Origin of the sequence: Streptomyces celluloflavus, from assembly GCA_000720995.1 — a bacterium.
In the GTDB taxonomy this organism is placed as follows: domain Bacteria; phylum Actinomycetota; class Actinomycetes; order Streptomycetales; family Streptomycetaceae; genus Streptomyces; species Streptomyces celluloflavus.
The window spans coordinates 55,052-135,961 of record JOEL01000031.1 but is presented as its reverse complement, the minus strand read 5'-3'; the positions used below and the strand labels follow the sequence as shown (position 1 = coordinate 135,961).

At 71.8% G+C, this 80,910-nt stretch carries 63 protein-coding genes and 4 pseudogenes (1 of these 67 running past the window's edge); 26 read left to right on the top strand and 41 right to left on the bottom strand.

Features of this window, described 5'->3' with window-relative positions; genetic code table 11:
• Positions 1-435: 435 nt before the first annotated feature.
• Positions 436-1,380: an SDR family oxidoreductase gene (locus tag IH09_RS24880; RefSeq protein WP_052859700.1), complete on the bottom strand. Its 945-nt coding sequence runs from the start codon at positions 1,378-1,380 to the stop codon at positions 436-438.
• A gap of 103 nt (positions 1,381-1,483) precedes the next feature.
• On the opposite strand from IH09_RS24880, the gene IH09_RS24875 reads away from it, so the two are divergent.
• A complete protein-coding gene (locus IH09_RS24875; RefSeq protein ID WP_052859699.1) occupies positions 1,484-2,410 on the top strand; it encodes a cyclase family protein in 927 nt (308 codons plus the stop codon).
• A gap of 227 nt (positions 2,411-2,637) precedes the next feature.
• Here IH09_RS24875 and IH09_RS24870 read toward each other — a convergent pair whose 3' ends face one another.
• The 4 genes from IH09_RS24870 to IH09_RS24855 all read right to left on the bottom strand — a co-directional run bounded on the left by IH09_RS24870 (position 2,638) and on the right by IH09_RS24855 (position 6,946).
• On the bottom strand, positions 2,638-3,111 hold the full coding sequence (locus tag IH09_RS24870; protein WP_094791300.1) for an ATP-binding protein: 474 nt from the start codon (positions 3,109-3,111) through the stop codon (positions 2,638-2,640).
• A 453-nt stretch (positions 3,112-3,564) separates the two neighbouring features.
• Positions 3,565-4,560, bottom strand: a complete 996-nt coding sequence (locus IH09_RS24865; protein WP_052859711.1) for an acyl-CoA dehydrogenase family protein — start codon at positions 4,558-4,560, stop codon at positions 3,565-3,567.
• 8 nt (positions 4,561-4,568) lie between these two features.
• The gene (locus IH09_RS24860; protein WP_052859697.1) at positions 4,569-5,723 is read right to left on the bottom strand and encodes an acyl-CoA dehydrogenase family protein; all 1,155 of its coding nucleotides are present in this window, start codon (positions 5,721-5,723) and stop codon (positions 4,569-4,571) included.
• Between the two features lie 11 nt (positions 5,724-5,734).
• Positions 5,735-6,946, bottom strand: a complete 1,212-nt coding sequence (locus IH09_RS24855) for an amidohydrolase family protein (protein ID WP_052859696.1) — start codon at positions 6,944-6,946, stop codon at positions 5,735-5,737.
• 160 nt (positions 6,947-7,106) lie between these two features.
• Here IH09_RS24855 and IH09_RS24850 point away from each other — a divergent pair, with 160 nt between their 5' ends.
• On the top strand, positions 7,107-8,624 hold the full coding sequence (locus IH09_RS24850; RefSeq protein ID WP_052859695.1) for a class I adenylate-forming enzyme family protein: 1,518 nt from the start codon (positions 7,107-7,109) through the stop codon (positions 8,622-8,624).
• Between the two features lie 117 nt (positions 8,625-8,741).
• Here the strand turns inward: IH09_RS24850 and IH09_RS24845 are convergent, their stop codons facing one another.
• From IH09_RS24845 to IH09_RS24835, 4 genes and pseudogenes are all read right to left on the bottom strand, one after another.
• Positions 8,742-9,926 (bottom strand): methyltransferase domain-containing protein, encoded by a 1,185-nt coding sequence (locus tag IH09_RS24845; RefSeq protein WP_318279537.1) that lies wholly within the window; start codon positions 9,924-9,926, stop codon positions 8,742-8,744.
• A gap of 329 nt (positions 9,927-10,255) precedes the next feature.
• Positions 10,256-10,596 (bottom strand): annotated as a pseudogene (locus IH09_RS37860) (threonine--tRNA ligase); the annotation flags it as partial.
• Between the two features lie 237 nt (positions 10,597-10,833).
• A complete protein-coding gene (locus IH09_RS24840) occupies positions 10,834-13,212 on the bottom strand; it encodes a protein kinase (RefSeq protein ID WP_052859694.1) in 2,379 nt (792 codons plus the stop codon).
• A gap of 193 nt (positions 13,213-13,405) precedes the next feature.
• A complete protein-coding gene (locus IH09_RS24835; protein ID WP_404827281.1) occupies positions 13,406-15,421 on the bottom strand; it encodes a serine/threonine-protein kinase in 2,016 nt (671 codons plus the stop codon).
• Positions 15,422-15,612: 191 nt separating this feature from the next.
• On the opposite strand from IH09_RS24835, the gene IH09_RS24830 reads away from it, so the two are divergent.
• Entirely contained in the window at positions 15,613-16,911 is a 1,299-nt protein-coding gene (locus IH09_RS24830; protein WP_052859693.1) for a serine hydrolase domain-containing protein, read from the top strand.
• A 38-nt stretch (positions 16,912-16,949) separates the two neighbouring features.
• On the opposite strand, the gene IH09_RS24825 is transcribed toward IH09_RS24830, so the two are convergent.
• The gene (locus tag IH09_RS24825) at positions 16,950-18,656 is read right to left on the bottom strand and encodes a glycerol-3-phosphate dehydrogenase/oxidase (RefSeq protein ID WP_052859692.1); all 1,707 of its coding nucleotides are present in this window, start codon (positions 18,654-18,656) and stop codon (positions 16,950-16,952) included.
• Between the two features lie 194 nt (positions 18,657-18,850).
• Between IH09_RS24825 and IH09_RS24820 the strand changes: the two genes are divergently transcribed.
• The gene (locus tag IH09_RS24820) at positions 18,851-20,098 is read left to right on the top strand and encodes a nucleotide sugar dehydrogenase (RefSeq protein ID WP_052859691.1); all 1,248 of its coding nucleotides are present in this window, start codon (positions 18,851-18,853) and stop codon (positions 20,096-20,098) included.
• 119 nt (positions 20,099-20,217) lie between these two features.
• Here IH09_RS24820 and IH09_RS24815 read toward each other — a convergent pair whose 3' ends face one another.
• The 4 genes from IH09_RS24815 to IH09_RS24800 form a co-directional block, all read right to left on the bottom strand.
• Entirely contained in the window at positions 20,218-21,345 is a 1,128-nt protein-coding gene (locus IH09_RS24815; RefSeq protein ID WP_052859690.1) for a GuaB3 family IMP dehydrogenase-related protein, read from the bottom strand.
• Between the two features lie 201 nt (positions 21,346-21,546).
• On the bottom strand, positions 21,547-23,049 hold the full coding sequence (guaB, locus tag IH09_RS24810; protein ID WP_052859689.1) for an IMP dehydrogenase: 1,503 nt from the start codon (positions 23,047-23,049) through the stop codon (positions 21,547-21,549).
• Between the two features lie 177 nt (positions 23,050-23,226).
• A complete protein-coding gene (locus tag IH09_RS24805; protein ID WP_052859688.1) occupies positions 23,227-23,802 on the bottom strand; it encodes a sigma-70 family RNA polymerase sigma factor in 576 nt (191 codons plus the stop codon).
• Positions 23,803-24,173: 371 nt separating this feature from the next.
• Entirely contained in the window at positions 24,174-24,785 is a 612-nt protein-coding gene (locus IH09_RS24800) for a response regulator transcription factor (RefSeq protein ID WP_003948568.1), read from the bottom strand.
• 379 nt (positions 24,786-25,164) lie between these two features.
• Between IH09_RS24800 and IH09_RS24795 the strand changes: the two genes are divergently transcribed.
• The gene (locus tag IH09_RS24795; RefSeq protein WP_052859687.1) at positions 25,165-25,497 is read left to right on the top strand and encodes a WhiB family transcriptional regulator; all 333 of its coding nucleotides are present in this window, start codon (positions 25,165-25,167) and stop codon (positions 25,495-25,497) included.
• A gap of 513 nt (positions 25,498-26,010) precedes the next feature.
• Here IH09_RS24795 and IH09_RS24790 read toward each other — a convergent pair.
• Positions 26,011-26,922: a LysR family transcriptional regulator gene (locus tag IH09_RS24790; protein WP_052859686.1), complete on the bottom strand. Its 912-nt coding sequence runs from the start codon at positions 26,920-26,922 to the stop codon at positions 26,011-26,013.
• Between the two features lie 80 nt (positions 26,923-27,002).
• Between IH09_RS24790 and IH09_RS24785 the strand changes: the two genes are divergently transcribed.
• Together IH09_RS24785 and IH09_RS24780 are read left to right on the top strand one after the other, a co-directional pair.
• Entirely contained in the window at positions 27,003-27,668 is a 666-nt protein-coding gene (locus tag IH09_RS24785) for an MOSC domain-containing protein (protein WP_052859685.1), read from the top strand.
• Positions 27,669-27,747: 79 nt separating this feature from the next.
• Positions 27,748-28,521 (top strand): SDR family NAD(P)-dependent oxidoreductase, encoded by a 774-nt coding sequence (locus tag IH09_RS24780; RefSeq protein ID WP_052859684.1) that lies wholly within the window; start codon positions 27,748-27,750, stop codon positions 28,519-28,521.
• 1,997 nt (positions 28,522-30,518) lie between these two features.
• On the opposite strand, the pseudogene IH09_RS40880 reads toward IH09_RS24780, so the two are convergent.
• Positions 30,519-31,841 (bottom strand): annotated as a pseudogene (locus tag IH09_RS40880) (DUF2264 domain-containing protein); the annotation flags it as partial.
• A 193-nt stretch (positions 31,842-32,034) separates the two neighbouring features.
• On the opposite strand from IH09_RS40880, the gene IH09_RS24770 reads away from it, so the two are divergent.
• The 6 genes from IH09_RS24770 to IH09_RS24745 all read left to right on the top strand — a co-directional run bounded on the left by IH09_RS24770 (position 32,035) and on the right by IH09_RS24745 (position 39,284).
• Positions 32,035-33,219 (top strand): substrate-binding domain-containing protein, encoded by a 1,185-nt coding sequence (locus IH09_RS24770; RefSeq protein WP_052859683.1) that lies wholly within the window; start codon positions 32,035-32,037, stop codon positions 33,217-33,219.
• Between the two features lie 179 nt (positions 33,220-33,398).
• A complete protein-coding gene (locus tag IH09_RS24765) occupies positions 33,399-34,715 on the top strand; it encodes an ABC transporter substrate-binding protein (protein ID WP_052859682.1) in 1,317 nt (438 codons plus the stop codon).
• Positions 34,712-35,617, top strand: a complete 906-nt coding sequence (locus tag IH09_RS24760; protein ID WP_052859681.1) for a carbohydrate ABC transporter permease — start codon at positions 34,712-34,714, stop codon at positions 35,615-35,617. The genes IH09_RS24765 and IH09_RS24760 overlap by 4 nt, the downstream gene beginning before the upstream one ends.
• Before the next feature lie 197 nt (positions 35,618-35,814).
• Positions 35,815-36,609: a carbohydrate ABC transporter permease gene (locus tag IH09_RS24755; RefSeq protein WP_052859708.1), complete on the top strand. Its 795-nt coding sequence runs from the start codon at positions 35,815-35,817 to the stop codon at positions 36,607-36,609.
• 66 nt (positions 36,610-36,675) lie between these two features.
• Positions 36,676-37,734, top strand: coding sequence for a hydroxyacid dehydrogenase (locus IH09_RS24750; RefSeq protein WP_052859680.1), 1,059 nt, complete (start codon positions 36,676-36,678; stop codon positions 37,732-37,734).
• A 443-nt stretch (positions 37,735-38,177) separates the two neighbouring features.
• Positions 38,178-39,284 carry a DUF5954 family protein gene (locus IH09_RS24745; RefSeq protein ID WP_052859679.1) on the top strand — a complete coding sequence of 369 codons (1,107 nt, stop codon included), beginning with the start codon at positions 38,178-38,180 and terminating at the stop codon, positions 39,282-39,284.
• 105 nt (positions 39,285-39,389) lie between these two features.
• Here IH09_RS24745 and groL read toward each other — a convergent pair whose 3' ends face one another.
• Together groL and groES are read right to left on the bottom strand one after the other, a co-directional pair.
• The gene (gene groL / locus IH09_RS24740; RefSeq protein WP_052859678.1) at positions 39,390-41,015 is read right to left on the bottom strand and encodes a chaperonin GroEL; all 1,626 of its coding nucleotides are present in this window, start codon (positions 41,013-41,015) and stop codon (positions 39,390-39,392) included.
• Between the two features lie 136 nt (positions 41,016-41,151).
• A complete protein-coding gene (groES, locus tag IH09_RS24735) occupies positions 41,152-41,460 on the bottom strand; it encodes a co-chaperone GroES (RefSeq protein ID WP_052859677.1) in 309 nt (102 codons plus the stop codon).
• A gap of 314 nt (positions 41,461-41,774) precedes the next feature.
• Between groES and IH09_RS24730 the strand changes: the two genes are divergently transcribed.
• The 5 genes from IH09_RS24730 (at position 41,775) to IH09_RS24710 (ending at position 48,216) form a co-directional block, all read left to right on the top strand.
• A complete protein-coding gene (locus IH09_RS24730) occupies positions 41,775-42,458 on the top strand; it encodes a response regulator transcription factor (protein ID WP_052859676.1) in 684 nt (227 codons plus the stop codon).
• Positions 42,451-43,884, top strand: coding sequence for a sensor histidine kinase (locus IH09_RS24725; protein WP_052859675.1), 1,434 nt, complete (start codon positions 42,451-42,453; stop codon positions 43,882-43,884). Before IH09_RS24730 ends, IH09_RS24725 begins: the two co-directional genes overlap by 8 nt.
• Before the next feature lie 157 nt (positions 43,885-44,041).
• A complete protein-coding gene (locus IH09_RS24720) occupies positions 44,042-45,175 on the top strand; it encodes an LCP family protein (RefSeq protein WP_242641034.1) in 1,134 nt (377 codons plus the stop codon).
• A gap of 50 nt (positions 45,176-45,225) precedes the next feature.
• Entirely contained in the window at positions 45,226-46,659 is a 1,434-nt protein-coding gene (locus tag IH09_RS24715) for an FtsW/RodA/SpoVE family cell cycle protein (RefSeq protein WP_240150426.1), read from the top strand.
• 294 nt (positions 46,660-46,953) lie between these two features.
• Complete coding sequence (locus IH09_RS24710) at positions 46,954-48,216, top strand: class I SAM-dependent methyltransferase (RefSeq protein ID WP_052859672.1); 1,263 nt, start codon at positions 46,954-46,956, stop codon at positions 48,214-48,216.
• Here IH09_RS24710 and IH09_RS24705 read toward each other — a convergent pair.
• The 4 genes from IH09_RS24705 to tsaB form a co-directional block, all read right to left on the bottom strand.
• Positions 48,200-48,565: a hypothetical protein gene (locus tag IH09_RS24705; RefSeq protein WP_052859671.1), complete on the bottom strand. Its 366-nt coding sequence runs from the start codon at positions 48,563-48,565 to the stop codon at positions 48,200-48,202. The genes IH09_RS24710 and IH09_RS24705 overlap by 17 nt on opposite strands.
• A gap of 123 nt (positions 48,566-48,688) precedes the next feature.
• Entirely contained in the window at positions 48,689-49,834 is a 1,146-nt protein-coding gene (tsaD, locus tag IH09_RS24700) for a tRNA (adenosine(37)-N6)-threonylcarbamoyltransferase complex transferase subunit TsaD (RefSeq protein WP_052859670.1), read from the bottom strand.
• A gap of 5 nt (positions 49,835-49,839) precedes the next feature.
• Positions 49,840-50,478, bottom strand: coding sequence for a ribosomal protein S18-alanine N-acetyltransferase (gene rimI / locus IH09_RS24695; protein WP_052859669.1), 639 nt, complete (start codon positions 50,476-50,478; stop codon positions 49,840-49,842).
• Positions 50,475-51,134: a tRNA (adenosine(37)-N6)-threonylcarbamoyltransferase complex dimerization subunit type 1 TsaB gene (gene tsaB / locus IH09_RS24690; RefSeq protein WP_052859668.1), complete on the bottom strand. Its 660-nt coding sequence runs from the start codon at positions 51,132-51,134 to the stop codon at positions 50,475-50,477. Before tsaB ends, rimI begins: the two co-directional genes overlap by 4 nt.
• A gap of 129 nt (positions 51,135-51,263) precedes the next feature.
• On the opposite strand from tsaB, the gene IH09_RS24685 reads away from it, so the two are divergent.
• Positions 51,264-51,833, top strand: coding sequence for a L,D-transpeptidase (locus IH09_RS24685; RefSeq protein WP_052859667.1), 570 nt, complete (start codon positions 51,264-51,266; stop codon positions 51,831-51,833).
• A 45-nt stretch (positions 51,834-51,878) separates the two neighbouring features.
• Here IH09_RS24685 and IH09_RS24680 read toward each other — a convergent pair whose 3' ends face one another.
• The 3 genes from IH09_RS24680 to IH09_RS24670 all read right to left on the bottom strand — a co-directional run bounded on the left by IH09_RS24680 (position 51,879) and on the right by IH09_RS24670 (position 55,000).
• A complete protein-coding gene (locus IH09_RS24680) occupies positions 51,879-52,202 on the bottom strand; it encodes a hypothetical protein (RefSeq protein ID WP_052859666.1) in 324 nt (107 codons plus the stop codon).
• A 591-nt stretch (positions 52,203-52,793) separates the two neighbouring features.
• Positions 52,794-54,308 (bottom strand): trypsin-like serine protease, encoded by a 1,515-nt coding sequence (locus IH09_RS24675; protein WP_318279536.1) that lies wholly within the window; start codon positions 54,306-54,308, stop codon positions 52,794-52,796.
• Positions 54,309-54,472: 164 nt separating this feature from the next.
• Positions 54,473-55,000, bottom strand: coding sequence for a hypothetical protein (locus IH09_RS24670; RefSeq protein WP_240150425.1), 528 nt, complete (start codon positions 54,998-55,000; stop codon positions 54,473-54,475).
• A gap of 340 nt (positions 55,001-55,340) precedes the next feature.
• On the opposite strand from IH09_RS24670, the gene IH09_RS24665 reads away from it, so the two are divergent.
• The gene (locus IH09_RS24665; RefSeq protein WP_190233394.1) at positions 55,341-59,294 is read left to right on the top strand and encodes a polymorphic toxin-type HINT domain-containing protein; all 3,954 of its coding nucleotides are present in this window, start codon (positions 55,341-55,343) and stop codon (positions 59,292-59,294) included.
• Between the two features lie 128 nt (positions 59,295-59,422).
• Entirely contained in the window at positions 59,423-60,100 is a 678-nt protein-coding gene (locus IH09_RS24660; RefSeq protein ID WP_052859662.1) for a hypothetical protein, read from the top strand.
• Positions 60,101-60,389: 289 nt separating this feature from the next.
• Here IH09_RS24660 and IH09_RS24655 read toward each other — a convergent pair.
• Positions 60,390-60,799, bottom strand: a pseudogene (locus tag IH09_RS24655) (heavy metal translocating P-type ATPase); the annotation flags it as partial.
• 536 nt (positions 60,800-61,335) lie between these two features.
• Between IH09_RS24655 and IH09_RS39300 the strand changes: the two are divergent.
• Positions 61,336-61,521, top strand: coding sequence for a hypothetical protein (locus tag IH09_RS39300; protein WP_190233393.1), 186 nt, complete (start codon positions 61,336-61,338; stop codon positions 61,519-61,521).
• A gap of 6 nt (positions 61,522-61,527) precedes the next feature.
• Here the strand turns inward: IH09_RS39300 and IH09_RS40875 are convergent.
• The 11 genes from IH09_RS40875 to IH09_RS24595 all read right to left on the bottom strand — a co-directional run bounded on the left by IH09_RS40875 (position 61,528) and on the right by IH09_RS24595 (position 72,283).
• A protein-coding gene (locus tag IH09_RS40875) for an IS630 family transposase (RefSeq protein ID WP_446750508.1) occupies positions 61,528-62,591 on the bottom strand; the annotation gives its coding sequence in 2 pieces (ribosomal slippage) (positions 61,528-62,144 and positions 62,144-62,591; 1,065 coding nt in all).
• 800 nt (positions 62,592-63,391) lie between these two features.
• Positions 63,392-63,928, bottom strand: coding sequence for a tRNA (adenosine(37)-N6)-threonylcarbamoyltransferase complex ATPase subunit type 1 TsaE (gene tsaE, locus IH09_RS24640; protein ID WP_052859659.1), 537 nt, complete (start codon positions 63,926-63,928; stop codon positions 63,392-63,394).
• A gap of 118 nt (positions 63,929-64,046) precedes the next feature.
• Positions 64,047-65,324: an alpha/beta fold hydrolase gene (locus tag IH09_RS24635; RefSeq protein WP_052859658.1), complete on the bottom strand. Its 1,278-nt coding sequence runs from the start codon at positions 65,322-65,324 to the stop codon at positions 64,047-64,049.
• A complete protein-coding gene (gene alr / locus IH09_RS24630; protein WP_052859657.1) occupies positions 65,321-66,499 on the bottom strand; it encodes an alanine racemase in 1,179 nt (392 codons plus the stop codon). Before alr ends, IH09_RS24635 begins: the two co-directional genes overlap by 4 nt.
• Positions 66,500-66,613: 114 nt before the next feature.
• Positions 66,614-68,038, bottom strand: coding sequence for an NAD(P)H-hydrate dehydratase (locus tag IH09_RS24625; RefSeq protein ID WP_110952555.1), 1,425 nt, complete (start codon positions 68,036-68,038; stop codon positions 66,614-66,616).
• Between the two features lie 83 nt (positions 68,039-68,121).
• Positions 68,122-68,490, bottom strand: coding sequence for a holo-ACP synthase (locus IH09_RS24620; RefSeq protein WP_052859655.1), 369 nt, complete (start codon positions 68,488-68,490; stop codon positions 68,122-68,124).
• Positions 68,491-68,494: 4 nt separating this feature from the next.
• A complete protein-coding gene (glmS, locus tag IH09_RS24615; protein ID WP_052859654.1) occupies positions 68,495-70,342 on the bottom strand; it encodes a glutamine--fructose-6-phosphate transaminase (isomerizing) in 1,848 nt (615 codons plus the stop codon).
• A gap of 374 nt (positions 70,343-70,716) precedes the next feature.
• Complete coding sequence (locus IH09_RS24610) at positions 70,717-70,926, bottom strand: DUF397 domain-containing protein (protein WP_052859653.1); 210 nt, start codon at positions 70,924-70,926, stop codon at positions 70,717-70,719.
• A complete protein-coding gene (locus tag IH09_RS40155; RefSeq protein ID WP_052859652.1) occupies positions 70,923-71,189 on the bottom strand; it encodes a Scr1 family TA system antitoxin-like transcriptional regulator in 267 nt (88 codons plus the stop codon). The genes IH09_RS24610 and IH09_RS40155 overlap by 4 nt, the downstream gene beginning before the upstream one ends.
• A 9-nt stretch (positions 71,190-71,198) precedes the next feature.
• The gene (locus tag IH09_RS24600) at positions 71,199-71,408 is read right to left on the bottom strand and encodes a DUF397 domain-containing protein (protein ID WP_052859651.1); all 210 of its coding nucleotides are present in this window, start codon (positions 71,406-71,408) and stop codon (positions 71,199-71,201) included.
• 5 nt (positions 71,409-71,413) lie between these two features.
• A complete protein-coding gene (locus tag IH09_RS24595) occupies positions 71,414-72,283 on the bottom strand; it encodes a helix-turn-helix domain-containing protein (RefSeq protein ID WP_052859650.1) in 870 nt (289 codons plus the stop codon).
• 209 nt (positions 72,284-72,492) lie between these two features.
• Between IH09_RS24595 and IH09_RS24590 the strand changes: the two genes are divergently transcribed.
• The gene (locus IH09_RS24590) at positions 72,493-72,888 is read left to right on the top strand and encodes an ATP-binding protein (RefSeq protein WP_190233391.1); all 396 of its coding nucleotides are present in this window, start codon (positions 72,493-72,495) and stop codon (positions 72,886-72,888) included.
• Between the two features lie 65 nt (positions 72,889-72,953).
• Positions 72,954-73,229 (top strand): putative ATP-grasp-modified RiPP, encoded by a 276-nt coding sequence (tgmA, locus tag IH09_RS24585; protein WP_110952554.1) that lies wholly within the window; start codon positions 72,954-72,956, stop codon positions 73,227-73,229.
• Positions 73,230-73,372: 143 nt separating this feature from the next.
• On the opposite strand, the gene IH09_RS24580 is transcribed toward tgmA, so the two are convergent.
• The gene (locus IH09_RS24580) at positions 73,373-74,242 is read right to left on the bottom strand and encodes a PaaX family transcriptional regulator C-terminal domain-containing protein (RefSeq protein ID WP_052859648.1); all 870 of its coding nucleotides are present in this window, start codon (positions 74,240-74,242) and stop codon (positions 73,373-73,375) included.
• Positions 74,243-74,468: 226 nt separating this feature from the next.
• On the opposite strand from IH09_RS24580, the pseudogene IH09_RS37845 reads away from it, so the two are divergent.
• Positions 74,469-74,792 (top strand): annotated as a pseudogene (locus IH09_RS37845) (GrpB family protein); the annotation flags it as partial.
• A 153-nt stretch (positions 74,793-74,945) separates the two neighbouring features.
• Here the strand turns inward: IH09_RS37845 and IH09_RS24570 are convergent.
• The 3 genes from IH09_RS24570 to alaS form a co-directional block, all read right to left on the bottom strand.
• A complete protein-coding gene (locus IH09_RS24570) occupies positions 74,946-75,800 on the bottom strand; it encodes an alpha/beta fold hydrolase (protein WP_052859705.1) in 855 nt (284 codons plus the stop codon).
• A 14-nt stretch (positions 75,801-75,814) separates the two neighbouring features.
• Positions 75,815-77,038 carry a saccharopine dehydrogenase family protein gene (locus IH09_RS24565; protein ID WP_052859646.1) on the bottom strand — a complete coding sequence of 408 codons (1,224 nt, stop codon included), beginning with the start codon at positions 77,036-77,038 and terminating at the stop codon, positions 75,815-75,817.
• Positions 77,039-77,452: 414 nt separating this feature from the next.
• Positions 77,453-80,131 carry an alanine--tRNA ligase gene (alaS, locus tag IH09_RS24560; protein ID WP_052859645.1) on the bottom strand — a complete coding sequence of 893 codons (2,679 nt, stop codon included), beginning with the start codon at positions 80,129-80,131 and terminating at the stop codon, positions 77,453-77,455.
• A gap of 445 nt (positions 80,132-80,576) precedes the next feature.
• Here alaS and IH09_RS24555 point away from each other — a divergent pair, with 445 nt between their 5' ends.
• Positions 80,577-80,910, top strand: partial view of a YidB family protein gene (locus IH09_RS24555; protein WP_052859644.1) — the 5' portion only. 65 nt of this gene lie beyond the right edge of the window; only the first 334 of its 399 coding nucleotides appear in the window; its start codon is at positions 80,577-80,579; its stop codon lies beyond the right edge, outside the window.

Sequence of the window (80,910 nt, the reverse complement as noted above, 5' to 3'; positions counted from 1 at the left end):
CCCGCAAACCGCCCCCCGAGCCGCTCCCCCAGCCAAGCCCGCGCCTCCCCCCGAAAATCGTCATCCGCAACCCCGAACCCGAACTCCATCCCACTCCCCCTCACCAATGAAGAACCCCACGACCGACCGGTGACCGTCCCACGACCCGCATCCCCACCGGCCTATCTCCCACCCACCCACGGGAGGTGGTGGGGCGCCGGGGCCTGGTTCGGGGACGTAAAGCGAAGCAGTCCCCGAACCAGGCCCCGGTGCCGCACCACCGCACCCAAAGCCCCGCGCAGCGGAAAAAGAATCCCCGGCCACCCCCGGCCGCACCGGCAAGCTCGAACCCCCACAAGCCCGCGCAGCGGAACGGCGCCGCACCCGACAGCAAGGGAAGACCCCGAACGGCAACCACCCACGTCGCCGCACCCGACAACGTGGGGCAAAAAAACCTCACGCATTCGGCCGCCGCCCCTCCCCCGCAGCCGCCGCCATCTCCTCCAGCCGCGCCAGCATCGGCATGGGATCCACCCCCACCGACCCCGGCAGCACCTCGGCGACCCGCTCGGGCGTCCACTGCCCGTCGGTGTACACGGAGCGCAGCTCCCTCGGCTGGGCCCACACGGCGATCTTCGCCCCCGCCACCGTGTACACCTGCCCGGTGATCCGCTGCTCGCGGGCCCGCTCGCTCAGCAGGTAGACGACGAGCGCCGCCACGTCCTCCGGCTCGCCGATCTCCGTCAGCTCCATCGGCACGTTCGCCGACATCCGCGTCCGCGCGACCGGCGCCACCGCGTTGGCGGTCACCCCGTACTTGTGCAGGCCCAGTGCCGCGCTCCGCACCAGCGAGATGATGCCGCCCTTCGCCGCGGAGTAGTTGGCCTGCGCGACGCTGCCCTGGTGGTTGCCGCTGGTGAAGCCGATCAGCGTGCCGGAACCCTGTTTGCGCATCACCGCGGCGGCCGCCCGGAAGACGGTGAAGGTCCCCTTCAGGTGGGTGGCGACGACCGGATCCCACTCCTCCTCGGACATGTTGAAGAGCATCCGCTCGCGCAGGATCCCGGCCACGCACACGACCCCGTCGAGCCGCCCGTACTCCGCGAGCGCGGTGTCCACGATCCGCTGCCCGCCCGCCATCGTGGAGACGTCGTCGGCGACCGCCAGCGCCACCGGGCGCCCGTCTTCCCCCGCGCCGCCCGCGGCAGCGGTCATGGCCTCGATCTCCTGCACCACCGCCGCGGCGACCGCGCTGCTCGGTTCGCCGCCGCCGATGGCGACCCCGTAGTCGTTGACGATCACCTTCGCGCCCTGCTCCGCGCAGGCGAGGGCGACCGCCCGGCCGATACCGCGCCCCGCCCCGGTCACGGCGATCACCTTGCCGGCCAAGAAGTTCCCCATACCGCGCCCCTTCCCGCACTTTCTGACGGCCCGTTAGATTTTTGAGCAGACGCGATACGAACACAAGACCCCGAGCCGGACCGAACCGCCCCCAGGAGGGCCCATGCCCCTGCCGCAGGAGTTCCACGACATCGCCGCACGCGTCAACAACTGGGGCCGCTGGGGCGCGGCGGACGAGACCGGCACCCTGAACCTGATCACCGACCAGGTCGTACGGGAGGCCGTCCGCACGGTCCGCACCGGCCGCCGGATACCCCTCGCACTGCCGCTGCACCAGGACGGTGTGCAGACCGGCGCGATCCCCGGCCGGATCAACCCCCTGCACACCATGACCGCCGTCAACCAGCAGATCTTCGGCCCCGGCACGGTCGCCACCTCGGACGACACGGTCACCATGGGCCTCCAGGCCGCCACCCACTGGGACGGCCTCGCCCATGTCTCGCACTCCGGCCGGCTCTACAACAACCGCCCCGCCGGCTCGGTCACCGCGCACGGCGGCGCCGGTGTCCTCGGCATCGAGAAGGCCGCCCCGATCGCCTCCCGCGGCGTCCTCCTCGACGTGGCCCGCGCGCACGGCGCCGAGCAGTTGCCCGGCGGGTACGCCATCACCCCGGAAGACCTCGACACCGCCGAGGAGTTGGCCGGTACGGCGGTCCGGGCCGGTGACATCGTCCTCGTACGGACCGGGCAGCTGCGGCACTACCTGGCCGGCGACCGGCAGGCGTACGCGTTCCCCTCACCGGGCCTCTCGCTGCGCACCCCGGAGTGGTTCCACGCGCGCGATGTCGCGGCCGTCGCCAACGACACCCTGACCTTCGAGATCTTCCCGCCGGAGATCGAGGACCTGTGGCTGCCGGTGCACGCCCTGCATCTGGTCGAAATGGGCATGCCACAGGGCCAGAACTGGAACCTGGAGGAGCTCTCGGAGGTCTGCGCGGCGGAGCGCCGCTGGACGTTCTTCCTGGCCGCGATGGCCGAACCCTTCGTCGGCGCCACCGGCACCCCGGTCGCCCCCGTGGCGATCCTCTGAGGGATCCGCCGGCCGGAGGACCCGTCGGGTGGCGGTGCACGCCCATGCGCGCCCCGAGCGCGGCACCGCGGACCGCCACCCGTCCAGGTCACGACCCGCACGCGCCAAGGCCCTGGACCGGAATTCCGGCTCCCCCCACGACCTCGGCGTCCCCTCCCAGCGGATCGCCTCACCCAAGGTTGATCAACAAGTCACGCCACGTCAACACCTGGTCTAGACTAATCCCGTTACGCCCGATTTGTAATGGCCCATTGGGGTTCGTACGCACCCAGCTCGGCCCGCGTCGTCATCAGCAGCGACTGGCAGCGGTCCACCTCGCACCAGATGCGCTTACCGCCGCCCTCCCGCTGCCAGCCCCAGCGGTCCGCCAGGCCGTCCACCAGCTCCAGGCCGCGGCCGTTGGTGTCGTCCCCGTCGGCGTGCCGCTGGCGCGGCGGGCGGGCGCTGGTGTCCACCACCTCGACGCGTACGGTCCCCACCACCGCGCCCGACCCGGAGAAGCACATCCGCAGCTCGGCGGCGGAGCCGGTATGGACCACGGCGTTCGTGACGAGTTCGGAGATCAGCAGAATCAGCGTCTCCGCGAGCGGCTCGTCCGCCCCTATGCCGGATCCCGCGAGCCGCGACCGGGCCCACCGGCGGGCCCGCCCCACCTCCGCGGGGTCCGGCCGTACCTCCAACTGAACCTGAAGCACCTGCACCGCTCACACCATCCGAACCGGCGGAAACATCGCCTCGCGCCTCCACGGGGTCACGGTGCGTGATCCCGGTGAAGCACAGCATGATTGACGTTCAGTCACCCCAACAAGCGCTTCGGGCATATTCCAGCGCAAGGGAGTAGGCATGCTGCATACTGTGCGACGCACATTGCGGGGAGTCGAACAAGGGGGGGTCTCGCACCCCCGTCCGAGGCGAGCGGCGCGCAGTCCGTACCCCGGAGTCGCCGTACCGACGACACCGTGACCGCTGCGCCACAGAACCACTCGCACCCAACGGAGCGTACCTGAGCGGAACGCGGACTTCCGCGTGTGACGAGTCACACAGAGGACACAACCTGATATCGACGCTCTGTGACCGCTTATGCCTGCGGAACCCGACATTGAGCGCGCAAGTTGGCGGAGTCTGATACCGGCGGCCGCCGGACGGCGACGCGATCACTCCACCACCCCGGCCTCGGACTCCGCCTCCGCGCCCGTCACCAGCCCCTCCGCCAGCAGTTCCGCCAGCTCGCGCGCCGCCCCCCACCGCTCGGCCCGCAACCAGGCCCGCTTGAGATGCAGATGGACATCGGCCTCCCAGGTGAACCCCATACCGCCCTGGACCTGGAGGCAGTCCCGGGCATTGCGCACCGCGGCCTCGTCGGCGAGCAGCTTCGCCCCGGCCACCTCAAGGGCATCACCGGTCACAGATGCCGCATATACCGCACTTCTGGCGATTTCGGTACGTACCAGCATCTGCGCGCACAGGTGCTTCACCGCCTGGAAGGAGCCGATGGGCACGCCGAACTGCTCGCGCCGGCGTGCGTGGTCGACCGCCATCTCGACCGTCCGGGCCGCACTGCCGAGCTGCTGGGCGGCGGTGAGCAGCGCGGCCTCGCGGCGCAGCCGGGACGTGTCCAGGGCCAGCGGGGCGGTGCGCGGGAAGTCCGTGAGGCGGGCGAGCGGGGTCAGTGGATCGACGGATGCCAGCGGGGCGGCGGCCACCTCGGACGCCGCGGCCCGGAACGCCCTGTCGCCCTCCCCTTCCTTCCCCGCCCCCTCCACCAAGATCAACTCGTCACAGTCGGCCGGGTGTTCCCACAGCACCGGACCGGCCGCCGCCGCGCAGAGCCCGGCGATCCGCTCACCGGTCGCGACGCCGTCCACCACCGAGGCCAGCACCTGGCAGGCCACCAGCGGACCCGGCAGCAGCGCCCGCCCCGCCTCCTCGAAGACCAGCACCGCTTCCGGCAGGCCCAGCCCGACCCCGCCGGCCGCCGCCGGCAGCCGCAGCGCGAAGAACCCCGCCTCGCCCAGCTCCCGCCAGAGCGCGCGGTCCAGCGCGGGCGCCTCGACCGCCGCGCGCAGCCGGTCCCGGCCGAACCGCCCGGCCAGCAGCTCCCGCGTACCGTCCCGCAACGCCCGTTGGTCATCGGTGAGTCGGAAGTCCACGGCGGCGGTCACCGGCCCTTCGGCAGGCCGAGGATCCGCTCGGCGACGATGTTCTGCTGGATCTGCGAGGTACCGGCCGCGATCGTGTACGAGAGGGCGGCGAGCCGGTCCGCGACCCAGGTATGGCCGGCGTCCAGCGCACCGGCCCCCAGCACCTCGGCCGCCGCGTCGTACAGCTCCTGGCGGGCGTGCGAATAGCGCAGCTTGAAGACCGAGCCGCCGGTCCCCGGCACGCCCCCGGAGCGCTGCGCCTCGCTCACGTTCCACTGGGTGAGCCGCCACAGCGCCGTGAACTCCGCGGCCAGCCCGCCGAGCCTGCGGCGCAGTACGGCGTCGTCCCAGCGGCCGTTGGCGCGCGCCGTACGGGCCAGCTCGCCGAGCACCCGGCGGCAGGCGACGACCTCGCCGACGAAGGCGGTGCCGCGTTCGAAGGAGAGGGTCACCATCGTCACCCGCCAGCCGTCGTGCTCCGCGCCGACGCGGTTGCCGACCGGTACCCGGACCTCGTCGAGGAACATCTCGGCGAACTCCGCCGACCCGGCGAGCGTACGCAGCGGCCGGACGGTCACCCCGGGCGCGTCCATCGGCATCGCCAGCCAGCTGATACCGCGGTGCCGGGGCGCCGCGGGGTCCGTACGGACCAGCAGCTCGCACCAGTCGGCGACCTCGGCGTGCGAGGTCCAGAGCTTGGACCCGCTGACGACATACGTGTCGCCGTCGCGCACCGCCCGCGTACGGAGCGACGCCAGGTCGGAGCCGGCGTCCGGTTCGCTGAAGCCCTGGCACCAGATCTCGTCGCCGCGCAGGATCGGCGGCAGCCAGCGGGCGCGCTGGGCGGCGGTGCCCTCGGCGGCGACGGTCGGTCCGGCGTGCAGCAGTCCGACGAAGTTCGCGCCGACGTACGGCGCCCCGGCCCGTTCGGTCTCCTCCAGGAAGATCAGGTGCTGGGTCGGTGTGGCGCCCTGCCCGCCGGCGTCCCGCGGCCAGTGCAGACCCGCGTACCCGGCGTCGTACAGCATCCGCTGCCAGGCCGCGTCGTACGCCCGGCGGCCCGGCCAGTCGGCCGCGGCGGGCTTCGCCGGGAGGCGCGGCAGCACCTCGCCGAGCCACCGCCGCAGGCGCGCCCGGAAGTCCTCCTCCTCCGCCGTGTACGCGAGATCCACCCGGGCCCCCGCTACGCGCCGGACCGGACGGGGCCGGGGTCCGGATCGAGGCCGAGCATCCGGATCGCGTTGCCCCGCATCAGCTTGAAGACCGTCTCCTCGTCCAGGCCCTGGACGTGGTCCAGGGCGACGTCCTTGGTGTGCGGGAAGGTCGAGTCGACGTGCGGGTAGTCGGTCTCGAAGGTGGCGTTGTCGCGGCCGACGACGTCCAGCGAGGCGACGCCGTGCTTATCGCGGAAGAAGCAGCAGTAGATCTGCCGGTAGTAGTACGAGGACGGCGGTTCGGGGATCAGATCGCGCACCCCGCCCCAGGCGCGGTGCTCCTCCCAGACGTCGTCGGCGCGCTCCAGGGCGTACGGGATCCAGCCCATCTGGCCCTCGCTGTAGGCGAGTGTGAGGCGGGGGAACTTCACCAGTACACCGCTGAAGAGGAAGTCCATCATCGAGGCCATCGCGTTGTTGAAGCTGAGCGACGCCTGCACCGCGGGGGGCGCGTCGGGCGAGGCGGCGGGCATCTGCGAACTGGACCCGATGTGCATGCACACGACCGTGCCGGTGGCCTCGCACTCCGCGAAGAACGGATCCCAGTAGCCGCTGTGGATGGACGGCAGCCCGAGGTGCGTGGGGATCTCGGAGAAGGTGACCGCCCGGACGCCGCGCGCCGCGTTCCGCCGGATCTCGGCGACCGCGAGGTCGATGTCCCAGAGGGGAATGAGGCAGAGCGGGATGAGGCGGCCCCCACTGTCCCCGCACCACTCCTCCACCATCCAGTCGTTGTACGCGCGCACGCAGGCGAGTGCGACCTCCTTGTCGTGCGCCTCGGCGAAGGTCTGGCCGCAGAAGCGCGGGAAGGTCGGGAAGCAGAGCGACGCCTCGACGTGGTTGAGGTCCATGTCCTTGAGCCGCTCGGCCGGATCCCAGCAACCGCGCCGCATCTCGGCCCGGGTGATGCCCTCCAGCGTCATATCGTCACGGTCGAAGCCGACGGCGGCGATATTGCGCTTGTACGGGAACTTCAGGTCCTCGTAGATCCACCAGTCGGCCGGCGGTCCGTCCGGGTCCATGGTGATGACGTATTTGCCGCCGGTGTACGCCAGTTCGCCGATGCCCGTGGTCAGCGGGCGCGGTCCGCGGTCGCGGTACTTCGCCGGCAGCCAGGTCTCGAAGAGGTGCGCGGGCTCGATCACATGGTCGTCGACGCTGATGATGCGCGGTAGCTCCATCTGGCTCCCCAATCTGACGGCCTGTCAGAAACCTGTCAGGGAATGAGGCTAGCCCCGACCCTCTGGACCGACAAGGCGCACAGCCCTACGCTCCGCGAGATACCTGACACATCGTCAGCACGCTGCCACCGCTCACGCCCGGCCACGGAGAGGGGCACACATGCCCGCCACCCCCACCCTGTGGGACCTGGTCGCCCGGCGCGCCGCACGTACCCCGGACGCACCCGCCCTCATCCAGGGCGCCGAAAGCGCCCGGCACGAGCGCCGGATCACCTTCGGCGCCCTGCGCCTGCGCGCCGAACGCGTCGCGGCCGGTCTGTACGAGCAGGGCGTACGCCCCGGCAGCCGGGTCGTCTGGCAGCTCCCGACCCGCATCGAGACGGTGCTGTTCAGCCTCGCGCTGGCCCGTCTCGGCGCCGTACAGAGCCCCGTCGTCCCGCTCTACCGCGACCACGAGGTGGACCAGGTGCTGCGGCGCACCCGCGCGGCCTTCTTCGCCGTACCCGGCACCTGGCGCGGTGTCGACCACACCGCGATGGCCCGCCGCCTGGCCCCCGGACTGCCCGGCCCGCTCACCGTCATCGAGGCGTACGACACGCTGCCGGACGGCGATCCCGCCGTGCTGCCCGCACCGCCCGCCGACGGCGACGCGGTCCGCTGGATCTACTGGACCTCCGGCACCACCGCCGCCCCCAGGGGCGTCCTGCACACCGACCACAGCCTGCTCACGGCGGGCGGCCGGCTGGCGGAGGCCCTGCGCATCGAACCGTCCGACGTCGGCTCCATGGCCTTCCCGTACGCCCATGTCGCGGGGCCCGACTACACCGTCATGCTGCTTCTGCACGGCATTCCGGCCGTCCTCCTGGAGCATTTCGCGCTGCCCGGCTCGCTCGCCGCCTACCGCCGCCACCGCGTCACCCTGGCGGGCGGCTCCACCGCCTTCTACACCCTCTTCCTCGCCGAACAGCGCAAACTGCCGCCCGGCCGCCGGCTGCTGCCGTCGCTGCGCCTGCTGGCCGGCGGCGGCGCGCCCAGACCGCCCGAGCTGTACCACGAGGTGGTCGCCGAACTGGGCTGCCAACTCGCCCACGGCTACGCGATGACCGAGGCCCCGATGGTCACCATGGGCGACCCGTCGGACCACCCCGCACACCTCGCCGCGACCGACGGGCGGCCACCGGACGGTATGGAGATCCGGATCGCGCCCGGCAGCGGCGAGATACTGCTGCGCGGCCCGGCCGTCTGCCGCGGCTACCTCGGCGAACCGGACCCCTTCGATGCGGACGGCTTCCTGCCGACCGGCGACCTCGGGTACCTCACCGACACCGGCCATCTCGTCGTCACCGGCCGCCTCAAGGACATCATCATCCGCAAGGGCGAGAACATCTCCGCCCAGGAGATCGAGGGCCTCCTCCACCGGCACCCGGACGTGGCCGACGCCGCCGTCATCGGCCTGCCGGACCCGGAACGCGGCGAACGGGTCTGCGCGGTCGTCGAACAGCCGCCGGGAGCACGCGAGTTGACGCTCGCCTCGGTCGCCGCGTATCTCCGCGCCCGGGGCCTGGCACCGCACAAACTCCCCGAACAACTGGAGGTACTGCCCGCCCTGCCGCGCGGCGCGACCCTCCGCAAGGTCCTCAAAGGGGAGTTGCGGGAGCGGTTCGCGGATCAGCCGTGACCGACGACCGCGAAGCCCCGTACCCTGCCCGAGGGTCTGATGTTCCGTCCCGGCCTGCATGGCACGACAGTTGTACGCTCCGCCGATGTCGCGCACCTCTTCGAGGTGGGGTGCCGCCTACCGCACGATCACCTGCGAGGGAGCATCCAGCCAGGCGCGTTGGCCCTCTTCCGTAACGGTGAGTCCGAAGCGTTCGAAGCCCGGCCTGCCGTGGCCGTCCCACCAGCGGTAGGCGGCCTCCACCTCGTCCCAGAGGCGGCGCGGCCCGGACTGGTAGACCTTGGCTGCCTTCCGGTCGTCCCGGAACACCGCCACGGCCCACGACGTGTCGGACAGCCCGTAGAACCACACGGCCCGCCTGCCGTCGCGCTCGCGGTCGGCGTTGTGCGCGCAGTCGCGGACCCGCAGGCCGATGACGAACCCGACGATGTCGAAGCTCCCCGTGGCGAACTCGGCTCCGGTAAGGGTCGTGAACGAGATGTCCGCGCGGTCCATCGCCCCCGCCGGTACGTATGCGTCGTGCCGTGGCCAGACGAAGCGCTGCGACCGCATGCGCATGAAGGCCACCGGCTGCGTGAAGGGCCCGGACGCGCTCCGGCCGTCCTCGGCGACCACCAGCCGGGCCGTCGCCTCGGCCGGCCCGAAGTACGTTCCCCACGGCACAAGTAGCACGCCGCCCGGCTTCGCCTGCGCCACCCACGCGAACGGGATACGCCGCAGACCGCAGGTCGCCACGATGCGGTCGTACGGGGACCCTTCGGCATACCCGTACGCCCCGTCCCGGTGCACCACTTCGGCAGGCAGCCCGAACCGCTCCAGCGCCGCACGCCCGGATGACGCGACAGCGGCATCGACTTCCAGCGTGACCACGTTCGAGGGCCCGAGGCGGTGGGCGAGCAACGCGGCGTTCCACCCGGTACCGGTACCGATCTCCAGCACCCGCTGACCCGCCCGCACATCGAGGTCGGCGAGCATGCGGAAGACCAGGCTCGGCATGGAGGACGACGAACTGAACGACTTTCCCGGTGCGGTGCCGTCGTGGGCGCCGTCGTCCCACTGCGTGACGATCGGGACGTCGGAGTCCGCATACCTCCGCCAAGCCTGCGGATCGCGCGTCCTGTCGACTGCGACGTTCCGGCCGGTGCCCATGTCGTGCGGCCACATCAGATCGGGCAGGAAGGCACTGCGCGGCACGGCCGCGAACGAGGGCGCCCACTCAGCCGACAGCGCACCGGACGCGAGCAGGGAGCGGCCCAGCTCATCCGGAGCGGGCCGCCCCGCCCTATCAATGGAGCCGGTCACTTTCGGTGATCTCCGCCGCCGTCAGGCTGCCCGCCGTCGGGAGTGGGCTCGTCAGTCGGCGTCCACGGCTGACCGGGGTGTCCGTCCCCCTCGCCTTCATCCTTCTTGTGCCCGCCGCCTTGGGCGAATTGGGCGATCAATCGAAGGTTCACCGCATGTCTCCATCCTCGGCAGTCCCTGAGGAAGCACGGCCCTGTGGGCCGGGTCCGACCTCGGATGCAGCCGTGAGTCGCCGGAACGCCGATTGTTGCGCCGCCACCTCCCACGCATGGGCATTCCGGGTGGTTTGGTACGCATGAAGGATGCCGTTGTACGCAACGGACGCCACCGGCCATGCGCAGCGGCAGTTCGCGGTAACGGTGCGAGCGGGAGCGGTAGATCAGCGCGTGGTGCGGACAGAGGCTCGGCCGCAGGACGACCTGCTCGCCGCCGAGGTCCATCGGGGGAACATATCCTCGCTGTAGTGCGACCGGTGCCCCGAGATCTCGTACAGCTCCCGTTTGCCGAGCACCGGCGAGTACACGTGCCGGTAGCCCGCCCGCCGCTCGGCGGCGCGGATGTACTCCTCCAGGGTGTGCCGTCCGGTCGCGCCGTCGGGCAGCCATTAGGGCAGTCCCGCGCCGATCAGCGGGTCGGTGTCGAACAGGCCGAGTTTGCGGTGGTCGTACATGGCGGTCTCCTCGCGGATATCGGGCGAGTGACGTTCCCCGGCCGCCGGCCGGCGGGACCCCCATGGCAAAGCCCCGGGGCACTCGCCCCGGGGCTTCGGATCAAGACATCTGTCAGCGCGCCGGGACACTCTCCGGCGTCGTCGTCATGGCAGCGCGCTTCATGCCGGTGACCGTAACAGGCCGTGTCGGCGCCCGCACCGCCATTTTCCGCCGCGGAGCCCGCGGCCCGCCGGGCGTCAGCCGGGCCGGTATGCGTCCGTGGCCTGCTGGTAGAGGAGGTCCGCCTCGCGGCGCCCGGTGTTCGGGCCGATGACGAGGACGAGGTGGTAGCGGCCGTCGTGGATCATCGCGAGGTTGCGGACGTACACCTCGCGGCCGCTGCTGTCGCGCCAGGTGAAGGTGCCCTCCGCCATCGCGGTCTTCCCGACGTCCGTCCGCCGCAGCCGGGACGACGAGGACCAGCCGGAGTCGCGGTACGGCTGCAACTCCGCCTCCCTGTCCTGCTGGTACGCCATCGGGTCGGTGCCGAAGTGGGCGGTGGTGTCGCGACCGGGCACGATCACCAGCTCGTAGTCGCCGCCGACGTACCGGACCTGTCCCCGGTCGTTCGCACCGCGCCGCTCCCAGCCCTTCCGGACCGCGACCTGGAAGCCCTGGGGGTCCTTGCGCACCTCGAAGCCCTTGGCGAGGCCCGCGGGCGCGGTGGTCTGCGTTGCGCCGGCGCCCGCGCCCCCGTCCCGCCCATCGCCCCGGCCCGCGGGCGCCGCGCCGGTACGGTCGGCGCCGGCCGGACCGTCCCCGGTGTCCGCACCCGACTTCGGCATGAACACGAAGGCGTAGGCGATCGCCGCCACGACCAGGAGCAGGATCACGGCGAGCAGCAGCCGGCCGAGGTGCCGCGGCCCGCGGGCGCGCGGCGCCCGCGAGGGTCTCGCCGCGTCCGGCGGGCCGGTCGGCGCCGCCCCCACCCGCTCCAGTCCCACCTGGCCCATCATCTGCTGCTCGTTGTGCTGAGCGGCCCGCTGCCGAGCGGACTTGGACGCCTTCTTGGGGCCCTTCACCGGCTTCACCGGCTTGGCCTGTCCGACCGGCTTGGGCTGCTTGGCCGGCTTCACCGGGACCATGGCCTTGGCGGGTCCGGTCGCCCGGGGCTGCCGTTCGGTCCGGGGCCGGCGAGGGGCATCGGACTGCTCGGGGAGCCGTCGCGGACGAGGCACGGGAGCGGTCGCCGCCGGTCCGGAAGCGGGGCCGGACGCGGGGACGGGTGTGGCGGACGGTGGCCGCGAGCCCGGTGTGCGGCGGTCCCGGCCCTTCTCCCGCCGTCCCTCGCGGACGAGTTCGCCGCGCCGCCGCACGGCCGGCAGCCGTCGCGGATCGGCGGCGGCCCCGTCCAGCGCCGGCATCGTCACCGCCCGGGTGCCGATCTCCGCCTCGGGCGCCGTACGGATCAGCGACCGCAGCCGGCCGCGCAGTTCCTCGATGTCCGGGCGGCCGGCGGGGTCCCGGCACAGCAGCGATTCGACGACGGGCCGCAGGTCACCGCAGTCCTCGGCCGTGACGGGCGGCCACGAGCACACCAGCCGGGCCAGTTCGGCGGCGCTCTCCTCGGGGTACGGCGCACGGCCCCGCACCGCGCGGAAGAGCAGCGCGCCGACCGCCCACAGGTCGGTGGCCGGGCCTGCCTGCGGCGCCGACGGCCCCGCCTCGTGCACCGGCCCGGCCTGCTCCGGTGCCCAGCGTTCGGTGACGGGCCCGATGACGGCCAGCCGCGTCTGCCGCGCCCGTTCCGCGGCGAGCCCACCGAGCGGGCGGCCGTACGCGGCGGACCCGGATCCGGCTGAACTGCCCTCAGCAGGAGCGTACTTGGCAAGTTCGACATCGCGCGGCGGGGCCTTTACCAGGAACGCGCCGGTCCCCGCGCCGGGCTCCCGGATCGCCGTCGCCTCCCCCGTCTCCCCTGCCTCTCCCGGCACCGGGTCGTACCCGCAGAGCGCCTCCTGGGCCGCGCCCACCGCCAGACCGCTCAGGATGGCCCGGCCGTCGTCGCAGATCAGGACCGTACGGGCGGTGATATTGCGGTGGAGCCAGCCGTGCGCGTGCAGGGTGCGCAGCGCCGTGAGGACGTCGGCTGCTATTTCCGCGGCGCGGTGCGGGGAGAGCGTCCGCCCGGCGAGCAGCGCGGACAGCGGGCGGGCCGGGATCAGTTCGCCCGCGATCCAGAGGCTGCCGTCCTGCACGAACACGTCGAAGACCTGGTCGAGCCGGGGGTGGTCGGGCAGCCGGGCCGCCGCCGTCGCCGCCTCCAGCGCCCGCCGTACGGCGGGATCCCGGGGGCTGCGGTCGGCCACCCCCGTGCCCCGCGCACGGCCGCCCCGGAGCGCGGGGGCCGCGCCGCCGTACGGCCCGTCCCACGGACCGCCGCCGCGGCCACCGTCCTGCGCCGCCTCGTCGACGAACTCCGCCTCCACGACCTCCGGCAGCGGCACTTGGCGGAGCAGGATCTCCTGCCCGCTGTACGTGTCCAGTGCCCGGGTCTCGGTGAACTCGTCGTCGCCCGCCGGCCGCAGTGGCAGGCGGTAGCGCTCGGCGAGCACTCTCCCCGCGTACGCGTCCACGGCGCCTCCCCACAGCGCGCGCTGCCAGCCGTCCCCGGAGCCGGACCGCGGCGCGCACCTACGGTCACTTCCGGTCGTTTTCCCGCCCATCGCGGAGGTGTACGGCCCGCGGCGTCTCACGATACGGGCCCGGCCGCGGAGTTGCGGCCCGCCCGGCGCAACCGCACCCGCCGCGGAGTGCTGCCGGGCGGTGTCAGTCCTTCACCGTGAACGTCTGGAACGCCGTCTCGCGCAGCTGCCGGCACTCCGTGTCCGACCACGCGTCCGCCTTGCAGGTGATCATGATGGCGTAGCCGTGCTTGTCGTCGGCCTTGAAACCGCGGTTGAGCACCTGCACCTGCACACCGCCCTGGGTGCGGGTGAACGACCAGTCCGCGACGGTCGGATAGTCCCGCCACTTGACGGGGGCGATGCCGATCAGGTGGTAGTTGTCGCTGGAGCCGCGCACACTCGGCTCCTGGCTGTGCCAGGATGCCGCCGCGTCGGTGCCGGGCTTGGCGTTGTAGTCGACCTGGACACGCGGAAAGCCGCCCGACGCGCTGTAGATGGCGCCGGAGTTCTTCCCCGCGGTGCCCGACTGCCGGAACCCCTTGGGCATCGCCATGGCGAACCGGTACTGGCCGTTGGCGACCGCACCGAAGCCGTCCGGCAGCGCCTGGCCGTCCTTCGCGGCGCCGCTGCCCGACTGCGGCGGCGGGGTGCCCGGCAGCTGCTTCGCGGGCTCCTCGCCGGTACCGGACCGGTCCGCCGTGGACGATGCCTGGCTCGCGGACGCCTTGTCCTTCGTGCCGGACGCATCCGTGCTCGGGCCGTCGCCGCCGAGCGCGAACGCCAGCACCGTGCCCACGATCGCCACCGCGATCACCACGGCCACGATGATCAGGGTGCGGCGCGGGACCACATCGGTCACCGAGGCCCGCGGCGGGGCCGGCCGGCTGCTGCCGTCGCCCGGTCCGGAGCCGGCGCGGGTCGCGGCGGTCGCGGCGGTGGCGGCCTCGCGCACGGACCGGAGGGCGCCGCGCATCCGCTCCTTGGCGGCGTCCTTGTCGAATCCCGGCCGGTCCGTCGCCGGGCGGTCCCCCGCCGGGCGGTCCGTCCCGTACCGGCCCGCCGCTCCGGCCGGCGGCTGCCCGGACCCGGCCCGCTCCGGCGCGCCCGGCGCCCCGGCCGCCCCGCTGCCGGCCGTACCCGGCCGTGTCTGCTGCGCGGGCTTCGGTTTGCGCTGCGGCTTCGGTCCGGCCGCCTTCGGCTTCGGCTTCGCCGGCCGGGCCGCGGGGCGGGCCGGGGCCCGCTCCTCGGGCACCGTCGGCAGCGCCATCGCGCGGGTGGCGTCCAGGGCGGGCTCCGGCGCCTGCGGACCGGTGTCCTCCGGTCCGTGCACGACGTCCAGCAGCAGGGCGCGGGCGCCCGCGTCGTCCAGCCGGCCCGCCGGGTTCTTCACCAGCAGGCCGTAGATGACCTCTTCCAGCGCACCGGCGCTCTTCGGCGGGTCGACCGGCTCGGTCATCACCGCCGTCAGCGTCGCGATCGCCGACCCCTTGTCGTACGGCGGTACGCCCTCGACGCAGGCGTACAGCAGGCCGCCCAGCGACCACATGTCGGCGGGCGGGCCGGGCTTGTGCCCGCGGGCCCGCTCCGGCGAGATGTACGAGGGCGCGCCGACGAGCATGCCGGTGGAGGTGACGGAGGGGTCGCCCTCGACCTGCGCGATGCCGAAGTCGGTCAGTACGACGCGGCCGTCGTCCGACATCAGGACGTTGGACGGCTTCACATCGCGGTGCAGGATGCCCTCGCGGTGGGCGGCGCGCAGCACGTCCAGTACGGCGAGGCCGACCTCGGCGGAGCGGCGCGGGGTGAGCGCGCCGTCGTCGCGGATGACCTCGGCCAGCGAGCGGCCCTCGACGAGCTCCATCACGATCCACGGCCGGTCGTCCTCGTCGACCACGTCGAAGACCGTCACGGCACCGTTGTTGCGGATCCGGGCGATCGCCTTGGCCTCGCGCAGGGTGCGGGTGATCAGACGACGCTTCTCGTCCTCCTCGACCCCGCCCGGGAAGCGCAGCTCCTTGACCGCGACCGTACGGCCCAGGACCTCGTCGCGAGCACGCCATACCGTGCCCATGCCGCCCCGGCCGAGAACATCGGCGAGCCGGTACCGGCCGGCGAGCAGCCTGCCCTCCTTGCCGTCCATCTCGACCTCGTCGCCCACTGAATCCCCTCTGTAATCCAGCCGAGTTGGCAGCTTCGCTTTTCCGTCGCTCACCAAACTGGCCCAACTCGGACAACCCACCCTGGCAGAGCCTTCATTCTCCCTCATCCGCAGCCGTGGGGAAGGCCCGGGTCCGCGACGGACGGCACCGCGCGCACCCGTCATGATGGCCCCGACGAACGGGAGTCCCGATGACGCTGCGGTCACCTCGCGCCGCCTCGGCGAGCGCCGCCCGCCGCCGTACCATCGCGCTCACCGCCCTGGCCGCCGCCCTGACACTGGCCCTGACGGGCTGTACGGGCGCACCGCGGCGCGACCGGGTCCCGCCCGCGGAGACCGGGGCGCCGTCGGCCGCGGCCGGGCGCGCCCTGGACCGGCTGGTGGCCGACGGGGCCCCGGGCGCCGCCTCGCTCAGCACCCGCGACGGCCGCATCCGCGCCTCCCGTTTCACCACGGCGGGTGTCGCCGATCTGCGCACCGGTCGCCCTATGAAGCGCACCGACCACTTCCGGGCCGGCAGCCTCACCAAGACCGTGGTCGCGACCGTCGTCCTGCAACTCGCCGCCGAGGGAAAGCTGTCCCTGGACGACACCGCGGACCGGCATCTGCCGCCGGGCGTACCGGGCATCGGGCCGGGCGAACGCGGCGTCCTGCGCCAGGTAACGGTCCGCCAGCTGCTGGACCACACGACCGGCTTGTTCGACTACACCGCGGATCCGAGGCTCGCCCGGCAGCTGCGCGGCAGGGGGTTCCGCGCCCACCGCTACGACCACCACACCCCGGCGGAGCTGCTGCGGATCGCGCTGAGCCACCAACCGACGGCCGCCGCCGGTCCCCGCTCGCACGGCCCGGCGGGCGGGCGCGGCGCCCCCTTCGCCTACTCCAACACCAACTACCTCGTCCTCGGCCTGCTCATCAGGGGCGTCACCGGGCACCCGTACGCCGAGGAGATCCGCCGCCGCGTCATCGGCCCCGTCGGGCTCCGCGACACCTCCTTCCCCGGCACCGACCCGGACCTGCCCGAGCCGCACGGCCGCGCCTACTCCCGGGCCGGCGGCCGCCGGGTGGACGTCACAGCCCTGGACCCGAGCCGGGCGGGGGCGGCCGGCGAGATGGTCACCACCCTCGGCGACCTCAACCGGTTCTTCGCGGCGCTGCTCGGCGGCGCGCTGCTGCCGCCGCGTCAGATGGCCCAGCTGCGCAGCGAGCGGGGCACCGGCGGCGCCTACGGCCTCGGCCTGTACGCCACCGTGCTGCCCTGTGGTGTCACGGTCTGGGGCCACAACGGCGATATCAACGGCTCGTACGCGCAGACCGCGGGCACCGCCGACGGCCGGCACCTCGTCAGCTACCGGGTCAACACCGCGCCGCTCGCCGTCCCGGGGCACGGCACGGACGTGCTGACCGCGGAGTTCTGCCCACCGTCCCGGCGCACCGCGGGGCACCGGGCCGCCGCCACGCGCGGGCGGACGGCCCGGTCCGGTCCCTGACGGCCGCCGGGGCGCGGGTCCGTCACCCGAGCCCCCGGCTACGACGGCACGATGTCCGGTGCGCCCAGCCGTGCCGCGTCCGCCGTCAGATCGTCCGGCTGCCGCTGCGATTCGCGCTCCGCCTCCACCCGTTTCTCGTAGTGGGCGATCTCCTTCTCGACCCGGTCGGTGTCCCAGCCCAGCGCGGGCGCCATCAGCTCGGCCACCTCGCGGGCGCTGCGGGTGCCCCGGTCGAAGGTCTCGATGGAGATGCGGGTCCGCCGGGTCAGTACGTCGTCGAGGTGGCGGGCGCCCTCGTGCGTGCAGGCGTACACGACCTCGGCCCGCAGATAGTCGTCGGCGGCGGCCAGCGGTTCGCCCAGCGACGGATCGGCCACCACCAGCTCCAGCAGCTCCTCGGCGCGCGAGCCGTAGCGGTTCAGCAGATGCTCCACGCGCGCCACGTGCAGGCCGGTGCGCGCCGCGGTGCGGGCCCGCGCGTTCCACAGCGCCTTGTAGCCCTCGGCGCCGACCAGCGGCACGTCCTCCGTCACGCACTCGGCGACCCGCTGGTCCAGCGCGTGCACCGCCTCGTCCACGGCGTCCTTGGCCATCACCCGGTACGTCGTGTACTTGCCGCCCGCGACCACGACGAGGCCGGGCACCGGGTGCGCGACCGTGTGCTCACGCGACAGCTTGCTGGTCGCGTCCGACTCACCGGCCAGCAGCGGCCGCAGGCCCGCATAGACGCCTTCCACGTCGTCCCTGGTCAGCGGCGTGGCGAGGACCGAGTTGACATGCTCCAGCAGATAGTCGATATCGGCGCTGGACGCCGCCGGATGGGCCTTGTCCAGATCCCAGTCGGTGTCCGTCGTCCCGATGATCCAGTGCCGTCCCCACGGGATGACGAAGAGCACGCTCTTCTCGGTGCGCAGGATCAGCCCGGTCGTCGCGTGGATGCGGTCCTTGGGCACGACCAGGTGGATCCCCTTGGACGCGCGGACGTGGAACTGCCCGCGCTCACCGATCAGCGCCTGGGTGTCATCGGTCCACACCCCGGTGGCGTTGACGATCTGCCGGGCGCGGATCTCGTACTCGCCGCCCGCCTCGACGTCCTGCACCCGCGCGCCGACCACCCGCTCGCCCTCGCGCAGGAAGCCCACCACGCGGGCCCGGTTGGCGACCTGGGCCCCGTACGCCGCGGCGGTCCGCACCAGCGTCATCACGAAGCGCGCGTCATCCATCTGTGCGTCGTAGTACTGCAACGCCCCGACCAGGGCCTCCTTCTTGAGGCAGGGCGCCACCCGCAGGGCGCGGCGCTGGGAGAGATGCCGGTGGATCGGCAGCCCGCGGCCGTGCCCGGACGAGACCGACATGGCGTCGTAGAGCGCGACGCCCGAACCGGCGTACCAGCGCTCCCAGCCCTTGTGCTGCAGCGGGTAGAGGAACGGCACCGGCTTCACCAGATGCGGCGCCAGCCGCTCCAGCAGCAGTCCGCGTTCCTTCAGCGCCTCTCTGACCAGCGCGAAGTCCAGCATCTCCAGATACCGCAGGCCGCCGTGGATGAGCTTGCTGGAGCGGCTGGAGGTGCCGGAGGCCCAGTCGCGCGCCTCGACCAGTCCGGTGGCCAGCCCGCGCGTCGCCGCGTCCAGTGCCGTACCGGCGCCGACGACTCCGCCGCCGACCACCAAGATGTCCAGCTCCCGCTCCGCCATTCGGGCGAGCGCCTCGGCACGCTGCGCCGGTCCCAGTGTCGCTGTCTTCACCACTGCCTCCCGCTGTGATCGGGGCCACACCCCCCGTCGGTCGATTCTGTCCGCGCTACGTGCCGTCAGTCCCCCTCCGTCGCGGGCGGCGGCAACACCCCGCCACCCCGATCGGCCAATATCCATTCTGAGTCGAATGTCGGCTTAGTCTACTTATGCGCCATCCGGAATCGCTCGGGAAGGACAGCCGCGGCATGCCCGCAGACCTCGCCGTCATCGGCCTCGGACACCTCGGCCTCCCGCTCGCCCAGGCCGCCACCACCGCCGGCATCAGCACCGTCGGCTACGACCCCGACCCGCACGCGGCCGCCCCCTCGGTCGCCGACGGGCCGCTGTCCGCCACCGAGATCCGCCGCCTGCTCGCCGGCGGTTTCCGCACCACCGCCGACCCCGCCGCCCTCGGCAAGGTCCGCACGGCCGTCATCTGCACCCCCACACCGCTCGGCGAGGACCGCGCCGTGGACCTGACCGGCGTCGCCGACGCGGCCCGCACCCTGGCCGCGCAGCTGCGCCCGCACACCACCGTCATCCTCGAATCGACCGCCTACCCGGGCACCACCGAGGAATTCCTGCGCCCCCTGCTCGAAGCGGGGTCGGGACTGACCGCCGGCCGCGACTTCCACCTCGCCTGCTCACCCCACCGGCACGACCCCGGCAACCGCACTTACCGCTATGGCAACACCCCCAAGGTCATCGGCGGCCTCACCCCCGCCTGCACCGAGGCCGCCGCGGCGTTCTACGGGCGGCTGACCGACAAGGTCGTCCGCGCCCGCGGCCCCCGCGAGGCGGAGACGGCCAAGGTCCTGGAGACCAACTACCGCCACGTCAACATCGCCCTGCTGAACGAGATGGCGGTCTTCTGCCACGACATCGGCGTCGACCTGTGGGACGTCATCCGCTGCGCCGAGACGAAGCCCTTCGGCTTCCAGGCGTTCCGCCCCGGCCCCGGCGTGGGCGGCCACTCCGGAGCCATCGACCCCAACTGCCTCTCCTACAAAGGACGTTCACCGGGCTACCCGCTCCGCATGGTCGAACTCGCCCAGGAGGTCAACGGCCGGATGCCGCGCTATGTCATCCAGCGCTGCGCCACCCTGCTCAACGAGCACGGCAAGTCCGCCCGCGGCGCCCGCGTCCTGCTCCTCGGTGTCAGCTACCGGCCCGACACCGGCGACCAGGAGGGCTCCCCGGCCCGCGAGATCGCCACCCGCCTCATGGCACTGGGCGCGCAGCTCACCTACCACGACCCCTACGTCCCCCGGTGGAACGTGCGGGGCCGCCCCGTCCCCCGGGCCGATTCCCCCTACGAGGCCGCGGCCGACGCCGATCTGACGCTCCTCCTCCAGCCCCACCGCACCTACGACCTCCAGGGCCTGGCGGCCAAGGCCCAGCTCCTCCTGGACACCCGGGGCGCGACCCCTACGGGCACCGCCCACCGGCTCTGACCCGCAACCGGCGCGGGAGGGCCCCGGAACCGCAAAACGCGGCGGCCCGGCGACATGATGTCGCCGGGCCGCCGCGTCACGTACGGGACCCGGTGGCCGTGCCCCGGGCCGGTCCGCCGCTAGCGGTTGTCGTGCTGCGACGGCGCGACCGTCACCTCGACCCGCTGGAACTCCTTGAGCTCGGAGTAGCCCGTGGTGGCCATCGCCCGGCGCAGCGCACCGAAGAAGTTCATCGACCCGTCGGGCGTGTTCGAGGGCCCGAGGAGGATCTCCTCCGTCGTGCCGACCGCGCCGAGGTCCATCCGCTTGCCCCGCGGCACGTCCTCGTGCACGGCCTCCATGCCCCAGTGGTGGCCGCGGCCGGGCGCGTCCGTCGCACGGGCCAGCGGCGAGCCCATCATCACCGCGTCCGCACCGCAGGCGATCGCCTTCGGCAGGTCGCCGGACCAGCCCACGCCGCCGTCGGCGATGACATGCACATACCGGCCGCCGGACTCGTCCATGTAGTCCCGGCGCGCGGCGGCGACATCCGCCACCGCCGTCGCCATCGGGACCTGGATGCCCAGGACGTTACGGGTGGTGTGCGCCGCGCCGCCGCCGAACCCGACCAGCACACCGGCCGCGCCGGTCCGCATCAGGTGCAGCGCCGCGGTGTACGTGGCGCAGCCGCCGACGATGACCGGGACGTCCAGCTCGTAGATGAACTGCTTCAGATTCAGCGGCTCGGCGGCCGACGAGACGTGCTCGGCGGAGACGGTGGTGCCGCGGATCACGAAGATGTCCACGCCCGCGTCCACGACCGCCTTGGAGAACTGGGCGGTGCGCTGCGGCGACAGCGCGGCGGCGGTCACGACACCCGAGTCGCGCACCTCCTTGATCCGCTGCCCGATCAGCTCTTCCTTGATCGGCGCGGCGTAGATCTCCTGCAACCGCTTGGTGGCCGTCTCACCGTCCAGCTCCGCGATCTCCGCGAGCAGCGGCTCCGGGTCCTCGTACCGGGTCCACAGACCCTCCAGGTTGAGGACGCCCAGACCGCCCAGCTCACCGATGCGGATCGCGGTCCGCGGCGAGACCACGGAGTCCATCGGAGCGGCCAGGAACGGCAGCTCGAAACGGTAGGCGTCGATCTGCCAGGCGATCGAGACCTCCTTCGGGTCGCGGGTGCGGCGACTCGGGACGACGGCGATGTCGTCGAAGGCATATGCCCGGCGGCCGCGCTTGCCGCGTCCGATCTCGATCTCAGTCACGTGTGTGGCCTTTCCCTCTAAGTCTGCCGTTCCAGTATCCCCGACACACGAAAACCCGCGGCCGCGGTACGGCCACGGGCTTCCGCCACGCCTGCGGGGCTTACTCGCCTCGCTCAGCGACGCGAGTAGTTCGGCGCCTCGGTCGTCATCTGGCCCCATCCCCCGGGGGCAACCCCCGGACCCCCGGCCGATGGGCCCGTCTCAGCGACGCGAGTAGTTCGGCGCCTCGGTCGTCATCTGGATGTCGTGCGGGTGGCTCTCCTTGAGGCCCGCGGAGGTGATGCGGACGAAGTGGCCCTTGTCCTTGAGCTCCTGGATGTCGGCGGAGCCGACGTAGCCCATGGAGGCGCGCAGACCGCCGATGAGCTGGTGGGCCACCGAGGAGAGCGGACCGCGGTAGGGCACCTGGCCCTCGATGCCCTCGGGGACCAGCTTGTCCTCGGAGAGGACGTTGTCCTGGAAGTAGCGGTCCTTGGAGAAGGACTTGCCCTGCCCGCGGGACTGCATCGCGCCCAGCGAACCCATCCCCCGGTACGACTTGAACTGCTTGCCGTTGATGAAGACCATCTCGCCCGGCGACTCCTCGCAGCCGGCCAGCAGCGAGCCCAGCATGACCGTGTCCGCGCCGGCCGCGATGGCCTTGGCGATGTCGCCGGAGTACTGGAGGCCGCCGTCGCCGATCAGCGGTACGCCCGCGGCGTGCGCGGCCTGCGCGGCCTCGTAGATCGCGGTGACCTGCGGCACGCCGACACCGGCGACCACTCGGGTGGTGCAGATGGAGCCAGGGCCGACCCCGACCTTGATGCCGTCGACGCCGGCGTCGATCAGCGCCTGGGCGCCGTCGCGGGTGGCGACGTTGCCGCCGACGACATCGACGCGGATGTTGGACTTGACCTTGGCGATCATGTCGAGGATGCCGCGGCTGTGGCCGTGCGCGCTGTCCACGACGAGGAAGTCGGCACCGGCCTCGACCAGCGCCTGCGCCCGGTCGTACGCCGCGTCGCCGACACCGACGGCCGCACCGACGACCAGCCGGCCCTCGGCGTCCTTGGCGGCGTTCGGGTACTTCTCCGCCTTGACGAAGTCCTTGACCGTGATCAGGCCCTTGAGAACGCCCGCGTCGTCGACCAGCGGAAGCTTCTCGATCTTGTGGCGGCGCAGCAGCTCGATGGCGTCCTCGCCGGAGATGCCGACCTTGCCGGTGACCAGCGGCATCGGCGTCATGACCTCACGGACCTGCCGGCTGCGGTCCATCTCGAAGGCCATATCGCGGTTGGTGACGATGCCCAGCAGCTTGCCCGCCGCGTCGGTCACCGGCACACCGCTGATCCGGAACTTGGCGCAGAGCGCGTCCGCCTCGGCGAGCTCCGCGTCCGGGCGGACCGTGATCGGGTCGGTGACCATGCCGGACTCGGAGCGCTTGACCAGATCGACCTGGTTGGCCTGGTCCTCGATGGAGAGGTTGCGGTGCAGCACACCGGCGCCGCCCTGGCGCGCCATGGCGATCGCCATCCGCGCCTCGGTGACCTTGTCCATGGCCGCGGACAGCAGCGGGATGCTCACCGTGACGTTCCGCGAAACCCGGGAGGCGGTGCTCACCGCGTTCGGCAGCACCTCCGACGCGCCGGGCAGCAGCAGAACGTCGTCGTATGTCAGCCCGAGCATGGCGAATTTGGCGGGCATACCGTCGACGTTGTCACTCATGACACCTTCCCCAATGCTCTTGCCTCAGCGCGGACTCCCATGCTAACGGCCTGGAGAGGTGTCCCATTCCACGGCCGATGAGGGCCTCATCACTCGTACGTTTCTACCGAGCCGCCCCGCCGCCCCAAGGGATTCCCGCGGGGCACCGGGGGCACCCCGCCGACCGACCGCCGACCGCTACTGCTCGGCGAGCGCCCGCAGCCGGCTGAGCGCGCGGTGCTGGGCGACCCGCACCGCACCGGGCGACATCCCCAGCATCTGCCCGGTCTCCTCGGCCGTCAGCCCGACCGCGACCCGCAGCAGCACCAGCTCGCGCTGGTTCTCCGGCAGGTTCGCCAGCAGTTTCTTGGCCCACTCGGCGTCGCTGCTCAGCAGCGCCCGCTCCTCGGGGCCGAGGGAGTCGTCCGGCTGCTCGGGCATCTCGTCGGACGGCACGGCCGTACTGCCGGGACCGCGCATCGCGGCCCGTTGCAGATCGGCGACCTTGTGGCCGGCGATGGCGAAGACGAACGCCTCGAAGGGCTTACCGGTGTCCCGGTAGCGCGGCAGCGCGCAGAGCACCGCGACACAGACCTCCTGCGCCAGGTCCTCCACGAAGTGCCGGGCGTCCCCCGGCAGCCGGGAGAGCCGGGTGCGGCAGTAGCGCAGAGCGAGAGGGTGCACATGGGCCAGGAGGTCGTGCGTGGCCCGCCGATCGCCCTCGACGGCGCGTGCGACGAGATCACCGATCTCCTGATTGCCGTCATCGCGCATCGGTCCATGGTGCCTTGACGCGGCGCCGCTCGCGGCATCACCCCTGTTGTTGTGCACCGAACCGTTACGAGCCGTCGTTCTGGAACCCACGTCCCACGCCTCCCCCGATCGGGTTGTGCCCATACCGGCCCCCGGACCCCGTCGGTAGCTTGTAGCCCGTGCCGAACGGCACCGGGCAGGGCTTGTCCGTCATCAGGGTCTCTTCTGGCCGAGTGAGAAGCCCCGGCCTCCGCCGGGGAGGAGTCACACGTCAAGGATGCGGCATCGCGTGACGTTTCGGCGCCGGGTGCCCACGCGGCGGGGCTGCGGCCTTCGCCACCTCATCAAGGGACGAACGCCGCAACCCCGTTGCGCAGCGCCTCACACCGCGGTCAGCGGACCAGTCCCCAGCGGAAGCCCAGCGCCACCGCGTGTGCCCGGTCGGATGCGCCGAGCTTCTTGAAGAGGCGCCGGGCGTGCGTCTTGACCGTGTCCTCGGAGAGGAACAGCTCCCGGCCGATCTCGGCGTTGGAGCGGCCGTGGCTCATGCCCTCCAGCACCTGGATCTCCCGGGCGGTCAGAGTCGGCGCCGCGCCCATCTCGGCGGACCGCAGCCGACGCGGGGCGAGCCGCCACGTCGGGTCGGCAAGCGCCTGGGTCACCGTGGCGCGCAGCTCGGCGCGCGAGGCGTCCTTGTGCAGATAGCCGCGGGCACCGGCGGCGACCGCGAGCGCGACCCCGTCCAGATCCTCGGCCACCGTGAGCATGATGATCCGGGCGCCGGGGTCGGCGGACAGCAGCCGCCGCACGGTCTCGACACCGCCGAGACCGGGCATCCGTACGTCCATCAGAATCAAGTCCGAGCGATCGGCGCCCCAGCGGCGGAGGACTTCCTCGCCGTTGGCCGCCGTCGTCACACGCTCGACGCCGGGAACGGTCGCAACCGCCCGACGGAGCGCCTCTCGGGCAAGCGGGGAGTCGTCGCAGACGAGGACGGATGTCATGACCGTCCTCCGCAGCTGATGCGCGTCACCTTGAGCCTCCAGGCTGATACATATCGTCACCTGTGCGATTGACGGCCTCGGACAGATGCCCGACGGCTACCTCTGCCAATCGCCTCCGCACACTCAACGACGGTCACTCGAAAGAGTTACGGCCTCGACGACCGGGTTCGGCACGCTCCGTAAGTGACCGGATACGCAGACGGTTCATCGCCGTACCGGTGGTCGCGCGCGCACCCTATGCCCTATTTGGCCCTCTTCCTTTCATTTTCGTGCCAACTGCGGCTAGATTCGCAATGAGTCATATTTACATCTACTTAGACAGTAGATGTACGGTCTTCAGCACCGAGCCCGCAACAGCATCGCTTCGAGGGGATTAGCAATGGCAGATTTCTCCCGCCTCCCGGGCCCGAACGCAGACCTCTGGGACTGGCAGTTGCTGGCCGCCTGCCGCGGCGTGGACAGCTCGCTCTTCTTCCACCCCGAGGGCGAGCGCGGAGCGGCTCGTAGCGCGCGTGAGACATCGGCGAAGGAGGTCTGCATGCGCTGCCCCGTACGGGCCGAATGTGCGGCGCACGCGCTGGCGGTCCGCGAGCCCTACGGGGTCTGGGGCGGACTGACCGAGGACGAGCGCGAGGAGCTCATGGGCCGGGCCCGGCACCGGCTGGTCCCCGCGACCTCGATGACCCACCACGTCGGCGTGACCGGCCTCTGACCGTCCGGAGCCGCCGCACCGGGAAGCACGCACACCACACGCTCCGCGAAAACCCTCCGCGAGCAGCGGGAAGGCCCCGGGAGAACTCCGGCGGGCCTTCCCCGGCCGGCTCGCGCCGCCGCGGGCGCCCCGTGCCCGCCCACGCCCGCCCCTCGTCACCGCTTCATCGCGACGCTTCTCGTCGCTGCTTCACCGCGATGCTTCTCGTCACTACTCCACTGCGGCGCTTCTCGTCGCTGGTCCACTGCGGCGCTTCGCGCTGCGGCATTCCCCTCGCCGCCGCGCCGCGTCCCGGTCACTCGAACGGCGGCCGGGCCGTCGCCCCGTATGAGGAGCACGTCCGCACCGGGTGAAGACCACTGGGTGAAGACCACGGGGTGAGGTCCCACGAGGTCCCGCATGAGGTCCCACATGGTGAAGGACACCGGGTGGACCTCACCTACGGAATGACACCGGGTGAAGCCCCACCAGGCGAAGCCCCACCCGCGAAACCCCCGCAGCCGTCCCAGGCCGTCAGTGCCCTGCGGCCTCGACCAGTTGATCGAGCATCGCCTCGACCGCGGGGACCTGCGCCAGGTCCGGCAGCGTGAGCGCGACGATCTCGCGGTGTACGGCCGGTTCCAGCCGTACCGTCGTGGCGCCCTTGGGGCGTACGGACGCCAGGGTCAGCTCGGGCAGGGCGGCGACGCCCAGGCCCGCGCCGACCAGGCCGATCACCGCCGGGTAGTCGTCGGTGGCGAAGTCGATACGCGGGGTGAAGCCGGCGTTCTCGCAGACCTCCACGAGGTGCCTCCGGCAGCGCGGGCAGCCGCCGATCCACGGGTCGTCGGCCAGTTCGGCGAACCGTGCCGTACCGGCCTGCGCCAGCCGGTGGCCGTCCGGGACCAGCCCGATCAGCCGGTCCGCCAGGATCGGGCGGGCGACCAGGTCGTCCCACTCCGCCCCGGCTGCCGGGTCCGCGCCGCGCACCTCGGGATAGCGGAAGGCCAGCGCGATCTCGCAGTCGCCGTTGCGCAGCATCTCGATCGAGCGCGGCGGTTCGGCCTCGACCAGCGAGACCCGGGTGCCGGGGTACGCGGCGCGCATCGCCGCCAGCGCGGTCGGCACCAGCGTCGAACTGCCGGAGGGGAACGACACCAGCCGCACCCGGCCGGCCCGCAGGCCCGCGATGGCGGCGACCTCCTCCTCCGCGGCGGTGAGCCCCGCCAGGATGCCGACGGCGTGCCGTACCAGCGCCTCGCCCGCCTGCGTCAGCCGCATCTCGCGTCCCGTACGGACCAGGAGCGGGGTGCCGGCGGACTGCTCCAGGGCCTTCATCTGCTGGCTGACGGCGGGCTGGGTGCAGCCCAGCTCGCGGGCGGCGGCGGAGAAGGAACCGGTCCTGGCGACGGCGCGCAGCACACGGAGATGACGGGCCTCGATCATTCTTCAAGCATAAGCGAGCCTTGGAGGGAGGGCAGATTACTCACTACACGCTTTGGCTGGATTGGCTTAGCGTGACCTTTATGAAGTTGCTTTCCGTGAACGTGGGGCGCCCCACACCATCCGAGCACACCGACTCCCCGGCCGGGACGGGTATCGACAAGCAGCCCGTGGACGGTCCGGTGGCGGTCGCCGCGCCGGGCCCCAAGGGCGTCGGCGCGAGCGGGCTGGCGGGCGACGCGGTCGTCGACACCCGCCATCACGGCGGCGACGACCAAGCCGTGTACGCCTACGCCCGCGAGGACCTGGACGCCTGGCAGCGGGAGCTGGGCCGCGAGCTGGGCAACGGCGTGTTCGGCGAGAACCTCACCACCGCCGGCGTCGAGGTCAACGGCGCCCTGGTCGGCGAGCGCTGGCGGATCGGCGACCGGCTGCTGCTGGAGGTGACCTCACCGCGGATTCCGTGCCGGACGTTCCAGGGCTGGCTGGGCGAACATGGCTGGATCAAGCGGTTCACGGCGGCCGGGGCGCCCGGTGCGTATCTGCGGGTGCTCGAACCGGGCGAGATCCGCTCCGGGGACACCGTCGAGGTGGTTCACCGCCCGGACCACGACGTGACCGTCGCGCTGATGTTCCGGGCGCTGACGACCCAACGGGAGCTGCTGCCGCGGCTGCTCGCGGTCGGGGACGCACTGCATCCGGAGGCGCGGGCCAAGGCGGTCAAGTACGTGGCGCAGGCGGCGAGCTGACGGGAGGCCGGCCGAAGGGGGCGGGCGCCGGCGCGCTCCGGGGCATCGGCGCCGCGCCCGGGGCGGATAGCGTGCCCGTATGACGACTGCACTGATCACGGGAGCGACGGCGGGCATCGGGGCGGCGTTCGCCCGGCGGCTCGCGAGCGACGGCCACAGCGTGGTGCTGGTGGCGCGCGACGAGAAGCGGCTGCGCGAGCAGGCGACCGAACTGCACGACCGGCACGGCATCGAAGCGGAGGTGCTCCGCGCCGATCTGGCGACGGAGGAGGGCATCGCCGCCGTCGAGGAGCGGCTCGCGGACCCCACGCGTCCGGTGGACCTGCTGGTGAACAACGCGGGGTTCGGCAACAAGGGCGAGTACCTCGAAGTGCCGATGGCCGATGAGCTGACGATGCTGAAGGTGCACTGCGAGGCGGTGCTGCGACTCACGACGGCCGCGGTCCGCGGAATGCGGGACCGGCGGCGGGGCGCGGTCGTCAACGTCGCGTCGGTGGCGGCGTTCGTACCGCGCGGGACGTACGGGGCGAGCAAGGCGTGGGTCGTGCAGTTCACCCAGGGCGCCGCGCGTGACCTGGCGGGCAGCGGGGTCCGGCTGATGGCGCTCTGCCCCGGCTTCGTACGGACCGAGTTCCACCAGCGGGCCGGGATGGGCACCGACAACATCCCCGGCTGGCTGTGGCTGGACGCCGGCAAACTGGTCGACGCGGCGATGCGGGACCTGGCACGCGGCAAGTCCCTGTCCGTCCCGGACCCGCGGTACAAGGCGCTGGTGAGCGCGGTGAAGCTGGCGCCTCGCGGGGTGCTCGGCGGGATCACTTCGCGGACGGGGCGGAAGTATGGTCCGCGGTAGTCGCTGGCGCTCCGTTTTTCCCCACGTTGTGGGGTGCGGCGGCGTGTCGGCCGGCGTTCCTCTCCGCTGCGGTCGGCGCTGACGCTCCTTTTCCTCACGTTGCAGGGTGCGGCGCCGTGCCGGCCGGAGTTCCTTTCCGCTGCGGTCGGCGCTGACGCTCCGCAATTACCCACGTCGTAGGGTGCGGCGCCGCGTCGGCCGGCATTCCTCTCCGCTGCTCGGGGCGGTAGTCGCTGGCGCTCCGGGTTTCTCCCACGTTGTGGGGTGCGGCGCCGTCCTTTTCCGACGTGCGGGGACGTTCCTGTTGGCGCTCCGGATTGCCCGCGGCGCGGCGGTCGGCGGTGCTTCCCCGGATGGCCGGGTGCGGCGCCGTTGATTTCCTTTCCGCTTCGCGGGGCGCCTCTACCCGCCGTTGCCGAGTGCTGCGCCGCTTGTTCTCTTTTCCGCTGCGGTCGGCGCTGACGCTCCGCATCTACCCACGCTGTAGGGTGCGGCGCCGCATCGGCTGGCGTTCCTCTCCGCTGCGCGGGGCGGTAGTCGCTGGCGCTCCGGGTTTCTCCCACGTTGTGGGGTGCGGCGCCGTCCTTTTCCGACGTGCGGGGACGTTCCTGTTGGTGCTTCGGATTGCCCGTGGCGCCGCGGTCGGCGGTACTTCCCCGGATGGCCGGGGGCGGCGCCATTGTCTTCTTTCCGCTGTGCGGACCGCCGCGTTGCCAGGTGCAGCGCCGTCTTTCCCCTTCCGCTGCGCAGGGCCTCCCCCGTATTGCCGAGTGCGGCGCCGCTTTTCCTTCTGATGCGCTGGCCACCGCCTCCGCGCGTTGCCGGGTGCGGCGCCGTTCGTGTTGGTTTCCGCTGCGCGGGGCTTTCAGGGGCGGTGAGGGGACGCAGGGGTCGGAGTTGCGGGGACTGCTTCGCTTTACGTCCCCGCACCCGACCCCTGCGTCCCCTCACCTTCCGTGGGTGGGTGGTGGAGGAGAGACAGGTGAGTGGTGGGGGAAGGGCAGGTGCGAGGTGGTGCCGTCGTGCCAGGTGACGTGGATGGCGTAGGGGGTGATGCGGGTGGTCGCCAGGGTGTGCAGGGGGGCGGGAGTGGGGTCCGCGGTGAGGGAGGCCAGGGAGATGAAGAGGGCTCCCTGGGGGGCGGAGACGGTGCCGTCCAGGGTGGCGGTGCGGGTGTGCGGACCGAAGGGGGTGCTGCCGGTGGCGGTCTCGCGGGGTGGGCCGGAGTAGCCGTGTACGGGGTGGAGTTGGGCGGTCGGGCCGTCGGGGGTGGTGGCCCAGCCGGTCTGGCGTACGGGGGTGCCGGGGGTGGCACCAGTGACGAGGTGGGCGCGGAGTTCGGCGCGGCCGTGGACGAGGGTGGCGGACAGTATTCGGACGCCGGGGAGTTCGGTGCCGTCGGCGTGGCGGGGGGTGTGGGTGGAGGCGGCCCAGTCGGGGCCGGTGCCGTGCGGAGTGGCGGGGCCGCGGGTGGTCGGGCTGCCGTCGATGAGCAGGGCGAAGTGGTTGTCGGAGGTGGAGTCGCCCGCCAGGACGTCGGACGCGGAATCGCCCGCCGGGACGGCGGAAGCGGAGTCACCCGCCGGGACGGCAGAGGCAGAGTCACCGGTCAGGCCGTTGGGGGCGGAGCCGGTCGCCGGAGTGGAGGCCGTGTCTCCGGCCAGGCCATCGGACGCGGAACCGTCGGCCAGGCCCTTGAGCACCATGGGACCGGCCGGGCCGGCGGGGGCCAAGTCACCCGCCAAACCGTCGGACGCGGAGCCGCCCGCCAGGGCGGCAGAGGCAGAGTCACCGACCAGGCCGTTGGGGGCGGAGCCGTTCGCCGGAGTGAAGGCGGTGTCTCCGGCCAGGCCATCGGGGGCCGAGCCGCCCGCCAAACCGACGGACGCGGAACCATCGGCCAGGCCCTTGGGCACCATGGGCCCGGTCGGGCCGGCCGGGGCCGTGGCACCGGCCAGGAAACCGGGCGCCGTGGGGCCGGCCAGGCCGGTGAAGCCCGTAGGGCCGGTGCGGGTGGAGTAGGCGTAGCGGGCGTAGTACGGGTCCGCGGCGGCGAGGACGGAGTTGCTGCCGTGGTTGTGGAGGCGGACCAGGCCGTCGGACGCGGTGGACTGGACGAGCAGACCGGTCGGCCCCAGGGGGAAGACGGCGTCGGCGGTTTCGGCAGGGAGGGGTTCCTCGGGGCCCGTCCAGGCGGGGTGGTCGGCGGGCAGCAGGAGGCCGAGGAATCCCTTGGAGGCCCAGTAGGGCGAAGCCGGTCCCGAGTAGCCCTGGAGCATCGGGGCGTACGGGCCGTACCAGCCGAGGGGCAGCAGGCCGTCCTCGGTGACGGCGCCGCGGTCGAGGAAGTGGCGCAGGGCGCCCGAGGCGAGGCGGCGGGTGGCGCCGGGGGTGAGCGGGGTGTGGCCGGTGAGGGCACCGAGCCAGGGGGCGGCGGTGGCGGCGAAGCGGTAGGTGAGCGAGCGGCCGAAGGGTATCGGGGCGCCGTTGGTGTCGAAGAGCCGCGTGTAGGAGGTGAGTTGGGCGTGCAGGCGCGCGCCGTGGGTGGCCAGCAGGGCGGCGTCGCCGCTGAGGTGGGCGTGCAGGACGGGGTAGAAGTGCAGGGCCCAGGCGTTGTAGTGGTCGAAGGCGCGGTTGTCGCCGTCGCTGTACCAGCCGTCGCCGCGGTACCAGTCGTCTATGCGGGCCAGCGCGCGGTCGATGGCGGCCTGCGCCCGTTCGGTCTCGATGCCCGCGTCGAGCAGGAAGCCGCCGACGGTGAGGCCGAAGAGCCACCAGTTGTTGTCGATGGGGGGCGGTTCGAGGGTGGGCAGCAGCCATTCCGCGATGCGGGCGCGGACCCGGTCGTCGAGGGTGTCCCAGAGCCGGCGGCGGGTCAGCCGCAGGCCGAGGGCTACCGAGGCGGCCTCGACGTACGCCTGCCGGACGGTTTCTATCCGGGGCCAGGAGTCCGGTTGGCCGGGCGCCAACTCCGTGTCGAAGGTGGGGCTTTCGGTTCCGGAGGTGAGGCCCTGGGCGTAGCGGTCGAGGAGGCCGTGCGGATCGCGGCCGTCGTCACCGGCGAGCCGGAAGGCGGCGAGCAGGAACGTCCGGGCGAAGCCTTCGAGGCCGTCCGAGCGGGGTCCGGAGAAGCTGGGACGGGGGCCGGGAAGGGAGATGAGGCCGTGGCGCGGGGACGCGTACGGGGCGGTGGCGCACAACAGGCCGTCGGCCGCCGCCTCCCAGTGGGCGCGGGTCCAGCCGGTGTACGGGCTGCGGTCGCGGTCCTCGGGAGGGAGGGTGAAGGGGTGCGGGCGGGAGTGGGACGGGAGTTGGGGCATGGGCTCCCCTGGGGTGGCTGGGTGGCCGGGCGATGCGGGAATCCTTCAGCCGTGGGCGATCGGTCGTCAAGAGAGCGGGATCGAATGATCGATTGAGCGTTCTCCGCTCCGGTCGATTCGGAACGATCGGGCTGGACTAGGCTCGGCCGCCATCCGGCCGCCTCGGGCCGCCTGCTGGGAGGGGAACGCCGCCGTGCGTGAGAGTGCAGTGCAACGCCACGACCGCCTGCTGACCTTGGTACGGGAGCACGGCACGGCCCGGGTCACCGACCTCGCCGCCCGACTCGGGGTGTCGCCGGTGACCGTACGGCGGGACGTCGAGACGCTGACCCGCAAGGGCCTGGTCGAGCGGGCGCACGGGTCGGTGTCCTGGCCCCGGCCGCGCACCGGGGAGGCGGGGGCCGGCGGCCTGGGGGCCAGGCCGGTGCTCGGGCTGCTCGCGCCGTCGGCCACGTACTACTTCGCCGAGGTGATCCACGGCGCGCACGAGGCGGCGGCGCGGGCCGGGGCCCGGCTGGTCCTGCGGATATCCGACTACCGGCCCGAGGGGGACCGGACGCGGGCCGAGGGGCTGCTGGCGGCCGGCGCCGAGGGGCTGCTGGTCGCGCCGGGCTGGCGCGACCGCGCCGATCCGGCCGAACACGGCGGCTGGCTGGCCGGCCTCCCGGTCCCCGCCGTGCTGCTGGAGCGGACGGCCGATCCGGGCGGTCCGCTGGCGGCGCTGGACCGGGTGTGCTCCGACCACGCCCACGGGGTGCTGCTGGCGCTGCGCCATCTGGCCGGGCAGGGCCATGCGGCGCCGGTGCTGGTGGCCCGCGCGGACAGCCCGACGGCGCTCGCGGTGCGCACCGGTTACGACGAGGCGCTGCGCGCCCTGGGGCTGGAGCGGCCGCATCCGGTGATCGACGCGCCGGCCGGCCGCGATCCGGAAGGGTTCGAGCGGGGCGTGCAGGCGCTGTGGACGGCGGTGACGGCGGGGCGGGTGACGGCGGCGCTGGTGCACAACGACGTGGACGCGATCCAGTTGGTGCAGCGGCTGGCGGAGCTGGGCATACGGGTGCCGGGCGAGCTGGCGCTGGTCGCGTACGACGACGAGGTGGCGGCGCTGGCGGACACCCCGCTGACGGCGGTGGCCCCGCCCAAGCGCGAAGTGGGTCGGCTGGCCACCGAGTTGCTGCTGGAGCGGTTGCGCGGGCGGGCGGGCGGCGGGGCCTCGGGCGGGCCGGGGACCGGGCCGGGAGACGGGCTCGAAGGCGGTGCGGGCGACGGGACGGGGGGCCGGGCCGAGCCCGCGCCGCGGCGGCATCTCGCCCTGCTGCCCCGTCTGCGGGTGCGGGCCTCCTGCGGGGCGGCCGAGGCGCGGGCGGCACGCGGGTAGCCGCCGCCTCCGGACGGTCCGGCCCCGCCGTTCCGTCCCGCCTCCGAGCGCTCACACTTTGTTCTTTTTTCGATCATTCAATCTTTCGCTCTTGACTTCGCTCATTCCGGGCCCAAGGATCGCCGCCATCGCTTCCCGCTTTCCTTCCCCCGTCAGGCCGTCAGCCCAGGAGCCGTGTCATGAGCCGCAGTTGGAGCAGAACCTCTGTCGCGATAGCCGGTGCCACGGCCGCCCTCGCCGTACTGACGGCCTGCGGCGGCGGTGACCCCGCCGCCGCAGGAGACGGCGGCCACGTCACGATCACCTACTGGGGCTGGGCCAAGGGCACCAAGCAGACCGTGGACGCGTTCAACGCCACCCATGACGACATCACCGTGAAGTACGAGGAGATCCCGTCGGGCGGGGCCGGCGGCTACGCGAAGATCGCCAACGCGGTCAAGGCGGGCAACGCCCCCGACCTGGTCAGCATCGAGTACCCCTCGCTCCCCGAGTTCGTCAGCCAGGGCTCGCTCCAGGACATCACCCAGTACGTCACCGACGACCTCAAGAAGCAGCTGCTGCCGCAGGCCGTGGAGCTGACCACGCTGGGCGGCAAGAACTGGGCGGTGCCCTTCGACGCCGCACCGCAGACGTACTACTACCGCAAGGACTTCTTCACCCAGCACAAGATCGAGGTGCCGAAGACCTGGGACGAGTTCCGGACCGCGGCGGCCGCCGTCAAGAAGGCCGACCCGAAGGCCCGGATCGGCACGTTCTTCCCGGACGACCCGACGACCTTCGAGGCGATGGTCTGGCAGGCGGGCGCGCGGTGGTTCGCCACCGAGGGCGACGCCTGGAAGGTGGACACCACCGATCCGGCCACCAAGAAGGTCACCGCCTACTGGCAGGGCCTGCTCGACGACGGCCTGGTCAACAGCGCCACCTCCTTCAGCCCCGCGTGGACCGGCGCGCTCAAGAGCGGCGACACCGTCGGCTACCTCGGCGCCTCCTGGGGCGCGGGCGCGCTGAAGGGACTCGTCCCCGACCAGAGCGGCAAGTGGGCCGCGGCCCCGATGCCGACCTGGGACGGGAAACCGGCCGGCGGCATGCTCGGCGGCTCCACCTGGGCCGTCACCAAGGACAGCCACCAGGCCGCGGCGGCCGTGAAGTTCGCGACCTGGATGTCCACCTCGCCGGACGCCATCAAGGCCCGGCTCTCCTCCGGCGACTCCAGCGCCTACCCGGCCGCCGCGGCGCTCCGCCCGGTCGCCAAGAAGGCGTTCGACACCGGCTTCTACGGCGGCCAGGACCTCTACGGGCTCTTCGACGGCGCCGCCGCCGCCATCAAGCGGGACTGGGCCTGGGGCCCGACCGGCGGCACCACCAACACCACGCTCAAGGACGCGTTCGGCAAGGCCGCGGACGGCAACGGCACCCTCGCCGACGCCGTACGGTCGGCCCAGGACGCGACCGTGCGGGAGCTGCGCAAGCGCGGGCTGAAAGTCGCCGGCCAGTGAGCCCCAAGGCGCGCGCCGTCACCGTCCTGCTGACGCCGTTCTTCGTCCTGTTCACCGTGGTGATGGTGGTGCCGATCGGCTACGCGCTGTGGCTGAGCCTCTTCACCGAACAGCAGTCGGGGCTCGGGTTCGGCGGTACGCAGACGGTCTTCACCGGCCTCGGCAACTACCTCACGGCGCTGGGCGACCACGCCTTCCGCGACGGTTTCCTCGTCCTGATCGGCTACTGCGCGCTCTACATACCGCTGCTGCTGGCCGGCGGGCTGGCGCTCGCGCTGCTGCTGGACTCGGCGCTGGCGCGGGCCCGGCGCTTCTTCCAGCTCGCGCTCTTCCTGCCGCACGCCGTGCCCGGCATCATCGCGGCGCTGATCTGGGTCTACCTCTACACCCCCCAACTCAGCCCGGTCATCGGCGCGCTGAAGTCCGGCGGCCTCGACTTCTCCTTCCTCTCCCCCGGCGGCGCGCTGCCCGCCGTCGTCAACATCGCGCTGTGGGAGTGGCTCGGCTACAACATGGTCATCTTCTACGCCGCCCTCCAGGCCATCGACCGCTCGGTGATCGAGGCCGCGACGGTGGACGGTGCGGGCGCCTGGCGGATCGCGACCGGTATCAAGATCCCGCTGATCCGCTCCTCGGTCGTGATGGTCGCCCTCTTCACCGTGATCGGCTCCCTCCAGCTCTTCACCGAACCGCTGATCATCAACCAGGCGTCCTCCGCCGCGCTCACCTCCTCCTGGACACCGAACATGTACGCCTACGCCGCGGCCTTCACCCGCAACGACTACGGACTGGCGGCCGCCGCGTCCGTCCTCCTCGCGCTCGCCGCGGCGGTGCTGTCCTTCGCCATCACCCGCCTCTCGCAGCGCACCCCCCGGTCCCGGACGAAGGGCAGGACAGCGTGACGGACCGCACCACGGCCGGCCCCGCGACAGCGGCCCCGGCCGACGGAACCGACCGGCCCGGCGACCGGGCCGCGGCCACCCCCGCGGGCACCCCCGGCACCGCCCCCGTACAACGCGCGCCCCGCGGCACCGTCCGCGCCGCCGCCCGCCCGTCCCGCAGCCGCTGGCTCTCCAAGGCCGCCGTCAACGGCACGCTCGTGCTCGCCGTGCTCTACACCCTCTTCCCCCTCGTCTGGCTGGTCACCGCCGCCACCAAGGACGCCGGCGGGCTGCTGGCCGGGAACGCCTTCTCCTTCGAGGGCTTCGACCTCGGCGGCAACCTCTCCCGTCTGGCCTCCTACAACGATGGCGTCTACTTCCGCTGGTACGCCAACAGCCTGCTCTACGCGGGCGGCGGCGCCCTGCTCTCCGCGCTGGTGTCCGTGGCCGCCGGATACGCCTTCGACACCTACGAATTCCCCGGCAAGGAGCGGCTGTTCGGCGTCGTGCTGCTCGGGGTGCTGGTGCCCACCACGGCGCTCGCCCTGCCGCTGTACCTGCTCGCCGCCAAGACCGGTCTCGTCAACACCTACTGGTCGGTGCTGATACCCGTCCTCGCGCATCCGTTCGGGGTCTATCTCGCACGGGTCTTCAGCGCCGGTTATGTGCCCGGTGAGGCGATCGAGGCCGCCCGTATGGACGGCGCGGGCGAGCTGCGGATCTTCTGGTCGATCGGCCTGCGCATGCTCATGCCGGGCTTCGTGACGATCTTCCTCTTCCAGTTCACCGCGATCTGGAACAACTTCTTCCTCCCCCTGGTCATGCTCTCCGACCAGCGCCTCTTCCCGCTCAGCCTCGGCCTGTACGCGTGGAACAGCAACACCCACGCCGAGCCGTCCTACTACCCCCTCGTCGTCACCGGCTCGCTGCTCGCCGTCATTCCGCTGGTCATCGCCTTCGTCGCCCTCCAGCGGCACTGGAAGGCCGGCCTCGCCGCCGGCAGCGTCAAATGACGACGAACCGCCGGACGACCGCGCGCCTGTGCGACCGCGCGACCGCGAAGGAGCACTGGTTCCACCATGCACCCCACCACTGACAATCCCCCCGGCCCCGCCACGACCCCGTCCGCCCGGCCCGGTCTGCTGCTGTCCATGGGCCCCGGCATCGCCGACCGGCTCCTCGCGCCCCGGCACCACACCCGCCTCACGGCACTCACCCGCACCAACTCCCGTCTCGTCGGCCATGAGTTGACCGATCCGACCCCCGAGGTGGCCGCCGCCCTCGCCGGCGCCGAAGTCCTCCTGACCTGCTGGGGTGCCCCGCCGCTCACCGCCGGCGTACTGGCCGCGGCCCCCCGGCTGCGCGCCGTCGTCCATGCCGCCGGTTCGGTCAAACACCACATCACCGACGCCTGTTGGGCGCGCGGTATCGCCGTCACCTCGGCCGCCGCCGCCAACGCGCTGCCGGTCGCCGAATACACCCTCGCCGCGATCCTCTTCGCCAACAAGCGGGTGCTGCACACCGCGCACCGCTACCGCGCTCTGCGCGCCCCGCACGACTGGCAGCGCGAACTGGCCACCGCGGGCAACTACCGCCGCACCATCGGCGTCATCGGCGCCTCCCGCATCGGCCGCCGCGTCATCGACCTGCTGCGCCCCTTCGACCTGCGGGTCCTGCTGCACGACCCGTACGTGGACGCCGCCGAGGCCGCCCGCCTGGGCGCGACCTCCGTCCCCCTCGACACCCTCTGCGCGGACAGCGACATCGTCACCGTGCACGCCCCGGAACTGCCCGCCACCCACCATCTGCTCGGCGCCCGCGAGCTGGCCCTGATGCCGGACGGCGCCACCCTCATCAACACCGCGCGCGGCTCCCTCGTCGACGAGACCGCGCTGCTCCCGGAGCTGACCCGCGGCCGCCTCAACGCGGTACTGGACGTCACCGCCCCCGAACTCCCGCCGCCCGCCTCGCCGTTGTACGACCTGCCGAACGTCCTGCTCACCCCCCATGTGGCCGGTTCGCTCGGCGGCGAACTGCACCGCATGGCCGACCTCGCCCTGGACGAGATCGAGCGCTACACCCGGGGCCGCCCGTTCGCCGACCCGGTGCACCCCGAGGGCCTGCACCGGTCGGCCTGACGCGCGGGCCGCGTCCCGCACCCCGTAACGCGGGTGGCCGAGGTGCCGCGGTCCCGGCCCGGCATCCCCGGCCGCCTGCCCGCCAGGGGTGAGAGAGTGTGCCCATGAGTGAAAAACCAGGGCACCAGCAAGGCTGGTGGGCGCCGCTCAGCGGGGAGCGGGAAGGGCGGTCCGTGATCTGCCCGCGGATGTGCGGCGGACTGCTCACGGCCCAGCCGGCCGGCCCGCTGATCCACTGGACGTGCCAGAACCCGGGGTGCGGGTACCACATCCACAGTTAGCGGATACGCCACGGCCCGGCAGCACTCCGCCGGAGCCGTGGCCGAGCGCCCCGCCCGCGCACCCGCCACCCCGCCGCGTCCGCCGCCCCGCCGCATGCGCGAAGCGCGCGAATTCCGCGAATCCCCGTGTGGCACACGGCGGTTTGTGCGCACAGTCTGTACATGGACGGTTACGGAGACACGACCCCCGCCTATCTGGCGATCCGGGTGACTCATCAGGAGAGCCCGATCGCGGCCCTCGCCGAACGGGAGGCATGGCAGGCCAGAGAGCGCTACCCCGAGCTGATGGGGGTGGGGCTGCCGGAGTTCTTCCACGCCCGGGAGTGTGAGACGGGCGGCTGGGAGCTCTCCGAGTACGGCAGCGATACGCCGCAGGGCGCGCGGGACACGCTCGGGTCGGAGTTCCGGCGGCGGGCCAAGGCGGCCGAGGAATCCGGCGCGGAGCGGGATCGGCGCAAGTGGCTGGCGGCGGCCGCGCGCATGGACCGTGAGGTCGTCGACGAACTGAGCATCCTGGGCACGAGGTTCACGATCGCGCGCGCCTCGCGCTTCATCCGGATGGGCACCGGCGGCCCCGAGCCGCCCCGGCCCACCGACCCCGACCCGGGGGAGGTCGGTGAATCGCACCGGCTGCCCTCGCGGACCAAGGGCTTCGTGATCGACCCGTACACCGGCACCGGGCTGGCCGACGGCATCCTCAAACTGGACCTCATCCAGTTCGTCGGGGCCCCGCCCGGCGCGCCGCCGGAGATCGCGGCGGACGCGCGGCGGGCCTGTGTGACGCATCCCGGCGGGGTGCTGATGCCCGCCGTGTTCATGGTCTCCGAGCGGACGGACGGGCGCTGGCAGGCCCACAACCCGGGCGCCTCGCACTCGACACCGCAGGGCGCGCGGGACGCCCTGGCCGGCTGGCTGCGCGTGATGGCCCCGTTCACGCTGGATCTCGACGAGGCGGAGCGCGCGGTGTACGCACGGGTGGCGGACCGGCTCGACGCGAAGCGGAGCAACGGGGCGAGCGTCGCCGGGAGCCGTTTCCGGGTGACCCGGGTCGAGCGGCTGGTCCGGATCGGCCCGGACGGGCCCGAGGGCCCGCGTCCTTCCGACTACGACCCGGAGCAGCCCATCGAGGTCCAGGTCCGCGACCTCAAGGCGCGGGGGCTGTGGCGGGGCGAGGACGAGCCGCTCGAACTCGACGAGCGGGCCGAGAAGTTGCGCGGTCTGTGGGAAGAGGAGGAGGCCCGCCGCCAGGCCGTCCGCCGCGGCAGATGACGGCGGGCACCGGACGGGTGCCGCACATGACCGAGGCCCGGTCCCCGCACAGAGCGGGAACCGGGCCTCGGCCGTGGTGTGACTACACCGGCGGGACTGCCCGCGTCAGTGGGAGTGACCGTGGCCGTGACCGGCCTCGGCGGGCTCCTCCTCCGCCGGCTTCTCGACGACCAGGGTCTCGGTCGTGAGCAGCAGCGAAGCGATGGACGCGGCGTTCTCCAGCGCGGAGCGGGTGACCTTGACCGGGTCGATGACGCCGGCCTTCACCAGGTCGCCGTACTCGCCGGTCGCGGCATTGAAGCCCTGGCCCTTGTCCAGCTCGGCGACCTTCGAGGTGATGACGTAGCCCTCGAGGCCGGCGTTCTCGGCGATCCAGCGCAGCGGCTCGACGACGGCGCGGCGGACGACGGCGACACCGGTGGCCTCGTCACCCTCCTTGCCCAGCGAACCTTCGAGCGCCTTGGCGGCGTGCACCAGAGCGGAGCCACCACCGGAGACGATGCCCTCCTCGACCGCGGCGCGGGTCGCGGAGATGGCGTCCTCCAGACGGTGCTTCTTCTCCTTGAGCTCGACCTCGGTGGCCGCACCCACGCGGATGACGCAGACGCCACCGGCGAGCTTGGCGAGGCGCTCCTGGAGCTTCTCGCGGTCCCAGTCCGAGTCCGTGGACTCGATCTCGGCCTTGATCTGGTTGACGCGGCCGACGACGTCCTCGGAGTTGCCGCCACCGTCGACGATGGTGGTGTCGTCCTTGGTGACGGTCACGCGGCGGGCGGTGCCCAGCACCTCGAGACCGGCCTGGTCGAGCTTGAGGCCGACCTCCTCGGCGATGACGGTGGCACCGGTGAGGGTGGCCATGTCGCCGAGCATCGCCTTGCGGCGGTCGCCGAAGCCGGGGGCCTTGACGGCCACGGCGTTGAAGGTGCCACGGATCTTGTTGACGACCAGGGTCGACAGGGCCTCGCCCTCGACGTCCTCGGCGATGATCAGCAGCGGCTTGGAGGCACCGGCCTGGATGACCTTCTCCAGCAGCGGCAGCAGGTCCTGGATCGAGCCGATCTTGCCCTGGTGGATCAGGATGTACGGGTCGTCGAGGACGGCCTCCATACGCTCCTGGTCGGTGACCATGTAGGGCGACAGGTAGCCCTTGTCGAAGGCCATGCCCTCGGTGAAGTCCAGCTCCAGACCGAAGGTGTTGGACTCCTCGACGGTGATGACACCGTCCTTGCCGACCTTGTCCATGGCCTCGGCGATGAGCTCGCCGACCTGCTTGTCCTGCGCGGACAGACCGGCCACGGCGGCGATGTCGGACTTGTCGTCGATCGGGCGGGCGGTCGCGAGGAGCTCCTCGGACACGGCCTTGACCGCGGCGTCGATGCCCTTCTTCAGGGCGGCCGGGGAGGCACCCGCGGCGACGTTGCGCAGGCCCTCGCGGACCAGCGCCTGGGCCAGCACGGTGGCGGTGGTGGTGCCGTCACCCGCGATGTCGTTGGTCTTGGTCGCCACCTCCTTCACGAGCTGGGCGCCCAGGTTCTCGTACGGGTCGTCGACCTCGACCTCACGGGCGATGGTGACACCGTCGTTGGTGATGGTCGGCGCGCCGAACTTCTTGTCGATGACGACGTTGCGGCCCTTGGGGCCGATCGTCACCTTGACCGTGTCGGCAAGCTTGTTGACGCCGCGCTCAAGGGCGCGACGGGCGTCCTCGTCGAACTTCAGGATCTTCGCCATGGGGTTGCTTCAAGTCCTCTCGTTGCGATCCCGGTCCGCGCCCGGCGGCCGTCGTCGCGTCAAACGAACTGCGCCCCTGCCCCGGGTTGTTTAGACGCGGGAACCAGGGGCGCAGATCTAGGCAATTCTGGGTGAATTACTTCTCGATGATCGCGAGAACGTCGCGAGCCGAGAGAACGAGGTAGTCCTCGCCGTTGTACTTCACCTCGGTGCCGCCGTACTTGCTGTAAAGCACGATGTCACCGGTGCTCACGTCGAGCGGAAGACGGTTGCCGTCCTCGAAGCGGCCCGGGCCAACGGCCAGGACGACGCCCTCCTGGGGCTTCTCCTTGGCAGTGTCCGGAATGACCAGGCCCGAGGCCGTGGTCTGCTCGGCGTCGAGCGGCTGGACCACAATGCGGTCCTCAAGCGGCTTGATGGCAACCTTGGAGCTGGCGGTCGTCACGATCCGACCTCCCCCTTCGGAGATCTCACGGGGTTAACTGTCTGAGGTGGCGACCAGGTGGATCCGTCGTCGCGGGTGCCGGATCTGCCCGTCGCTGTGTTTGGCACTCCCCGGTGGAGAGTGCCAACGCTGACACTATGACGCGGTTAGCACTCGGTCAAGCGGAGTGCCAGCGCGGCGGTCCCGGCACCCGCGTTCCGCGGGCCGCCCGGCCACCGCGGCTGCCCGTCAGGGGCCGTCGTCCCCGGCGGCAGTCACAATGCAGACAGGACGAGATACGGCGGGATCACCCGACAACGTGGGGCACGGAGCAGATGCGCATTTTGGTCGTCGAGGACGAAGACGGGCTCGCGGACTCCCTGCGGCGGGGGCTCGGGGCCGAGGGGCACTGGGTGGACGTCGCCCATGACGGCCACCGCGGTCTGGAGCTCGCGCTGACCGGGCCGTACGACGCGATCGTGCTGGACGTGATGCTGCCGGGCCCCAGCGGATACGAGATCTGCGGGCGGCTGCGGCGGCACGGCGACTGGACGCCGGTGCTGATGCTGACCGCGAAGGACGGCGAGTACGACGAGGCCGAGGGGCTGGACGCGGGCGCCGACGACTACCTGACCAAGCCGTTCTCCTTCGTCGTGCTGCTGGCCCGGCTGCGCGCGCTGGGGCGGCGGACACGGGACGGGCGGGCCCGGCCGCGCACCCTCCAGGCCGGTGATCTGACGCTGGACACCGAGGGCCGCAGGTGCCGCCGCGGCGACGTCGAGGTGGAGCTGACCGCCCGCGAGCTGGGCGTGCTGGCCTGTCTGATGGCGGGCGACGGGCAGGCCGTCGCCAAGCAGGACATCCTCGACGAGGTGTGGGACTCCCCCACCGAGATCGATCCGAACATCGTCGAGGTGTATGTCTCGTCGCTGCGCAAGAAGATCGACGTGCCGTTCGGACGGCGCTCGATCCGGACCGTGCACGGGACCGGGTACCGGATGGCCGCGGACGATGGCTGACCGCCCCACCGGGTGGCTGCGGCGGCTGCGGCCGCGTACGGTCCGCGGCCGGGCCGCGGTGGCCGCCGCGCTGACCATGGCGCTGGTGCTCACCGTCGGCGGCGGCTGGCTCGCCGCGACGCTGCGGGCCAACCTCCTGGACAACACCACGGGCCGCACCGAACTGGCCGCCCGCAAGGTCGCCGCGCAGGTGGACACCGGCACCCTCCCCGAGCAGCTCGGCGCACCCGCGTCCGGGGTCGATGTGGTGCTGGTGACGGACGGGACGGGCGGGGTCGTCGCCGCGAGCCGGTGGCAGGCCGCGTCGCTCGCCGCCGACCTGGCCGGCTTCCGGCCGCCGGCGGAGCAGGACTCCGCCTCGCAGATCGTCGTCGGCGGGCCGGTCGCGGCGAACGAACGCGCGGACGTGGTCGTGGTGCGGGCCGCGCCGCCCGGCGGCGGGGAGCGGTACGTCTACGCCGTGACCGTGCTCTCCGACGTGGACGACGCCACGCACGCCGTCCGGGTGGGGATGCTGGTGGTGGCGCCGCTGCTGATCATCCTGGCGGCCGCCATCGCCTGGGCGGTGACCGGGCTGGCGCTGCGGCCGGTCACCGCGATCCGTACGGAGCTGGCCGCCGTCACGGAGCGCGAGCTGGACCGGCGGGTGCCGGACCCGGCGGGCGGTGACGAGGTGGCGCTGCTGGCCCGTACGGTCAACGCGACCCTGGACCGGCTGGAGGAGGCGGTGGGGCGCCAGCGCCAGCTCGTCGCCGACGCCTCGCACGAGCTGCGCAACCCGATCGCCGCGGTCCGCTCCCGGCTGGAGGTGGCGCTGGCCGGCGAGCCGGGCCCCGCGCTCGCCGAGGCGGTGCGGGCGGCGCTCGGCGACACCGAGCGGCTCCAGCGGATCGCCGCCGATCTGCTGCTGCTCGCCCGGCTCGACGCGCATCCGCCGCGGGCCGCGGAGCCGGTGGACCTGGCGCTGCTGGCGGCCGAGGAGGCGGCCCGGCGGCGGGCGCCGCGGGTGCCGCTGGCGGTACGGGCCCAGGCGCCGGTGCCGGTCCGCGGCGACCCGGCCCAGTTGGAGCGGCTACTGACCAATCTCGTCGACAACGCCCTGCGGTACGCCGGCTCCCGGGTGCGGATCACGGCCGAGCCGCTGCCGGGCGGCGGGGCGCGGCTGGAGGTCGCCGACGACGGGCCGGGGATCGCCCCGGCCGACCGGGAGCTGGTCTTCGAGCGGTTCGCCCGGCTGGACGCGGCGCGCGACCGCGAGCGCGGCGGGAGCGGCCTCGGCCTGGCCATCGCCCGCGGTATCGCCCGCGCCCACGGCGGCGACCTGACGGTGGCCGGTGAACCGGACGGTCTGCTCACCGGGGCCCGCCTGGTGGCGAGCTTCCCGGCGCCGCTCCCGCCGGCCGCGCCCCGGCCGCCGGGCTCCTGAAGGGCTTTTCAGAAGTTTCAGGTCTTCTTCAGGAAGCGCCGCCCACCCTGGTCGGATGAAGCACCGTCAGCATGGTCGGACTGTGACACGGCAGCATCGGCGCGCGGCATCGCGCAAGAGCTCGCGGCGACGGCTCGGGCGCCGGATTCTGGTGACTGTGAGTGTGCTCGTGCTCGCCGCCGCCGGCTGCGGCTGGTACCTCTACGACGATCTGGCCCGGCAGATCGGCTCCTCGCACGCGCTCGACAAGAACGCGCCGCGCTCCGCCGGCGGGGCCACCAACATCCTGCTGATGGGGCTGGACAGCCGTAAGGACCAGGAGGGGAACGATCTGCCGGCGGACGTGCTCCAGAAACTGCACGCCGGCAGTTCCGACATCGGCGGCTACAACACCAACACCCTGATCCTGCTGCACGTCCCGGGGAACGGCGGGCGGGCCAAGGCGTTCTCCATACCCCGGGACGACTTCGTCGAGATACCCGGGCACGGCAAGGACAAGATCAAGAAGGCGTACGGGCTGGCGAAGGCGGCCAAGGAGGACGCCCTCGTGAAGCAGGGCGTCACCGATCACGGGCAGCTGGAGCGCGAGGGCCGGGAGGCCGGCCGCAAGGCCGAGATCGAGACCGTACGGAACTTCCTCGGGGTGCCGATCGATCACTTCGCCGAGGTGAACCTGGCGGGCTTCCTGCACATCGCCGATGCGCTCGACGGTGTGACGGTATGCCTGAAGCACCCGGTCAAGGACCGCTACTCCGGCGCCGACTTCCCGGCCGGCAAGCAGACGCTGAACGGGCCGCAGTCGCTCGCGTTCGTCCGCCAGCGGCACGGACTGCCGGCCGGTGACCTGGACCGCACCCGCCGCCAGCAGGCATTTCTCGCCTCCGCCACGCAGAAACTGAACTCCGCGGGCACCTTCACCGACCCGCTGCGGCTGGTGCGGCTGCTGGACGTCGCCAAGCAGGATCTGGTCATCGACCAGGGCTGGGATCTGCTGTCGTTCATCCAGCAGGCGAAGAACCTCTCCGGCGGGAACGTAGAGTTCTCGACACTGCCGATCGAACGTTTCGGTCGGCACAACGGGGAGGACATCAACGTGGTCGACCCGCAGACGATCAAGCGGCTGGTCTCGAAAGCCATCGGTGCCAACTCGGACACACCTGCCCCGTCCTCCGCAACCCCGACTGCACCGTCCTCGTCTACCTCCCCGACTGCCGAGCCGAAATCCGGACCCACTTCGTCCGGACCCGCGGCCAAGACGATCGATGGCGGAGGAATCCCGTGCGTGGACTGACCGGCGCACCCAGGACCGACGAGCCGGAGGAGGGCGATGCCGAACGGACGATGACGTTCGCCGCCCTCGCCCAGGCGCCCAACCGCCGCAGAACCGAGGCGTGGCTGCTCGGTTTCGTCGTCCTGATCACGGTCTTCGGGTACGCCTACACCGGTCTGTCGATGACCGGGAAGCTGCCCGACGGGCTGACGGGCTTCGCCGTCAGCATCTTCTTCGTGGCGCTCGTCCCGCACCTGGTCGTCCGCCGCTTCGCACCGCGCGCCGACCCGCTGATCCTTCCGCTGGCCACCTTGCTGACCGGGATCGGGCTGGTGCTGCTGCACCGCCTGGACATCACCTACGCGGCGAAGCCCCGGCTGAAGATCGCCCAGGCGGCGAGCGGCCAGCTGGTGTGGACCGTGATCGGGGTGGCGGTCTGCATAGCGATCCTGCTGCTGCTGCGCGACCACCGCATCCTCCAGCGCTACATCTATCTGACGATGGCGGTCGCGCTGATCCTGCTGATGGCGCCGGCCTTCTTCGGCGCCGACCAGTTCGGCGCCAAGCGGTGGATCATTCTCGGGCCGCTGTCGATGCAGCCCGGCGAGTTCGTCAAGATCATGATCGCGGTGTTCTTCGCGGGCTATCTCACCGTCAACCGCGACGCCCTGGCGCTGACCGGCCGCCGCGTCATGGGCGTCCAGCTGCCGCCCGGCCGACAGCTCGGGCCGATCTTCACCATCTGGGTCATCAGCCTGCTGGTGCTGGTCTTCGAGCGTGACCTCGGCACCTCGCTGATCTTCTTCGGCGTCTTCGTGATCATGCTGTACATGGCCACCGAGCGGACCAGCTGGGTGCTCTGCGGCCTGGCGATGGCCGCGGTGGGCGCCGTCACCGTCGGTTCCATCGAACCGCACGTCAAGGGCCGCATCATGGCCTGGCTGCACCCCATGGACATCTTCCTGCCCGAGGGCCAGCGGCCGCCCGGCCTGATCTCCGACCAGGCCGCCCAGGCGCTGTTCAGCTTCGGCAGCGGCGGCATCAGCGGCAGCGGACTGGGCCAGGGCCACCCGGAGCTGATCGGCTTCGCCGGCAACAGCGACTTCATCCTCACCACCGTGGGCGAGGAGCTGGGCCTGGCCGGGGTGATGGCGATCCTGATGCTGTACGCGCTGCTCGCCCAGCGCGGTCTGCGGGTGAGCCTGACCGCCCGCGACCCGTTCGGCAAACTGCTGGCGGTCGGGCTCGCCGGCGCGCTGCTGCTCCAGGTCTTCGTCGTCGCCGGCGGTGTCACCGGCCTGATCCCGCTCACCGGCAAGGCCCTGCCGTTCCTGGCCAAGGGCGGTTCGTCCCTCGTCGCGAACTGGGTGATGATCGCGCTGCTCATCCGCATCAGCGACAGCGCCCAGCGCCGCCGCGAACCGGTGGGCCCGGGGGCCAACCGGCAGGGGCGCCGCGGACGCGGCCGCCGCCGGGCGGAGCCCGAGCTCGAACCCGAGGCGTAGCCTCCCAGCCACACCGCCGCCCCCGGCCGCCCCGCAGGTGGTCCGCCGGGGCTGCACGTGGTCCGCCGGCCGCGCGACGGTACAGCCCCGGCGCGCGGCCGTCCGCGGCACCCGGCGCGCCGCCTCGGGCAGCGCGCCGACCTGGTCCGCGCCACCCCCGTACGGGCCCCGCCCCGCGCTCCCCCGCCCCCAGAGGTCCGGCACGACGCAGGACGCCGGATCGCGGCAGCGCCGCCGCGCCGCACCGGGCCACCCCCGCCCCGCGCGCGGAAGCGGTCCGCCGGCTGGCCCACAATGGGGCAGGTGACCGACCTCGACACCTTCGCCGCGCTGCTCGCCCCCGAGGGGCAGGCGCTGCTGACCGCACTGCGCGACCACGATCCGGCCGACGAACTGACGACCGCGACCCGGCTGCGCAAGGACCATCCGGCGCCGCTGGTCTCCGCGGCGCTCGGCCAGGCGCAGCTGCGGCAGCGGGCGGCGGCGAAGTTCGGGGCGGACGCGCGGCTGATGTACTTCACCCCGCACGGCGTCGAGCAGTCCACCCGCGCCGTCGTCGCCGCGCACCGCGCCGCCCGGCTCGCCGCGCTCGGCGTCCGTACGCTGGCCGACCTCTGCTGCGGTATCGGCGGGGACGCCCTCGCCCTGGCCAGGGCCGGGATCTCGGTGCTCGCGGTCGACCGCGACCCGCTGGCCTGCGCCGCCGCCCGCGCCAACGCCGAGGCGCTGGGACTGGCGGAGCTGATCGAGGTCCGCTGCGCCGATGTCACCGAGGTGGACACCACCGGATACGACGCCGTCTTCGTCGACCCGGCCAGGCGCGGCGGGGTGCGGGGCGGCCGGATCTTCGACCCGGAGGCGTACTCACCGCCGCTGTCCTGGGCCGTCGAGGCCGCCCGTACCGCGCCGTACGCGGCGCTGAAGATCGCCCCCGGGGTGCCGCACGACGCGCTGCCGGCGGACGCCGAGACCGAGTGGATCTCCGACGCGGGCAAGGTGAAGGAGGCGGTGGTGTGGTTCGGCGGGACACCGGGGAGCGCACCGGCTGCGCCGGACGCGATGGCCGGTGCCGCCCACCGCATCGTCCCCGGCGGCCGCCGGGCCACCCTGCTGCCGGCCGGTGACTCCCTGCTCGGCGCGGGGCTGCCGGACCCGGAGCCGGGGCCGGTCGGCGCCTGGCTGTACGAGCCGGACGGCGCGGTCATCCGCGCCCATCTCGTCGCGGACGTCGCCCGGCAAACCGGCGGCCGGCTGATCGACCCGACGATCGCCTACATCACCGCGGACACCCTCACCGAGACCCCGTACGCGACCGCCTACGCGATCACCGATGTGCTGCCCTTCAACGTCAAGAAGCTCAAGGCGCTGCTGCGGGAGCGCGAGGTCGGCATCGCGGTGATCAAGAAGCGCGGTTCGGCGGTGGAGCCGGAGGAACTGCGCAAGAAGCTGAAGCTGGGCAGCGGGCGGCGCTCCTGCACCATCTTCCTCACCCGGGTCGCCGGCGCCCCCACCATGCTGCTGGGGCATCCGGCCGCCGAGCTCACTCCCGGTCGGTGAGGTCCTCGGCGTAGATCTGCGAGAGCGGCTGCGGGCCGATGTACTGCTGGCAGGTGCAGGGGCCGGCCTCGTAGCGGACCGGCTTCTGGTCCGCGTCCCAGGCGACCGGCGTCTGGACCAGCTCATGGCATTTGCCCTGCTTGTCGTGCTTGGCGAGATGGTGCGTGCAGCCGCACACCGGCTCGGGCGTCCGGTCGGCGTCCGCCAGCTCCTTGCGCTCTTGCCGCGCGGACTCCAGGCGCTCCATCTTGCGCTCGTGCCGGGTGCGCAGGGCCGTCCGCCCGGCGTCGGCCACCTTGGCGAAACCGCCTACCGCGAAAAAGATGAACACCCACCAGAACCAGTGCACAGTCCGCCGCCTCCCCGTGTGCGTGCAAGCCAACCGCTCCCGCTCAGGGTAAGTCGTTCGCGCGGACGGCGGACCGGCGGGGAGCGGGGAAGCGGGGGCACGACCCGGGCGGCGGGGCGGGCGTCAGGAGTAGAGGTTGTCCTTGCTGACCTCGTGGACGTGGTCATGACCGTGCGCGTGCGGGTGGTGGGCGTGGCCGGGGCTCGCCGCCGGCGGCTCGCCGGGGACGTGCGGGTCGGTCACCGGCAGGGAGGAGTCCGCGGACAGGTCCCAGGCGGAGGCCGCCCGGCCCCGGGCCACCATCTCCGCGCCGAGCGCCGCGACCATCGCGCCGTTGTCCGTGCACAGCTTGGGCCGCGGCACCCGCAGGGTGATGCCCGCGTCCTCGCAGCGGCGCTGCGCCATCGCCCGCAGCCGGGTGTTGGCCGCGACCCCGCCGCCGATCATCAGATGGTCCACGCCGTGGTCCTTGCAGGCCCGGACGGCCTTACGGGTCAGCACGTCCACCACGGCCTCCTGGAAGGACGCCGCGACATCCGCGACCGGGACGTGCTCACCGGCCGCCCGCTTCGCCTCGATCCAGCGCGCGACCGCGGTCTTCAGACCGGAGAAGGAGAAGTCGTAGACGGGGTCGCGCGGGCCGGTCAGCCCGCGCGGGAAGCGGATCGCGTCCGGGTTCCCCTCGCGCGCGTAGCGGTCGATGACCGGGCCGCCCGGGAAGCCCAGGTGCAGCACCCGCGCGATCTTGTCGAACGCCTCGCCCGCCGCGTCGTCGATGGTGGCGCCCAGCGGGCGGACGTCGGCGGTGATGTCGGGGGCCAGCAGCAGCGACGAGTGGCCGCCGCTCACCAGCAGCGCCATGGTCGGCTCGGGCAGCGCGCCGTGCTCCAGCTGGTCGACGCAGATGTGCGAGGCGAGGTGGTTGACGCCGTACAGCGGCTTGCCGAGGGCGTACGCGTACGCCTTCGCGGCCGAGACACCGACCAGCAGCGCGCCCGCCAGGCCGGGACCCGCGGTGACCGCGATACCGTCCAGATCGCTCGCCGCGACCCCGGCGTCCTTCAGCGCGCGCTGGATCGTGGGCACCATCGCCTCCAGATGCGCCCGCGAGGCCACCTCGGGCACCACGCCGCCGAAGCGCGCGTGCTCGTCGACGCTGGAGGCGACCGCGTCGGCGAGGAGGGTGTGCCCGCGGACGATGCCGACACCGGTCTCGTCGCAGGAGGTCTCGATGCCGAGGACCAGCGGTCCGCCGCGTGAGTCAGCCATGGTTCTCAGGTTCCTTGTACGGAGTCGGAAGGGGCGGTGGGGGCGGTGGAGCCCGGCGGGGCGCCGGTGGCACCGGCCGGATCGACGTCGGCGTCCGGGTCGGGGTCGGGGTCGCTGTCCGGGTCGGTGTCGGGGTCCGTACCGGTACGGCGCATCACCAGGGCGTCGACGTTGCCCGGCTGGTAGTAGCCGCGCCGGAAGCCGATCGGTTCGAAGCCGAAGCGCTCGTACAGGCGCTGCGCGCGGACGTTGTCGACCCGCACCTCCAGCAGCACCTCCCGGCACTCGAAAGCGGTGGCCGCCGACAGCAGCTCGGTCAGCAGCCGGGCGCCCAGACCGGTGCCCCACTGGTCGCGGGCGGTGGCGATGGTCTGGATGTCGCCGGTGCCGTCGACCGCGGCGAGCCCGCCGTAGCCGACCAGCCGGCCGGCCGCCTCGGCCACGACATAGCGGCGGTTGGCCCGCGGGCCGCGGGCGTACGCCAGCTCGGACCAGAACATCCCCGGCGACCAGGCGTCCTCGGGGAAGAGCGCGCGCTCCAGCTCCAGCACCGCGTCCAGGTCCCACCAGCGCAGCTCGCGCAGCACGGGGGCCAAGGCGGGCACCTCGCCCGTCGGCGCTCCGTTCCTCGCGGCGGGCGTCACGTCGGGGTGACCACCTTGTAGTTGGCCGGGACCTGGGCGTCCGGCCGGCGCAGGTACAGCGGCCGGGCGGGCAGGAACTCCGTACCGGCCGCGAGTTTCTCGGCGGCCAGCGCGGCGAGCGCACCGGCGGACTGGTGCTCGGGCCCCTCGCGCCGGACGCCGGTGAAGACCGAGGCGTACAGCAGCGCGCCCGCGCCCACCGCCGGGACGCCGGCCATCTGGTCGGCGAGGTCCGCGGGGCGGTCCACGGCGGGTTCGGTCAGCCGGGTCCGGGCATCGCCGTAGCGCGCCCAGTAGACCTCCTTGCGGCGGGCGTCCGTCGCCACCACGAAGGGCTCCGTCAGACCGGCGGCGTACGCGAGGCCGTCCAGGGAGCACAGCCCGTGCACCGGGACGTCCAGCGCGGCCCCGAAGGTCGCCGCGGTGACCAGTCCGACCCGCAGGCCGGTGTACGGGCCGGGGCCGACGCCGACGACGATGTCGCTGACCGCGTCGAGGGTGCGGCCGGCCTCCGCCAGCACCCGGTCGACGGCCGGCAGCAGCAGTTCGCCGTGCCGGCGCGCGTCCACCTGGCGCGACTCGGCGAGGACCCGGGAACCGTCGTGGAGCGCGACGGTGACGGCAGGGGTGGCGGTGTCAAGAGCTAGCAGCAGCACGCCTTTAAGACTACGGCTCGGCCGGTGGTGCCCGGCGCGGTGCTACGGTCGGCCCACATCCAAGCAGTTAGTCAGCCGGGCTCGGGGCCCTACCGCCGCCGGCGGAGAGTACGGAAAGGTGGCACAGCGGTGCCCGCTAAGAGCAGCTCGATCGTCGTCGCTCTCACCGCGGCGGCCGTGGTCGTGGTCGGCGTGCTCGGCTACCAGGCCGCGGCGTCCGCGCCGGACCAGCTCACGCAGGCCCGGAAGGGCGGCGACCCCACCGCCGCCAAGACCCCGGCGGATCCGCACACCAAGAGGGCGAAGGCCCCCGCGCCCCCCGCGATCCCCGCGGCGTCCGGCACCGGCGAGCGGGTCGTCTACGCGCTCGGCGCCAAGCGGGTCTGGCTGGTCGGCGCGGACGGCAAGGCGCGGCGGACGTTCGCGGTCGCGCCGAGCACCGTCAGCCCGCCCCTGGGGACGTACTCGGTCACCTCGCGTTCGGTGAGTGTGACGGGCTCCGACGGCATCGCGATCGAGCACGTCGTGCGGTTCGCCAGCGTGGACAACGTCGTGATCGGTTTCAGCGCGGCGGTCGACGGCTCGAAGCCGGGCCTGGACCCGGCCAAGAAGACCGGCGGTGTCCGCGAGTCCCGGGACGACGGCAAGGCCATGTGGGACTTCGCGCTGCGCGGTGCGAAGGTCGTCGTCGTCGCCTGACCGCCCGCCCCGCATATCGCCCCTACGGATGACGGCGCCCGCGCATCACGCCGCGTCGCACCCCTGGGTGGCCGCCGGCGGGCGCCCGGTCCGCGCTCCCGCCCCGGCCACGGTGCGATCGGCGTCCGCTGCGTCTTCGGTGTCCTCAGTGCTTTCGGTGTTCTCGTCGACAGGCCCCGCGGGTTTGCCCACCCGGGCGGCCGCGGGGGCTCTCGGAGGCGTGGAGACAGCGCTGGCCGCGGCGCACGCCGCCAGCAGCTGGTTCATCGTGGGCGGCTGCTCGGGCGCATCGTCCTCGGCGCGCCCGGCCGCCGCGAGGGGGGCGCCCCCGCGCTCTTCGGACGTGGGGGAGGTGTGGTGGGCCGACATGAACGCCTCCCGGGCTCCTGGGGCAGGCAGCGGAAGTTAGGTTGACCTAACCAGCTCTCTGCATCCCATGTCACCATGCCCGGCACCGCGCGCGCAACATCTTGCCGACGACCTGTCGGAAAGTGCGGGACCCACCCGTCGGCTGGCTCTGAAGATTTCAGTAACGCAAGATTCATTTCAGTGGAGATTTCAGTAACGCACGAAAGATTTCAGTGCGACCACTAAGGGTGACTGCTGTGGCTCGGTAGAGACGAGGCAGGCCCCGGCTGTCGTGCTGCGCAGCCGTGGTTGGCATCGTGTGCTGACCCAGCCCCGTGAACGCCTCGGGTCGCAGCTCCGGTGACGTGACCCGAGGCCCATCGCTGTCCGGCTGTGCCGTTTCACGTCGTACAAGCATGAGGAGTGCCCGCAGCCGATTCCAACGGCTGCGGGCACTCCTCACTTCAGGCTACGTGCGGTCCTCAGGGGCAGGTAGGCCCTGCGATCAGGTCAGCGACCTCACGGATGCGAGCCTTCCGCTCGTTATCTAGCTCGTCATCCGGTCCGAAACCCGGTGGCGCACGATGGGTGTACTACATCAGGAATCAGCGCTCAGGGGACGCGGGGCCAGGCGTGGGTGCCTTCGGCGAGGTTGCCCTTCCCATCACCCTTGTAGAAGTTGAAGCGCTGCTGGTTGCTCCACAGCGAGCCGATGTCTGTGTTGCCGTCGCCGTCGAAGTCGCCGGCCAGCAGGATCTGGGTACCGCCCCAGCCGTTGTCGTGCCACATAGAGACGCCGTCGCTGAGGCCGCCTCCGGTGGTGCTGTCGTAGCGGGTGTAGCGGGACAGGCCGCCGACGTTGGTGACGGCGACGATGTCGTCGCGGCCGTCGCCGTTGAAGTCGCCGGTGGCGATCTTCGTCATGTGTTGCCAGGTGGCATCCCGCCACATGTTGCGCTTGTTGCCGTTCAGAGCACCGCTGGGGCCGGCGTCGTAGGCGTAAAGGGCGCCCTTGGGACCGCCGCCCCAGACGGTGAGCAGGCCGTCGCGGCCGGAGGCGTCCGTCTTGAAGCGGGCCAGGTGGAGCATGTCGTTCCAGTTGGTCTTCTCGTCCACCCACATCGGCTTGTTGGCAGTCAGGTTGCCGTTCGCGTCCGCCGCGTACAAGCGCAGGGAGCCGTTGCCCCACACAGCAGCTATGTCTGTGTGCCCGTCGCCGTTGAAGTCACCGCCGATGATCTTTGTGGTGCCCTTCCAGGAACCGTCCGGTGTCCACAGCGGGCGGCCGTATTCGAAGGTGCCGTCGGCGCGGCCGTAGAAGGCGTGCAGGTTGCCGTCCTTCGTCACCGCGGCGATGTCGGTGCGCCCGTCGCCGTTGAAGTCCCCCGTTGTCATGACCGAGGTGACGTCCGGAACCAGAGCCGACAGTCGGATCTGCTGGATCCAGCCCGCAATATCGTCCACACGCGCGTTGACAGCGTCGGTGCGGGTTTCGTCCTCGCCTAGGCAACCGCCTCCCCACGAGCGGCTGTTGATGGCGATCAGCTCGGCGGTGCCGTTGGTGCTACGGAAGGCGGGTCCGCCGGCGTCTCCCTTGCAGATGGCTGCGTCGGTGTTGGGCTTGCCGCTGATGCCGAGCATGGTGTCGGCCACCGAGTCGACCGTGAACGCACCGGTGTGGAGCTGGTTGGGAACCCACTCGGTCTTGGTGCGCCCATACCCGGTGACGCTCAGCACGTCGCCCTTGACGGGGGCGGTCTCGGCGATGTTGACAGGCGTGATGCCGGGCACCGGCTTGGCAAGGCGTGCCATCACCAGGTCCCGGTCCGCGCGGGGGACGAGCTCGACGACCTCGGCCACGGCCCCCTTCGTCGTGGCGAGATCGGTGCGGCCGATGGTTGCCGTCGTCTTCAGGGTGGGCTTTCCTGCAGAGATCTTGAGTTCTTGGCCGGGCTTGTCAGTAAAGCAGCTGGCCGCGCTGACCACCCACTGGGGGTCGACAAGCGCGCCGGTGCAATTACGTGTACCGGCACCGATGTCGAGCTTGGCGGTGAACTCGTAGCTGCTGTTGTTGGTGGCTTCGCCGACGACGGCCTGCGCCGGGGTGACGGTCAGTGTGCCGGCCACGACGGCCGCGGCAAAAGCACCGGTTACCCTCGCGGCGCGCGGGCGGATTCCAGTCACAATTCTTACCTTGCGGGTGGTGAGGGGCGGGGCGGATGTCTACGAGGCCGACAGCAGCATCCGGCGCTTGCCGGGCGTGTGCCGCATTCGACCCATGGCGGAGCAGCTCAGCCGACGCGGAGCTCGACCAGTGTGGTTTGCGGGGCGTCAGGGTTGACGCCCTCGCCTACGGTCTTCCGCGTGTTCTTGGGGACGTCGACGACCTGGGTCTTGCCATCGGCGGTCAGGGTGGCTCGTACGGCCTGGTCACCGGCCTTGACATTGAAGGTCTCGGGGATGGAGAGGGACAGGACACCCTTCTTGCCAGTCACCCTGAAGCAGATCTGGTAGTCGGTGGGGTCGTCGTCCCAGCGACGCTCCAGCGTGATGTCCCGGGCCTGGCTGCACTCGGCGAGCAGGATGTGCCCATCGCCCTTGATGAGCTTGATGCCTCGCTCTTTGAAAATCTTCTCCGCACCCGGGTACTCGAAGTCCTCAACCGCCGGAGGCGGCAGTTCACCGGCTGCGGCCTGCTGAACGACGGAGGCACCCGCGGGCTTCGGGGCGGCCTGAGCCACAGCGAAGGTGGTAGCCCCCGCGACGGCGGTGATGGCACCAATAGCGCCGACGACCAGCATTCTGCGCGCGCGAAGCATCACCAGTAGTTCCTTCCAGGTGGTAAACGGCGGCCAGATCGGCCGCGGTGAATATCCCGTACATAGGGCAGCCGCAAACTTATCACTCGCGTAATCGTGCAAGTCGACAAGGTTCCTTTAGTAACGGATCGGCAACGAAATTGAGCGTTTTTGCAACCATTTACGGTGACGTCTGTCTGACCCAGAAGGATGACGTACACCCTGCACCCGCCGCTTCCCTGAAGCTCGTATGGCGCCCCTAATTCAGGGATCGAGCCGCCGAATGCCCCTATCCAACAAGGCAGTTATGCTCGCGATGCCGAAAATCGGCAACCATGATCCAAAATGAAGGGTTCGCAGAGTGAGAACGAGAGGAAAGTGGCTGCTGGGCATACGCGCTGTCTGCGCGGGTGTACTGCCACTGGCGCTCGTCGCGGGGATGGTCGGAACAACTCCGGTTCATGCGGCGGAAAAGCAGAATGACGGGGGCACCGCCAATCCCTCTTCGGCAACCGACCGGGGGAAGGTCGTCGCGTTCTGGAAGGAGGGCGGGCCGGGCGTCAAGGCCGCGGCGGAGGCAGCCCTCATGGGCACCGACGCCGATATACAGCGCTTCCTGGACCGTGAAAAGGACATCCGGGAGACCCTGGACAACCGCGTCGAGGCATCTCAGATCCAGTCCTGGGGCGGGCCAGGTGTGCGCGCGGCGGCAGACAAGGCCCTCGACAGCGACGATCCGGAAGAGCTGCGGAAGTTCCTGAAGGACGGCTGGGAGAAGCCGCTTGAGCTGGACCAGCGGGTCCGCGTCTCACAGATCATCTCCAACGCCGGTCCAGGGGTGAAGAAAGCGGGCAACACCGCGCTGGACGGCACCCCCGACAACGTCCGCGAATTTCTGTTCAAGAAGCAGTACGGGGCCAAGGAGGTCGACGACCGGGTCAAGGTCATGCAGAGCATGACCGCCGGGGGGCAGGCCACCAAGGAGGCCGCCAACGTCGCCCTGGACGGCTCTCCGCAGGACGTACGCGAATTCCTTGAGGTGGGCCAGTACGTGGCCCGCGCCCGGGACCAGGAGCAGGCATCCGTCGAGCAGTTGGCTCAACAGGCCAAGGAGGCCGGTGAGCAGGCTGCGCGTGAGACCCAGGCTGCCAAGGACGCGGCCGACCGCGCGGTGAAGGCGTCCGAGGATGCCAAGCGGCAGGCGGAGATCGCGAAGCGGGAGACCGAGAAGGCCCGCCAGGACGCCGGCGCGGCGGCCGGCTGGGCAGCGTCGGCTGCCGAGAGCGCGCGCGGCGCAGCGCGCGCGGCGCAGCGCGCGATCGGCGCGGCGCGGGCGGCCAACGCGGCGGCGCGGATCGCGGCGAGTGCGGCGGCGCAGGCGGCGAATGCGGCGGCCGGTGCGGCCAACGCCGCCGCCCGGGCCCGTAACGCCGCTGCCAACGCGGTCTCGGACGCCTCGCAGGCATCCGCGGCACGCAAGGCGGCCGAACAGGCCCGGGACGCGGCCAAGAGCGCCGAGAATGCTGGCCAAGCGTCCGAGCAAGCGGGCATCGCGGCGACCAAGGCCGGCGATGCGGCGGACGCGGCGGCCAGCGCCGGTGACAACGCGGAGGCGGCGGCCAACGCGGCATATCAAGCAAGCAACTTCGCAGATGCAGCCGGGGCGCACTCGGCCGAAGCCAGGGCGGCGGCCGACCAGGCCAAGCGCAACGCCCGCGAGGCCAAGCGCGCCGCGTCCGAGGCGGGTGCCCTCGCACGTGCTTCCGCCAGTGCCGCCTACGAGGCACGCAAGAAGGCCAACTCGGCAGCCGAACATGCGCGTAACGCTGCGGCGGCCGCGGACGAAGCGGCCAAGCATGCCGGTGAATCGACCCAGGCCGCCAACAAGGCCAAGGAACACTACGAGGGCGCCCAGGCGGCTGCCAACGAGGCCAGCGGCGCGATCGCACAGGCCCGTAAGACGTACGAGCTGATGCGCAAGTCCGAGGACGAGGACCGCACCGCCCGGACCGCGGCCGCCATGGAGGAGGCCAAGGACCTCAAGGCCGAGTACGACAAGGACGAAGCCAAGGAGGCCGAGAAGGCGAAGAAGGCCAAGGAGCGCGACGCCGAAGCCAAACGCCTGGTCGAGGAAGCCTCCAAGCCCGGCACGGACCCCCAGCAGGTCGTCCAGGCCGGCCGCAAGTTCGCCCTCCTGGTACTGGAGACCGGCGGCCCTTGGAGCCAAACCGCTGCTGAGATGGCACTGGCCGACTCGGACGACGACGTACGCCGCTACGCCGTCTCCGGCTGGAAGAAGGCCGCCGAGCAGGACGAGCGCGACCGGGTCGAGAACCTCGCCGACGACGGCCTGTCACCTGCCGTGAAGAAAGCAGCGGAGAGCGCCCTCAAGGGCGACGCCAAGCAGATCCACGAGTTCCTGCTCACCGGCCAGCACAAGGCCGCGGTCGTCGACTACCGCGTCCGCATCTCGCAGATCTCTACCAACGCCGCCCCGGGAGTGAAGAAGGCCGCCAACGCCGCGCTGGACTCCGACTCCCCGCAAAAGCTCCTGGAATTCCTCAACAAGGGCCAGTACGAGAGCCGCGCGATCGACGAGCGGGTCCGCACCAACCAGCTGCTGACCAACGGCGGTCCCGAAGTGGAGGCCGCGGCGAAGATCGCCCTGGAGGGTCCGCCGGAACTGCTGCACACCTTCATCGAGGTCGGCCAGTACTCCGCTCAGCGCAAGGACTACCTCGCTGCCACCCACAACGCCCGTCTCCAGAGCCTGATCGCCACCGGCGACGGCATCGTGGCCAAGGCCCAGGAGAACGCCCACAAGGCGCATGAGGCGTGGCTGCGTGCGCAGAAGGCCGCCGACGAGGCCAACAAGGCCGCCGAGGAGGCCAAGAAGTCCGCCAAGAAGGCCCAGGACTACGCGAAGCAGGCCGAGGATTCGGCCACCAAGGCGGAAGAGTCAGCACGCCAGGCCGCCAAGTCCGCTAGACAGGCCAGCGCCGCCGCCGCCGATGCCGAGAAGGCAGCACAGCGGGCCGAATTGTCTGCAACGCTCGCCGCGAACTCGGCGCAGTCGGCCCGCAATTCAGCCAACGAGGCATGGACGGCGTACCACGAGGCCCGCAAGGCCGCCGTCGAGGCGGGCATGGACAGCGACGCCGCAGACAAGGCCGCCAGCGAGGCCATGCAGATCAAGCTTGACCTGGAGGCCAAGGAAGCCGAGGAAGGGCGACAAGACGAGCAGAGTCAGAAGGAGCTCGACGAAGTCAACCGGGTGCGGGAAGCGTTCATCGCCAACGAAGGCAAGATCGACTGGGGACAGGTCGCCAAGGACGGCGGCCACCTCCTCCTCGACGCCGCTGGCAGCACCAGCATCCCCGTAGTCAGCAACGCGGCCAACGGAGCCAACTGCGCCTGGTACGGCGCCGAGGGTGAAGTCGTGGACGCCGTCACCTCGTGTATCGGTATTGCTCCCGGTGGCGGTTTCGCCAGCGGTGGCAAGGTCCTCAAGGGTGGCAAGAAGTTCACGAAGTTCTTCAAGAAGCTCTTCAGCGGTGGCCGGAAGTGGGCCCCGCCGTGTCCGGTGAACAGCTTTACCCCGGAAACCCCGGTGGTGATGGCCGATGGCTCCGCCAAGCAGATCAAGGACGTCAAGGTCGGCGACAGGGTCCTAGCCACCGATCCCACAACAGGGAGGACCGAGGCACGGCCTGTTGACGACGTCATCGTCGGCAACGGCATCAAGCAATTGATCGAGCTGACCGTCGACACCGACGGTGACAAGGGCGGTGCCTTCGGCAAGATCACCGCGACCGAGGGCCACCCTTTCTGGCTGGAGGGCCGGCGAAGCTGGGTCGCCGCTGGTGAGATCAAGCCGGGCTCGATGCTCCGCACCGCGTCCGGCACCTGGGTCAGGGTCACAGCGACCAAGGCGTGGACCGCACCCCAGAAGGTCTACAACCTCACGGTCAGCGGCATTCACACCTTCTATACGAAGGCCGGGAACGCTTCGGTCCTGGTCCACAACTCGGACTGCAAGTGGGCGTCTGAGTTCGCGGATCTGCCTCGGAGCGAGAAGAGCAAGCACGTCAGGGAGATCGAAACTCCGGAAGAGATGCGTACGGCCTTCGAGCGGTGGGCCAAGGACGGTGATCGGATCCCGGATATCGGAGGCATGGAAAGCTATATGTTGAGCGACAAGACCGTCATCATATGGCGCCCGAAGTCGAAGTCTGGTGGAGTGACGATCAACATCTGGCCGTACGGCGTGAACAAGGGGAAGAAGACCCCCAAGGTGCACCTCCCCCAGGAGTAGCGGGTTCTGACCATATTCACGAGAGCTTGCTTGGATGCCCCGCCGGAAATCCTCCAGCGGGGCATCCGCATACTGCCGGGATTCCCCTCAGCAGACGAAGTGCGCTGCCGTGGGTATCATCCGGGATAATGGAGAACATGCAGAACAAGGAAGTGGCTGACAAGTTCATGCCTGAACCGGACCCCGAGCAGGTGCTGAGCTGGCTACGAGAGCGGCTGACGCCTTCCATCCACGCACGACACCATGTCGTCACCGAGGTTGTCCCTGAGGGGTTCCCGGCGTATGTACGTGTCTTCCACCCGTGGTGGCTGGAGGAGGCCCCCGGGCTGCGAAGGACGTGGCGAGAGATGGCCGAGGCCGCCTGTGTCCGATTTCACGGCGAGCTCACGAGCAGGCTGCTGAGGCAGGAGGTACTGAATCCGCCCGTCGGGGAACAGTGGGAAACCACTGAGGCGGAAGCTGACGCAGATACTCGCCAGGAACTGGTGAGAATTCTGTCGGATTCCACAGCACCAGGCCAAGCGGTTTTCTTCAGCTATGAACTCGGCAGGCGCCTCAACGACGAAGAGCCCCTTGTTTGGAAGTCTTCGCTCTCCAGCCTGGAGGCAGTCAGGGGACATACCGGCGAAGACTACGGCGGGCCGGAGCACTGGTGGCCCGAGGACCGCAGCTGGGTCGTCGCCTGTGACTGGGACCTGTCGTCCACGTATGTAGCGTGCTCGGAAAAACTAGCGGATCATCTCATTCGCAGCGACCGCATCGAAGCGCACAGGGTCGCTCCCACTGCATACATCCACGGTACGTAATTCCCCCAACGCTTATTCATGACTCCGAGCGTTGCCTGGGGTTGTCAAGGAAATCTGCTGGTAGTCGAGATGAAAGCGTGTAAGGCACGTGCGGGCATTGCCGAAGTGTCGCTGGACGTCGACTTCACCCCGCTGCGCGAGCAGGACCTGGCTGCCGGATCGGACGGGTCACGGTTCGATGGCTTGGCGTGGTCCAGGCCAGGGATCTCCGTCGTGCCGCAGCGGCAGGTGGTGACCGTGCAGCGGGCCGCCCCCACGCTCACGGGGGCGGCCAGGCGGCTGCGGTGGCTCACTTGCCGTTCCCGCTGCGGGCGCAGCGCCATGCGGCATCCGCCATCAGGCGCCGGCCGTTCAGGATCATGATGATGGTGGATCCCTCACACCCGGCGACGCCGAACGGCAGCGGCAGGGTCCTGGCCAGGTCCCAGATGACCGGGCTGGTGATGAAGGTGGCGGCGATGACCAGGTTCTGCACCACTAGGCGCCGCGCGCGGCGGGAGAGCGCGACGGCGGCGGGGATGGTGGCCGGTGCGTCACGGACCACGACGGCGTCGGCGGTCTCCAGGGCAAGATCAGAGCCGGCCTGGCCCATGGCGATGCCAGTGTGGGCGATGGCAAGTGCGGGAGCATCGTTGACCTTTCGCCGACCACCAGCACCTTGCGCCCGGCCTGATCCAGTTCCTGGACGGCGGTGATCTTGTATGGACACGGGAGCCCTCAGCCTCGTACTCGTCGATAACGATCACTTCTTGGGAAACTCGGCTATCAAGGGCACCGCCGCAATGACATCTGCGGAGGCTTTCAAGCGTTCCCGTAGGTCTGCCTCCGGCTGCCGCCTGAACCTGTCCGGCGGATCACGCTGGAGCCGAAAGCTGACCACCGCGACGGTAGTGGCGTCTGGGAAGGGTCATTGCGGGCTCCTGGCAGTCCTACAGGAGTTCTCTCTACGGCCGGACAGCCGGAGATGTCGTTCATCTTCATCTTCATCTTCCCAAACTCTGACTAGGAGTTGTGACTCTGTTCTGCTGATCTGCGCAAAACGCAAAATGAAGAGTCTGCTGTGGAATCGATCGCCGGATAGGAAGTCGGCAACGTCGCGAGGAGTGAATCCGCTCCGGTGAGCTACTGCTTCAGCCGTCAAGTGTGCCTGCAAGCAGATCTGCTCCAGGACCACTCCGATGTGATGTCGTGCCTGATACATGTGGGCTCCGGGCGCGTAGCAAGGAGTGGTCTGGGTGCCGCATCATGCGGCACCCAGACCACTTTTAGAGCTGTTGGCACGAGTCGCCATGGGATCTGTGCCGCGTCAGGTACAGACCCAGGAGAGCGAGGGCTACGACTTCATTGAGCCAGGATCCGTGCTGCTGAGGCAGCAGAACATCGGCCTGGCTACTGAATTTGAATGCGTGATGTCGGTCTGATCGGGATCAGGTTTCCATGGTCAGGCCGGTGCCCGTGAGGCAGCCGTTGATCAGGTGTGGGCGGTACTGGACCTTCTTGAGGCTGCGTTTCACGGCGGTGGCCAGCTGGTCGAGGTTTGCGGCGGCGAGGTTGCCGATGGCGCGTTTCACCAGCGACCAGATGCCCTCCTGCGGGTTGAGATCGGGCGCGTAGGCGGGGAAGTGGAACACCGTCAACCAGCCGTCGTTTTCGGCGATGAAAGCCTTCATCTGTGACATCAGATGAGTCCGCAGGTTGTCCCAGACCAGGACCATCGGGCCACTGAGCTGGTTGTGTGCCCGCACTCTCAGGTCGCGGTAGTCCTGCCAGGTGAAACCCTTGGGCTCGCCCTTGCCTCCCCGATGGACGCGGAAGCTGTAGATCAGCCGTGAACGCTCCCCGTTCTTGAAGCACGTCATTCCGGCCATGGAGACGCGTCCGGAACCCCGGCCCCGCACCCGGACCACCGGCGTCCGGCCAACCCGGCCCCAGGTCCTGGCCCGTGGCGGCCTCAGCGACTGACTGGCCTCGTCCTCGCAGACGATCCAGGCCCCGCGGGCCGCCGCGGTGCTTTTACCCGCGGCCACACCTCCTTCTTCCACAAATCCACTGCATCGTCGTCGCGTTCGATCGCCCGCCGAGCAGGCTGCTGCCACGACCAGCCATGCCGCCTGAGCAGCTGCCACGTCCCCTCCACGGTGTAGCTGACGTGGAACAACTGCCCGATCAACGTCTTCACTCGCGCCAGCGTCCACCGCTGGTCCGCCCGTCCATGAGCCAGCGGGCCATGTTCCAACTCCCGCTCCAACCTGGCCATCTGCTCACCGGACAGCCTCGGGCGCCCGGGCGAACCCTTCGACCGGACACCTTCCCTGCCGTGCTCCCGCCACTGCCGGCGCCAACGTTCCACCGACCGCTCACTCACCCGCAGCGCGGCAGCGATCTCTCTGTTCTTCGTGCCACCCTCGAAGTGACCGACTGCCTCCAGCCGGATCCGCTCCCTCGCAGCCCTCTTGGCGTCGGTCAAGCCGCCGCCCTGCGCGTATCTCACACCCCACAGCTACCGAACCAACCCACACACCTTCAGGCCAACGCCCCGACATCACCCAATCAAGTTCAATAGCCAGGATTCGCAGACAGCTCTCAAGGCAGGACGTGCACGGTCACTTCCACGCCTTGGCACGCGGTCGGGCATGCCGTGGTTTACGTCGCCGCCGACGGGGGGGGCGGGGCCCATCGCGTTCTTCTCCTTCGAGGGGTCGTCGGCAGGGACTCCGGTTGAGATTGCGATCCGTAGGCCGGGTCCTGATGCCGTTCAGCTGAATAGCTGAGTGCATCTGACGCTAAACGGAACGTGGCGATGCGCTGAGAGATCGTTTTCAGCAGCAACCCGTGGTCCACCGCCCGCGAGATCATCGACTTCGCCTCCCGGCCGCTACCTGCCCAAGCGCTACCGCTGCACCAAGCGTGGCGCAAGCGCCCACCCCAGGGCACCACGGACCGGCTGGAGCGAATCGTACGGTCGATGAGAATCGCGGTCCCCGCAGTACGCACCCGCGACGGCCAGATCATCAGGTGACCAATGAACCTACGCCGCAGAGAGTCTCGCCATGGCCCCAGGCGACGGCCCGCGTCTTCCTGGGCACCCCTCACTTGCCGTCCTCGATCACACTGGGTGAACAGCCCCTCGGACCCCCGCCGGGTCCGTGCGGGTAGTGAAACTTTTCGTGCGGCGAATGTGACGTAAGTCACTTCACGAAAGATTTCAATGCCCAGGTCAGAGCCTCGGGCACTGAAATCTCTGGCGCGGTCCGGCACCACCGGCCCCCGGCCGGGCGGGGTACGGCGCGGTCAGCGGGGTGCGAGGGCGGGCAGACCGGCGTCGGCCCAGCGCGCGCCGATGCCGGTGACCGTCACCTCGCGTACGTCGTCCGCGTCGCTCTCCAGGGCGTCGGCCAGACCGCCCGGGGCGTCCGCGCCCACCGCCCGCGCGATGACGACGTGCAGCCGGTCCTCGGACAGCTCCTCGACCTTGCCGTCGCCCCACTCCACGACCACCACCGACTCGGGCAGCGAGACGTCCAGGTCCAGGTCCTCCATCTCGTCCAGACCGCCGCCGAGCCGGTACGCGTCCACGTGCACCAGCGCCGGACCGCCGGTCAGCGAGGGGTGCACCCGGGCGATCACGAAGGTCGGGGAGGTCACCGCGCCGCGCACGCCCAGGCCCTCGCCGAGGCCGCGGGTCAGCGTCGTCTTGCCCGCGCCCAGCTCGCCGGTGAGCAGCACCAGGTCACCGGGGCGCAGCAGCGCGGCCAGTCTGCGGCCCAACTCCTGCATCTGGTCGGGGGACTTGATCGTGACGTGGGTGGTCGCGGCAGTGGTGCTCATGCCGCAAATGGTACGGGCCCGGCGGCCGGCCGTGCCGGGCCCGCGTCCGGCCGACGGCCCGGACCGGCGCCCCGGCCGGGCCGCCCGGGGTTCCGTCCGGGCCTCTCGGGTCCCTCGTTCAGGCCCGCGCGGAGCGGGAGCTGCGCGCCGTCGCGCACGCCCGCTCCACCAGCGACACCAGTTGCTCGTTGACCTCGTCGGGGCGCTCCAGCATCACCAGATGCCCGGCGCCGGGCAGGCACACCAGCTCGGCCGTGGGCAGCAGCTCGGCGATGGCCCGGCTGTGGTCGGCCGGGGTGATCAGGTCCTTCTCCCCCGCGAGCACCAGCGCGGGCACCCGGTCGTACGCCACCAGCGCCTCGGTCTTGTCGTGCTCCGCGAAGGCCGGGTAGAACTCGGCGACCACATCGATGGGGGTCGCCTCGATCAGCCGCTCACCGAACCGGGCGACGCCCGGATCCACGTCCTCGGGCGTACCGAACGAATAGCGCTTGACGATCCCCGCGAACAGGTCGGCGGTGGCCCGCCGCCCCCGCTCGACCATCTCGCTCTGCGCGCCCAGCGCCTTGAGCACGCCCGGCGCCAGCCGGTGGAACGCCTTGACGCCCAGCGCCGGCAGCCCGAAGGCGACCTCGCTGAGCCGGCCCGCGGAGGTGCCGATGAGGGCCACCCCGGCCACCCGTTCCGCGACGTACTCGGGGAACTGGTCGGCCAGCGCCATCACCGTCATCCCGCCCATGGAGTGCCCGACCAGCACGATCGGTCCCTCGGGCGCGGCGGCGTCCAGCACCGCCTTCAGATCCCGGCCCAGCAGGTCGATGGTGACCGGCTCGGAGCCGTCGAGCTGGGCGAGCCCGCGGGCCGAGCGGCCGTGGCTGCGCTGGTCCCAGTGGACGGTGCGCACCGTGCCGCGCAGCGCGGCGCGCTGGAAGTGCCAGGCGTCCTGGCTCAGGCAGTAGCCGTGGCTGAAGACCACGGTGAGCTCCGGGGAGCGCCGCCCGAGCGCCGCCCGCAGCCGCTTGCGGTAGGCGCCCTGGCCCGCCGTCCCGGAGCCGCCGGACCGCTTCTTCGGCGCCTCGGCCGACGCGTGGCCCGCCGCGCCGCCCGCCTCGTCGACCTCGTAGTACAGCGCGGTGCCATCCTCCGCGATCACCGTGCCGGGGGTGCCGCGCAGCGTGCCGTACGGGCCCGCCGCGTCCAGCGCCAGCCGGGCCCGGCGGCGCATCCCGCGGCCGACCGTCATCCGCTCCAGCGCCACCCCGGCCGCGGCGCCCGCCGCCACCACGCCGATCGCCGCGCCGGCGATGCCCGCGTGCCGCCCGGCCCTGGACCAGTTGCCGGCCGCGTCGGCCGCCGCCCCGACCGCCTTGGCCGCGGTCTCCTTGCCTTCCGTCATGCCCTGCCCCCCTGGCCGCCGACTCCTTCGTCGTGCACCTCACTATCCAGGAAGACGCGTGGCACCCGGGTGCCGATCCGGGTGACGATCTCGTAGCCGATGGTGCCGGTCGCCCTGGCCCAGTCCTCGGCGGTCGGCTCGCCGCGGTCCCCCGGCCCGAACAGCACGGCCGGATCGCCCGGCCGCGCGCCGTCGCCGCCCAGGTCCACCACGAACTGGTCCATCGCGATCCGGCCGGCGACCGTCCGCCACTTGCCCGCGACCAGCACCGGGCCGCTGCCGGAGGCGTGCCGCGGGATGCCGTCGGCGTAGCCGAGCGGGACCAGCGCGAGGGTGGTGTCACCGGGCGTCGTGTAGTGGTGGCCGTACGAGACGCCGTGGCCGCCCGGGACCCGCTTGACCGACGCCAGCGACGCCTCCAGCGTCATCGCGGGCCGCAGCCCGAAGTCCTCCGGGATGCCGATCTCGGGGCTGGGCGAGACGCCGTAGACGCCGATACCGGAGCGGACCAGGTCGAAGTGGGCCTCGGGGAGGGTGAGCAGCGCCGGGGTGTTGGCGATATGCCGTACCTCGGGGCGCAGCCCGGCCGCCGCGGCGTCCGCCAGGGCCTGCCGGAAGGCGGTCAGCTGGAGCGCGATCGAGGGGTGTCCGGGCTCGTCGGCGCAGGCGAAGTGGGACCAGACGCCGGTGACCGTGAGCTCCCCCGCCACCTCGGCGGCGCGGGCGGCGGCGATCAGCTCCGGCCAGTCGGCGGGCTGGCAGCCGTTGCGGCCGAGACCGGTGTCGACCTTGAGCTGGACGCGGGCGGGGCGGGCGCAGGCTTGCGCCGCCACGGTCACCTCGCGCAGCGCCCACAGGCCGCTCACCGAGACGTCGATGTCCTGCTCGATCGCCTGGTGCCAGGGGCCGCCGGGCGTCCACAGCCAGCACATCAGCCGCCCGGTGTCCCCCGCCGCCCGCAGCGCGAACGCCTCCTCCGGGAGCGCCGTACCCAGCCAGCTCGCACCGGCCGCGCGGGCGGCGCGGCCGCACCGCACCGCACCGTGTCCGTAGCCGTCGGACTTGACCACGGCCATCAGCTCTGCCCCGGGTGCGCGGCGGCGCAGTGCGCGGACGTTCGACCGGACGGCGGCGAGGTCGATGGCGGCGCGGGCACGCATTGCTGTCTCGTTCATCTTCCTCAGTGTCTCAGGCGGCACCGCCGTACTCCGGGGGACCGGCGCCCCGGTGTCCCCCGTCGCTCCGGCAGGCGGGTGCGTGACCTGGGCATACCCGGCCGGATCGCCCGGTCAGTCCTGTACGTCCCGCCAGGCCGCGGCCAGGTGACCGGCGACCTCCGACGCCAGGATCGGGGCGCCCGTCGGACCGGCCGCGCGGCGGGCCGCCAGCCCGTGCAGATACGCGCCGACGGACCCCGCGTCGCGGGCCGGCAGCCCGGCGGCGAGCAGCGCCCCGGTCACCCCGGAGAGCACATCGCCGCTGCCCGCCGTCGCCAGCCAGCCCGTCCCGGTGGGGTTGACCCGTACGGGCCCGGCCGCGTCGGCGACCAGCGTCGTCGAGCCCTTCAGCAGCACGGTGGCGGCGTACCGCCCGGCCAGCTCCCGTACGGAGTGCAGCCGGGCCGCCTCGACCTCGTCCCGGCCCCGGCCCAGCAGCGCCGCGGCCTCGCCGGCGTGCGGGGTCAGCAGGGTGCCCGCGGTCCTGGCGCGGACCCGCTCCGGGGTCAGGAAGCGCAGCCCGTCCGCGTCCACCAGCACCGGCACGTCCGCGGCCAGCACCTCGTCCAGCGGGTCCGCGTCGTCGCCGAGGCCCGGTCCGATCACCCATGCCTGGACCCGGCCCGCCTTGCCGGGCGGCCCGGCGTGCACCAGCGTCTCCGGGAACCGCGCGAGCACCGCGTCGGCGGCCGGGCCGACGTACCGTACGGCCCCCGCGCCCCCGCGCAGCGCGCCCGCCACCGCCAGCACCGCCGCGCCCGGATAGCGCGCCGAGCCGGCGACCACGCCGACCACCCCGCGCCGGTACTTGTCGCTCTCGGCGGTCGGCCGCGGCAGCAGCTCGGCCACGTCCGCGTGCTGCAACGCCTCCACATCGGCCACCGCGGGCGGCGCGAGCCCGATGTCCACCAGCCGCAGCGCGCCCGCCGCCTCGCGCGCCGGATCGATCAGCAGCCCCGGCTTGTACGCCCCGAACGTCACCGTCGCATCGGCCCGTACGGCGTCCCCGTGCACCTCGCCGCTGTCCGCGTCGACCCCGCTCGGCAGATCGACGGCCACCACGGTCGCCGACTCCCGTGCCACGCGGGCGAGCCGGGCCGCCTCGGGGCGCAGCCCGCCCCGGCCGCCGATGCCGACGATGCCGTCCACGACCAGATCGGCCCGTGCGAGGTCCCGGTCCGCGTCGGCCGACACCCGCCCGCCGGCCGCCCGCAGCGCGGCCAGTCCGCCGCCGTGCGCCCGCTCGGGCGACAGCAGTACGGCGGCGACCCCGGCCCCGCGGCGCGCCAGCCGGGCGCCCGCGTACAGCGCGTCGCCGCCGTTGTCGCCGCTGCCGACCAGCAGCACCACCCGGGCGCCGTACACCCGTCCCAGCAACTCCGCGCAGGCGGTGGCCAGTCCGGCCGCCGCCCGCTGCATCAACGCCCCGTCCGGCAGCCGGGCCATCAGCTCCCGCTCCGCGGCCCGCACGCTCTCCACGCTGTAGGCAGTCCTCATGCGGTCAGTCTCACACCCGCGCCGCGGCGGGCACCGCACCCGGACGGGGAGCGGAGCGCCGCACCCGGGCGGCCGCCCCGCCGCTACCCCTCGGCGATCACCACCGCCGACGCGACGCCCGCGTCATGGCTGAGCGACACATGCCACGCCCGTACGCCCAGCTCCGCCGCGCGCGCCGCGACCGTGCCGCGGACCCGCAGCCGTGGCTGGCCGCTGTCCTCGACGTACACCTCGGCATCCGTCCAGTGCAGTCCGCCGGGCGCGCCGAGCGCCTTGGCCACCGCCTCCTTGGCGGCGAACCGGGCCGCCAGCGAGGCGGTCCCGCGGCGCTCGCCGCTCGCCAGCAGCAGCTCCTGTTCGATGAAGAGCCGCCGTGCCAGCTCCGGTGTCCGCTCCAGCGCCGCGCCGAACCGCTCGATCTCGGCGACGTCGATCCCCACCCCGATGATCACCGGTTCACTCCACCGTCACGGACTTGGCGAGGTTGCGCGGCTGGTCGACCTCGTTGCCGCGGGCGGTGGCCAGCTCACAGGCGAAGACCTGGAGCGGCACCACCGACACCAGCGGCTGGAGCAGCACCGGGGTGCGCGGGATCCGTACGAGGTGGTCGGCGTACGGGGCCACCGCCTCGTCGCCCTCCTCCGCGATCACGATGGTGCGCGCCCCGCGGGCCCGGATCTCCTGGATGTTGGAGACGATCTTGTCGTGCAGCACCGAGCGGCCGCGCGGCGACGGCACCACCACGACCACCGGCAGATCCTCCTCGATCAGCGCGATCGGCCCGTGCTTGAGCTCACCGGCCGCGAATCCCTCCGCGTGCATGTACGCGAGTTCCTTCAGCTTCAGCGCGCCCTCCAGGGCCACCGGGTAGCCGACGTGCCGCCCCAGGAAGAGCACCGTGTTCTTGTGGGCGAGGCCGCGCGCCAGCTCGCGCACCGGCTCCATCGTGCCGAGCACCTCCTCGACCTGGGTGCCGATGGCCGCCAGTTCGCGCACCACGTCGCGGATCTCGTCGCCCCATTTGGTGCCCCGTACCTGCGCCAGGTAGAGCGCGACCAGATAGCAGGCCACCAGCTGCGTCAGGAACGCCTTCGTGGAGGCGACGGCGACCTCGGGCCCGGCGTGCGTGTACAGCACCGCGTCCGACTCCCGTGGGATCGTGGACCCGTTCGTATTGCAGATCGCGAGCACCTTCGCGCCCTGCTCACGGGCGTGCCGCAGCGCCATCAGCGTGTCCATGGTCTCGCCGGACTGGCTGATGGCGATCACCAGCGTCCGCGGGTCCATGATCGGGTCGCGGTAGCGGAACTCGCTGGCCAGCTCGGTCTCGCAGGGGATCCGCGTCCAGTGCTCGATCGCGTACTTGGCGATCATGCCCGCGTGGTACGCCGTCCCGCACGCCACGATGACGACCTTGTCGACCTCGCGCAGCACCGACGGCGCGATGCGCACCTCGTCCAGCGCGAGCACCCCCGAGGCGTCGATCCGCCCCAGCAGGGTGTCCGCGACCGCCTTCGGCTGCTCGGCGATCTCCTTCAGCATGAAGTAGTCGTAGCCGTCCTTCTCGGCCGCCGACGCGTCCCAGTCGACGTGGTACGCCCGCACCTTCGCCGGGGCGCCGTCGAAGTCCGTCACCGTCACACCGTCCCGGCGCAGCTCCACAACCTGGTCCTGGCCCAGTTCGACGGCCTCCCGGGTGTACGCGATGAACGCCGCCACGTCCGAGGCCAGGAACGCCTCGTCCTCCCCGACGCCGACCACCAGCGGCGAGTTGCGGCGCGCCCCGACGACCAGATCCGGTACGTCGGCGTGCACCGCGACCAGCGTGAACGCGCCCTCCAGCCGCCGGCACACCTGCCGCATCGACTCCGGCAGATCGCCGCACGACGAGTACGCCTCGGCCAGCAGGTGCGCGACGACCTCGGTATCCGTCTCGGACACCAACTCGTGCCCGCGGTCGGTGAGTTCGGTCCGCAGCGCCGCGAAGTTCTCGATGATGCCGTTGTGGACGACGGACACCCGGCCGGCGTTGTCCAGATGCGGATGGGCGTTGCGGTCGGTGGGCCCGCCGTGCGTGGCCCACCGGGTGTGCCCGATCCCGGTCGTCCCGGTCGGCAGCGGACGGTCCGCCAGCTCCTTCTCCAGGTTGGCGAGTTTCCCCGCCTTCTTGGCCGCCGCCAGCCCGCCATCGGCCAGCACGGCGACCCCCGCCGAGTCGTAACCCCGGTACTCCAGCCGCTTCAGCCCGGCCAGAACCACATCAAGGGCGGGCTGCCCGCCCACATATCCCACGATTCCGCACATGGGGGCAGCCTACGACGGGGCGGCGCGGGGGCCGATGACCCGGCGCGCGCCCCGGACTCTCCCCGGCCGCGAACGGCGCCGGGGCGGGCGCCCCGGGCCTGGGGCGGCGCCTCCCCTTGCTCCCCGCTCCCCGCACGGCCTCCACGACCGGCCCCGCCCCGACCGTGTCCGGGAGAGGGCATGGGCCCCGCCGCCCCACGCGACATTGCCGAACCCGGCGAACCCGCCGTCCCGCCCACGCGCCCACCCGCCCCAGGCCGTGACGACGCACTCACGCGCCCCGCTCGGCGCCCAACGCCGGTGTCCGCACCCCTCCACGTGCAGCCCGTCGACCTCCGGTTCCCGGAAGGTCCCCCGCTGCCCATACGGGACCGTCACAGCGCCTCGAACGCCCCCGCCTTCACTCCGTCGACAAACGCGGCCCAAGCGGCGGACGCGTGGAACTGCGTCCCACCGTCGCGGTCCTTACTGTCCCGGACGGCCCGGCCACCGTCGGCGGTGTGCGCGACTTCCACGCAGTCATTGGTCGGCCCTGAGGAAGCACTGGCCTTCTGGAATGCGGTGACGATGTCTCGGTTCTTCATTCCTTTTCCCTCTCGCTCTCCGGGATTTCCTTCATCGCCCGCCGGATGAACGACAGGCTCTGGTCGGGTGTCAGCGCGGCGGATCTCAGAGTTTCGAAGATCTGGGCATGCGTGGCCATGTCCTCCGGGTCTTCGAAGAGCACGGAGCTTGTGGTGGTGTCGTAAGCGACAGCCTGAGGGCTCGGCGCCCGACGCCGGATGTCCGCACCCCTCCGCGCGCAGCCCGACGACCTCCGAACCCCGGAAGCCCCCCCGCCGCTCATACGCGACCGTCACAGCGCCTCGAACGCCCCCACCTTCACCCCGTCGACAAACGCGGCCCAGGCGGCGGGCGTGTGGAACTGCGTCCCACCGTCGCGGTCCTTACTGTCCCGGACGGCCCGGCCACCGTCGGCGGTGTGCGCGACTTCCACGCATTCCTGATCTATCCCCTGCGATGCACTGGCCTTGACGAATTCAGTGACGATGTCCCGAGACCTCATCGATGTCACCCCTCACTCTTCGGAATACCCGCTATCACATTCTCCAGGAAAGCCAGACTTCGCTTCGGACTCAACGCGGCCGACCGGAGCGCTTCGAAGATCCGCGCATGCTTGGCCACGTCTTCCAAGTCCTCGATGAGCACGGTGCTCGTCGTGCTGTCGAACGCGACGGCTTCAGGGGCAGGCTCGGGGCCGAACGAGTACAGGACGAAGTGCGACGCCATGTGTGCGGCACTCCATTCCGAATACGGCAGGACCTGCACCGTGACGTTCTGCCGCCGAGCGGCGTCGAGGACGTACATCAGCTGCTCGCGGTGCACTTCCCTTGACGGCATGGGAGCAGTCAGCGCCGGCTCCCAGACGACCGCGGCGAAATGCGATCCGGCTTCTTCGATGACCCGTTTACGTTCCCGCCGGACCGCCATGGCCTTTTCGATGGTCTCGGGCGGATGCACTGTCACGCTGGCACCGGCAAGCGTCTTGAAGTAGCCGGGCGTTTGCAGCAGTCCGGGGATGAAGAGCGGTTGCCACGTCCGGATGTACGACGCGTCGGTCTCCAGCGCGATCACATCAGCATGCTCATCACTGACCATGCCCGCGTAGTCGAGCCACCAGCCCCGCTTGTTGCTCATCCGGGCGAGGTGCTCCAAATGCGCCCTTACGTTGGCGTCGCCCACGCCGTAGAGGTCCAGCAGGATCCGCACATCCCCGACGCGCGACGCACTGATGCCCGCTTCGACGCGGCTGACCTTCGCCGTGGAGCAGCCAAGCGCCTCGGCCGCGTGCTCCTGGTCGAGATGAGCGGCGAGTCGATACCTCTTGAGGGCCGCACCGAGCCGCCGACTGCGCACTGTGGGCTTCCCACCTGCGGGCATGCCATCTCCCTGTCGTCCGCTTCCAGGATGCACGGTAACTGACCGCGCGCACCAGGCTGTTGAGACTCTACGTGGCTCGTAAATTTACATCTACCAATGACTTGCAAGTTGCCCTGTTGCACCCCTAGCTTCAATCACATCACTCCGTGCCACTGAAACGAGACCGTGAGTGATCAAGGTTCCGCCTGCCCACCACCCTTGGGGGACATATGTCCGGGCGCACGCACGTGATGAGGTTCCGGATCCGCAAGAGCTCCGTACCGGCAGCTCGCCACCACGTAGAAGCACTCCTGACGGAGTGGAAGCTCGGCGGCCTCGTTGACGCCGCCACCCTGATCACCAGCGAGTTGACGGGTAACGTCATCAGCCACGCCAAGGGCACAGGCGAGTTCTTCGAACTGGGCCTGCGCCGCCGAGGCGGCCTGCTGATCCTGGAAGTCTCCGACTCCTACCAGTGGCGGATGCCCGAACTCCGCAAGCCCGGCCCGGACGACCTCTCCGGCCGGGGCCTGCTCATCGTCGACGCACTGTCGGAGAACTGGGGCATCCGCCCACGCGACCCCGGCAAGACAGTGTGGGCGCACCTCACGGTCAACCGCATCTGACAGCCACGATCAGACCGGCGCCGGCCCCCTCGACCACGCACATCCCGACACGATAGGGAGAACTCATGAAAGCAACGACAGCGGCCACGACCTCAACAACACTGCCCCCGTGGGGACTTGGCCGGATGAGGCCCTTCCCGCGCACGGCCCGTCTGCCGTACTCCGACATCGTCTTGGACCCGCACACACAGACCGGCAGGTGGCTGTCCTCGGACGGCCGCGAAGTCCCGGTCATGGACAAACACAAGGCGTCCGAGACCTCGAATGAGACCACGACCTCGACCACACAGACCGTATGGATCGGCGAACCGACCGGACCGTCCTGGTCCCTGCCGGGCTGAGGAGGGCGCCGCGAGCCCACAGCACCGGACGGCACCACCCACCGCTGGACGCTGTGGCCGACGCGGACCGCAAGGCGCAGGGCCGCCCACGCCGCGGTGCGCCGGTCCGGGTGCCGCAGGCGCCCCGCCGCCCGCCGCGGCCCTCACCCCCCGGCGGCCGTCGGCGGGACCACGTCCCGGTAGAGCTGGAAGAGGCTGATGCCCTCGTCCGCCGCCTCGTACGTGTCCAGCAGCGACCAGCACCGCGCGACGATTTCCCGGGCCTGGGTGCCGGACCAGGGCTGCGGGAGCAGTTCGGGTGGCAGGAGGGGGTCGTGCTCCATGGCGCGGGAGAACTCGGCGGCCAGTTCGACCGCGATGCTCAGCCGCTCGGGGGCCGTCAGTCCGGTCTCCTCCAGCCGGCTCAGCCGCGGCCGGGCGACGGCGGCGAGGCGGTGATGGGCCTCGGCGATCTCGTCCAGCGGCCACAGGGCGCGGGCGAGGGCGACGGGATCGCGCTCCTCGCCCTGGCGCAGGTCGCGCGTGGTGAGGAAGGTGAGGTGGCCGAGGACGTCGAGCTGGCGGGCCTGCTCCTCGACGTACGGTTCCCAGCCGTTGGCGCTGACGTAGAGGCCGCCCTGCACGGGGGCGCCGCCGAGCCGGGTGAGCGCGGTCCGCAGGGCGTCGCGCGCGGTGCGGATGCTCTCGGGCACGGCGAAGGCGACCAGATGCCAGGTGCCGTCCCAGGGCACCAGCCCCGCGTCCTGCTGGAAGGCGTGGGAGACGAACTCGACGTCGGGCCCCAGCGACCGCGCGGTGGCGCCGGTGGCGCGCAGCAGGGCCTTGCGCCCCCTGCCTTCCTGCGTGAAACGCCCCTCGGTGACCAGCCGCTTGACGCACAGCCGCACCTGCTGATCGCTCATCCCGAGCAGGTCGGCGGTGGCGTAGAGCTCGCCGGTATCGACGGTGTGGTCGGTGCGGATCAGGGCCTCGACGAGCGTCCGGGTGGGGACCTGGACGTCTGGTGCCGGCATGCGGGGGGAATCCGTTCTGCTCGTGGAAATGGTGGGCCTTTCGGGCGTGTGAAGGGTACGGCACGCGGGGGTGCCGGAGCGGAGCCCCGGCAGGTCGCACGGACCGGAGGCCCGCCCGGCGAGCGCGCCGATCACGCTGTCCGCCCCGGCCGCCGCCAGGCACGCCCACTCACCCGCACACCCTCCCGGCAACACGGCCCCGATCAGGGCGGCATAGGGTCGGCCGATGGGTACTGAGCATGATGACGACTACCTCGACCAGGTCCTGATCGGCGGCCGTGAGCCCACCCGGATCGTGGTGGTGGACCCGGATCCGCACTGGGCCGAGCGGTTCGGCGCCCTCGCCGCGCGGGTCCGCCGGGCGCTCGGGGAGGCGGCGCGGATCGAGCACATCGGTTCCACGTCGGTCCCCGGGCTGGCGGCGAAACCGATCATCGACATGCTGCTGATCGTCGAGGACGTCGACGACGAGGACGCTTTCGTACCGGCACTCGTGGCGGAGGGGTTCGTCCTCCGGGTGCGCGAGGCCGGCCACCGGATGCTGCGCACCCCCGCGCGCGACGTGCATCTGCATGTCTACGGCGAGGGCGCGCACGAGATCCAGGACTACCGCGATGGGGGGGAGGGGGGGGCGGGCCCGCCCCCCCCCCCCCCCCCCCCCCGCCCCTCACCCCCTCCCTCTTTTCACCGATCGCCGCCCCGTCTACAGATCCCCCCAGAACGACCGGAGCAGCGCGGCCGTCTCCGCCGTGCGCTCGATCTGCGGCAGATGCCCGCACCGGGGGAAGAGATGGGTGCGCGCCCGGGGAAGGGCCGCCACGGCGTTGATGAAATGGCCGGCGGGCAGGATGCGGTCGTGCGTGCCCCAGACGACGAGCGCCGGGGTGTCGAGCGCCGCGACCTGCGCGAGCAGCTCCCTGCGCCAGCCGACGTGTACGCCGCGCCACGAACCGAGCTCGCGGGACATGTTCCGCGACGCCCGCGCCGCCCCTTCGCGGCGGGCGAGGGCCAGTGCCGTGGCGACCCGTTCGTCGGTCGCGAAGGCCGGGTCGTGGAAGAGCAGGCGCTCCGTCTCCCGCGCGAGGCCCTCGTCGGGACGCAGGAACAGCCGCCAGAGCAGCGGAAGGTCGAGGACGCGCAGCGCCCAGCTGACATTGCCGCCGAATCCCGCGCTGTTGAGCAGCGCCAGCGAGGACACCCGCGCGGGGGCGCGGGCGGCGAGCTGCATGGCGACGGCGCCGCCCAGGGAATTGCCCACCACGTGCACACCGGAAGCGATACCGAGCCGGTCGAGCACCCCCTCGACCTGCCCGGCCAGCGACGCGAGCCGCCAGTCCGGCAGGGGCTGCGATCCCCCGAACCCCGGGAGGTCGACCGCGAGTACCCGGTAGCCGGGCAGGGCGGCCTGGAGCGGCCCCCAGTCCGCCAGGCTGCGTTCCAGACCGTGCAGCAGCAGCACCGGGGGGCCGCTGCCCGTCGCGGCGTAGCGGACGGCACGCCCCGCCACGTCGACGGACGCGGTACGGGGCGGGCCGGCCGCTGCCGATGCCGATGCCATGGTGTCCCGCCCGTTCATCCGGCCGGAGTCACGGTGAGGGCCACGCCGTCGGGAGCGCCGTGACCGCCGGCGAGGCCGGGCACTTGGCGCACCAGATCGGCGAAGAACCGTCCGGGGTCGACGGCGGTCTCCGGCGGGTGCACGCCGGGGTGCCGGACGGTGCCGTCCAGCAGTTGCGCGAGCCCCAGCGCCAGCGGGAGCCCGGTCGCCTCCGCCATGTCGTTGACCAGCGCCGTGGCACCGGGCGTATCGGCGAGCCGGGCCAGCACGGTGACCGGGGCGCCGTTCCGGGTGCCCCTGGCGACGGCGAAGAACGGCGGCAGCGACCCGGGCCCCTTGCGCGTAACGGCACCCGCCGTGGCCCGCAGCGCGCGGGACACCGAGGGCCGGACCAGATCGGCCGCGGCGGTCTCGCCGGTGAGTTTGCCGGCGTCGATATCGCGGCGCAGGACGTCGAGGTAGGCCACTGTGCCCGGGGTGATGACCATGAGGTTGGCGGCCTCACCGGTCGGGCGGAAGCTGCGGTGCAGGGTGACCGGCTCGGGGTGCCCGACGGTGTAGGCCGTGCCGGAGTGTCCGGGAGCGACGTCGAGGGCGACCGGCAGGAGCGGCTGCCGCTGGACGAGCTGCCCGCCGCTGATCATCGCCACCTCCCCGCTGATCTGCTCCATCCAGTGCACGGCGGCCGCGGTGGGGCGCCCTTCGGCGTCACTCATCTGTTCGTCGTCGTTCCCGCCGCCGGTGACGTCCACGGGCCAGGCGGTGTACAGGTCCTGGACGTGGTCCAGCTGCCGGACGGCGCGGGCGGCCAGCAGGTTGCTGACACCGGGGCTGGCGCCCATACCGATCACGGCGCAGACCCCGGCGGCCCGCGCGTCCTCGTCCAGGGCGAGCATCTCCAGGGTCGGCTCCCAGTCGTCGCAGATGTCCAGGTAGTGGGTTCCGGCCGCGATCGCGGACCGCAGCACGGTCATGCCGAAGCGGAAGTACGGACCGACGGTGTTGAGCACGACATCCGCGTCCTCCAGTGCGGTGCGCAGCGCGGTGGCGTCGGTCACGTCCACCGCGAGCGCCCGCATCGGCACCTTGGCGGTACCGGCGAGCCGGTCCACCAGCGCCTGGGCCGCGGCCAGGTTTCTGTCGGCCACCACCATCTCCGTGACACCGGGGAGCCGGACCGCCACGCGCACCGCCACGGCCCCCATCGCTCCGGGGCCGCCGAGAGCCAGGATCCTCATCGCATCTCCATTCACCGCATGGACGCTATATGAAATGCGATCGTAAGCCATACGATCGTCTTTGTGGTGACCAATTGGTGAGAGGGTGTGGATCCTGACCGGTCCGCACAGCACGGATCCGGTACCGCGCAGCACGTGGCCGGCCCCGCACGGGCCGGCCACGGCGCACCATCGCGGCGAATCCGGACCCCTGGGCGAGCGGCCGCGCCGGGACCCGCGACCGGCACCGGACCGCTCGGCGCCGGTGGTCAGGTGCTCCCGCGCCGTTCGCGAATCGGACGGGCCGCCGCAAGGCCGTACGGGGCCGTCGGGCCTTGAGGCGGCCCCGTACGCCGGGTACGGCCCTGCGGTGGCTGCCCTCCACGGATCTCCGCACCTGGCCACCCCGGCGTCCGGCGACGCCCCGGCCGCCGATCAGGAGCTGTGGGCCCCCGCGGCGGCGTCGCCGAGCAGACCGGCCGCGTGCCGGGCCGCCTGGTCGAGGGCCCGGTCGAGGTGCTCGGGGCGGCGTCCGCCGGCGCTGGCCAGGGGGCCGCGACCGCCGGAGCCACCGCCCACGGTGCGGGCCGCCGCCGTGAGGAGCTCACCGGCCTCGGTACCGCCCCGATGCAGATCGGGCGAGACGGCGGCGGCGAGGAGGGCCTTGCCGTCGTGGTCGGCGGCGAGGATCACGACGGCCGGGCCGGGCGGGATACGGCGGAGCGCCTCGGCGGCGAGACCGCGCAGTTCGTCCGGGGCGACGCCGGTGACGCGCCGCGCGACGAGCCGGCCCGCGCCGACCTCCCGGGCCTCTCCGGCGAGCTGCTCGGCCCGCTGCCGCAGTTCTCCGGCCCGCACCTTCGCCAGCTGCGCCTGGGCATCGGCCAGCGCGTCCAGGCGCTTACGCAGGGCCGCGGGGGCGTCGGCGGGACGCGTGCCGAGCAGACCGGTCAGCTCGGCCAGCAGGCGCCGTTCGGTGTCCTGGTGGTGGCGGGCCTGGTGGCCGGTGAGGGCTTCGACGCGGCGGAGGCTGGAGCCGATGGAGGACTCGCCGAGCAGCCGGAAGGTGCCGATCTGGGAGCCGTGGGCGACATGGGTGCCGCCGCACAGCTCACGGGAGAAGTCGCCGATGTCGACGATCCGTACGGTGTCGCCGTACTTCTCCCCGAACAGGGCGAGCGCACCCGCGGCCTCGGCCTCCGCGCGGCCGGCGTACCAGGCCCGCACCTCCGGGTCGTCCAGCACGTGGCCGTTGACGGCCGCCTCGATCCGGGCGAGCTCGTCGGGGCCGACGGCGGAGAAGTGCGCGAAGTCGAAACGGAGCCGGTCCGGCTCGACGAGGGAGCCCTGCTGGCGGGCGTGGTCGCCCAGGACGGCCCGGACGACCGCGTGGAGGATGTGGGTGGCCGAGTGCGCGCGCATGAGCCCCTGGCGGCGGTCGCCGTCCACCACCGCGACACCGCTGTCGCCGGTACGGAGTTCGCCTTCGAGGACGCGGGCGGTGTGGACCCGGAAGCCGTCCAGGCCGTAGCGCGTGTCGGTGATCCGCAGCCGGGCGCCATCGCGGGTGGTCAGGGTGCCGGTGTCGCCGATCTGACCGCCGGCCTCGGCGTAGAAGGGTGAGCGGTCCAGGACGAGTTCGGCCTCACTGCCCTCGGGGGCGGTGCGGGCCACGGCGCCGTCCCGGACGATGCCCCGCACCGTGGTCTCGGCGGTGAGGTGGTCGTAGCCGAGGAACTCGGTCCGCGGCAGACCGGCGGCCAGCTCGCGGTAGGTGTCCCGCTTCCTGAGCGCCTCGGCGGTCCTGGCCCTGCCGCCGGCCTGCGCGCGCTTCTGCTGCTCCGCCAGCAGGGCGGCGAACCGGTCCTCGTCGACGGTCAGCCCGGCCTCGCGGACGGCCTCGACGGTGAGTTCTAGGGGGAAACCGTAGGTGTCGGCGAGCTCGAAGGCGGTCTCGCCGGGCAGCGCGGCCGACCGGGTCGCACGGGTACGGGTGATCGCGGCGTCCAGCAGCCGGGTGCCCTGGGACAGGGTGCGGGTGAAGGAGTCCTCCTCGTTCGTGACGACCCGCTCGATCAGCGCGGCCTGCGCGGTCAGTTCGGGCCAGACCCCGCCGAGGTTGGCGATCACGCTCGCGGTGGCGGCCGGCAGCACGGGCCCGTCGATACCCAGGAGGCGGGCGTGGCGGACGGCACGGCGCATCAGCCGGCGCAGCACGTAACCGCGGCCGTCCTTGGCGGGCAGCACACCGTCGGCGATGAGGAAGGCGATGGAGCGGGCGTGCTCGGTGACGACCTGGAAGGAGACCTTCTCCTCGCCCCGGCCGGGGTAGTCGCGGCCGGCGAGGCGCTGGACGGTGTGGAGGGTGGGCAGCAGCAGGTCGGTGGTGCAGACGTTCTCGGCGTCCTGGAGGATCGCGGCGAGCCGGTCCAGGCCCAGTCCGGTGTCGATGCTCTTGGTGGCGAGTTCGCCGAGGATGGGGAAGCCGCCCTTCTTGTCGCCCTCGCCGCGCCGGAACTGCATGAAGACCAGGTTCCAGATCTCCACATAGCGTTCGCCGTCGACGGCGGGCCCCCCTTCCCTGCCGAAGGCGGGGCCGCGGTCGTAGTTGACCTCCGAACAGGGGCCGCAGGGGCCGGGGACGCCCATCGACCAGTAGTTGTCCGCCATGCCGAGGCGCTGGATACGGGAGGCGGGGACGCCGATGCGGCGCCAGTGGCGTTCGGCCTCGTCATCGTCCTCGTAGACGGTGATCCAGAGCCTCTCCGGCGCCAGCCCGTACCCCTCGGTGAGCAGCTCCCAGGCGAACGCGATGGCGTCTTCCTTGAAGTAGTCGCCGAAGGAGAAGTTGCCCATCATCTCGAAGAACGTCGCATGCCGGTTGGTGCGGCCGACGTTGTCGATGTCCGAGGTCCGCGCGCACTTCTGGATGCTGGTGGCGCGGGGGAAGGCGGGCGGGGTCTCGCCGAGGAAATAGGGCTTGAACTGGTTCATCCCGGCGTTGGTCAGCAACAGGGTGGGATCGTCCGGCACCAGAGGGCTGGACGGGACCTGATGGTGGCCGCGGGAGGTGAAGAAGTCGGTGAACGTCTCGCGGATCTGCGTCGCGCGCATGGCTGCATGGCCTCACGGAAGAGTCGTGGCAGGTGGGGGAAGAGCACACGCCGAGCCGGGCCGAGAACGGGACTGAGAGGGTTCTCAGTTCTCCAGCTCGACGCAGATAGCTCGCGCCCCCACGGTGCAGACCATGACTCCCGATCCGTTGATCGCTTCGGTGGTACGGCGGTCCCCTACGGGTCTGCCGCCCTTTCGACTGTAGCCGGTCCGGCATCAGGACCGCTCGGCGTTTTACGGGGCTCCGCCATGGGCTCGGCCGCGGCGCGGGGGACGGGTCCACGGGCGGCGGCCGAGCCCGGCGGGCCGAGCCGGACGTGCCGCGGTGCGGGCCCGTACTCCCCGCGGCGGCGTACGGGTGAACCTGCGCACCCCCTCCCGCCGGGCCCGGACGCGCGGGGTAGGGCTTCGGTGTCACCGTCCCGTTCCAGGAAAGGCGATACCCATGGCAGGCAATGACCTGGGCGGTCTGCTCGACGCACTGCTCGGCGACGGCTCGGGCCGGCTGCTCGGGACGCTGCTCGACGCGGTCGGGGGCACCGGGACCACCGGTGGCGGCGGGAATCCGCTGGACGGGCTCCTCGCCGAGCTGCGGGAAGGCGGTATGGCCGACCAGGTCCAATCCTGGGTGGGGACGGGCGCGAACCGGCCCATCAGCGGTCCCGAGATCGCGCAGGCCCTGCCCTATCAGGCACTCGACCACGTCGCCCAGCAGGCCGGCGTCTCCCCGGAGGAGGCCGCCGACCGGATCGCCGCGACGCTCCCGCCCGCGGTCGACA

What these genes read in the sequence shown, in the direction of transcription:
- IH09_RS24880 (WP_052859700.1), bottom strand. Translation starts at nt 1,380, where the DNA reads ATGGGGAACTTCTTGGCCGGCAAGGTGATCGCCGTGACCGGGGCGGGG.
- IH09_RS24875 (WP_052859699.1), top strand. Translation starts at nt 1,484, where the DNA reads ATGCCCCTGCCGCAGGAGTTCCACGACATCGCCGCACGCGTCAACAAC.
- IH09_RS24855 (WP_052859696.1), bottom strand. Translation starts at nt 6,946, where the DNA reads ATGGAGCTACCGCGCATCATCAGCGTCGACGACCATGTGATCGAGCCC.
- IH09_RS24850 (WP_052859695.1), top strand. Translation starts at nt 7,107, where the DNA reads ATGCCCGCCACCCCCACCCTGTGGGACCTGGTCGCCCGGCGCGCCGCA.
- IH09_RS24830 (WP_052859693.1), top strand. Translation starts at nt 15,613, where the DNA reads ATGACGCTGCGGTCACCTCGCGCCGCCTCGGCGAGCGCCGCCCGCCGC.
- IH09_RS24820 (WP_052859691.1), top strand. Translation starts at nt 18,851, where the DNA reads ATGCCCGCAGACCTCGCCGTCATCGGCCTCGGACACCTCGGCCTCCCG.
- guaB (WP_052859689.1), bottom strand. Translation starts at nt 23,049, where the DNA reads ATGAGTGACAACGTCGACGGTATGCCCGCCAAATTCGCCATGCTCGGG.
- IH09_RS24805 (WP_052859688.1), bottom strand. Translation starts at nt 23,802, where the DNA reads ATGCGCGATGACGGCAATCAGGAGATCGGTGATCTCGTCGCACGCGCC.
- IH09_RS24800 (WP_003948568.1), bottom strand. Translation starts at nt 24,785, where the DNA reads ATGACATCCGTCCTCGTCTGCGACGACTCCCCGCTTGCCCGAGAGGCG.
- IH09_RS24795 (WP_052859687.1), top strand. Translation starts at nt 25,165, where the DNA reads ATGGCAGATTTCTCCCGCCTCCCGGGCCCGAACGCAGACCTCTGGGAC.
- IH09_RS24790 (WP_052859686.1), bottom strand. Translation starts at nt 26,922, where the DNA reads ATGATCGAGGCCCGTCATCTCCGTGTGCTGCGCGCCGTCGCCAGGACC.
- IH09_RS24785 (WP_052859685.1), top strand. Translation starts at nt 27,003, where the DNA reads ATGAAGTTGCTTTCCGTGAACGTGGGGCGCCCCACACCATCCGAGCAC.
- IH09_RS24780 (WP_052859684.1), top strand. Translation starts at nt 27,748, where the DNA reads ATGACGACTGCACTGATCACGGGAGCGACGGCGGGCATCGGGGCGGCG.
- IH09_RS24765 (WP_052859682.1), top strand. Translation starts at nt 33,399, where the DNA reads ATGAGCCGCAGTTGGAGCAGAACCTCTGTCGCGATAGCCGGTGCCACG.
- IH09_RS24750 (WP_052859680.1), top strand. Translation starts at nt 36,676, where the DNA reads ATGCACCCCACCACTGACAATCCCCCCGGCCCCGCCACGACCCCGTCC.
- IH09_RS24745 (WP_052859679.1), top strand. Translation starts at nt 38,178, where the DNA reads ATGGACGGTTACGGAGACACGACCCCCGCCTATCTGGCGATCCGGGTG.
- groL (WP_052859678.1), bottom strand. Translation starts at nt 41,015, where the DNA reads ATGGCGAAGATCCTGAAGTTCGACGAGGACGCCCGTCGCGCCCTTGAG.
- IH09_RS24730 (WP_052859676.1), top strand. Translation starts at nt 41,775, where the DNA reads ATGCGCATTTTGGTCGTCGAGGACGAAGACGGGCTCGCGGACTCCCTG.
- IH09_RS24725 (WP_052859675.1), top strand. Translation starts at nt 42,451, where the DNA reads ATGGCTGACCGCCCCACCGGGTGGCTGCGGCGGCTGCGGCCGCGTACG.
- IH09_RS24715 (WP_240150426.1), top strand. Translation starts at nt 45,226, where the DNA reads ATGACGTTCGCCGCCCTCGCCCAGGCGCCCAACCGCCGCAGAACCGAG.
- IH09_RS24710 (WP_052859672.1), top strand. Translation starts at nt 46,954, where the DNA reads ATGGGGCAGGTGACCGACCTCGACACCTTCGCCGCGCTGCTCGCCCCC.
- tsaD (WP_052859670.1), bottom strand. Translation starts at nt 49,834, where the DNA reads ATGGCTGACTCACGCGGCGGACCGCTGGTCCTCGGCATCGAGACCTCC.
- IH09_RS24680 (WP_052859666.1), bottom strand. Translation starts at nt 52,202, where the DNA reads ATGTCGGCCCACCACACCTCCCCCACGTCCGAAGAGCGCGGGGGCGCC.
- IH09_RS24670 (WP_240150425.1), bottom strand. Translation starts at nt 55,000, where the DNA reads ATGCTTCGCGCGCGCAGAATGCTGGTCGTCGGCGCTATTGGTGCCATC.
- IH09_RS24660 (WP_052859662.1), top strand. Translation starts at nt 59,423, where the DNA reads ATGGAGAACATGCAGAACAAGGAAGTGGCTGACAAGTTCATGCCTGAA.
- tsaE (WP_052859659.1), bottom strand. Translation starts at nt 63,928, where the DNA reads ATGAGCACCACTGCCGCGACCACCCACGTCACGATCAAGTCCCCCGAC.
- IH09_RS24635 (WP_052859658.1), bottom strand. Translation starts at nt 65,324, where the DNA reads ATGACGGAAGGCAAGGAGACCGCGGCCAAGGCGGTCGGGGCGGCGGCC.
- alr (WP_052859657.1), bottom strand. Translation starts at nt 66,499, where the DNA reads ATGAACGAGACAGCAATGCGTGCCCGCGCCGCCATCGACCTCGCCGCC.
- IH09_RS24625 (WP_110952555.1), bottom strand. Translation starts at nt 68,038, where the DNA reads ATGAGGACTGCCTACAGCGTGGAGAGCGTGCGGGCCGCGGAGCGGGAG.
- glmS (WP_052859654.1), bottom strand. Translation starts at nt 70,342, where the DNA reads ATGTGCGGAATCGTGGGATATGTGGGCGGGCAGCCCGCCCTTGATGTG.
- IH09_RS24610 (WP_052859653.1), bottom strand. Translation starts at nt 70,926, where the DNA reads ATGAAGAACCGAGACATCGTCACCGCATTCCAGAAGGCCAGTGCTTCC.
- IH09_RS40155 (WP_052859652.1), bottom strand. Translation starts at nt 71,189, where the DNA reads ATGAGCGGCGGGGGGGCTTCCGGGGTTCGGAGGTCGTCGGGCTGCGCG.
- IH09_RS24600 (WP_052859651.1), bottom strand. Translation starts at nt 71,408, where the DNA reads ATGAGGTCTCGGGACATCGTCACTGAATTCGTCAAGGCCAGTGCATCG.
- IH09_RS24595 (WP_052859650.1), bottom strand. Translation starts at nt 72,283, where the DNA reads ATGCCCGCAGGTGGGAAGCCCACAGTGCGCAGTCGGCGGCTCGGTGCG.
- IH09_RS24590 (WP_190233391.1), top strand. Translation starts at nt 72,493, where the DNA reads ATGTCCGGGCGCACGCACGTGATGAGGTTCCGGATCCGCAAGAGCTCC.
- tgmA (WP_110952554.1), top strand. Translation starts at nt 72,954, where the DNA reads ATGAAAGCAACGACAGCGGCCACGACCTCAACAACACTGCCCCCGTGG.
- IH09_RS24580 (WP_052859648.1), bottom strand. Translation starts at nt 74,242, where the DNA reads ATGCCGGCACCAGACGTCCAGGTCCCCACCCGGACGCTCGTCGAGGCC.
- IH09_RS24570 (WP_052859705.1), bottom strand. Translation starts at nt 75,800, where the DNA reads ATGGCATCGGCATCGGCAGCGGCCGGCCCGCCCCGTACCGCGTCCGTC.
- IH09_RS24565 (WP_052859646.1), bottom strand. Translation starts at nt 77,038, where the DNA reads ATGAGGATCCTGGCTCTCGGCGGCCCCGGAGCGATGGGGGCCGTGGCG.
- alaS (WP_052859645.1), bottom strand. Translation starts at nt 80,131, where the DNA reads ATGCGCGCGACGCAGATCCGCGAGACGTTCACCGACTTCTTCACCTCC.